Below are 115,343 nucleotides of genomic sequence, written 5' to 3'. Positions count from 1 at the left end.
CGCGTTATTGCGGTTCTCCAGTTGCGCAAATCCGCTTGAAATGGTATTCATCGGTCCATCGAATTCCTTCGTACCTGCAGCTTTCATGAAATTCTCGTTCTTCTGTTCAAGCTTTGCTTCGAGTACTTGGGCAAACAATTCGTCTTTTCCCGATACATAATGAAATATGGCTCCTTTGGAAAGCCCGGAGCGCTGCATAATATCGTTTAGGGTCGTTTTGCTGCAGCCTTGTTCCAGAATCAGCTCCTCCGTTGTCTCCAGCAGCAGCCGCTTGGTCTGTTCACGCCGGTCTTCCTGTTTCATCCTTGAATCCGTCCTTTCTATTGTCAGGTTGTCACAGCCTGCAGCGGAAGCCACCCGGCCAGTATGACGGCAGCCAGGAAAATAATTTGCAGTACCGTACGCGGCATCAGCGAAAATACCGGCTTGCCGCCAAGCGTGAGCTTGTGATTGGCTGCGTATACGTTAGCCGGAAACATAGCCAGCAGCATGAGCGCAAGAGCGGCCGCAGCAATGGCTGCCGTCGCGGGTATGACCATCCCTATGGCTCCGGCAACTTCCAGCCATCCGGTCAGCGTAACCACGAATGCAGGGCGGGGCAGCCTTGAAGGAACCATGGCAATCAGCTCCCTGCGAAGCTTTCCCCAGTGCCCCGAGGCAGTCAGCAGAAACATCACTGCCACCCCAAAGCGGAGCGCAATCCCCCAATCATTCACATATTCCCATCCTAACCACCCGATTATCCGAAAAACAAGAAAAGAACCCATAAGACCAATAAGCGGCGCCATGCTTCCATTCACCATCCTTAATCGAATCATATTATATTGTTATTATATATACCGACCATCGGTTTGTAAATGAGAAATCACTATTTTTCTTTCGTTTATCGTTTACGGTTTCCAAAAACAGCTCCTTCAAAGCTGGAAGGAAAAAGCCCTCAGGATCCAAAGATCCTGAGGGCTTTCTCTCTTGTAAACCGGCAGCGCCTCTCGGGGGCCGCTTAATTCTGTGCGTGGAGTTCGATCCGGTCGCCCGGTGCGAGCACCTGGCCTCTCAAGCCTTGTTCCTCCAGAGCCTTGACGAACGCGCTCCCGTCCTGGCGGATAGGCGGGAAAGTGTCGTAATGAACAGGTATGGTCAGCTTGGCGCCGTACCACTTTGCTGCCTGCAGAGCATCTTCCGGGTCCATTGTGAAATGGCCGCCGATTGGAACAAAAGCGACATCGATCTTATAACGCTCGCCGATCATCTTCATATCGCCAAATAATGATGTATCGCCAGCATGAAGAATCGTCAGTCCTTCGGCACGGATAATATAACCCGCCGGCATCCCTGCGTACATGATCCGCTGCTCGTCCTCCAGCACGATACCCGAGCTGTGGAAGGCCTGTATCATTTTGGCCTGCGCGAAGCCAAGATCGAACGTTCCGCCCATGTTCATGCCGACGGTTTTGACGCCTTTCCAGGACATATAGGTCGCAAGCTCTACAATGGCAACGACCGGAGCGTCGTTATTGCGGGCAATCGGCTCCGCATCCAGAATATGATCGCCATGCGCATGCGTGAGCAGAATAGCGTCGGTCTTGATCTCTTCCGGCTTGATAGTTGTGAGCGGGTTGCCGCTCAGGAAAGGATCAATCAGCAGCGACTTGCCTTCCGTTACAAGCTGTACACAAGAGTGTCCATGAAATATAATTTCCATTGTTTTATATTCCTCCATCCTACTTATGGTTCAACGTAATCATACCTATAAAAAGCCCCCGAGATCAAGTTGATCCCGGGGGCTTCACGATTTCTACATGAATGATGAATCAGGCCTGCTCCGGCAGCGAGATTTGACCCAGTGCTTCTCCGGCCTCGTGGGCCAGGATTTTACGCGAGGCAATATCCCCCAGCGCTACGATGCCGAGCAGCCGTCCATTGTCCACTACGGGAAGGCGGCGGACCTGCTCTTTTGCCATAATCCTGGCCGCTTCCTCTATCGTCGCGCTTGGCAATATTGTTGTGATATCCTTGCTGACGATCTCGCCGACCGTCACCGACTCGTCCTGATGATCCGCATAGCCGCGGATAACCAGATCGCGGTCTGTAATGACGCCTGCCAGTTCCTTGCCCTCGCCAATGACCGGAAGAAATCCGATATTGCGTTCTTTCATCAGCAGGGCGGCATCATGCAGGCTCGCATGGACCGGCACCGTGACGCAGTCTCTGGTCATAATTTCCTTCACGCCTTCAGAGTGGCTCAGCAGACTTTGCAGCTCCGACAATTTGCGCCGGGACACCCTCAGGACGGGCTCCGGAATCGGCGATTCATAATCCAGGCCATGCGGGAAAGTGGCTCTGCCAATATAGGCGTCTCCCAGCTGCAGCACCGCATAAGGAGATTCCAGCTTGCCCTCAATGGCTCTGGCATTGAAGCGGAGAAAATAATCCTCGCCATCGGATTTTTCTTCTATTTTCAAATCATATGTAGCCCGTGTATATTCCCACTGCCAACGAACGAAACCAAGCTTCGTCGTTACTTCGTCCAGATAAGCAAGATCATTGACAATTCCTTTAATGCCCGCATTTTCAATAATCATACGAAAAACCTCCTAAAGCATTTTTTGCTGCTTACGCGCCAATACTTCCTTCTACTCCTACATTACTTTAGAATCATCCCTGTGTATGCGGCCAATTAGGGCTAAACTGTGCCCTTTTCATGGCTATTGTTTGAATTTTTCGATAAGAGGAGAAGGAAACGCAAATAAGCTGCCTCACATGCTGAAGACAAGGCTGTCCAGCTTCAGAATTTTATCGCCTTCCAGCAGGCATCAACGGTTTGCTGGAGTTGAAGCTGCTCCTGGCGAAAAAGCCCAAAACACGTTATTTGACAGGTTCCTTCGCGAGATTTTTATTTTTATGAGATTCATATTGACGGATCTCGGCTATGACCGTTTCATATGCTCATTACGACCAGAATGACAAAATAGAGCTGCGGCACGCAGCGGTAATTATCATTTATATAGCGGCTCTCAATCTGCGTCGAAGCTTGATTATCCGTGCATCTGCATGCCAAGACGGGAAGGGTCTCTCCATGGAGTGACCCTTCCCGTTCATCGTTCAATCTCTGCTCTGCGGTGCAGCAAGATCTAAAGAAATTCGAATTTAAGCTAAATCAAAGGGGCGAATGATGCTTCCTTGCAACCCGCCCGTTTCCCTAACTCTTGTCCCCCATCTGCCAGACCTTTACCGTACAGATAAACGTCACCGATGCAAGAGCGAAGATGCAGCGTTGATCACCAACTACCTGGCCATGGTCATTCCCGGGGCTTAGAAATCCTGCCGACACTGTTATGAATAACAGTACTGGCATACAAAAACAGAGTTGTAAAACCGCCGGAAGACATTTTAAAGCTTTGTTGATGTTGGTATCGTGCGGTCGGGAAGACTTGAAACCTCAGCACCACGGTGCAAAAGCTCTATAAACTCGCGTGCCGCAAACCCGGTATACCTGTCCCGGTGATGAATGACGCCAATTTTTCTGTGTAAGGCGGGGGCATTCAATTTCAAAATTTTGATTTTATCATTATGGGCCAGATTCAGAAGCGTCCTGGAAAGAATCGAGATTCCCGCCTGCTCCTCTACCAGATTGATAATGGACATGGCTGAATCCGTCTCGATAACCGGCGTTATATGGATCCCCTCCGCGCGGCAAGCCAGATCCATCTGCTCCCGGCAGCGGTAATTTTGCGGAAACAAGATAAAGGGCAAATCCCTGATTTCGTCCATATCAGCCTCATCCCTTGCAGCCAGCGGATGGCCGCCGGAAACAACCAGACATAACTCTTCGTCGTACAAAGGAATCTCGGTGATCCGCTCATCTTCGACAGGAAGGATCGTAATCGCCAAATCAAGCTCGCTTCGAAGAATACGCTCCGCCACATCATCCGAGCTGACAACCTTGACCAGAATATGGGGATGGCTCCGATGATAATCCAGCAGCAGCGATGAGACAAGCTGGCTCAGCTCGCCCGGCAGCGCGCCTACAGCAAGGCTGCCCCGCTTGATCTTTTGCAGCTCGCTGATCTCTTCGCGTGCGCTGCTTAGACTGTTGAAGACTTGTCCGCAGTGCTTCAGCAGCAGCTGTCCCGCTTCCGTAATGGCAATCTTCTTGCCGATCCGGTCGAACAAAGGAACTCCCAGTTCATCCTCCAGCGCTTTGATTTGATGGCTGAGCGTAGGCTGGGTCACATTTAATTTCTCCGCGGCCCGCGTAAAATGCTTTTCCTGGCATATCGCTGCAAAATACTCCAGCTGCCTGATTTCCATATCTTCGCCCCTCAATCCAGTTTGCCGTACAAAAAAATAACTATCCCCACTATACAGGAAAACAACCCCCGATACCGGGGATTGTCTGATTTTTGTCCTGCTGATTCTTTTCTGGGGCTATTCCTTCCAGGGCGAATGAAGCACGCAATCGCAGAAGCTTGTCCGCTTGTAACCGGGAAGCAGGAGCTCGCATACATCGGCTTTGATATTGCCGAATGTGGTTTCCGGCTTATGTCTGAAGCCCTCCAGGAATGCATGCAGGATCTTGTTCTTGAAATCGCCGCGCGGGAATGCGGATACCACCTGCTCGCGCACCTCTTCAGAGATGCCCTCATAGTTTTCTCCCATGACATCGTAGCCTACACCGGAATAAATCATGGCAACCTCTGGCTCCTTGTACTGGGCAACCCCGATTGTCGTATGCAGGGCAATGGCATCCCATACCAGACGAACGGATTCATCCGGAACGCCATGCTGCTGCAAAAAGCTGCGTGCGGCGTTGGCGCCATCCACTTCAAATCGTTTATCCGGACTGCTGTAGGTTTTCGTCAGACCCAAATCATGAAATAACGCGCTGATATAAAGCAGTTCGGCATCGTACTTCCATTGCGCTTGCTCGCCTTGGAGAGCACCGAACAGATAGACGCGATGCGAGTGATTCCACAGCAGAGAATCACCATGTTCTCTCAGAAGCTCAGCCGCCTCCAAAGCCAGCTTGCTGTCGGGAATGATTATATCCGCTATCCTTGTCGTCATTTAGTTGTCCCCCTCATTATCATGTTGCCGCTTCTAAAGCATACTGGAAGCGATAATGATTCATCAATATTATTGTTTCTATGATTATGATAGATAATCCACATGATAGCATACAAAAAAAGAAGCTCACCTTTAGCCGGCAGCTCCATCTCCCTGCAATATAATACATCTAAAAACCGGATCAGACCTGAATTTCCGTAAGCTCATGCGTCTGGTTCTTGATTCGGGCATTCTCGGCAGCGAGGCCCAACGTATCCATCACCTTGATGCTGTCTTTAATATTCCGCAACGTATACGTAGGAGAGCTTGTGTCCGTGGAAAGAATGGTAATATCGCCTAATTTCATCATTCGCTCAAACAAATTCCGCTTCAAGGAAACATCGCGAATCCGGTACAGCTGAATTTCCTCGCGTTTCTTGGTGAGCATTCCTCTCTCCACGATAATTCTGCGGTCTGTGATCGTATACTTCGTAAAGCTCGGAATCCCGAAATTAAATGGCTTCCCTTCCCAAAGGACGTTCTCGCTAGGCATCTCAACAACTCCCTGAATAGGATGATTATGCTTCTTATTGTACAATGGATGCCGGTATAGCTCAACGAGTATCTCTTCCAGTATCCTTCCAGAAGCCGGGAGTTGTTGTAAACGCAAGGCAAGAATTTCTAATTAATCAAACGCACCATCTGCATCACCGGCCGGTTATCGCCGGGCAGCACCGCTTCGGCGGCCTGCAGCTGGGAGGATCCATCCCCGTCGACGAAAATGCCGTCCACCAGCTGCCCGTCGCCGACGGTTTCCAGAATAGCGTCCCGGAAATCCGATAATGTTCCTTCCATCCCGCTGACCACGAGATAGATCATCCCTTTGCTGTCATACACCATAGCCGACCTCAGCCGCTTATCATCGGGGAAGGGCGCATTCTCTTGATCGGCCTGCTGCCGCCAGATGTCATCGTGACCAATGCTCATGCTGATCCCGCCTTGCGCCCAGAAGCGGTTGGGGTCGGTTACCTTCAGCTCCGACGCTTCAGCCACGATCTGCACGCTCAGCTCGTCCTTGGCCCCATCCCAGGCAAGCGTGCCGCGGGGGTATTTGACATTTTCATAACCTGATCCATACTCTTCCTCTGCGCCTGCTACCGGGAATCCATCGACCATCGCAATACTCAGCAAATCGCCTTCGAAGAAAAATCCGCCGTTAATGCCATAATAGTCGGACAGGGTAACATTCTGGTCAATACGTTCCAGGGTTACGTTCGAGGGACGGCTTTTCAGGATATCAAGCTCGATGCCGTTGGACGCTTTTGTTGTCATATACTCATAATTTGCGGCCGGATGGGATACGGTCGAGCGTGAACCGTCGGATTGCAGCCGATGCAGGAGCAGCATGAAAATAACCGCAAACAGCAGGATCAACCCGCCGATTACGGCTGCCGCGATCCAGATGCGCTGCCTTGAAGATCGTGGATGTGTTGAATTCATCTTGAGCCAATGCCTCGTTTCCCTCTACATTGACTCTAGTATAACGTATTTTCCACTCCTTAAGAATCCTGCTTTTTGACAGGTTGATGCCATATTGTGCGTTTTATGGTCTTTCGTATCATTTCGCAGGATTGCTTACTGGATGCTCGTAATTTTGTTCATATACGCTCTTCTCGTGAGCAGAAAATAAATGAGCTGCATGAGGAAGACGATCCCGATGACGACCATTCCGTACTGCCAGACGCTGACTGCCATTACATTCCCCAATATCACATAGGCAAAGGAAGCATGAATGACACCAACGGCGAACGGTACGAAGAAAATGATGCCGATTTGCAAGGAGGTAATTTTCCGCAATTCCTTGTATGGTCATCCCGATCCGCCTTAGCGATTTGTACTGCGCCTGATCCTCCTGCAGCTCCGTGAACAGCTTGAAATAAATCATGCTTCCGGAAGCGATAAAGAACAGGAAGCAGGAAGCTGATAAAAATACCGATAAACAGCGTCAGAGCGCTCAGCTGTTTGCCGTCCAGATACTGCGATACTCTTTCATGACACCTCGTAGGTACGCTTGTCCAGAATGTGGTTGATATGAAGCAGCGAAGCTATTTCATTAACCCTTCTGTCGATTTCCGGATTGCTGATATTCTCCAGAACGAGCGGAAGAATGATATTCTCTTTGATTGAAAGCGTATCAAGCAGATTGAAATCCTGGAAAATAAATCCTAGCTGACGGCGGCGGAACAGCGCAAGCTTGTCGTTCTTCAGCCGGCTTGGATCGGTTCCGTTGATTTCAATGCTGCCGGAGGTTGGAGCGTCGATGGTCGCCAGCAAATTAAGCAGCGTCGTTTTCCCGCTTCCGGAAGGTCCCATCACCCCGACAAATTCACCCGCCTCGATGCGAAGATCGAAATTCTCCAATGCCTTGTACGTAACATTCCCATTCCTGGCGCCATATATTTTCGTCAATGCACGCGCTTCTAACACAGCCATTCTTTATTCCTCCCAGCCCTAAAAGTACGGTGAATACATGCAAAGCAGGCGGAAATATTCTGGAGAAGCGTTAGCGTTCGCCTTTGTAGCCCGAATTTTACAGAAAGGGTGCAAAACCATCCACAATATGATCGGCACATTGGAGATGGAACGAATTTGCCGGCACCAGTAGTAACCGTCATAATAGGGCAAATTGATATCCAGCAGAACAAGATCCGGACCGCTTGTCATAAATTCGTTCTTAACATCGCGAAACGATGCCGCCTTTACGACTTGATGACCGTATTTTTCAAGATGATCACCCAAAATATTCGCGATTTTGCGGTCATCCTCCACCATAAAAATTCGATACATGGCCTGTTCACCTTTTTGACTTTTCTTTTACTATATATGACGGAGAAATTCTGTAAAAAGATTCAAGGAATGGCACAGCAAAAAGGAACCCGCCATAACCAGCGGATTCCTTCTTGATGATGATGGCTGACCACCTATAACGATAAATTAAATTGCAGCATCTTGCCCGCTCACAATTTCTTTTAGCCGTTCTTGTATACGGTTTGTAACAATCCCGCCATGATACGTAATCACGGTATCGATATCAAGAGCCTGAAACTTGGCAATCGATTCCATCGCTGTATCCCACTCAGGCGTATGTGTCGGCGACGGCGGCATAAGGACTCCATCATGCGAGGTCAGGGCATCCCCGGTGATGAGCGTTTTGCTGGGTTCATGGTACAAGCTGATATGATCAGGCGAATGACCGGGTGTATAAATAACCCGGATCCCCCCTGCATAAGGGAGTACTTCTCCATCATGGAGAATGCGGTCGACCTTCGTAGGCGTGAATAATGCTCCGCCTTTAATCAAAGGTGTTTCTCCTGATAAATAAGGAATAATAGCTTCATGAGCCAATACCTGCACCCTGCCCTCGCAGGCCTCCAGCAGCTCCCGCAGACTTCCGATGTGGTCGAGGTCCTGGTGCGTGATGATGATCTTGGTCAATCTCCCGAGCGGCACGGATTCGCTCTCAAGCGCCCGGCGGAACACGTCCAGTTTGCCCGGTGTTCCTGTGTCCACAAGGATCGCTTCCTCGTCGTCCCACAAGAGGGCCGCATGAACAACGAATCCGGCATTCAGCTCCAGCCTTAAGGGTTTAATTCCTGAGCTTGTCTCCATTCTTATCCCTCCAATTTCAATAGTTATCGAATCTCGCAATTTCTATTATAGTGCAAAGTCATTGTGAAGGCGAAATTGCAGAGTGACAGACGTCATGTTAAGTTTTTATTAATTTACCGCTGTTATTCGCTCTGCAGCCGCTTCATGAATTCTTCCGCGGCGCTGTAGCCCTGCTGCTTCAGGTACCAGTTGTTGGCTGCCGCCTCAATCAGACTTGCCACATCCCGGCCGGGCTGCAGCTGAATTTCAATATATGGAATGCGCACATCGAGATATTCGGAGAATTTGGGCTTAAGCTCGAGCTCATTATTCAGAGCCTGATCCTTCCATTGGGTCAGCTCAATATCAAGCACGATCCGGGACTGTTCCTGGAATGCCTTGCGCCCATACAGGCGGACAACGTTAACCAGGCCGATGCTGCGCAGCGCGAGGAATTCCTTGGTGGATTCATTATGGGTGCCCAGCAGTGTATGGGGACTTAGTTTTTTGAGCATGACTACATCATCGGCAACCAGCCGATGGCCGCGGTGGATAAGCGTATGCGCTGTCTCGCTTTTGCCAATGCCCGATTTGCCCCGCAGCAGAATGCCGATACCCGATACGTTGACGCACACGCCATGTATGGCAATTTCCGGCGCCAGGGACTGAATCAGATACGCATCCAGCTTGGTAATGAATTCGGTCGTCGGCTCAGCGGTGCGCAGCAGCGGAATGCCTTCCTGCTGGCAGTATTTCATCAAATATTTCAGGCCCTCCTGGCCTGAGGTCACAATAAAACAAGGTGGATGGTACTTCACGATATTGCCGACATGCAGGTTCCGTTCCTCTTCTGTCAGCTTATGCAAATAATTGATTTCCTTCCTGCCCAGCACCTGAACATGCTCCATCGGGAAGAAGTCAAAATAACCGACGAATTCCAGGCCCGGGCGATGCGCTCTTGAGCGTGTAATGAGCCTCCCCAGCTGCTCCTCCCCAGTGAGCACCTCCAGCTTGAATAAATCTATCAAACACTTCACAGCAACAGACTTCATCAGCTTTCCCCCCAGCATTGAATTCTATTATTTCTATTATAAGGATGAAAAATATTAAAATCCAATTTGTACTTATGATTTATCCTAACTTTAGACTAGACAACACACAATTATGTGTTACTATATAAATGTGAGTTGATTACATTACATCACTGGAGGCGTTTAAATGTCACATGTATTATTCATTAAAGCTAACAACCGTCCGTCTGATCAAGCCGTTTCAGTTAAACTTTATGAGAGTTTTCTGAAAACATACAAAGAAAACAATCCGGACGATCTGGTTACCGAATTGAATCTGTTCGAAGCCGATCTGCCTTACTACGATAACGATATGCTTACCGGTCTTTTCAAGCTTTCCAAAGGCTTCGAAACGACACCTGAGGAGCAAAAAGCAGCTGATCTGGCCAACACTTATCTGGATCAATTTATTGGCGCGGACAAAGTCGTATTTGCATTCCCGCTTTGGAACTTTACCATTCCGGCTCAGCTGCTGACTTACCTCTTCTACTTGAATCAAGCCGGCAAAGCGTTCAAATACACCGAACAAGGACCTGTCGGTCTGCTCGGCGGCAAAAAAATCGCGCTGCTTCAAGCTCGCGGCGGCGTTTATACGGACAGCCCGATGGCCAGCTTTGAAATGTCCTTGAACTATGTGAAAAATACGCTGTCTTTCTGGGGCATCACAGATCCTGAAGTGGTTGTGGTTGAAGGCCATAATCAATTCCCTGACCGCGCTGAAACGATCGTTTCGGAAGGCGTCGCCAAAGCAGCCGAGCTTGCTGCAGCATTTTAATTAAAACCTCTTCAAGCAGAAACCGTATCATCCATTCAGGGATGATGCGGTTTTTTCTTTGGAACTATTAGAAAAGTATAAAGTTCCACCATCCATTGCTTATATTTTTGAGGAAGAAGCTGATTACATGCAAAAATCCCCGCCGGATTCCCGCAGAGGATTCCCGCAGAGGATTTTAGCAAGTCATTTATTTAAGCTTGAGGAATCCCGCCAATCAGAGGGCGCGGTTAAACTTTTGAACGATATGATCGATAATGGGATCGATCCTGGAATCGTCAAGGAGCGGCAGTTTATCCGCTTTGAATAATTGAATCTTCTTAAACTGGTAGTAATCATAAAGCACCTGCTGGATTGATGCCTGATTGAGCATCAAATATTTCACATGGATGATTTCCCGCAGCAGCACATCGTCCTGCAGTATAATGAATTTCTCATTCAGTTGATTAAAGATGCCTCGCGCCATGCCGTCCCGATAAAATTCGGCGATCTGCTGCTCACGCGTCTGCATGGCGTCTTTCAAACGGCTGTATGAATCCGGATAGATAGCTTGAAGCTCCTTCAGAAATCCACTCCCGATATGCCTGATGAGCAGAACGGATTGCTCGAACAGGAATTGAAAGCGTGTGCCGTATGAAATCTCCGTACCCTCCTCATCTGTTTGAATGACCAGCGAATTTATATAATCCACATAGACGTCCACAACACCTTCAAGCACTTCCTCTTTGGATGAAAAGTGCTTGTACATCGTTGCACGGCTGACGTCCATCCGTTTGGCAATATCATCCATCCTTAATTGTTGGAAACCATCCTTCAAGGCGGCAGCTATCAGTTTTTTCAATAATTTTTCTCTTATTTTATTATTTTGATGATCGATGTTTTCCGTCACTTTCATTCAACCTCCTTGATGCTATTCTTCATTATACACAAATTCGCGGGTCGGTTTGTTTTCGTTCCGGGCAATCAGCCAAAGCGTCTTTGGCACAGGCACTAGCCCTTGCAGCCCTATCCCATTGCTTGGAGCGTGTTATATAATACCTATGTCCCTGCTTAAGCTTTATCAGCGGGCGGCTGAATTCAAGGATAGGAGAACTCTCATGGACATTATCGAAATTCCCACACATTTGATAGACGAAGATACCGATCAGCCCCGGTACCAGTTTGATGAAGAAGCGCTGCAGGAGCTGATGAGGAGCATTGAGGAGCTTGGGCTGCTCTCCCCGATTAAAGTCAGAACAACGAATGACGGACGATATAAAATCATTTACGGAAACCGCAGGTACAAGGCCTGCCAGACGCTGAATCTGGCTGCTATTCCCTGTATTGTTTCCACTGTTACGGACGAGATGGAGATTTACCTGGAACAGATTGCGGAAAATTTGACAAGGGAAGGCTTCTCGCCGATTGAGGAAGCCGAAGCCTTCAACAAGCTGCTCCACGATCCCAAGTTCAGCAGCTCGGCCAAATTTCTCTCCAGCAAGCTGGGGAAGCCGGAATCCTATATCAAAAACAAAGTGGAGCTTCTTAAATTCGGCAAAGCCGTCAAGAAACTGGTTGTGGGCGGTACCCAGATCCGGAAGGACAAGCTGACGGAGGATCAACTCCTTCCGCTCAAAGACCTGCCGATCGAGCACCGCGATCCGCTCGCCTTAATTGCCGCAAGAGACGAGCTTCCTGTCAGCGATGTGAAGAAGATCGCCCGCTTGTTCAAGGATAAGGATATTTCCGCACCAACGAAGGACAAGCTGCTGTATAAAACCGGTCATGAGCTGCTGGAAACCTGGTCGGTGCGGGAGCTGAACAAAGCCGAGCGGACCAAGCCCGCAGACCCCAAACCGGCTGCGGAGAAGAAAGTGAAACCGGAGAAGCAGGCTGTGCTGCAGCAGGAAGCCCATCCAGATGTGCAAGCTCATGCCGCAAGCCCGGTCTCGCCATTGGAAGTCCGGCTGCAGCAGCTTCTTGCCACGCTACCCGCTGCAGATACTCTTGCGGTTGAGTCTCTGCCCTCCCTTGAAGAAATAGCAGCTGCCGGCCAAGACAAATTGCTGGGCGACGTGAACCTGCTTATTGCTCATATCGAGCAGCATCTGCAGGAATGGACGAGAATCAAAACGCTTTTGGAACAGGCAAAACCTTGAACTTTCCCCCACGAGCAAGCCATTGCGGCGAGCCGAACAAGATTTCAAAGAAAACAAACAAAATCATAACTTTACGGCATCGCCACCCGTTGGTCCGTTCACTAAGATTAAATGGCAAAGGTTAATTGTCATCTCATGGGGTGGCGTTCGGAGGGGATCTATGAAACTGTACAACAAAGTAATTTTCATTACGGATGCGGACAGTCCATCAGGCAAGGCGGTTGTTAACCGGTTGTCAGGGGAAGGCACTCATTTTATTCTGAACAGCATGTCGGAAGGCGCACTTATCGAGGCGGAACTTGCGAAGGTACAAGCAGCCGGCTCCAAAGCCTATGTCACCAATACCGATCTGTGCCGAGCTGCCGACGTGACGGCCATGCTCAATCAGGCCGAGCAGATACTCGGGCCGGTAGATGTTCTTATTCATAATAACGATCTGCTGATACCGGCGCTTGCGGAATCTTGCGAAGAAGACGTATTTCTGGAAATCATGGACACCAACGCAAAATCCGCATTCATCTGCTCCCAGGCTGTCGGAAAACAAATGGCCGCCAGGCAATCCGGAAGAATTATTTATGTCTCCTCTATTCATGCCGAGAAGCCGACCGGCTCTTCCTTTGCCTACAGCGCTTCCAAGGGAGCCGTCAAGATGCTCTCCAAGGAAGCTGCGCTGGTGCTGGGCCGTCAAGGCATTCAGGTCAACACCATTGAGCTTGGTCCTGTGAAGGGTGACAATGAACGGTTCTCAAGCGAATTCTCGGCTCTCTATGATGATTATGAGCGCAAAGTTCCGAATGAGCTGCCAAGCAGCTATGAGGATCTGGGCCACCTTGTTTTATTCCTCTGTTCCGATGAAACCCGCTATATGAACGGATCTGATATTCGACTTGACGGCGGTTTTCTGCTGCATTATATGGATCACAAGAAAAAGCCGGCACCGTCCATTGGCGGCTGAGTAAACGGATAGAGGAAACAACGACTGGCGGGGTGATGTAGGATGTCCATATCGGATAAAGTTGCGCTGGTCACCGGCGCAGGAACAGGAATTGGCAAAGGCGTCGCCATAGAGCTGGCACGGCGCGGAGTAAAAGTCGCCGTCCACTACAATCAAAGCAGCGCCGGAGCCGTCCATACCAGGCAGCAAATCGAAGAATTCGGCGGTCAGGCATTCATCGTTCAGGGCAATGTCGCCCACAAGCGGGAGATTGAGTCTATGGTGCAGCAAGTCGCTGACCAATATGGCGGAATCGATATTCTCGTCAACAACGCCGCCCTTCAGCTGAATCACGGGTTCTTCGATCATACGGAAGAAACCTACGATACGATGATGCATATTAATCTCAAAGGATATTGGCAGTGCATCCAGGCTGTCGTGCCCTATATGAAAATCAAAAACTCAGGTCGCATTATCAATATTTCCTCCGTGCATGCCAAACGTCCGACCGACTTCGATGCCGTGTATGCCATGACTAAGGGCGGCATCCGGATGCTTGGGCGGGAAAGTGCCATAGAATTGGGTAAATATGGTATTACTGTAAATACGATTGAGCCCGGCGCTGTCGATGTCGGGAAGTATAGCACCTCCAGAGCACCGGAAATACGCAGGCGATTTCCGCTGGGCCGTGTAGGAACACCTCACGATGTGGCGCAGCTGGTCTGCTTTATCGCCTCGGATGAAAGCGAATTCATGTCCGGTGCGGCCATCCGTCTGGACGGCGCCAGCATGCTGTTGTGAGAAACCAAATCCACTATTCAAGGAGCGAATGACATGGTTAATAAACAAGCCTTTGAAGAAACGCTTGCCCACGTGCGGACGGGCTCAAGCCCATCTGAGCTTCGCATCACCGATGTCCGTTTCACCGACATTGTCGGCGGCCCTTTCCACAGCAGTCTGATCAAAGTCTACACCAATCAGGGCCTCGTCGGATTTGGCGAGGTGCGCGACGGCGCTGAAAAGGTCTATGCGCAAATGCTCAAAAGCCGCATCCTGGGCGAAAATCCCTGCAACATCGACAAGCTGTTCCGCCGGATCAAGCAGTTTGGCAGCCATTCCCGCCAAGGCGGCGGCGTAAGCGGGCTGGAAATCGCCCTGTGGGATCTGGCAGGCAAAGCCTACGGCGTGCCGATCTATCAAATGCTTGGCGGCAAATTCCGCGACAGCATACGGATGTACTGCGATACAGAAATCGTAGGCAAGGATACGGGTACGGCGATGGGAAATGCGCTTAAGAAACGGATGGAAGCCGGCTTCACCTTTCTCAAGATGGATCTTGGCATTGGGCAAATCATCAATGAACCCGGCGCACTCAGCGCCCCGCTTGGCTTCCTAGAAGAGATGAGAGCAAAGTCCAAAAACCGCTATAATCAAAACTTTAACGAAATGTCGGATGAGCAGATTCGAGACATCACAAACCGCCACTACGATATTTACAACATCCCGCACCCCTTCACAGGCATTCACGTAACCGAGAAAGGCCTCGACCTGCTGGAGCAGTATGTTGCCGACGTCCGTGCGGTTATCGGTTATCAGGTTCCGCTTGCCGTTGACCACTTTGGCCATATCGGTCTTGAGGACTGCATCAAGCTGGGCCGCCGTGTCGAAAAATTCAATCTGGCCTGGATGGAAGATATGATCCCCTGGCAGTATACCGAGCAGTATGCAAAATTGTCGCGTGCGGTAACCACTCCGATTTGTACCGGGGAGGATATCTATCTGAAGGAAAATTTCCGTCCGCTTCTCCAGGCTGGCGGCGTGTCCGTTATCCACCCTGATGTCCTGACGACGGGCGGTATTCTGGAAACGAAGAAAATCGGCGATATGGCGCAGGATTATGGCGTTGCCATGGCGATTCATATGGCTGAGAGCCCGATTGCTTGCTTGGCGGCCGCTCACGTCGCCGCAGCGACAGAGAACTTCCTCGCTCTCGAGTATCATTCCTGCGAGGTGGAGTGGTGGGATGATATTATCATCAGCAGCAGGCTGCCGAAGAAGCTGGTGCAGAACGGTTTTATCACGATGACGGATGCGCCGGGACTCGGTATTGACGATCTTAATGATGACGTGCTCGCAGAGCATCTACATCCCGATATCAAAGGCCTATGGGAGCCGACGGACAACTGGAACAAATTTTATTCCAATGACCGTCTTTGGAGCTAAGGGCTGGTCAGTTCCTGACTAATGAAACGATTGCGGGAAGAGATCCTATGCTGTCATTTTGGCGGCGCAGTCGGCTTCTTCCCTCAAACCGTATAGTCATTTACAGGCGTGAACCTTATAAATTCCATAAGGGCAAAAAGAACCTGCAGCCTCTCCAGTTGGAGAGAATCTGCAGGTTCTTTGCTGATCATTCCCGAACAAGCCGGCTAATTTATTCCAGCAAGACGAAACGGCTTCGCCGTCTGAATTCTATAAGAACAAAGGAAAAAGAGGAGGAATATTCATCCCTCCCCTCCTTCATCTTCCCGGTAAATCAGCCTGCCGAAGCAGCCTCCATCAAGCCTCTGATGTAACCGACGCCATAGAGCCTGCCCAGCAGCTCATAGCCGGGATTATCGTTATTCTCGCCTTCCATGGTCGGCACATGATCCGGTCTTGCCGGTCCGCTGTAGCCAACCTCGTAATAGGTCCGCATCGCTTTCAGCATATCTGTTTTGCCATCGTCGTGAAAGGTTTCCTCGAATTTCTCCGGGGTTCCCTTCACATCGCGGAAATGCACGAAAAATAATTTGTCCTGCCCGGCAAAATCCCGAATGACCTGGGGGATATCATCCCCCGCCGTTGCCAAGGTTCCCTGGCATAACGTAATGCCGTTATACGGACTGGGCACCAAATCGATCGCCCTCTGCAGGGCGGATGCGCTGCGCAGAATACGCGAGACTCCGCGGATCGGCGTGATCGGCGGGTCATCCGGATGAAGCGCCAGCTTCACCTTGGCTTCCTCCGCGACCGGAACGATCCGCTCCATGAAATAGTGCAGATTCTCCCACAGCTGTTCCTCCGTCACAATCCCCGCCTCTGTAAGAGGAGCATCCTGCATCAAGCTGTGATCATAGCTGGATACCAGCGCTCCGCCTCGTGTACGGGTCGTTGTGGAAGTGCGGAACCAGTTGAACTGGGCCATGAAATTATAGCACAGCACCGGAATTCCGGCCGCACCCATGTTGATCAGGAACTTCTGGAAGACTTCGATCTCAGCGTCTCGCTCGGGTGTGCCAAGCTTGATATTGTTGCTCGGGGGCATCGATTCAATGACAGACAGTGTAAGGCCATGATCCGCATACCGCTGCTTCATCCGGATAAGGGGCATCAAATCCCACGCCTTATCTGTCTTCTCCTCCCACGGAAGGCCGCCAACCGCGTAATTCACATTCATCTGCTTCGCAAGCTGCCACAAGCGGGTAGGCTGGGAAGAGAAAAATTCTGCCAACTGCATAGTTTAAGCTCCTCTCTGTATTTCAAAATTGTTCATTGCTGCGCAGCGCGGGCAGTTTCCCGCACACACTGCGCATTGCATTAAGTCGGCAGAGATTATTAAGCCCCCGCTGCTTTTTCGGCCAGTTCCTTGCCCATTTTATCGATTTTGTTATAAGCTTCCTCGATTGATTGCTGCCCGAACGTTACAGCATCCATCTCTTTCTTGTAGGTGTCCACCCACTCCGAGAAGCCCGCAGCCGGCGAATAGAACGGCAGCGCCTTTTCGACCGAAAGATCATAGATTTCTTTGCCCAGCTTATCCTTCTCCCCGAGCGTCGGTTCAAGGGTTTTGTAGATTTCCGGATTAATCGGAATACCGCGGGTCAATCCCAGCGCTTTTCCGGCTTCAGGATCCGTGATGAACCACTTGACGAAATTTTTGGCCTCATCCTTATTCTTGGAGTTGGCGCTGACGCTCAGGAAGATGGTCGATTGCGCCCAGCCCCCTCCTGCCGGCCCTGTCGGCATATTAACAACCCCGACTTTGCCAGGCATCAGCTGCTCCAATGCGCTGACCGAGCCTGTTGTTGCCCCGCGCGTCATCACAACGCCTGACGCCATCGGATCGGCCTGCGGGTCATTCTCCAGGAACGAGGCGGCTTTCTCCGCAGGAGGTACGATTTTATTTTTGCGGAAATCCTCATAGGTCTGATAGAAGGTCATGAATAAATCCTTGTCGAGTGTAAATTTCTTGCCGCCATCGGACATGATCGGATCTTTGCCCATGGAGGTCTGGTAATAGTTGAAGCCGTCCCAGGCTGTCGTGTCGCCAATCGGATATTTACCTTCCGGCAGCTTGGCGCGGGCATCCTTCGCCCATTGGAAATATTCGTCATAGGTCCAGTTCTGCTGGGGAAGTGGGATGCCGTACTGTTCCAGCTCCGTCTTGTTGAACGCCATACCCTGCGCGTTTTGGGTGAGCGGAATGCCATACAGTTTGCCGTCGATTTTCAGGTTCTCCACGACATTGGGATCCACAATCCCGCTTAAGTCAATGTCCGACAGGTCTTCAAGCTGCCCCCTGGACACATACTCCTGAATGTAAGCGGCATCCATTTGCAGCACATCCGTAATCGACTTGGATGCCGCAAGGGTCGGCAGCTTCTGCCAGAACGCATCCCAGGCCATGAATTCGGGCTTGAAGGTCACGCCCGCATGCTGCTGGGAATAGAGATCCAGCGCTTTTTGGGTCGCTTCGTGGCGTTCGTCGGTACCCCACCACATAATGCTCAGCGTCTTGGCGCCTCCGGTCTCTTTGACCGTTTCGTTGCCTGAAGCGTTCCCGTTTTCGCTCTCGGCTGCGCCATTCCCGCCGCCGTTTCCTCCGCTGCAAGCCGTTACCAGCAGCAGCAGCGCCAGACTTATGAATGCCAGGACTGCAGATCTTTGTCTTCTCATTCCCTTTGAACCCCTCTCAATTTTTATTATGATGCGCTTATCCCTTCAACCCGGTTGTGGCTATGCCCTCCACGAAATGCTTCTGGGCAAAAAGAAAGATAATCGCGGAAGGCAAAATGGACAGCAGGGACATGGCAAGCAGCTGGCCCCATTGAATATCGAATTGATCGATAAACATGCGCAGCGCGAGACCGACAGTAAACTTCTCGACAGAGCTTAGATAAAGCACCTGTGCGAAGAAATCATCCCAGCTCCAGATAAAGGTAAAGATCGCAACCGTAACAAGCGCCGGCTTGATCAGAGGAAATATAATCCGCAGGAATATACCGTAAACAGAAGCGCCGTCTATCTTGGCCGCTTCGTCCAGATCACGCGGAATACCGCGGATAAATTGCACCAGCAGGAAGATAAAGAACGCCCCGCCGCCGAAGAAATGCGGCAGCACCAGCGGTACATAGCTATCCACCCAGCCCAGCTTGTTGAAGAGAATATACTGCGGGACGACTGTGACCTGGCCTGGCAGCATCATAGTCAGCAGCAGAATCGAGAACCAGAAGCCGCGAAACTTGAAATTAAGCCGGCCGAAGCCGTAAGCCACAATGGCAGCAGTCAGCACGCCGCCGGTTACATTGCCAAGCTCCATCAGGAGCGTGTTGCCGAAGAAATGAGCGAAGGTGTAGTCATTTGAGAAATTCCATCCATTGCTGTAATTTTCCCACATCGGCGTTGACGGCCACAGCGTGGGCAGGCTCAGCTCGGCCGTCTTCTTCAAGGAAGCTCCGATCCACCAGATGACCGGATACAGCATCAGGAGAGAGAAGGCCGTAAGAAACAAGTGATTGGAGAGCTTCCCCCGAACGGTCGTATTCATTTGGCCTTCCCTCCATCCGACTCGTAGAATACCCAATAACGCGACGCCAGGAAATTAAGGACGGTCAGAACAGCGACAATCGCAAGCAATATCCAGGCCAATGCGGAAGCGTAACCCATCTGATAATGCTTAAAAGCCTTCTCATATAGAAACAACGCGTACATATAAGTGGAATTGACCGGTCCGCCCTTGGTGATGATGAAGGCCGAGGTGAAGGTTTGGAAGGAACCGATGATTCCGAGTACCAGATTGAAGAACATAACCGGCGAAAGCATGGGAAGCGTAATGCTGATAAACTTGCGGAAGCGTCCGGCGCCATCTACGGATGCGGATTCATACAGCTCTTGAGGAACCTGCTTGAGGCCTGCCAGAAAAATAACCATCGTTGAGCCGAACTGCCAGGTGTTCAGAAGGATCAGCGTACCAAGCGAGGTGTCGGGATTTGATATCCAGCCAACGCCTTCAATGCCGAACCAGGCCAGCACCTGATTGATATAGCCGTCCAGACCGAACATATTCCGCCACAGGGCGGCCACGGCGATACTTCCTCCGATCAGTGAAGGAAAATAAATCGCCGTGCGGTAAATATTCATTCCCCGGATGCTTTTGCTCAGCGCCATCGCAACCATCAGCGAGAAGAAGAGCTTCAGAGGAACCGAGATCAGTACGAACAGGAATGTCACGCTGAGAGATTTGGTGAAGGTCGAATCGTCGGTGAATATGTTGACGTAATTGTCCGTCCCTATCCAGACGGGATCTTCAAGCAGCGAATACTCCGTAAAGGATAAATAAAACGATTGGCCGATTGGCCATAAGGTCAGCAGCAAAAATCCGATCAGCCATGGGGAAATGAATATATAACCGGCTAAATTGGTTTCTCCCTTGTTTTTGCGCTTTCTTCCGGGAACTTTTACCGTCTCTTCGTACGGTGTCTGAGATAACGGTTCAGCAGTCACCCACGGATCTCCTCCTCTTATCTAAATCGTGTTTGTCTTGCCGGATAATACTTCTTTACTGTATACGAAAGCGGTTTCATTATGAAAGGTGACGAAATTATGAATTTGTTTGATTTATTTCACGATCTCATTTCATCCCTTTTTCATCTGCTTATGTCCCCGAAAAAGGGTGGAAAAATTATATACTTATCGAAAATGCCTTAAAAAACTCGCATCGACAAAATCGGAAATGTCCCTAACAATAGATGCTAGAGCCATCAGTTTCAAGGTTTTGCACGGCATACACACTATACTTGTTGGAAGAGGTGCTCCACATGAAATTTGACAATCCGGAAGACATTATCCAGCTTACACCGCTTTGGGAAGGAGAACGATTCTCTAACGGGCGTCCGAAGGTTTCCGAGGATGTGCTGAAGCGTATGCGTAAAATAACTCTGGAGGAAGCCTGGGGCCCGCTCTGGAACAGAGGTTATACGTTTCAGTTCGAGGGAGATTTCAAAATCATCCACCCCGATAAAATTATGGTGGGCCGGGCGGTTACCGCCGTTATGGTACCCAAGCGTCCCGATCTGCACGAAACCCTGCTGAATTACGGGCATGAGCAGGAAGGCCGGAAAGGCTTTTTCAATCAATGGGTCATCGATTCGCTGGTTGAGGATGATGTCGTTGTCGTGGATATGTTCGATAAAGTCCATCTGGGCACTTATGTAGGAGGCAATCTGTCCACCGCTATTTCCACCCGCACCAAACGCGGAGGAGCGGTCGTCTGGGGAGGCATTCGCGACAATCAGCAGGTCGTTGAAATTGAAGATATCAATATCTACTACCGGGGAAGCGATCCTACTGCGATTACGGATGTGACGATGGTCGGCATGAATGTGCCTACACGCATCGGCAAGGCCATCTGTCTTCCCGGCGATATTGTGCTTGGCACGCCTTCAGGCGTTATCTTTATCCCTCCCCATCTTGCGGAGCTGACTGTCGTACAGGCGGAGAAATCCCAGGTGCGCGACATCTTCGGCTTCATTCGCCTCAAGGAAGGCGTTTATTCTACAGCCCAGATCGATACCGCATGGACCTTGGATATGTGGCAGGACTTCATGAATTGGTTCGATAACGATCCGACTGCTGCGGAGTATCGTCATTTGTCCTGGGAGAAGGAGCTTGCGGAAGCGCAGAAATCGGACAGCAGCGGCTCCAATCATGATGTACGGCTCTAATCGGTAAGCAAGCCTCACGCAAGAAGGACTCTGGAAAGAGCGGATCAGCCGCTTCCAGAGTCCTTCTTTTTTTGTTTTATTTGCCGACCGATTCCCGGTATTCCGTCGGGGACAGACCGACTTTTTTCTTGAAAATCTGGCTGAAATAACGGGGGTCCTGATATCCCACCTGCTCCGCCACCTCGTAATTTTTGTAATGTGTGGTTTTGAGCAGCTCCTTGGCCTTGCCGATCCGGATGTCCGTCAGATGCTCGATGAACGTTCTGCCCGTGTTCAGCTTGAAAAGCAGGCTCAGATAGGTCGGTGTCATATATACCTTCTGTGCCACGCTCTGCAGGGATACCGCCTGGCATTCCTGCTCCATGTGATGGATCGTTTTCTTGATGATGCTGCGGTGGCTCTCCTTCTGATCGGGCGACATCACTTCTCTGACGCCCGAGAAGAAATGGCTGACGTACGTCTTAATTTCCTGGAGCGTCTGCATCTTCACGATGGACATGATTTCAAACTTGTTGTAAGCGTTAACATAATTGGTATTGGCAAGCAATCTTTTCTCGGTTTCAATAAGCAGGCGGACGGTCAGCTCATACATATTCTTAATATCGATCGGACCGTTCTCAAGCAGCCTGTCATAGAACTCGTTGACTGCCTCTTCGATTTCCGCGGTGGAATCGGCCGCTTTCAAGGAATCCAGCAGATCCTTCTCCCTGTCAGCCGGATAATCGCTCATGGACACATACCGGCGAAGCTCGCTGTAGTAGATAATCTGCCCTGTTCCACGATAAAATTTGTTTTTCAGCGCGCGGGAAGCCTGCCTGTAGGATTGATTGATGTCGTAAAGATGGCTGCATGGCTTGCCTACGCCGATATTCACGGGAAGGTTGAACTGCTGGCTCAGCATATTTTGAATCGCTTCCAGGAACTCTTTGGATACCCAGGAGAACAGCAGTCCGATCCGGTTTTGTTCATCCATAAATACGACGCTTCCGCCGGAGACCTGCTGCTGCAAATAATCCCTCATCCTTTCGACCAGGAGCACCATTTCGTGCTCGTCACCATCCGGAGATACCGGCTCCAGCAGCGCCAGCGCCGGATAGGTATAATACGGATTCAAATTCAGGCGGGACAGGCTCTCCTTCAAATTCGCGCCAGCGCTTTTCCGCCCCAGCACTAGATCCTGAAGAAAACGGTCTCTCATCCAGGTCAAGATTACATCGTCCTTGAACAATAACCCTTCGCTTAGCATGCTCCATTTCCCCTTTTATGAAAGGATGGTAATGCAAGATGCATGAGACTCATGAAGCTAATCCAGATCAATCAGCTTGTAGGCGTGCATATGCTCGATAAAAGCGGCCTCCGCCGCATCCGCATCTCCCGACCTCAGAGCGTCCATGAGAAGCTGATGCCACTCTGCCAGCACATTGGTTGTATAATGCCTGTTCGAAATCGCCATAAACCGCATGACTTTGGTGCGCATATTATTCCACAGCTCCAGAACCGCGTGATTGTCGCATCGCTTATAGAAGAATCCGTGGAAATCCATGTCGAGCTCCAATATGGCCAGTAGTTCATTTTGTTTGGTAGCTTTATCCATCTCGCAGATGATCGTATTCAAGTAACTGTAATCCTCTTCCGTCATGAGCGGCATCGATTGTCTGACCGCGAAGCCCTCGATGATCTCGCGAAGGACGAAGATATCCTTGATTTCCTTGGCCGTTATCGTGGATACGACCGAGCCCTTGTTGGGAATGCCCGTAATGAGGCCCTCCTGCTTCAATCTCTCCAGCGCCTCCCGCACCGGAGCCTGGCTGATCTGGAATTTGCCGGCAATCTCCGTAACAATCAGCCGGGTGCCAGGCTGAAGGTCGCCTGCGAGAATTTCCCTCTTCAAATCCGCATAAACATGTTCACTAATCGAGTTGATTGGATAATCTACCTGACTGCCCCGTATGGCTTTCACTACTCCTCTCAAGATTATCGATTATCGATAATCTTTCGCTTAGGTTTATTATAGAGGTTGTTACTGATGGAAACAACAGTTGTTTTTTGGCGTCTTTTGTCGTTTTTAGTCTAATAATGACGATTATTATTGTACAGCCGTTTAATATACGATAGATGATTATAAGGTTCTTCCCGGAAACCGACGAATAAAGCTGCTGCGCAAAGCGAAAACATCTCACGATTCATGCGAGAGTAAGCAGAAACTAACTTCGCCGTCCTTTTGCGGCAAAGTTAGTTTCTTCCCTCAAACCTTACAGACTTAACAGGCGTGAAACTTGAACATCCTATAAGGTCAAGAAAAAAACGGCTGCACCGTCAATGAACGGATACAGCCGCTTCTTCTTGGTTTCTGACTTGTCAGCCCGTTGACGGACTGTTTGGCACATGGCCCTTCTGGTTGCGATTCTCCGAGGTGGAGGCAGCCAGATGATCTTCCGCTTGCTTGGATCTGGTCTCCAGGGCCAAGTTTTTGGCGTCAATAGACTGCTTTTTACGAGCCATGCTGCTTACCTCCCGATACTGCGGCTTGCCTTGATCTCGCAAGGCAGTAATAGGTTAACCAAGATTAGAGAAGATTAACAATTCTGGAGGGCAAACAGGCTGACACAGCCCGGAAAGCAGTGTCGGTGTTCCGAATTCAAGAGCCAAAACCTGAATGCAGGCCCACCGCTGGTCGCTTCCCCTTATAAGTCCGTGGAGAAATGCAAGAGGACGGCTTGGAGCTGGAGTAGCGTCAGCGTTCGCCTTTGCAGCCGGATTGTTATATCTGAAAGATGTTATACAATTGTGACAATCCGGCTGAAACAGCGATCGCAAGCCCAAATTGTCCGCCGCATTTCCTTCAAACGGACTCCCCCATTCTACCATTCGAGCAAATCAGTCTCGACAATCGCCGCATCCGGATCAAGGGGAATACGGAAAGTCTTGATCTCTGATGGACGGAACGACGCGCGGATGGTTCTTCCCCACCTGGGAAGGCTGACCTCGGCCGTTACGGCCCGTTTATCCGTCTCAAAGCAGCGAACGATGAGATCGTCGTTATCCTCCGCTTTCTTGATGGCGCTGACGATAATATTGCTGCTGTCGACCGTGACAAAAGAATCCGTTTGCGGCAGCTTGCCCTCATGATAGGTTTCAATCACCGCAACCGGCTTGCAGTTAAGCTCGGCTGCGCGTTGGACGACACCCGATTGCTCCCAGGACCCTTCATGCGGCAGCAGCGAATACGAGAACCGTTGAACGCCCTGGTCGATGAACGTATATTCGCCGTCCGGATCGGGAACAAAGGGAACATGATGCGCATAGATGGGACTGCGCAGTACGGTTAAAGCCAGCTCCTTATTATGAATGCTGTAGCTGTACTTGGCATCATTGATGAGGCTCACACCATAAACCTGGTTAGTGCCCTGAACAAGTCCGGTATAATCCACCCAGCTCTGCCCCGGCTCTTCTTCCCCGTTATGCTCGCGCTCGATCGTACCGTAAGGAATCTCATACGTATGCTTGCTGAACACGACATTCATCGGGAATACCAGCTTCAGCATCTTGAACTGCTCGCGCCAATCAACGGTGATATGGACATCGATCCCGTCACGTCCCGCATACATGGAGAAATCCTGAATCAGCCTGGAGCTGCCGTATTCACTGACAACCCGGATGACCGACTTGACCGGTCCATGCTCTACCCGGAACACTCTCGTCGCCTTGAAGGCGCCGATGACCTGATTGAAATGCAAGACATCATGGCTCCAGGTGTCCGACTTATCCTCAATAACTACAGGTTTGGCAGCCTCGCCCCCAAATACCTCATGACCTGCCTTCTTGTCCCTCAGGCTGGCGATATATCCGGTATCCCGGTCGAATTCAAGCCGGTACCGGTCATTTTCCAGCACCAGATCGCTTGCTTGAATGGGTACTCCCACAGGCTTCAGCGACTCGGACTGCAGAACAAGCCGGTACGTCCTGTAGCCGAGCGAAGGCAGATCGGCCAGGAAGCTGAGCCGGTAACGCCCCCTCGCGGATGCCTGGGACTGCACGGTCTGGAAGGGGATAACCTGACCGCTGTCATCCAGCAGCACTGTCGTGTCTGTAACCCCGCCTGTTTCCAATTCAACATTCACGAGGCTTGACCATGCATGAGGATTAAACACAACAATCGGCTTCATGCTTTCATCCTGTTCAATGCCGATGTTCCAGGATAAGGACTGTACGGCATAATTGAGCGAACGGTCGGCTATCGCCATGGCTTCCCCATACAAATACATGGCATCCTGGTAGGCAGGCTCCAGACTGGTTCCCGCCATAATATCATGGAACTGGTTGAACAAGACGTTTTTCCAGGCACGGTCGAACTCCTTGGGGTACGGCTGGCCGGTAATCCATGAGGCAAGAGCGGAATATTTCTCGGCGGCAATCAGCCGGTTCTCGGCCTGCCGGTTCCACTGCTTGATGCCTGAATGGGCCGCATAGCAGCCGCTGGCATGATGCTGGAGATCGTCATGGACGACAGGAAATTCCAGTCCCTTCTCCTCCATGTCGCGGAAATAACGGTCCGGCGTGGAGAATTCCAGCTTCGGCAGGTCCGCTTCCCCGTTCAGCTTGCGGATGCTGGCGATGTTTTCCTTCGTTGGACCGCCGCCATGATTGCCGACACCGTAGAACAGCATCAGGTCGTTAACGGGCTCCTTGAATTCAGCCAATGTACGGCGGACGTGATTGTCCAGCTCCTTGCCCCAGGACAAGTATTCAAACATGATGCGGAAGGTCAGCACCTTGGAGCCGTCGTCGGACTGCCACCAGAATAAACGGCTGGGAAGCCCCTTCTCATTGGGCATGGGACGCATCATCACATAATAGTCCATGCCGCTCTTCTTCAAAATCTGCGGCAGCATGGCGTTATGGCCGAAGCTGTCCACATTGTAGCCTACCTTGGCGGTTACGCCGAACTTCTCGTGAAAATACCGCTGCCCATACAGCCCTTGGCGGACAAAGGACTCGCCGCCTGGAATATTGCAGTCAGGCTGAATCCACCAACCCCCAACGATATTCCAGCGCTTCTCCTGCACACGCTCTTTAATTTCCTGGAACATCGCCGGATCGTTATTTTCGACCCATTCATACATGGCCGCAGAGCTTGAGGTGAAGATGAAATCCTCCGATTCCTTCATCCGGTCGAGCGCGGAACGGAAGGTCGCCTTGGCTTCCTGAAACCCTTCCTGCCACTGCCACAGCCATACGGGATCCAGGTGCGCATTGCCGATCATATACAGTTTCTTGTCTTTCATTCTCCCATCAGCTCCCAATCATTATGACTCCGCTTGATCTGCCTTCAATCTCATCAATCCATTAGCCGCATGAACAGCGGCTCCGCAGGCGGCTTCCTCCTCCACCCCGGACAACAGCAGAGGACGGCCCAGCTTCACCTGAAGCAGCCGCTGCAGAGCCGGATTCCTGCGGATGCCGTTGCCTGAGCCAACCAGGCAGCTTACCGCTTCCAGACGGGAAGCAGGCAGCAGCCGTACAAAAGCAAGCAGTTCCTCCGTCATGCCCTGCAGAAACCCGGCAATAATCGCTCCCGGCCGCATATTCAGGGCATCCAGGCCTGTAATTGTTCCCGCCGCATCCGGCTTATCCCTTGTTCCATAAAATTGCGTTCCAACCAGAGGCAAAGCCTCGTCTGCCTCCAATGAAGCGACCGCAAGCCGGTTCATGGCTTCGAACAATGCGGAATCACTCATCTCCAGGCCCGTGAAGGCATGGCAGATCTCCCTGAAGAAGCGCTCCAGCAGCTCATAGGATTTGCCGCCGCTTAGCGATGCTCCCACGAGCAGATAACCCCCGCCCGGGAAAGGGCGTGTGTCCAAGCCTGCTATATTCTCATAAGTATTGCTGTACACCGAAACCTGCGAGCCCGTACCGACGTTAACCAACAGGGAATCCTCTACCTTGGCAACAGCTCCGATAAAGCTGGCCTGATTGTCTCCAATAGCGCAAAATACCGGCTTGCCGTCCCCCGTTCGCCCAACAAGGGGATTATCGTTATCCGCAAGCATCGGCAATATGGATGGATCAATGCCGGTCTTGTTGACCGCATCCCTGTCAAATTCTCTGTTCCTGAGATCAAAGAGACCCAGAGATGCGGCATTCGACGCATCCATAACCGGTGCAGAGCTGCCGCACAGCCGCATCGCCAGATAATCTCCGATGGTGCAGAGGCGCCTGGCCTGCGCGGGAACCATTTTGCTGCGCACATTGTAGAAATGCGTCACCAATCCATAACCGGTAGAGACCGGATAGCCTGTTCGTTCCCTCAGCCTGCCCGCATAAGAAAGGCCGGTCTCAAGCTGCTGGTCCCCCCGGCCATCCTGCCATGTATATAAGGGGCTTGCATGCTTCCCCCTCTCGTCCACATACAGAATCCCATGCATCTGGCAGGAGATGCCGATACCCTCCACCTGCGGCCAATAGGCTGCGCAGGCCGCAATCAATTCCTCCACGGACGCGATAATACGCTCCGGGTCCTGCAGCTGCTCCCAGCTGTGCGCTGCCTGTATGGCGGCATCATTCGGGCAGGAGACCATCTTGAGCGCATCACCGCTAATTTTCTCCCGGACCAGGATACATATGGATGTTGTACCCACATCAATGCCCGCCGTATACATAATGGATCCCCCTTGTTTAAGCTTTCATATCACCCAGCTTGTACAGATCGATCAGGTTATTGCGGAATATCCGGTCGGCGAAGGCCATGGCCTGCTTTTCTCCCATTGCGCCTTCCTCCATTTTCTCCGTCAGCACCTCCGCAACAAGATTTCTGGCCAGCTTCTGATGCGCATAGGTACCCTCAATATAATTATAATCGCCGCCAAAGCCCTGAATTTTGTTTTGCGGCACCATTTCAATCATCTGATGCATGATTTGTTTGGCCGCCGTCGGTGAAATGATATACATCCAGGTAAAATCAGCATAAACATTGGGGAAATTTTTGGCAATGCTCAAATAGCTCATCGCATATGGATAGCCGCAGTGGAGCAGCACAAATTTGGCTTCGCTGTATTCAAGCAGCAGGGGGATCAATCCCTCCACATTGGAATTCGAAATAAGATTGCCATTGCCCGAAACACTGGTTTCATGATGCCCGGTATGGATTTGAATGGGCAGTCCGTAAGCGATGGAACGCTGGATAATAAAATGAATCAAATAATCCTGAAGCGGCTGTGTTTCCTCCTGGGACAAGCTTTGCGCAAGCGAAGAGGCACGCAGCCGGTTGAAGACCTGCTCCGCCTCGAACATCGTCGGCTTCGAGCTTGCCAATGTCCGCCAATACGCGTGACCCAGCTTGGTTGCCACCATTCCCTCCTGCACATATCTATACAGCAAAGCATCCACGGCCTCCAGGTACTGCCGCAAATCATGCGCATTTATTCCGGCGTTCTTCTCCACATCGTGAAGGTCCTGCAGCGATCGCAGCTTGAAGGTGAAATCCATAAACATGATGGGGCGGAAGCGATCGTAATCCAGCTCTGTCGTCTGGATCAGCGTGAAGGCCAGGTCAATTCCCGAGCGTTCCACCATAACTTTATGATACCAATCGGGATCGTGGGTCGCCTGCTTCACCTTGTCATTGGCCTGCATAATCCCGTCCACGGACCAGTCCCGCAGGTCATACAAATCCTCCATCGCCGTGCGGAACATGCGCGCATAGGTCGTGTTGCTTGTTTGCTGCCAGTATGATAAGAAAATACCCGCTTTCTCTTCATCGCCGAGCTGGCTCCGCCTGCTCAGGATGCCGCGCTCCATGCCGGCCGTGACCAAATCGGAGTCCAGATAATGCATCAATGAGAAAAAATCATGGTTTTCTTTTTTTCTGATTTGGGGTGTTGCCAGATGCTCATGACCGTCTATCATACGGATTTTTTGTATATATTCATGAATGCTGCTCATGGTTGTCTCTCCTTCCAAGCCTGTAGACCTGTGGCTAACCGGCGGAGCATGCGGAAACTGTCCGGAGAAGCGTTAGGGACAATTTCCGCATGCGCAGTCCGCTTAACCACCGGCCTTGTATAACGGATTATTTGAGTGCGTGAGGTATGCTAGTCGACGCTAAGCTCAGGGAACGTATTTTTGACTTCTTTCTTGAATGCCGCGACAACATCGTCATAGCTGGATTTATTCGTGACCCCTTCGCCTGCGACCTTTCTCCATTTGCTCAAAATATCCTCGCCGTATTTGTCCGCCTGCACGGCAGGCATCTGCTTGATTGTTTCATAATAAGGCTTCAGAATGTTTTGATCCCCGAAAAAGCCCGATTTGAAGGAATCCAGATTTTTCTCATAAACGGTTGCGTTCCCTGGCATGTTCCCGGTTTTGCCGAGATTGTACTCCTGCCATTCCGGACTTGCGATATACTTGATGAATTCGTAAGCAAGATCTTTATTCTCCGATTTCTCATAGATACCGCGGTACGTACCGCCCATATAGAAGCCTTCCGGCGTTTTGGCAACGCCGAATTTGCCAACCGCCTTGTCATCTTTGTTATCGATCATGAAACTGGCCCATGCAGGCATGGAAGTCAGAATGACGCTGCCGTCATTCAAGGCATTGCCCCAGCCGGCCGACATGAACGGAAGTTTCGCATCCACATTTCCCGCATCGACCTGCTTTTGTATTTCATAGGTGTCTTTCCACCGGGTGTCGATATTGAGCTTGCCGTCCTTGACCCAAGGCTCGGTGTTGTACGCTGCAAGGTCGAACAGGTCGCCGGAGCTCTCGATCAGATGGACTTTGCCGCCGCTGTCCTGGGCAACCTTCTTGCCCAGCTCAATGATCTTGTCCCAGCTGCTGACCATTTCGCTGATTTTATCGGGATCATCCGTTCCAAGATATTTCTTGGCATTGTCGCGCAGATACCAGAAGCCGCCCGGCGAGGAATGATCGGAAATCGCACGCACCTTGCCGTCAGCGGAGCGTCCCAGAGCCTGAACATAAGGAATGTAGTCCTTGAGCAGATCCTCCGCACCCATTGCAGAGAGGTCGGTCAGAAATTTGGAATCAATAAACTTGCCGATATAGCCCCGTTCCAGATCGAAGATATCCGGAACGCCCTTGCCGGACTGAAGAACAGAGAGCAGCTTGGTCTGATACTGGTCGCCGGGAAATAATTGAACGTCTATCGTGACGCCCGGATTCTTCTCCTCAAACTTGGCCGCCATATCCTTTACCTGATCGAAGAACGTCCATATGACCAGCTTGCCTTCAAGCTTGGCCGGCGCGTTCCCATTATCGTCCGTCGTTCCCGCATTCGTTCCTTCACCGGCCGCTGCGCCGGGATCATTGGCCGCAGGCGCGTTCCCGTTGCTCGCATTATTGCTCTTGCCGCAGCCCGCCAGCAATCCCGTCACCAATACAACTGCAAACAGCAATGACAACCATTTTTTCGTGTTCAAAACGATCTCCCCTTTAAGAGTTATTGAACTTGCTGTCCAGACCCATGTACATGTACGAAGCGCTTACACTCTTGCCAATCCGAGCTCTTGCCAAACCTTGGCACCACCTCTTTCAATGGAATCGGCTGCCCGCTTATGGTCAGCCCTTCACCGCTCCTGCTGCGACGCCGCTTATAATCTTCTTGGACATGATGGAGAAGAATATCAGCAGCGGTACGACAGAAATGACAATACCGACATATTGGGCGCCGAAATCGGATGAAAACTGCGATTTCACACTGGCAATCATGACCGGCAGCGTCTGAAGATCACCGTCGAAGAGAACAATCATCGGCGTGAGAAAATCATTCCATTTGCCGATAAAAGAGAATATCGCCAGCGTTGCCAGCGCCGGACCCATCAAACTCAGAATAATCCGGTGAAAAATCTGCAGTTCTCCGTATCCATCTACCCTGGCGGATTCAATAATTTCAGTTGGCACCGAATTGTCCGCAAATTGGCGCATCAGGAAGATTCCGAAGGCATTGTAGAGGGACTGCAGCAGCAGCGGCCAGTACGTATTGAGCATATGAAGCGTATCCATCAGCTTGTAGAAGCCGATAATGCCAAGCTGGCCCGGTATCATCATCGTGCCCAGAACGAACAGAAACAGCGCATTTTTGAAGCGGAAATTATATTTGGAGAAGCCGTAGCCGGCCAATGCCGCGAAATACACATTAATAATCGTTGAAGTGACGGTAATAAAGACGGTATTGGCGAATCCCCGCCAAATATTGACGGAAGCTACGAGCCGGTTGTAGTTATCCGCAAGCTGATCGCCCGGCAGAAGCAGCAGCTCCCTTGCTATTTCCGAATTGGAATGCGTGGATGTAATGATCATGCTGTAGAACGGGACCAGGCAGACCAGCGCCACAACGACCAGCAGAATGTAGAGAAACCAGCTGGAAATTTTTGTTTTTGCAACCATGTTGATTCCCCCTTATTCCCTTAGCCTTGCAGCGAATGTAGTGATTGCGGTAAAGAACATGACGACGGCAAAGATCCCGAAGGCAATTGCCGAACCATAGCTGTAATCGAAGGTTTTGAAAGCCGTTTCATACAAATACATAATCATCGTTCTCGTCGCATTGCCGGGACCGTCTCCCAGCATCAACGGCGCATCGAACAGCTGCAGTCCGCCGATGACCGAGGTAATCATCGTGAAGAGAAACACGGGCCGCAGCATCGGCAGCGTGATTTTCATCGCAGTCTGGCGTTTGGTCGCGCCGTCCATGGCAGCCGCCTCGTACACTTCGTCGGGGATAGCCTGCAGTCCGGCGATGAAGACGATCATATTAAAACCAAAATACTGCCAGCAAATGACGCCCGCCACGATAATCCGCGACCACCAGGGGCTGTTGAACCAGTTGACGGGATCGTCGATCAAGCCAATCTGGAGCAGCAGCTTATTGATGCTTCCGGTCTGCCAGTCGAACATCAGGCTGAACATGACACCCAATGTAACCGGTGTCACAATATGCGGAAAATAATACACAGCCCGGAAGAAATGCTTCCCTCTGATGAATTTCTCATTCAGGACCAGGGCCAGAATCAAGGCCAGAATCAACTGCGGAACAATGGATAATATCCATATAATCAGCGTGTTGCCTATCGTTTGGTAGAAAAAGCTGTCATGCAGCAGCCTCGTGTAATTCGCCACCCCGACGTAAATGGGATCGGAGAATCCGTCCCATTTGGTAAAGCTCAGGTACAAGGTGTACAGAATCGGCACAAGGCCGATAACCGCAAAACCGATAAAGAATGGCGAAATAAACAAGTAGCCGTACATGGATTTATTGATTTTATTGTTCATAGGCCTCCACCCCCTATTGTGAATGATGGTTCAAGTTGTCGCAGGAATCACGGATGACCAGCTGCGGCTTTAATAAATGACTGCTCTGGTTCATCTCTTCATACCCATCGATTTTGCCGAATAATCCTTCAGCCGCATGAATGCCGATCGCTTCGAAGGGCTGGCGCACCGTTGTCAGGGACGGGTATACCCATTCTGATATCGTAATATCGTCGAAGCCGACAATCGACATCTGGCCGGGTACGTTCAAGCCGTGCTCCTGGATGGCCCTGAGCGCTCCGATTGCAGTTTCGTCATTGGAGGCAATAACAGCGGTGAAGCCCTGCTGCTGAAGCAGCTTTTTCATAGCCTGGTATCCGCCCTGATTGCTCCAGTTCGACTCCACCACCCATTCCGGATGATAATCCAGCTTCAAGGCTTCCATTGCCTGCTTATAGCCCTTCAACCGGTATTTGTTGGCGCCGGCGTTCTCCGGACCGGCAATGTAGGCGATGCTTCTATGCCCCTTCTGATGCAGATAAGCCACAATATCCGAGGTGCCAGCCGCATTATCCACATCCACCGAGAACAGTCCCTCCAGCTCGCCATGATCGCCGATCAGAGCAATGGGGTATTCCGTATCCCTGATCTTGATCAAGTCCTTGGCATCCCGTTTCAGGAAGCTGACCAGTATAATACCGTCCACCTGACCTTCGTACAGCAAATTAAGGAAAGATATCTCATTCTCATAATTTGACGTCCAGCTGTAAAATATACAGTTGTAGCCTTTTTTCTTGGCGACCCGCTCAATGCCGCTAATGATTCCGGAGTAGAAAATATTCGAGATATTGTCTACAACGACACCGATCGTATTGGTCTTGTTCATTACTAATTTGCGGGCATTGGCATTGCGGTGGAAGTTCAGCTCCTCTATCGCTTTCTCCAATGCGTCCTGTGTCGCTTTTTTTACCTTTTGCCCATTCAGATAGCGGGATACCGTGCTTTTCGAAGTATTGGCCAGCCTGGCGACATCATGAATTGTAGATCCCATTGGTCTTACCTGCTTTCCGGCGAGATGTTTCCCAAATTGAATGCGCTTTTTTGGGAACGTTCCCATTTTATCATGAAAATGGTCCAATGCCACGCATTAATCCCTCTTTTATGGATAAATGCGGACGCGCAGCCTGTGGCGGCCAGGTTCGTTCCTTTCTTTAAAAAACGATTGAAATCTAAAGGCGCGGTATTATACTTTTGCGCTGCCGGCAACCTTCCTGCTCTCGAAAATATACAAGCAAGAGATGAATATTTACTTCTATTTTCGAGATTTTGGGAACGTTCCCAAATTCGATGAAATAAAAAGTCCCAGCTTCATCAAACGCCCGGTCTGTGAAATGAATGCTGCGGCTTTCTTTTTGGGAACGTTCCCAAATTACAATGAAAAAAAATTTATAAGTTGATAATAATAGCTAGTCGATGAGATGTCAATGCTTTTTATAAAAATAAAAGCGGTTCCTCCCTGACCGTCATGGAAGCGGTCAATCCTCGCCACAGCCATTTGGACACCGATTAAAGACAATGAGCAGTGGCCTCTTCAAAATTGCATCAGATACCGCAGTTGGAGCTGCGGCACTCAGCTTCTGCAAAGCTGCATGGATGCGAGTTTGGTAAGCTGTACTACAAGCTGTTTCTCTCACTGTTCTGCCAATTGCTCGCCCTCACTGCGGGAACGGATATACTGCACGGGCGAGAGTCCAAACAGCCTCTTGTACTCACGGCTAAACTGAGTCGAGCTATGGTAGCCCGTGCTAAGCGCCGTTTCTGTTACATTTGCGCCGCCAAGCAAAAGCCTGCGAGCCTCCTGAAGACGAAGTTGTTTCTGGTATTGCAAAGGAGTCATACCCGTCACTTCTTTGAATTTGTAATGTAGGCTGGACACACTCATATTCCCCAGTTCAGCCAGTTTTTCAAGGTTAAAGCCGTGATCAAAATTACGGGTTATCCAGTCAATCACTCTGTTGATACCAGAAGCCTCTTGATGCCATAACATGTTGTGGTAAAAGCGTGTGCCATCTTCGTGATCCAGCAGCCAGTAGATGATTTCCCGTTTTACAGCTGGAGCGAGGTATCTGGCGGCCGTGGGGTTTTGCGCGAGCCGGAGCAGTTTCTCGAAGCCCTCCAATACCTCATGTCTTGGTCTTCCAACAAAAATGCCCGGGTAGTGTTCATCCTTCGGCTTGAGTTTCAGGGCGGCCTCGGTTGCGACAGCGGCCACCTCACCTGATTGTAATTCAATCTGCAGTGCTAAAAATGGCGCATCTGCGGTAGCCTCCAGTACCTGCCCCATAACCGGCATACTAACGCTTGTGGCGAGATAATTCCCTGGCTTGTATTCAATTACGTCTTCTCCAAACTGTAAGTGCGTCTTCCCCTGCAAAATAATGCATAGAGAAGGCTTCAGCGGGCCCTTTGCCAGGACCGTTGCACTGTTTTTCTTCAATAAACGGAGAAAAGGGATGGCAGTCTGAAGCTTATTTGTACGTATTTGTAAACTCAGGTTCAAAAGCCGTTCCATGACCTGGATGTTCGCCTGATTCATGTCCATGCAATTATTCCTTTGTCTTGAGAATGTATTCTTAGCTAATATTAGAACACTTTACAGCTGAAAAAACAATTTGCTTTGGATGATTAGGCATACATTCTGTATGATTTAACTATCAAGCAAAGAGAAAAAAGAACATAATTGCGAATGTACCGGTACAAAACGCATGTACGGCTTTTACTAAGTGATCATTATCGTCAAGGTATAGAATGTTAAATATCTAAGGAGGTTATACCTAATGAAGTATAAACAACTTGGGAATACAGGGCTTTTGGTTTCGCAGCTTGCGTTAGGGACAATGACGTTCACCGGTGGAAAGGATAACTTTAAGGTTCTCGGTTCTATAAGTCAAGAAGAAGCTGACAAGATGATTCAGAAAAGTGTGGATATTGGAATCAATTTCTTTGATACGGCTGATATTTATGCTGATGGTGAGAGTGAAATTACGCTTGGGCAATCTATCCGCAATCTTGGTATTGCGCGAAAAAATGTTGTGATTGCTACTAAAGTAGCTGGACGAGTTGGCTTGGGACGTAACGATATTGGAGCTTCAAGAGGACACATTACGAATGCAGTTGAAGCGAGTCTGAAGAGGCTACAAACCGATTACATCGATTTGTATCAGATCCATACCGATGATTTCTTGACACCGATTGAAGAAACCTTAGGTGCTCTAGATGATCTGGTATCACAAGGAAAAGTGCGATATATTGGAGTCTCAAACTGGCAAGCTTGGAAGATTGCCGATGCGCTTGGCATTTCGGAGCGTAAAAATCTAGCCCGCTTTGAAACGATGCAGGGATATTATTCGCTTGCCAGCCGAGACTTGGAGCGGGAATTGGAACCTATGATGAAAGCGAAGAAGATGGGACTCTTGGTGTGGGGTCCACTTGCCGGTGGCCTGCTGTCAGGAAGATATGATCGGCACAATCAGATCGCAGAGGATTCGCGCCGCTCAGTAGCTGATTTCCCGATTGTGGACAAGGAACGTGCCTGGAATATCATTGATACGTTAAAGCCGATTGCGAAAGCGCATGGAACAAGTATTGCCAGTGTCGCCCTCGCTTGGTTGCTAACTAGACCAGTCGTAACCTCCGTTCTTATTGGAGCGAAGCGACTTGATCAGTTGGAAGAAAATCTGGCAGCAGCAAAATTGGAGTTGACGGATGAAGAAGTTCATTGTCTTGACGAAGTGAGCGCACTGCCGCCGGAATATCCAGGCTGGATGATTGAACATCAAAAGAAAGACCGCCTGGAGCCTTAAGAGCATTCAATAAATTCACGATTGTAATGCCCGTGCCAAGCTTTTATATATAGCTATTCCTTCAAGAAAGCCGGTTGCCTGATATTCAGCGTAACCGGCTTTTTTGCATTAAAGGTTTAAAACATATCTAAGATGATCGCCCTCGTAAATCAGAAAGGAGGCGTGGGCAAAACGACAACAGCGGTCAACCTTGGCATTGGATCAGTCGGGAAACATGCAGGAACCGCCAAATAAAGTGAAGAAGAAGCTCAACTCTTATCCCGTCGTATCCGTGCCGCCAAATATGACGTGATAGGTCCCGGTTCCTTCTTTCGTCTTGAGGCCGTTCCAACCTGCCGCATCCGTGATGCCGCTGACAAAGCCCATCCGGTACGTTTTACTGCCCTCAAGGGCCTTGGCCAGATTCAAGGTAACCTGCGTCACGACCTTCGACTTATCCTGCAATTGATCGGAGGCTATCGCAATCGGGTTGCCGTCAGAGTCGCTGATGCGGATAAGGGATGCACTTACATTTTTCACCGGCTCGCTGAAATATACCGTTACCGTCCTGTTGTTGACTGCGACCGCGGTTGCCGCGTACGGCTGGGGATTGAGCACTTCGGTCCCGGCAAATAATTTCTTGTTGGCGTTATTGGATGTATTCAGCCCCGTAATGCCGCTGACAGCTGCTGTATAGACATGGCCTGGCCGGAATAATGAAGGATTGCCGTCATCCGAAGTGCGAATCTGGAACGTAATGACATGATCGGCTCCCGGTTTGCGCTGCAGATAATATCTCCAGCCGGAAGTGGAGATGTTCGCTCCGTCCCGGGTCAGGACAGTCAGCTTGAGTCCGGACAGGTTAACGCCTGTCAGGGGCTGACTGAAATAGACATCGACCGTATTTTCGTTGACTGGCAGAATATTATTCACGAGCAGCGTCGCTGCCGGGTTGCTGCCGTTGCCGTAGAAGGAACGCTGTGTATTCTCGGCAATGACATTGCCGGATAAATCCCTGATCGCGTTCACGGTCAGTTTATAGCTCTGGCCCGAAATTTGGCCGCCTGTGGTCAGGGTTACCGTCAAATCCGCTGCCTTGTATACAGCCTGTATCGGCAGGCCAAGGCCGCCGTCAAAGTTATAAAAGACGGGATTGCCGGCATATAAAGGATCTAGCTTCTCGTTAAATGTCAGCACGACCTTATTCGTGCCTGCGGCAATTTTGGTGATGACCGGCGGTGAATTGTCCACAACAGCGCCAAAATGCAGCCCGCTGGCAGCGTCCATCACGTTGCCGGCCAGATCTTTGACATTGTTGACCGAAAGCGTGTATAGCGTTCCCGATGCCTGCTTCACGGTCAGAATTGTTACCTTCTTCTTGTCGGAAGAAAGGCTGATGCTTCGGATGACCAAGCCATTGTTGAATTGGTAATTCGCGGTGTTCGTAGCTGAAACGGCATCAACCGGCTCGCTGAAAACCACGTCGATCGAGGCATCGGCATTGATTTTGGATGAAGTTATCTTCGGTTTGGTGAGATCGCCGCTCAGTGCTGTGAACGACCATCTCCTTCCTTCAACCGACAGCCGGTACACGGTGCCCGCGATATGTTTATTCGTTGTAAGCGTGATGACATTGCCGGTGCTGTTCAATGCGGCGCTTTGAATCATCAATGTATTTCCACTGGCGTTCACGATGCTGAACTGCCCTTTCGACACGCTGCTGACCGGAACCTTCAGTTTGACCTGAACCGTGGTGCTGGATGCCGGAACCACCGATTCCACCTGAAGAACCTCGCGCTCCGGATTTTGACCCGGATTCATCTCCAGATAAACCGCATAAGACGCGTTAACGAGCATTGAGCGCCGCGCTACTACTGTATAATCCGATTGCTCGGGAATCCAGTTTTTGTACAAAGCAGTGCCGACATCAGCCTTTGCCCAGGCAGATACCTTACCATAAACGGCGGTGGAGCCTGCGCTGGAATTCCCATAAGCCCGCACAAGCACAGCTGCCAGCTGCTCCACGGTCACATTGGTCAAGGGCGCGAATTTGCCGTTTCCCATCCCTCTCATCAAGCCGGATTTGGTGACGGCCTGAATTTCGCCAAAGGACCATCTGGTTTTCAGCACATCGCTGTAGACCGGTGATGCCGGTTCCTCTCTGAGCTCCCATAAACGGAATAAAACCGCAGCGAACTGTTCGCGGGACATCGGGTCTCCCAGACGGGACGTCCCGTCGGCAAAGCCTGTGAAAATCCCCTTATCGCGCATAAACTGGAATTTCTGCTCTGTATTGAGCTCTGCCGCTCCCGCTTGCAATGGAGGCAGGCATGCCAGAAGAATCAGTGCTGCCAGGACAATCATTCGTAATCTTCTCACTTTCAAACCCTCCCAAAGAATAAAATATTATACGCTTCCACCCCGAAGCATGCAGTGAAATTTCGATCATCCTTTTTACGCAAAAATGATACATAATGTTTCATGATATCAGCGGAGAAAATAAAATAATTATTAGTATCTTCAGCCGGCCAAAAAAGCCGGCCCCCCCGGTACGATGATCCGGTTTGACCAGCTTTATTGTGGACTACTTATATCAAATTCTGATGTATGGAATAGCTGGGTGGTACAACAGCTATTCCACACAAGTGACAGGCGGATATCTTGCTTATAACCGGCATGATCGCCGGATTATTAAACCGGCCTCTATAATTGAATTTCTTTGTTGTGCTTAGCCGACTCATAGATTGCCGACAGAATCTTGATCATGTCCACGCCATGCTCCGGCAGAATAATAGGCTCCGCGCGGCCTTTCAGCACATCGACAAAGTGGAACAGATGGCTGGCATGATCATTCATCCCTTTGCCGGGCAGACTGGGGCTTACGTCGGATACGGTACCTGCAATTTCCGTAAACAGCTTCAGCTTGCCGTTCTTGAAGGCAGCCCCTGATTTCGTTCCCCTCAGCTCATAGAAATTGCATTCCTCCTCCACATTGGAGGCCCAGCTGAACTCGATCTGCAGGGTGGCCCCGTTATCGAAGCGGATAAATCCGGTTGCCAAATCCTCCACATCGAAGGTCCCATCATCCCGCTTCTCGCCGAATTGGCTGTGAACCGAGTCGCTGAGGGTATTGTCTGTAAATTTCGTATAGACGGCTCCCGATACCGCGGTCGGCTTGGGATTGCCCATCAGCCAGACCGCAACATCGATAAAATGCACACCAAGATCGATCAGCGATCCGCCGCCCGACAGCTCCTTGGTTGTGAACCATCCGCCTTTGCCGGGAATACCGCGCCGGCGCAGCCAGCCGCAGCGGCCTGTATAGATTTCGCCCATATTCCCTTCTTCTATGTACTTCTTCATAAATTGGGTCGCTGCGCTGAAACGGTTGTTGCGCATGGTCATAAGTGTGCGCCCGCTTCGCGCTGCCGCATCCGCCATTTTCTGAGCTTCTTGCGGGCTGATCGCATCCGGTTTCTCACAGAAGACATGCTTTCCGGCATTAAGCGCTGCAACCGCAATCTCGGAATGATACAGATTGGGCGTGCAAATATCAACGACGTCGATGTCCGCCTTCTCCAGCAGTTCCCGGTAATCGGTATAAATCTCCGCTATCCCGTATTTCTCCGCGAACCGCTCCGCCTTCTCGCGGTTGATATCGCATACGGCCGATATGACCGCTTCCCGGTTCGCCGTCCATGCCGGCGCATGCGCGACAGTCGCGATACCACCCGCCCCGATAATGGCAACTTTGATTTGATTGTCCATGTTGTTTACCTCTCCCTATGACTCCAAATTATCCGGAAGCCGCCCCCGAATCAAAGCAAGAGGCAGCTCCCGGACCCAATAGCTGAACCGGATGAATTCACTCATCCATATATATGCTGTTCCTGTGCGAATTATTTAAGGTGTAACCGCACCCAGCGTGAGTGGTGAGCTCGGGCTAGACGCATAAAGGTGGAAGTAGCCTTCGTCCAGAATCGGATTGCTGGAATCCGTCAGATTGAATACTTCGGTTCCGTCCACATTTAAGGTCAGTTCGACCGGATTTCGTTGTTGGGGACGAACTTCTCCCGTTGCAGCTTGGCGAATGTTCGTCCAATGAACCCCGAAGATATTATTACTTGCCGTTCTTGGCAACCCAATCAGCCAGCTGCTGATTAATGGCAGCCTGGATTTTGTCGTAGCCGGCTTTCTTCAACGCTTCGAGATATTTGGGCAGCATTTCTGCCGGATCGACCGTTCCCGTCTCAAGCGGAACCTTATACTCCGCATTGACCGCGCTTACGGCTGCTGATTCCGTTTTCAGGTCGGAATCATTAAAATGAAATCCGCTGAGCGGTGGAACCGCGGCTTCCTCATTCAGCTTCTTCGTCTGCTCGAACACATCGGCCGGCTGATTCTCGCGCACGAGACCGTTGAATTGATTGCCGAATACCCAGTCGATATTGGGAGCATAACCCGAGTTTTCAAGCGGTTTATATACACCGTCGACCTCTTCGTAATGCTTGCCTTTAATGCCGTAGGAGAGCAGCTTATACAATTCCTTGTCGTTGTTGACCAGCTCCAGGAGCATCAAGGCTCTTTCCGGATTTTTCGATGTATTGCTGATTGCGTTCATCGTGGCCGTTACCCCTGTGAACTGCGGCTCGGTAATGCGCTGCATCACCACTTCATTGCCGCCGTTCTTGGACGGATAGGCCACATCTCCGCCCGGCTTGAAGGTAACATCTGTAATGACGGCCACATTGCCCTTGGCGAGCAGCTGGTTCCAGTCCTTCACCGTAGCCAGATCCTGATAGATATACCCTTTCTCATACCAGCTGTGCATCAGTTCCAAATAGGATTTGTACTGCGGCGTGGCCAACTTGTCGATATTTTTGTACGGATCATCGGGATTGTAGGTGATGCCTCCGCTGTAATCCTTCAGAGCGGCATCCTGCGGACCGTTATTCCCGGCCTGGAACGCAAACGGGATGACATCCGGCTCATTTTTCTTCAGCGTCTCGAGGAAAGGCTCCAGATCCTCCAGCGACTTCACCTGCGTTGTATCAAAATTGTATTTGTCTGTAAACCGCTTCTGGAAGACGAAGCCGAACGCCGTGGCTGCGACCTGATAGCTTGGAACCGCATAAATTTTGCCGTCCGTATCCGCTTTCACATCTTCCCAGAACCGGGCAGGCATCATATCGTTGAATGTTTTTGGCGCGTATTTGGGGAGCAGATCGTCAAGGGCCAGAAAAGCGCCTTTCTTGACATTCTCGTTGTACTTCAGCAGCCAGGAGGCTGTTGTCCAGACGATATCGATCGGCTCGCCGGATGAAATCGAAACATTAAGCTTCTGGTCATAGCTGCCGAAGTCAACCGGCTTCAGCTTCACGGTTGCATTCAAGTCCGTATTATCCTTCAAATACTGGTTAACCGCATCCTCGACTGCCTGCTGATCCGGCTGCTGCTGGCTTGTTCCGTAATACCAGCTCAGCTCTACTTGAGGAAGCTCCTCGGGTGCGTCGGGTGCGTCGCTCCCGGCAGGTGCAGCGGCGTCTTGTCCATTGGCTGGATTATTTGCGGCAGCGGGTTCATTCCGGTTATTGCCGTTCTTCGTGCTGCTGCAGCCAGCCAGGATCATCATCAAGGCCAATACCAGCAGCCCCAGCTTATACGTGTTGTTCTGTCTCATGTGTAAACCTCCCATTAATCGCTCATAATCGCTAAATCATCTATAAATATAATAATATGGAGATCATGCCCTGTCTTCCTTATTCTCCCTCCCTCTGGCGCGATCTCTTCATGTATTATCCTGAAACGGCGTATTCAGTAAGGCAGGCAGCTAGCCTTTCAGTGAGCCTACCGTAAGCCCCTGGACAAAATAACGCTGAAAGAACGGAAAGACCAGCATCATCGGACCGGCAGCCATTACCACCATTGCCATCCGCGCCGACATTGTAGGAAACTGGTTCATATCCAGGCCGATGCCGAATTTGTCCAGATTTTGCGTAATGACCTCCATACTGTTGAGCATCCGCACCAGCAGCAGCTGCAGAGGAACCAGATCGGGATTATCAATGAATAACAGCGCCTGAAACCATTCATTCCAGTAGTTGAACGCAATCAGGAGGCCCATGGTCGCCAGCGCCGGAGTGGACAGCGGCATGATGATGGTGAAGAAAATACGCCATTCCCGCGCCCCGTCCATCTTCGCCGACTCAATGATTTCCATCGGGATTTTGGACAGGAACCCTTTCAGCACCATTACATTCCAGGCATTCAGCAGCCCCGGCAGCACCAGCGCCCACAGCGTATCCTTCGTATGCAGATACTGCGTCATCAGAATATAGAACGGTACAAGTCCCCCGCTGAACAGCATCGTAAAAAACACATAAAAGCTCGTGGCGTTCTTGTATTTGTAATCCGGCCGGGAGATTGAATAAGCAATCATCGATGTGATCAGCAGCCCCGCAGCCGTGCCAATCAAGGTGACCAGCGCCGTAATGCCGTAGGCTCTGATGATGATATCCGGCACTTTGAAAATATAGCGGTAAGCCGATAAGGTGAAGGAATCCGGAATGAAGTGATAACCTGATTTGGTCAGAAATGCTTCGCTCGACAAGGAAACTGATATAACCAGAATGAACGGGATAATCATCAATAGGCTTAAAATGATAAAAAACAGATTGATGAAGGGTGCGGATTTATTGGCCTGCTGCATGTCTCTTCCCCCTCCTAAAACAACGCGTTGTCGTCATTTATTTTTTTCACGATATAGTTCGCTGTAATCACCAGGAAGAATCCTACGACCGATTGGTAAAGCCCGGTAGCCGAGGACATTCCGATATCCCCCAGCTCCCTCAAGGCGCGGAACACATAGGTGTCGATAATATCCGTCGAAGCGAACGTAAACGGCGAATTGTTCGGCACAAAATAATGCAGGCCAAAGTCTCCCCGGAATATGCCGCCAATGGACAGGATCAGCATGATGGATATAAGCGGAGTCAGCAGCGGCAGGGTGATTTTCATGGCCATCTGCAGCCTGGTGGCGCCGTCTATACGGGCCGCTTCATAATACTCCCCGCTGATCCCCATTATCCCGGCAAAATAAATGAGGGTTCCAAAGCCGATCGCCTTCCACTCGTGCACCAGAATGAGAATATACGGCCAGGGGCCGGATTCAAAATACCATTTGTGCGCCGTCATCCCCAGGGATAACAGGGTTTGATTGAGGAATCCCGATGCATGGTCCAGAAAAGCCAGCGTAATGTAGCCGACGACAACCCAGGATACAAAATAAGGGAGGAACAATACCGTCTGATGGACCTTAACCCACCGTTTTTTTACCTGGCTGAGCAGAATGGCCAGGATCAATGCGGCTATCGTCCCGATAATAATATAGGATAAGGAGTACATCACCGTGTTTCTCGTGATTCTCCATGCGTTCTCCGAAGCGAACAGAAATTCAAAATTTTTGAGCCCTACCCACTCGCTCCCCAAGATCCCCTTGTCATACCGGTAATTCTTAAATGCGACGATGATGCCGAACATCGGCAGGTAAGAAAAGATGAATAAATAGACGATGCCCGGCAGCGACAAACCGAACAATTCTATGTTCTGTTTGAACCCTGATCCCTTCTTCTCTCTCTTGGCAAGCTTTCCCGCCGCAGCTGTCTGAACCAAAGCTGTTTCTTTATCCGCCATTCTTTTGCTCACTCCTCTTTAACTTGTGCTGCGCTTTGCTCTACCTGTATCTTCGCTGATTACGGACGTCATAAGAAGTCCAAAATCCCGATATTATTCCCAAATTCCAATCCAAAATGCCGCAAAAAGTCCAAAACAGCCCTGATCAGCCCCTTTAGACAAAAAGAAGACAGCTTCTCCGACTTGCGAGGAGCTGTCTTCAGCTAAAATGTTAAACCTGGCGGTTCGTTACTTGTCCACGCTCAGGCTGTTCTTGATCCGGTAATCCTTGGGCGTGGTGCCGTACTTGTTCTTGAACAGACGAAAGAAATTGCTGCGCGTGCCGAAGCCGATCTTATCGATCAGCTCGTTGATGGTGTAGTTGTCCTCTTCCAGATAGAGGACGGCCTGCCGGAGCCTGACCTCATTGATATACTCGGAGACCGCGATACCGAGCTGCTTCTTGAACAGCTTGCCGATATAATCGGGCGAGAGCTTCATCACGTCCCCGATTTTCTGCAGGCTGAGACTGATGTCGGAATAATTTTGCTCAATGACATCCTTCACCGTTTCTACCAATATCTCATTGCGCTCCTGCTCCGGATTCTTCTTGTTCTCATTGATTTCCCGGTAAACATCCAGAAGAATATTCTTCATGCCCTCAAGCGAATCACTGTCCATGATTTTGCGGTCAATATCGGAAATCTGGATAGTCACAGGGACAATCCGGTTATCATTCATCTCCTTGATCCCATTCTTCATCAGAATGAAAACATGCAGGGCCATATAAACCATATAATCATAGTTCAATGTGGAGATATACTCGAAAATCCTGTCCAGCGTCTTTCGGAACGCTTCCGGCTGCAGCGACTTCATGCTCTCCATCAGCTTCTTCTCAAACTCCGGGGGAAGGCTCGCCTCCGTCTGCGACGCATTCTCCTTGATCATGGAAGGAACAAGGATGGAATGGCCTCCATAAACCAGCTTGTAGCGGAGCAGCTGCAGGCAGCCGAGATATTGATCATGCAAGGGAGCATAGTCTGCAATCACTTCCCCGAGAGCTGCGGAGAATTTCACCCGGTACATCCGGGCGATCGCGTCCTGGATTTGACTCATCACCCCGCGCACCCCCGTCTCAGTCAGCTCCGCTTCGTCTCTTGTGCTGATAACCGCGACAAGATGCTCGCTTTTCATCTCGACAGCCTCGCAAAGATAGGTCCGGGACAACATTTCCTGAGCAATATTCACAATGGCAAAATGCAGCAGGCTCCGTTCCTTCTCATCCCCGGAGTTGGCCGAATCAGTCGATCCATCCAATTTCATGACGCTTAGCATGTAGGGACCCGCAGGATTCACCGCAAGCTTATGCTGTTGAATCCATTCCAGAAGCTGCTCCCTCGATAAAGCCTGGCTGTCGGTCACAATCTTCCGGATATAATAGGAGCGCACAATGCTGCGCGTGGTATGCTGCTCACTGCGGGCGGCCTTCAGACGCTGGATCGTTTGTTCGTACACACTGGACATATAAGTCAGCTCGTCTCCGCCGGGCGGTTCCGACTCGGCTTCTCCCCCTGCGTCTCCCCGGATAAAGCTGACCAGCTTGCCGAGCGGCCGGTACAGCCGATGGGATACGCCAAGAATGGTCAACAGCGACAGCAGGATGAAAATCAAGGTCAGGACAATGGATGTATTTTTGAGCGATTCCGCTTTCTTTACCAAAGTCTCATAGGGCTGGATGCTGACGAGAGTCCAGCCGTTGATGCCGGTATTCAAGTAGTTGACGATTTTCTTCTTATCCGAAATCGAATAATTGAAGGCTCCGCTGCCATCGTCTGCCCTTGTCGCTGCATCAATCCGGTCCATAATCGCTTGCCTGAAATCACCGGTTAATTCGGGCGTGTCGGTGTCGGGCGTTATGACGCTGCCATCATCGCTCATAATAAATACATTTTCATTTTCCTCCCAGGCAAGCTGGTTGATCAGTTTGATATTATCGAACAGCCACTGCGGCTTGATATTCAGAATAAAAGCACTTTGACCCGGCTGATAGACAATGGAATCATAATTGAAGATAGAGAAGAAATCGGCCTTTCCCCCCTCTTGGCCGTCAAGACTCATGGGGAGCATTTTCAGCTTGGGGATGGGCTTGCCGGCTTTGAACATCTCCCTTAACGCTGCATAAATCGGCGCATCGCGGTCCTGCAGCACAGGGTCGCCGCCCCATACGAACTGGTCCGTATTGGCGTTGTAAATAATAATGGAGTGAATAAAAGGCGTGTAGTCGGCAAATTTATCAATTCTCGACCGTTTTCGGAGCATCTCGAAGACATCGGAGTTATCCGTTGCGGTCATCAGCGGAATCACATCATTATCGTAATAAAGCGAGGTCACCAGCTTCTGGATTACATCATTCAAATATGTGACATTGAATTTGATCTGGGAGAGCACCTTCTTGTTCGCTTCCCGCTGCATGTCCAGCACGATCTTCTCGGAGTTGTAATACAGCGCGCTTGAGAACAGGGCAAGCAGCAGCAGAACCAGAATGGAGAAGCTCACAATGATCCGCCCAAGATATTTCTTGGACTTGTACAAATGAAAAATATTCATTAATCGGTCCTCTCCCAGCTATCCAGGTTCTCAGTTCTCGGAATTAAAACGCTTACATTGGATAATATATGGCTTGTTAATGTAGCTATTATAAAGAAATCCCGGATTGATATCAATTGATTTTCTAGGACGGCATTGAAAAAGCAAGCGGGCGAAGTCCCGGTTCAGAATGGCTTCTGTCGTATTCAGAAGAATGGTATACGGCAGGCGTAATAAGATCGGGAACCGGACCGCCTTTTTACTTGTCAGATCCGCTCATAATCCCCGACATCCCGGTCATTTTCCTGGCTGGAGTCGTTTTTAATGCTGATCAGCGCAGAGTCTGTACTGCAGCAAGGTTTGTCCTGCTTACAGCGCCGTGATCCGCGGCTATCGCATGTGTAATAAGGTTTTTCCTCGCTGCAGCCGTTTCCTGGTGCTGATGAGCTCCGGATCCATACTCCAGCAAGGTTTTTTCTGCTTATAGCGCCGGGATCCACGGTTATCGCACGTGTAATAAGGTTTTTCCTCGCTGGAGTCGTTTCCTGGTGCTGATGAGCTCCGGATCCATACTCCAGCAAGTTTTTTTCTGCTTATAGCGCCGTGATTCACGGTTATCGCACGTGTAATAAGGTTTTTCCTCGCTGCAGCGGACTAATAGCTGTCCGGGACGGCCCGCTGCTTTTCTTTCTTGCTGCTAATAAAAAAAATAGCCTCCGTTCCCTTGTCGGGCGGAGGCTTCCTTGTAATCCTGGCAGCATGCTCATGCTTGCTGCTTTAATATCTCCATGGCAGGCACCGGATTGTTACAGGTCATTAAAGTGGCGCCGCATGCCAATCCATGGCGGACCTGGGCTTCATTGTCCGGACAGTAACACCAGACCAGCAGCCCTTTATGCTTGTATTCTTCCACGATTTCCGGTGTGAGCTGTTCCATTTCAATGCCGATCGCCCATAGCTTCGAATAGGTTCCCGCATCGCCCGGGACAAAATTGGACATTTTTGTCCCCGGGAAGCCCTGCGTCCTCAGCTTGTAAACATCGTGCAGGTACGCGATAACCCCAGCATCAAAACACGCAAACACGCAGCGCTCCAGATAACCGTACTCCTTCAGAATGGCAACGGTCAGATCAACGGCTTCCATCGCATCATGGTTGGATTTGATCTCCACATTCAGCAGCACATCCGGATAAGAACGCAGCAGCTCGCACAGCTCTGCGAGAGTCGGGATATCAAGCCCGGCAAATTCGGGATCGAACCAGCTGCCCGCATCCAGCTGCTTGAGCTCGGCCAGACTGAACCCGCCGACTTTTCCCGAACCATTCGTCGTGCGGTCTACGGTCGCATCATGCAGCACCATGACTGCCTTGTCGCTGGACAGCCGCAGATCAAACTCCAGCATATCCACGCCCAGCTCCAGGGACTTGCGGAATGCGAGCAGCGTATTTTCGGGATAATCCGATTTATAGCCTCTATGGGCCGCTACAATAATGCCGGGTTGATTCGCAATACGTTCGATCATACGGTTCATTCCCTCCTACTGGGCGAGAATACGCTCTGCTTCTTTCTTGAATGTATCAAGCGTAGACGGAATATCCTTGCTGTCATACATAATCGCCTCGATCGCCGAGAAGAATTCATGCATAACCTCCGGCCAAGCTACATCCTTATTCGTATCTGTCGCATATTGCAGCTGATCGTAAGCCACTTTGCGGTTCGGCTCCTTTGCCCACAGATCCTGGATTTCCTTCGATTCTACCATTTTCTTGGTGAAAGGCAGATAACCGGATGACATAATGAACGGCAGGGCGCCTTGCGGATCCGTCTCCATCCAATTGATGAACTCCCATGCCGCTTCCTTGTTTTTGGAACCCGACAGCATGGCGACATTGGCGCCTCCGGTAGGGTTGGCGAATACTTTATCCTGCGGCAGGAAGGCCGTCACATAATCAAAGTCTACCGCATCCGCGAGCGAGCCGATGCTTCCGGTCGATCCGAACATCATCGCGACCTTGCCGTCTACAAACATTTGCGTCACGATATTGCCCGAATCCTGTGCCGGCGGATAATACAGGGCGCCAGAGCTTTGAAGATCCTTCAGGTAACTGAACACTTTGACGCCTACTCCATTATCGCCAAACCCGATCGAGGTATTGTCGGCATTGAAGAAGGTTCCTTCGGCCTGTGAAATCATCGCAATCGGATACCAGGTATCATAAGGCATCGTAAAGCCATAACGCGTTACCTGGTCTTTATCTTTGACAACCAGTGTATTTGCAACCTTCTTCAGCTCATCCCAGGTCGTTGGTATGGCAAGTCCCTTCTCGTCCAGCAACGTTTTATTCACATGCAGGATTGGCGTGGAACGGTTAAGCGGCAGCGAAACCAGCTTGTCGTTGAAGATGGAATGGCCCATGAGACCTTCCGTAAAGTCGTCCTTGCTCACACCCGAGGTTTCCATGTAAGGGTTCAGGTCTTCCAGAACATCCGAATCCGCGAACATTTGAACATAAGCGCGCTCGAGCATACTCACATCGGGTGCGGTACCTGACGCAATCGCCTGCTGAAGCTTGGTCACTTCGTCATCATAGCTGCCCTGGAATGTTCCGACAACTTCAATGTCCTCATGGGAATCGTTAAAACGTTTGATGAGTGCATCCATATATTCGGCGTTTTTGCCGGTCAGGGAGTGCCAGAATTGAACAGTTGCTTTCTCGCCCGATGCCGGAGTCTCTGCTGCCGGTGCCGGATCTGCTGCGTTGGTTGTGGATGAATCATTCGTCGTATTGGCGGCTGCCCCGTTGTTTGTGTTGTTCGCCGAGCTGCCGCAGCCTGCCAGAATGCTGATAAGCATCGTTACCATCAAAATAAGAATAAATTTGTTCTTCATGCTGGTTTTCCCTCCATTAATTGTTTTTATCTTTTTTATTTAAAAGGGATCAAATGCGCTATTTAATCCCTGAATAAACGAAAGCTCTCACAATCTGTCTGGAACAAATGATATACATAATCAGAATCGGTACAACCAATACCACATTGCCCGCCATAATAATATGCCAGTGGCTGATCCCTTCGGTTTCCCGCAGCATCGCAATACCGATTGTCAGCGGCCGTATTGCCGTCGTATCCGTCATGATCAAGGGCCAGAAATATTCGTTCCAATGACTGACAAAGCTGAACAGCGCAATTGTCGCCAACGCTGATTTGGACATCGGAATCATGATTTTCCAAATCAATTTGAATTCGCTGGCATTATCCAGCCTGGCCGCTTCGATAATTTCCTCCGGAACCTGCATGAAATACTGGCGCAGCAGGAAGATGCCGAAGGCATTGGACATGAACGGAATGATTTGCGGCAGCAGCGTCTTGATCAGCCCCCAGTCGCCCATCATCATATAAACCGGAATGAAGGTGACCTGACCGGGAATCATAAAGGCCAGCAGTACCATACCGAAGAACAGCTTGTTTCCGACAAACTTATATTTGGCAAAAGCATAAGCTGCCGGTACCATAATAATCAGCTGGAGCAGGATGATCGAAACCGTGATAATGACCGAGTTCCTGGCGTACATCAGAAACGGGCCCGCCTGCATCGCTTCGGCGAAATTCACCCACTGCGGCCAGGCCGGAATCAATGTGGGCGGAAAGGTCAGCGTCTCTTTGTACGTCTGCAGAGAGGTGGAAACCATCCACAGGAACGGAAAAACAAATATCATCAGAAGAACGGCTTTCAAGATAAATCCCAGTGAGTATCTCACGGCTTTGAAATCAAATGTCTTCAAGTGGGAATCCCCTTTGCGTTTCAGGTTTATGAGCCGCCGGTTTATTGAAAATGAACCCTTTTGGACAATAAACGGAAGTAAATGAAGGTGAGCAGGGCAATAATCGCCATCAGAACCACGCCGGTTGCCGAGGAATAACCGATATTCGTGGTCCGGAAGCTGTAAATATAATAGACGATCGTATTGGTTGCGTCGTTGGGACCGCCTCCGGTCATCACCTGCACCGTATCAAATACTTTAAAGGAGCCAATCGTCATGATTACCAGAATAAAAAACAGCTGCGGTGAAATAAGCGGCAGGGTGATTTTGTAGAACACCTTGAATCTGCTGGCATTATCGAGCGAAGCCGCCTCATAGATGCTGGGCGTGATGCTTTGCAGGGCAGCTACGATAATCAAGGTGTAATAACCGATTCCCTGCCACACCGATACGATAATGACCGAGATGAGCGCCGTCTTCGAGCTTTGCAGCCACTGCGACGTCGGCAGTCCAACCGCCTTCAGCAAATAATTGAGCATGCCCAGGTTAGGCTCCATAATCCACAGCCAGATCAGCGATACCGACACGATAGAGACGATATGCGGGGTGAAGATGCCGGCCTGGACAATTGCGTTAAACTTGCTTTTCTTGCTCAGCCACACGGCGATAAGCAGGGCAATGAGCAATGTCAGCACTACAACGCCAAGGGTATATAGAGCGGTATTGCCCAAGGCTTTGTAGAAGTCCCCCCGGCTGAAAATCTCGCTGTAATTGTCAAGACCGATAAATTTGCTCTTGGCCTTGTTCATCAGATTGTATTTGAAGAAGCTCAGATAAATCAGATAGAGCATCGGATAAATAACGAACAAGGCAATACCGAGCATCGCAGGCGCAATCATGGCATAGGGACGCAGCCGCTGCCCTATCGTTTTATGCTCCATGCGGAATACCTCGCAGCGCCTCCAGATGATCCTTGAACAAGGCGTGCTCCGTGCTGATGCGGCTTCCGTCCGCTTCGAAGAATACCAATTTATCTGCTGCTACGCCCAGATGCACGTCTTGATCAACAGTGAAGCGGTCTTCCACGCATTTGATCATAAAAGCATGCTGGCCGCATCTCACCTGATAAATCGTCTCCGAGCCCAGCATCTCTCTGGTGATGATTCTGCCTGTTACGGCGTAATGAAGCCCGGAGTGCTCATGGGTCAACTCCGCGCTCTCCGGACGGAAGCCGAATTTCACTCCGCCTCTGCCAAGCTCTCCCACATTCATCGGCGGAACGCCGATAAATTGAGCGGTAAACAAATTGTTCGGCTGACGGTACATCACATCCGGCGGAGCCTCCTGCTGAATGGTCCCTTTGTTCATGAGCACAATCGTATCGGCCATCGACATCGCTTCGACCTGGTCATGCGTCACATAAACAAAGGTGGTGCCGAGCTTCTTGTGAAGCTCGATCAGCTCAATGCGCATCTGCACCCTGAGCTTCGCATCCAGGTTGGAAAGGGGCTCGTCCATCAGGAAAACCGACGGCTTCTTCACCATCGCCCGGGCCAGGGCAACCCGCTGGCGCTGCCCGCCTGACAAGGTGGACGGCTTGCGGTCCAGATATTCGGCAAGGCCTACCGTTGCGCTGATGGTCTCCACCAGCTCCGTTCTTTCCGCTTTGGGCACCTTGTTGTTCTTCAGCCCAAACTCGATATTCTCTCTCACCGACATGGTGGGATAAATGGCATAATTCTGGAAAACCATCGCCACTCCCCGCTGGCCGGGGGCAATTCGCGTTACATCCTTGCCGTTAATCAGCACCGAGCCGGAGGACTGGGGATCAATGCCCGCAATCATGCGCAGCAGGGTTGTCTTCCCGCAGCCGGAAGGACCGACCAGCACGGTGAATTTGCCATCCTCTATTTTCAAGTCCAGATCTTTAATGACGACATTCTTCTCGAACTGCTTGGTCACGCGGACAAATTCTATGGACGCCAAGGGCTGATGCCTCCTTGCAAAATATATTTCAGGTAATGGCTCGACCGGATCAGACGGTATACACGGTTATGCCCGCATCGCGGAAGAGCTTAAGATCCTGCTCCAGAGCTTCCTTACCGGTAATCAGCGTATGAATGGCGCTGTTGGGCGCTACGGTATGAAGCGCAGGCTTGCCTATTTTGCTGTCGTCCGTAACGACGAAGATTTCCCGCGCTGCCCGGATCATCGCCTGCTTGGCGGGAACCAGCTGCGCCTCCGGATGCATCAGACCGTGCTGCGGATGCAGAGCCGGCGTACCGATAAATGCTTTGAGGGCATGCAGCGAACGCAGCACATGCTCCGTGAACATGCCGTTCAGCATATAGCTGGAGGGATACAGCTCTCCGCCTGTCAGAATCACTTTGATCCGTGGCGCATCCCGCAGCTCTGCGGCCACATTCATATCGTTGGTCACCACCGTAATATCCGAGCGGTGCACCAGATTTCTGGCAATATACTGCGTCGTGGTTCCGGAATCGATAATAATGTGATCCCCGTCCTCCACGAGACTTGCTGCCATTTTGCCGATTCTCATTTTCTGCTCCAGATTCTGGGTTGACCGTTCGTTGAAGGAAGGCTCGTCATGCGTCCACTGCTCCACGATAACCCCGCCATGGGTTCTCTTGAGCTTGCCCTCCTGTTCAATCTCGGCCAGATCGCGCCTTATTGTTGCTTCGTGGACACCAAATTCTCCGGCTAGCGTACTGATCGTTGAGCTGTTATGAAGCCGGACATATTCCACAATTCTCATTTTTCTCTCTGCTGCTAACAAACGAAGTCCCTCCCCATGCAAGTTCATTCACTATAATGTTTGTTTATATCCACCGTTGCGTAAATTCGTTCATTTTGATTATAGGGATGGACTATCAAACGAAGGTTAAATCCATATGAAGATCATGTAAGGATAAGGGAGCAAATCCTGGGAATCCGATAGAAGGCCTAACTGCGCATGCAGAAGCAATTCCGCCTGCTCGACTGGTTAGTCAACGGTTTTCCAGTTCATTGTAGGCCTTGAGCAGCGTACGGCGTTCAGGCCTGACATGATGGGCTTCGCGCAGGCTGCGTTCAAGCAGCTCCCTGCTTACGGAGAGCTCCTCCACGGACAGCGGACCGCCAACTTGCCGCAATAACTCTTTGAGCGCCCCGGCCCGCGGGATCTGTGCGATTTCCTGCATAATTTCGCTCCAACCGGCAATAATTCGCCTGCTTTGGTTCGCATGCTCCCCTACCGTGTTCCTGTGCCACAGCTCCGGCCCCGATTCCGCAAGCTTGTGGTACAGCTGGCTGATCTCCATGCAGGCGACGCCTACTTTGGCGCCGTGCAGCAGCTGCCTGCGTCCAAGGCGGATATATTCCATCTCCCAATAATGCGAGAGATGATGCTCTGCCCCTGATGCCGGGTGGGATTGACCGAACTGCAGCATGGCAAGTCCGGAATCGATCAGGGAGCGGATCAGAATCTGGATGCCTTCCTGCTGTCTGTCTGCAATAAGCTGTGCATGATTGACGCATTCCATGAGAGCGGACCGCGTCTTATCCGCAGCGGCTTGCAGATAGGGCTCGTCGGCGGTGATCGTTCCGAACCGCCAATCGAACAATGAAGTGTATTTGCCCAGCATATCGCCGAAGCCTGCAGCCACCATGGCAGGCGGCGCCTGGACCAGGATGTCGAGATCGGCAAAGATTGCATCCGGGCCAATGGCTGGAATCGTTTTTTTCTCGCCCCTGATGATAATCGGGGCGCCCTTGGAATTGAACCCGTCGACGGACGGAGCCGTCGGCACGGAGATAAAAGGAATCCCTGTCGTATAAGCGGAATAACGGACAATATCATGCAGGGTCCCACCGCCTACCGCTATGACTGCCTGTGCATGATGGCGTTGAATATCCAGAATCAGCTGAATGAGCGATACTTCATCGGCGATCACATCATCCTGGGCATCCGGCTTGATGAAGGTAATGTGGACCTTATTGCCCGACCGTGTGAGCGACGAGGCCAATGCCTCGCCCGCCGCCTTATAGGTTGCCAAGTCGGCAGCGAGAACCACCTGATGGTGCGATTTCTGTTCCAGATAGGCAGCAACTTCCCCGGCAGCGCCGGGATGAATTCGAATGAGATCCAGTTCTGTCATCGTTGTAATCCCTTCTCCGCCGCGGCCAGAATGGATGTCACATCGGCCAGCGAGGGCCAGATCCAGTCCGGCTGAATATGGCTTGCCTCCGCTTCCTCCATGCTCACCGAGCCTGTCAGAACCAGAGCGGTTTGCATGCCTGCTTTCTTGCCAAGCCGGATATCCGACTCCAGACTGTCTCCGATTACGAGACAACGCTCGGGCGGAAGCTGCAGAACGTTCAATGCGGCTTCGGCCATCAGCTGCGAGGGTTTGCCGATCACGATATCGACCTCTCTTCCTGTTGCCGATACAATCGCCCCGATCATCCCCGCCACATCGATGGAGTCGCCGTCATCCCGAGGAAACGTCTTGTCTGCGTTCGTCGCGATAATTCTGGCGCCATGTCTCACAGCGCGAAAGGCATCATTCAACTCCTCATAGGTTAATGTCTCGTGGAGGGTAATAACCAGCCACTCCGCAAGCTCCGGCCTTTCCGCCATCAGAATATCCCCAGCCTCCAATTCATCCTTCAGACCTTGATCGCCCAATACCCACACGGGGGAGCTTTCGTAATAGTCCTTGAGAAACCGGGCTGTTACCGTCGAGGTCAGAAGGATTTCTTCCTCGTCGATATCAAGACCAAGCCTGCCAAGCTTGTCATGGCACATTTTCCGGGAGATATTCCCGCGATTGCTCAGAAAGACGATGCGCTTGCCGAGTTGTTTCAGCATGGCGACGGCTTCTGCTGCTCCATTGATCAAATTCGAGCCCTTATAGACCGTCCCGTCCAAATCAATAACAAATCCCTCTATGCTTGTTTTCATCATCCGTTTCCAGCCTTTCACGAGCATGGCTTGCTCATCTGCATACTTCTTCCAATTGCGCGGATTCAAGCGTTATATTTGCTTACTTATGCTCTCTTTTGCTCAAGTTCACTATAAAGTTATACTGTTATGCGAATGTCATCAGCATGTTTAGAATATGTAAATTTGCACCGGCCACCAACCCTCATGGTCTTCAGCGTGCAGTATGCCTGACTTTCCGGCCGCAATAAAAAAACCGAAGCCCCAAGCGGCTTCGGTTCATCACTGCGTGTTTATGCAATTATAGTGTGCTCGTCTTTGCAGCTTTGTATTGCGCAATTAATCAGCTGTTTTACATTTGCGATCATTGCAGATTGCCGACGGCGGGCAGAGGCCTGCCTTCCGCTATATATTGTACGCCTTCCTGACAGACGCCATAGGATTGCCAAGGACAGCTGGTGCACAAATGTCCGATGTCCGCTGGCACCACCTCCTGCGATATCCGGTCGCATACCTCCCGCCAGCTGAGGCTCTCTCCCGTCTTAAACCCAAGCTTGGCCAGAACGGCATCATCCAGCTGATGAACAGTTCCGCTGCAATGATTCAATTCGTCCGGCGGGTACGCCCGGCATATGTCGTCCGGACCGGTTACAAGCTCCACCACTGAGTCCGGCTCGGTCCGCAAAGTCTCATATATAGCTGTCATATTCGTGCAGAAATCCGCAGAATAGCCCATGCCACGATACCCGAGAAGGCATAGCAAGTGATGTCCGCGCAATCGGATCGCCATCGTCCCCAACTCCCCCTGCCCATGATTGTTCATATGTTAACCATTATAACAGAAGAGAGGTTAACCTATCATATGGAATTTTTCTGGGAGCAGAAGCAAGCGCGGACTTTCTGAGAACTTTTCAACAGTATTCAGTGCGGAGCTCCTTCAAATTCATTCCCGCAGGCTCCCGGACTTTCTGTTTTCGCCCTGTTAACGACCTCACCCTGCCTATTATATAAATCATCATGTATATGATAGCCGATGCGAAGCGTGGACGACCCGACATAATGACAAATAAAAGAACGCCGGAAACGCTCAGCAGACCGGTTGGGATACGATCCGTGAATGGTGCTGCCATTGAAAAACAGCACATCGCCCGCATCCATGTCCACAGGCACAATCCTGCCGCCCTCCGGCAGATTGACCTCATCGCGAAAATAGGAAAGCGCGGGATCCGCCTCATGCGGGCATTCGATATCCAGATTCTGCGTCCGGGGTACGATAACCAGGCCGCCGTTCTCCTGATCAGCCGGATCGATTGCGGTCCAGGCTGCAATGCACGTCCCCGGCTCCACGCGCAAATAGTAATTGTCCTGATGCAGCGCCTGCCCTCTGCCGCCGGGCGGTTTGAAGTAGAACATGCTCTGCGCCGCCAGCGCCTCTTCCTGGAACAGCTCCTTCAGCAAAGCCATGACCGGAGGATGCAGCATATAACTCTTGGCTCTGCCGATTACCCTGTGCGGATACAAAATCCGCGGAAACAGCTTCAGCGGATCGCCCTTGGCCTCCTCCGGCGAAGCGGGCTCGAAATATCCGGAAAGCACGCCTTCTGCCTGTATGCGCATGAACGTCTCTTTAATCTCGGCAATCTCGTCTGGCTGAAACAAACCTTTGGCGATCAGATAACCTTCTTCATGAAACTGTTTTTTCTCCGCTTCGCTCAAGTAATACCTGTCGTTTCCCGCTGACATTCAATCACCCTCCATTCACCCTTTTGCCTGTTGCCCTTTACTGCGTCAGCCGAAGCTCCCGTCCCAGGCTCTCCATTTATGGTCGGCCGTGCGAAAGGATGAGCTGTGGAACTGATAGGAAGACATCTGCGGCGTTCTGAACAAGGAAGCTCCATCATATAAAATGCCGCAGCCGTTGACGAAGCCATACCTGCCCGGTCCTGACGGCCCCTGGCGGACAAAGGAAAAATCGGCATCGGTATGAATCGGACCGTAATCCAGCCTGCTCCGGTCCCATTCGTATTTGGGAAAATCCCTGCTGCCGCTGATCAGCCCCTTATCCAGATCCAGCTTGTATGCCAGATGACAAGTCCTGCCATCCGCCTCATACTGAAGCGATAAGCAATCCTTCTCCTGCGTGAGCCGGATAATCTTCACCCTGCGCTTCAGCCGGGCCGATTGCTCATCCAGTGCGAAAGGGGTAAGCACAGTGACAAAGCAGTTCATCGTTCCGGCCCGGACCTGGCTGCTGTCCAGTTCATAGACCATCTCACTGTCCGCATAACATCTGCGGATCGTTTCGTGCCCCATCTGCCGGCCGCTTCCCGGGAACTCGATCAGCAGTGCCAGCTCCTTCCGGTTGATGATGGGATTTGTGTCGCCAGGATGCTGATGGATATGCTTCACCTGACCGGTATACCAGCCATCGCCGGCCTCCAGCACCGCGCCCGGATGCCACAGATTGGCCGTACTGAGCTGCTGGCTGCCCAGCGACTTCGTCCAATCCACCACAATGATTACGCCTTCCTCCTTCAAATAAGTCACCGCCCGGTCCCATATCACACCGTGATAGGGATCCGTCACCCGGGTCCGGCTGTAAACCAGCTCCTCAAAGGTCTGAAAATGCAGCTTCTCCGCTGCCACACGCCTGTACGTACCGTCATCGTGGATAAAATCATAGAGGGAGCCGTCCGCATCCCGCTCGCCTTCCCGGAACACCAGCCGGTTATGATAAAGATCGGCGCGGTATTTGCCATTGGGAGCGGAATCGCGGTAACCTCCGTCATGTAATAAAATATGCGGCCCGCGGGCAAAAAACACGATGGAATTCTCATCCGCATGTCCATGGTGAGCCTTTTCTGCCGGCGCCTGAATCGTCCGCCGCAAATATTCCCTGGCGACATAGGCATAATCGCCTTCATCGCGATAGTTAAGCAGGAGATACGTGGAATCCTCCTCCCAGCCGTCGCGGAAGGCGACTTTCTTCCCGATCACATCCTCCAGCACCAGCTCGCTCTGCCAATCCGGCTTGACCGGCTCAAGCCCATCATCCGCCCAGAGACAGGCATTTGAGAAATAAGCGGCAAGATAGACGGAGGGCGGCCCCTCCTGATGGGACAGCGCATAGTCCCAGATTTTGCGGGCGGCATATTTCATATGACCGCATCTGTATACAGCAGCCCCTTTCTCCAGACAGGCCAGCCACAAATACCAGAACGAATTGTAATGGGCGTCTCCGAAATCCGGCAGCTGACCATAGGGCGTCAAGATATGCGTGATGTAATCAAAATAATACCTTGTCTGCGGCTTCGCATAATAGTCCGCTTCCTTGTCTGTATGCTGCGCAACCATGATGCAGGATCCAAGCCACAGAGGCAAATACAGCTCGGCATCCTCGATAGACCAGCCGCCCATGGACTCCTGGGCCAGGTAATCGCGAAGCTTCGCCCATTCCCGCGTTTCTTCCGTATCGCCCAGCGCCGCAACCGCCAGAGAAACCGTGAAGGCCCGTAGCATGGAGCGGTTATGCGCCCCCCACTCCGGATAATGCATGACGGCTTGCACGGAGCTGCGGATAGAATCCTCTATCTGGCGCTTGTCCTCCCGGGAGAGCAGCGCCGAATCCTTCATAAACAAATACCCCTGGATGTAATGGGTCCCCTGGAACATTGGATCAAACGATGTGATGCCCTTCTCATATTCCGGATGTCGGTCCCGGAGAGAGTCCGGGACAATCTCCTTGAACGACTCGATGGCGAGCAGCATTTGTCTTGCCTGCACCCCGTACTCATTCTCGCCGGTAATATGATACAGAAAACCTTCGGTCTGCGCCTGGATAGCCAGGTTTCCCGGAGGGATGTACATGCCGAGAAACTGGTCGGGACGATACGATTCCCGCCAATGCGAAATAGCGGCCTCGTACTGCTTCCTCCCCTCCAGAACCGCCTTCTTGATGTAGTCCAGATACGTTTGCTTGTTCATACCAGGCTCCTCTCTTCAAGTTAAGAAACAACAAACTGATATTGTCCCGATCCCGCATGCAGAAGAAGATGATCCGGCTGTTCTCCGGCAACGGCAATGCCCTCGGCCTGCGCCAGTTCCGCTCCGTTCTCAAGCACCTGCTGCCCCGGAAGCCGCGGAATCCGTATAGTCGCGGTCGTGTTGGCAGGAATGCGGACATGCATATGCAGCTCCGATCCGTTGACCCGCCAATTGCAGACGATCGGTCCCCGGACGGATTCGTAGAGGCAGTTCACATAATCAAGCCCGCCGCCAATCCGGGGATGAATACAGATATGCTTATAGCCCGGCTGCTCCTCATCCAGATCAATCCCGCCGACGAACCGGTAGATCCATTCGCCTACAGAACCCAGTGCATAATGGTTGAAGGAATTCATTCCCGGCCTTTGAAAACCCTTCGCTTCCGTCCAGCCATCCCAGCGTTCCCAGATCGTCGTATCCCCGTCATCATCGCTGCTTATTTCCGCATAACGAAATCCATGCAGCGTAAAATGAGGCTCATAAATCTCCCCCTCCGGACTGCCCTTCAGCACATAAGTGTCAATCTGCCTGGATAAACGCAGATTCTCCGTATAGAGTCTGCCTTGCGCATCCAGAGCTTCCCCATGACGCAGTATAATGGTGGTTCCGGTAATCCCGCGCATTAGAATCCGCAAATAACCTACCATGTTCTGTCCCATATCCACGATCCGGCTGCCGCTTTCCATCACCGTCATCGACACAGGCGCAAGCTTCTTCACACTGCGGATTGGCGGACACAGACCCGATACGATCCGGCCTTTATAATCGTAGAAAATATCCGCTTTGCTCCAGGCCGAATCATCATAGCCCCGGTCCTCCCATCCGGGCATTTCAAGCCGGGCGTCATAAGTCTCCCCCATATGAAAATCGGTTGCCAGCAGCGGACCGAACGAAGCCTTCCATGAGGGCCCGGAAACGACCGATTGCGAAGAACCGTCTTCATAGTCCACATTCAACTGCAGCAGAATGCGCGGATCCTTGCCGTAGCGCTGGTAGCCATACATGCCGATATAGCCGGAATACCAGCCATGTCCGAGCAGAACACCCAGCGCATTCTCGCCACCGGCAAGCGCTGCGGTCACATCGTAAGCCTGGTACTGGAGGCGGATATTGTAATCCGTCCATTCCGGCGCGAGGATGTCTTCCCCGATGCGGCTTCCATTGACATAGAGCTCGTAAGCGCCAAGAGCCGCCGCATACAGCACCGCTTTCCGGATCTGCCGGCGGGCCTCGAAGGTTCCGCGCAAATAAACGGCCGGCTTGGGCCGTTCATGAGTCGGCTGATGGCCTGATTTCAGACCGATCCATTTGCCCTGCCATTCCTTGCGGGAGAGCAGCCCCATGGACCAATGGGCCGTCCCGCTCCATGGCGATTCCTGCCCTGCCTGATCCCAGACCTTCACCTTCCATACATATTCGCAGCCGGAAGTCAGCTCCCGGCCTTCATATGGAATGGGATTCGACAGATCCGACTGGACCCTGCCGCTGTCCCACATATCTCCGATATCCTGTTCCAGCTGCTGCCGGCTTGATGCCGCCAGAATGCGGTAAGCGGTTTGGCCCGAGCCGCGTCCGGCTGAATCCAGCATCCAGCCGAGCCTCGGCTCCGGGACATCGATTCCGGCCGGGTTCAGCAGGTATTCGGCGCGGAGATTATATGCATGCAAAACCATTCGCTTTTCCTCCTTCAGCCTGATTCTCTTCTTCACCGTGCTTCGATGCGAAGAGACCGCTTAAGAAGTCAGCGGTCTCACGGCACTTTCCTGCATGACGGCGATTACGGCTGGTAGTTGACTTTTTTGTAGGCTTCCGTTAATTCGTTGTCGTATTCTTCACCGCCAAGCTTTTTCCAGCCTTCGATCATGGCATCGTATTCTTTGTCCGGATCGGAGGAAACGATGATCTTGGTTATCGATTCATTGATGAATTTCTTGATTGTTTCCTGATTTTTCTGCGCAAACGGCCTTGGATCCGTAATCTCAACCGTCTTCGGCGTGTATTTGGCAAAAATATCATTATATTTGGTGTTCACGGCCGCATAATATTCAGGATCGAACAGCTTGCCTTTCTCGCCCAGTATTTTCAAGGTGTCATAAGAGCTTAACGGCTGTCCCTGCTGGATAATCGCGAGATCCCCGCTTCCGGCATACCATGTCACTTCCCTTGCGTTTTTCTCGGGATCGATCGGTATTTGAATGCCATCGGCATCAAGGGTGTAGTGCGTTCCTTCAATGCCGGATTGCAGGGTCTTGATGACTTCGGGATCCGCCATCCAGTTCAAATATTTCATCGCGGCAATCGCTTGTTCCTCTTTGCTCGCTTTGGGCACCATTATGAACATCCCGTAGTCCGCAGCGCCCCCGGCATATTGTTTGCCATCCGAGCTGATGAGCGGGTCGATCGGCATCCATCTGGCGTCCGGCACCGCTTTCATCGTAGAGTCGGTCAATGCCCAGCCGGAGTCATTGTTCTCCATGAAGCCGGCCACGCCTTGAGCAATATATTGATTAAGCTGCTGATTGTTCACATCCGTACCGAACTCTTTGGGGATCAAACCTTCCACGTAAAGCTTGTTCAGGAATTTGAACATATCCCGGGCGCCCGGCGCAGCAATATTGGAGATGAACTTGTCATTCTCCCATACCCCTCCTGCCAGGTCCGTACCGTTGCTCATCAGCTTCGGATTAATCCCGAATGCCGAGGACAGCGCATACATGAATGCTTTGCCGATAGCCGGAAAGGCGTAAGGCACGACTTTGTCCTTGCCTACGTTGCCGGGATCCTTTTCCTTGAACGCTTTGAGCACCTGATAGAGCTCATCGACAGTCGTCGGCGCCTTCATATTCAGTTTATCCAGCCAGTCCTGGCGGATTTTGAAAACCGCTCCGACATTCGGGTTCGCTCTGAGCGCCGTAATGGCAAAGCGTTTGCCTTCGTAGGTGCCGGCTTGATCCAGCGCTTTTTGATTATTCGCGGTAATCTGCGGACCGTACTCCTTCAGCAGATCGTCCAGCTCCCAGATCCCGCCCTGCTGGGCATACTTGAAGAGCGTATTGGTGTCATAGGTGAATATAATATCCGGCGCCTCACCGGAGGCAAGCCAGACATTCAGTTTATTCTCGGCTTCCGCCCGTGCAACAGGCACCATCTCCAGGTCGATGCCAAGCGGCTTCACCTGCTCCTGGGCCCATTTGACAAGCGGAGCATCTGTCAGCTTCATGCCCTCCGGTGCGTTCCCGCGATCATAAATCATAACGCGCAGCTTGACCTGCTTGACGGGCTCATCCGAAGGCTCCGGCGCATCCGCGCCCCCTGTGTTTGTGTTGGTCTGCTCCGGCGTGGTTGCAGCTCCGGAGCTGGTATTCCCTTCGTTCTTGCCCGAATTCGAGCATGCGGCCAGCAGCAGAAGCGTGAACACCAGGAAGCATGTCAGGCTGATCCTGACCCCTTTACGTACATTGACCATTGTCTTTCCTCCTCATGAATTTGGTAAAAACATCATTTCATCTGCCTACTGCCACAGAAGTAATCAAATATAAGAAAGTATTAGACTCCATCATACTTTGCTTATATTTCTGAGGAAGAATCCTGACTCTGCCTCAAAGGACGTCGAGAGCCGTTTCTTCTTATATGAGACGGATGGCTCTTGGGGGAGCTGTCCGGTCCTGCCGGGCGTATCGGGAGGTTACCCTTTTACAGAGCCAAGAAAGGAGCCTTTGACAAAATATTTTTGCAGGAACGGATATACGATCAGAATCGGCACCGTCGCGAAGATGGCTGTGGCGGCTTTTAAGGATTCCTCAATGACCTGAAGCTTGCCCTGCTGCTGCATGACTTCAAGCGAGGTATCCATTTGCGAGAGGAGCAAAATGTTGCGCAATCGTACCTGCAGCGTAAACAGATCGGAGTTGTCGATCAGAATAATCGCGTTCATGTAGCTGTTCCAGTGTCCAACCGCATAGAACAGGCCGATTGTCGCCATTACGGCCCCGGAGAGCGGCAGCACGATGCGCAGCATGTAGCGGATATTTCCGCATCCGTCCATAACGGCGGCCTCGCGCAGCTCCTCCGGCATATTTTGAAAGAAGGATTTCATTATGATGACATTAAACGCGCTGATTGCGCCGGGAATCATAAGGGCCCAGAGGGTATTGAGCATGCCCAAATATTTGATGAGCAGGTAGCCGGGAATAAGCCCCCCGCTGAACATCATCGTGAATATCATATAGTTCATGAAATATTTGCGCCCAACCAGATCCTTGCGGGAAAGCGGATACGCCGTAAGAATCGTGAACACCATATTGATCGTTGTCCCGACCGCCGTAACGTAAATGGTGACCAGCAGCGAACGGATGACGTTATTGTCCCAGAACACCGATTTCATGGCATCCAGCTGAAAATCAACCGGCCACAGGATAACCTTGCCTGACTGAATGGCATGGCTGCTGCTGAAGGCATTGGCAAAGGTATTGATGAAAGGAAAGATACAGACAAAAGCGATGATCGTAATCAAAGAATAGTTGATGACATGGAACGAAACGTCCCAGAACGAGTATTTTCGCGTCCGGCGATATTTGTTTTTACCTGTAGACTCCGCTTGCTCTGCCATAGGCTCACTCCTTTATACGACTTGATTCCAGTTCCATAAATGTTCCAAAAATTCCGGTTGCCGCCCGCTCACTTACCAGATTCCTTCGCGGCCCATCTTATTGGCCGCATAGTTTGCAGCAATGATCAGCATCAGGTTAACGACCGATTGCACCATCCCGATTGCAGTCGTCAGACCGAATCCGCCCTGCCTGATTCCAAGATCGTATATATAGGTGCTGAGAACATCAGCGACATCCATGACCAGCGGGTTCATTAAGGCATAAGGCTGCTCGAAGCCGATGGATACCATGTGGCCGACATTCAGAATGAGCAGAATAATGACGGTTGGCATGATGCCGGGAATGGTGATATTGATCATTTTCTTCCATCTGCCTGCTCCGTCAATCGAGGCCGCTTCGTACAAGTGAGGATCAAGCGTCGTCATGGCTGCCAGATAAATAATCGTTCCCCAGCCAACTCCGCTCCAGATGCCGGAACCGACAAAGACGCTGACCCACCAGTTGTTGCTGGCCATAAAATAAATCGGCTCCATGCCCATCCACTGCAGCACCTGGTTAACGATGCCGTACTTGGGCGAAAGCAGCGCATAGATCATCCCGCCCATCAGCACCCAGGACATAAAATGCGGCAGGTACAGCAGCGATTGCGAAATCCGCTTGAAGTATTTGTTCCGGACTTCGTTGAGCATGATGGCCAAAATAATCGGAGCCGGGAATCCGAACACCAGCCCCAGCACATTGAGCATCAGTGTGTTCCGTACGATTTTATAGAAATCCGGCAGATTGACCATATCCCTGAACGATTGAAAATGGTTCCACGGACTTTCCAGTACGCCCTTGAACATGTTGTAGTCCTTGAAGGCAATCAGAAGACCGAACATCGGTATATAGGCAAATATAAAGAAGAAGATTAAACCGGGGCTCAAGCAGATATAGAGGTCGAGATTTTTCCGTATTCTTTTCCACAGAGAACTCTGTTTACTCGCAGCTATGCCCAGTGGCAGCTCAGTATTTGCTTTTGTTTGCGCTTCCATAGAATTCCTGCCTTCCTGATAGGATAGTCTTATTGTAAAGCCTGCCGTGAGCGTTTTAAATGAGTCTATCTTTACATTTTATTAGTTTTCTTGCTGTGAGCTGCGCATGCGGAAAATGTCTTTCGATATGCGCAGGGTGTTATAAGCGGGTTTAGGTTTACCGCTTGCCACTTGTCGAAAAAGCTGTTATATCCCTGAATTTTTGGTTTATGGATGGTCTGGTGCAAAGCCATAGACGGTATGGGTTGTGGACAGCTTTGTCACCTTGGTTCAAAACCAACCACGGTATAAATGTGGCTGGTTTTGAACCCTATCTGTTAGATTCGGGGTAGAAAGGTCGAAAGTTGATGCTTCCGAGGCAGCTTTCTTGCAGAAAGCTTTGGGCTTACGCTTCTTCAAACTGTCTCCACCTGCTGCGACTGTTAATCGCCGGCCTTCTCTACACGCCGGTGATTTTGTTTAATGAGGCATCCAAATCCTCCATCAGCGAGTCCGCATTTTCCAGCCCGATCGAGATTCGCACCAGGCCCCGAGGGATGCCGCTCTCCCTGGATGCTGCTTCGCTCAGCCATAGGCCGGGCGAGTTAATCAGACTTTCGAATCCGCCCCAGCTTGGTCCCTCCTCGAACAGCCGCAGCCGCTTCATGAAGCCCGTAATCTGCTCCCGGTCTCCCCTCGGCACGATGCTGAACAGACCCGAGTTTCCGGACATCTGACTCTTCGCCAGCTCATACTGCGGATGGCTCGCAAGTCCCGGATAAAGCACGCGCTCCACCATGGGATGCCCCTCCAGAAATGCGGCCACCTTCCCGGCATTCTCCTGATGCTGGCGCATTCGGACAGGCAGGGTCCGAAGACCACGGATCAGCAGCCAGGCCTGATGGGGATCCATCACAGCGCCGAACATCCCCCGCTCCCGGTGGGTGATTTCTTCCATAAGCGTCTTTCGGCCGATCATCACGCCCGCAAGAATATCGCTGTGCCCGCCCATATATTTGGTGGCGGAGTGTACAACAATATCGATCCCGCAGGCAATCGGATTCTGATAGAGCGGAGTTGCCCATGTATTGTCGACGATAGTCACAATCCCTCTGGCTTTGGCAATGCCCGCAATGGCCTTCAGATCCTGCAGCGTAAACACATTCGATAAAGGCGTTTCCAGATAGATCGCCTTGGTGTGGGGACGAAGCGCCGCTTCAATCTCATCCATGCTCTCGCCGGATACGAATGTTGTTTCGATGCCGAACTTCGTCATATAGGATTCCAGAAACCCCTTCGTCGGCGGATAGACATTCCGTGGACAGATGATATGGCTGTCTTTCTCCAATACGCTCATCAGCGCTGCCGTAATGGCAGCCATACCGGACGAGAAGCATCTGGCCTCCTCCCCTTCCTCCAGTGCAGCGATCTTCTTCTCCGCGATCTCGGTTGTCGGGTTGGACACGCGTGTGTAAGTATAACCATGGTTGATCGTTTTGCGTGTGAACAGCGAGTTTTGGAAAATAGGGGGCACAATGGCTCCCAGATACCGGTCGTAATCATCGCCATAATGCGTGCATATCTCTTCCTTGGTGTAAGCAGATCTGTTATCGTCCATTGTTCCACTTCCCTCCGCGAGAAAGGCGCCCGAGTTGATCCGGGACGCCTTCTTCCTGTCATTTCATATGCAATTGTAAGGAATCGTTGATCCTGCTCGAAAAGCTGTATTCCGCTTTATAAGCCGCAGCGGTGCCGCGCCGTCTGACCATGACGCCCCAGCGCATTACATCAAGCCGGTGCTCATATCCCCTGAACAGATATACGGTTGTACCCGGACTGCCCTCCATCTTCAGGGTCAGCTGTTTATCGGCCATCGTCCAGCTTACTTCCCAGTCGCTGTCCGTATCGCAGACCATGGTTTCCAGCATGAGCTGATAGCCATCCGCATCGCCTGGCGGGTCGGTTTCGCTAAAGTTCAGGTCCGATTGCGGCTCGCCGGAGCAGTGGAACAGCCAGTCGAAGACATGCTCCTCTTCATGTCCCGGCGCAGGGATCACCTGAAACTCGTCCTCCAGCCGGTCTTCATGAAGCTGGAGACGGCGGGTGTAATGTATGCCGTCATAGACATCATCGGCCGCCACCCTGCAGCTGCTGTTCTCCCTGTCGAATTCCTCGATACGGCCCACCGGCCGGTTCGGCTGATTCAGCTTGTCGACCATGACTGAATTATGGGCGATTGTTTTGCGCTGCCATTCACGGAACAAGTCTGAGCCGTAACCGCTGTTGGAAATATCCCGGGAGATGACTTCGTCCTTATAGAACAGCTCAAAGTTCATAATGTCGGCATGGGAATGGCCCCGCAGAACAAATCCATATTTGAGGAAGACAGAGGCATCTCCATTTTGCAGCAGGGCAAAATGGATATCCGGATCCACCCGGGACTCTGCGTCTGGCAGTCCTTTTCCGCGAAGCTCCCCGTCGAACCGTTCCTCCTCCCAATTCCTGCCGAACAGCAGTCTGGATACGCCGCCGATATTGGCATCTGCCCTGCCGATATCCTCCTCGTCGTAGCATTGGGCAAGGGCATAACGATAAGCGGCTTCATCATGGATATTGCGAATCCATTCATATTGATGGGCATAGTTGCCGAACTTCAGCAGCGGCCAGCCATCATTCGGGTTCGGAAATTCGCCGTTCGGGAAGGCATACATGACCGGATACCGGTACATTCTCAGCAGGGCATCTTCCATCTCGGGAAATTCATAGCCATAAAGTTTGCAGAAAGCCAGATAGTAGGTCATCCCTTCCGCGCAGTAGAAATGATAATGGAAGGAGGCTTCATACCAGAAGCCCTGGGGAAGCAGGCCGTCGGACAGCTTTTTCTTGATCCCGTATTCGCCCTCCGCAGCCAGCTCGCACCATTTGCGCTCATTGAAGAACAGGCCGATCATACCCGCCGCCGCTTTCATCCAGCAAATAATATTCGGTGTGACACCGACCTTCTCGATCAGAAACTCGGCCTCGGGAAGGAAGAAGCGGCGCTTGTACGTCTCCAGCTCATCCATCGTAAATTCATCCCGCACCAGCTCCATGCCGTTGAGCAGCCATATCACGCATACCCCGTCCGTCAGATCCGTACCGGAGAAACGCCCTTCCTGTCTTGGCGGTGTCCGGACGCTGAAGCAGCCATAATTGTCACTGAAGAAGCTGAGCACCTTGCGGATAAACGCCATGTAGGCAGAACCGCCGTACAGGTTGTGCAGCACGGCTGCCGAAAACACCTGCGAGCATACGTTTGCGCGGTACATATAGCACCAGGCATCATCCACCTCCTGGGCTGCGCGCAGGCGGCCGCAGCCGCTGCATTTATGCTCATGCGGCTTCTCCGGATCAAAGATAAGCGCAGCAAAGCATTGGTCGCAGAAATAATGATGGCCCCAGCCGGCAACCCGGGAGGCATCGTCCTCGTAGCGGGCGACCCATTGGTCGGTGACCGGCTTCATCCTGTCTACGATCTGGCGGGCCCATGAATGCGTTTTGATTTTATCCCGCACGACCTGCCAGTCCTCTACCAGATTCATCGTATCCTTCATTCGGCTGTTCTCCTCTCGGGCTCAAGCTGCCGATCCCGGTGCTTCAGGCTCTCCACCAGCATCAATAACGTCATTGCCTGTCCATAAGGCATCGGGCAGACCGAAATATCCTTGTAATCCTGCATTGTATCGCCGACACAGGTGCCGTAGGAAACCTCCTGCACCATGCCCTCACTGTCGATGCGGCTCATTACCGCCTGCATCGCCTTCAGCCCGACTTCGCGGTATTTGGCCGGCAGATAGCCCTTGCGCACCGCTTTCAGAATCCCGTAAGCGAAACCCGCTGTCGCCGAGCTCTCTACATAGGAGCTTGAATCGTCAAGCAGCGTATGCCACATGCCCTCTTCCGTCTGCAGGCTGGCGAGCGTCCCGACCTGCCGCTCCAGCGAAGTAACCAGGAACTTTCTCACCCCTCCCGGGACCGGCACGATATCCAGATAATCCACCAGACCAGCGGTATACCAGGCATTCCCGCGTCCCCAGAGGGCTCCGGCAAAATGATTGTTCTCCATAAAAGTCCAGCCATGATAGAACAGGCCGGTGCGGACATCGGTCAAATATTTGAGGTGGACGAGAAACTGGTGCATGCTCTCCTGCACATAATCGTCCCGGCCCAGCAGCACGCCCATCCGCCCCAGAAACAGCACGGTCATATACAGCGTATCGTCCCATAGCTGGCCTTCATTCGCGCTCGTTACAGTCAGATGGGAGATTCCGTCCTCCGGCGTGCGCGGCATGTCTTCCTGGACATATTCGGCCCATTCCCGGCATATTTCCAGATAATCCGGCCGCCTGAGCTCTTCATAAAGATAACTCATCGTCAGCAGCGGGCACATCGTATTGACATTTTTGCCCGGCAGTCCCTTCGCAATATGGCGGTCAAACCACGCTGTCAGTTCGTCCAGGATTTCTTTCCTGCCGGTTTCCTTGTAATACAGATAAAGAGCGAACAGGCCGACGCCCTGAGACCAGTCCCACACATCCATCGAGATGATGCTGTCCTTGACGTTCTCCTTGATGGTCGGCTTCAGGTTCCTCATGCCATGCAGTACGTGATCGATCATGCCCTCAATTTCGGCCCTTGTTAAAGCCCCGATCATTCATCCCACTCCCTTCAACGCTTGATCTACTCCCATTTTACAAGAAATGCAAGCGTTTACTATTGGAGATTCTTGCGTTTATATTAGCTATTTTGACACGGGTCAAGAGGATTTCTCCTCACTTTCGTGCAGTACAGGCAGCCTTATCCGGATCTTCGTTCCCTCACCGACGGCGCTGTTTATAGTCAGGCCGTATTGATCGCCGTACAAGATCCGGATCCGTTTATGGATGCTGATGATGCCTACATTGGTATGCCTGTTTTTCTCCAGATAGTGACCGTACAGCTCGGGGGCCAGCAGCCGCTCGACCATTTCGGATTCCATCCCGACGCCGTTGTCACTCACTTCGATCAGCAGATCGCCCTGCTCGGACCAGCAGTCTATCTCGATGATGCCTTTGCCCGGCTTCTCCTCGATACCGTGAATAATAGAATTCTCGATTAGCGGCTGCAAGATGAATTTGGGCACGCGGGAATCCATCAGCCTCTCGTCAAACCGGTAAATCACCTCGATTTTGTCCCCGTAGATGATTTTGTGGATGGACAGATAGCTCTGGATAAAAGCAATCTCCTCCTGCAGCGCCAGCACATCCCCCTTCTTGCCGATGCTTTCGCGCAGCAGCTTGCCCAGCAGATAAACCATCTCGCCGATCTCGTCCTCGCCTTTGATTTTGGCCATGCTGTATATCGATTCCAGCGTGTTGTAGAGAAAATGGGGGTTCATCTGCGCCTGCAGCGCCTTGTACTCAAACTGCAGCGTCCGGTACTCCGCTTTCTGCTTCAGCAGCTTCTCCCGGTAGACCGAATTGAACAGGTCGTTGATCTTCTCGGCCATGGAGTTGAATTTGGCGGCAAGCAGCCCCACCTCGTCACGGCTTTTTGGCACAATGACGTGATGATTGAAATCCAGCGAGAAGCTGGACATGCTCTGCAGCAGCAGCCTGATATTCGCCGTAATGTTCTTGGAGATGAACGCCGCCATCAGAAAAGCGATAAACAGCGACACCAGAATGGTGCTGATGGTCCAATATTTGATGCTGTCGGTGCCCCGGGTCAACTGGCCGACATCGATGATCTGAACGATTTTCCATTTGTCGTACACGGTTGAGATCAGCGTGGAAATATAATGCCGGCCGCCGAACGTAAATCCATTTTTGGCTGAATCAAACAGGTACAGCTTGTTCTCCAGATAATATCGGGCGAGCTCCGTAGTGTCCTTCTCCCCCGGCACAAACAGCTCATTATTTTCATTCAAAATCAGAATATCGCCGTCCATCAGCGTATGGACATTGGTGATGATGCTGTTGACATAGCTGCTCTCAAGGCCGATCGCGATCAGTCCGATATATTTGTAGGTGCTGATATCATAAAGCGCCCGGGCCATAAATATGGTGCCGTTATCGCCCTGAAACCAGGCTGCTTTCCCCCGTTTATCGCGGATGCTGTCCATATCAAGCCGCTCCATGAGCTTCTCGTTGTAGTTCTGGAACATATTGCGTTCAATCGAATACTGCTTGTCGTTGACATCGAGGATCAGTACGGATAAGAACGTATCCTTGGTAAACAGCAGCTCGCTGAGAAAATCCGTCACATATTTGTCTCTTACATAGATTTCCTCTGCCGTGACCGCCTTCTGGCCCAGCTTTTCATTCAGACTGGAATTACGGAACTGCTGAAACGCGACTTCTTCAATATCCGTCGTGCGCTTCTCCAGATTGATGCCGATCTGGCCGATCAGATACTCCGAGAATTCCCCCGAATTCCGCTTGATTGCCCCGACGGAGACAAAATAGTTGATCCCGCTGATCATGAGCACCGTAACCAGGATGATCGCCGTAAACGAGATCAGAAATTTGGTTCTCAGCTTGGCATTGATAAAATAATTGATGATGGTGCGCAACAGCGCCACCCCCGGCTGAAGAATATGAATCCAGGCAGCGGCTGCTGCCGCTTTCCTGTACGAAATTGTTCGGCTGGCTTGGTACGAATAATTACCACGCATTCCATGTAAACGTTATCATTTATCTGGATTGTTTGTCATTGAGATTCGATAGTTATAAACCTGTGGCGGGTATGGACGGAACAGTGCAGTCCTGAGAGGTAATTCCGGTGCCTCGCACTAGGTGCGACTAATAGATCAAATATTCATAATAATACATTGACGAGGTACATTCGGTACTCTGCCCGAGGTTTGACGGAGCATATTCGCTTTCAACCTCATGCGGCAAAGCAGCCGCTGGTCTACATACATCTCACTGCTCCTGTACTGCAAGCAGCCGCCCATCTACATCTCGCTGCCCCTGTTCTTGTATTCCTTGGGAGAGATGCCCTCGATTTTTTTGAATACCTGATAGAAATAGGCGTATTCCTTGTAGCCGACCATTTCACCGACCTCGTTGACTTTGTTCTTCGGATCCTTCAGCAGCCGTTTGGCCGCTTCAATTCTCGCTTTATAGACCAGATCGACAAAATTAATGCCCGTTTCCATGCGCAGCAGGCGGCTCAAATAGCTGGAGCTGATGCCGAGATGGTCGGCTACGAGTGTCAGACTCAGGTTCTCTGCGAAATGGTTGTTAATATAATCAACGGACTTCTTGACGACCAGACTGTATTCCTTGTCGCCATTCTCCAGCTTGGTCTTGATCCCCTTAACGAATAAGGCCAAATAATCGGAAGCTGCCTGCATATTCGGCAGACGGTAAACATCATCCAAGATTTCATCAATCCGTTTGTTCATCCCGAATTCATCCCCGGTCAGACGGAAGTAATAACGGGCCGCTACGAGGCAGACATCGGACAGCAGTCCCTTGGCAACCAGGATATTGCCCTCGCTGTAGCCCCTGATTTGTTCAAGCACCTTCTCCAGATGCTTGATCATTTCCCCGCTGGTCGCATGCTCAAGCATCTGGTTGAACTGCTCCAAATCACGGATAATGGATTGCTTGCCCATTTCCCCGGCCGCATGACCGTTTTCCGGGAACAGAACAGGCTCCTCCGCCCGAAAGAAGCTGCTGTCCATCAGCGTCGAGGCTTCGGCAAATGCTTCGGGCAGCTCCCTCAGCTGCTTATACTGCGAGCTGACCGCAATACAGCACAGCAGTCCGTACTGTTCTCTGGCCTGCTCGATCAGCTCCTGGCATACGGCCTGAAGCTTCATTTTGATCTCTCTCGGAGGCAGTGCTCGGGGGAATAGACCAGCTAATACAAGGTCATCCTGATGGAGCGACTCGATGATCTCAAAGTCCCGTTTGGATGCCGACTGCCTTGCCATATCTGTGAGCTTGGCCTGCATGCCCAGCCTGATTCTGGCACTGTCCGCACCCTGCAGCGTAGCGAATGTCTGCTTGGAGCGCACGATCAGAACAGCGATGCGGCTGCATGAGATGCCCAACTGCTCGCAGATGATATACGCTTCCGTCTCCGATGCCCGTACGCCGCCGATCTGCTCGGAAATAAATTTGCTCCGCAGGAAGGGCAGCGAGCTTTGATGACGCTCTTCTAGTCTGTTGATCGCTTCGGTCATATTCTCATTCAGGCTCAATTCCAGATGCCGGTTCTCCAGCTCCATCACGGCGAGCGCGATTACCCGCTCCAGTTCGTCATTACGCACAGGCTTGACGATAAAATCATAGGCGCCAAGCCGGACAGCCCGCTGTGCATAGTCGAAATCCTGGTAGCCGGTTATCAAAATCGTTTTGGACAGCGGGAAGGTCGATTGCATCAGCTCGGCGAGGTCCAGTCCGCTGAGTCCGGGCATCTTGATATCCGTGATCAATATATCCGGCTTGTTGTCCAGAATGACCAGCTTTCCCTCGATCCCGTCCTCCGCCTGCCCGACAACCGCGCAGTTCAGCTTGTTCCAATCGATCGTCTGCACGATTGCCTGCCGAATGAGCGGCTTGTCGTCTATCACTACCACACGTTTTTTCACAGGATTTCCTCCTCACGTTTACCAGTTAGCACGATTATAACCGAAGTCAACCGCTTTTTCCCATACTTCGGGAAGAAATGGACCTGTCGCCCTCAGAAGCGGAATAGTCCCCCCCTTTGAAAATAATAAAATAGTGAAAGACTTACATGTGAATCTCGCCCTTGTCTGGTATGAAGAGTAGAATTTTTTGCCGTCACATGAGCTTCTTCCACAATTAGTAATGTACTTTGGTTGACAAGTATGGAGACGCACCGGGATGATCGGAAGAGCTGTAGCAAGGTTTTTCCGGCTTACATGGCCGACGCCAGGGGCTTATTGGCGTGGAAGCCGGTTTTTCCTTACTGGAGCTGCCGGTTGGGCCGGGAGAGCGCCGAATCGGCGTTGCAGTAAGGCCTGCACTATCGCCGGCGCTTCCACACATCAAAGGGGGTCTCTCAAAAAGACTCCCAGACAGCAGCAAGCAGTTCAAGCCCCGCACAACAACGCAAAGACGCCTCCAAAACCACGGGTAGAGTGGCGGTGGAAGCGTCTATTTGGAATATCAGAGACGGTATTCATAAAAAGCAAAAATGTCTATTGGGACAGTCCTCGACTGGACAAAAGAGATCTAGCCTTAACGCGCACAGCAAGCGGCTCAGTACGCGAAAGCCTGAACATTAACGTTTCGTGTTCAGCGGCTTCAGTTTCGCCTCTATGGATTGGCGCTGATTCTCCAGGAATGGCGGCAGCGCCAGCGACTCGCCCAGGGTCTCGAACGGTTCATCCGTCGCGAAGCCGGGACCGTCGGTAGCCAGCTCGAACAGGATGCCGTTCGGTTCGCGGAAATATAGGGAGCGGAAATAATATCTCTCCACGAAACCGGAGTTATGCAGACCCGCCTGATTCAGGATGCCGATCCATTCCATGAGCTCTTCCTTGTCTTCAACCCGGAATGCAACGTGGTGAACGCCGCCTCTGCCCAGACTGGCTGCAGACAAATCGCTGCGCGGCTCGACCTGCACCTCGGCGCCGGAGCCGCCGTCCCCTACCTGCATAATGATAATATCCTCCTGCCCTTCAACCAGCGCCGGCACCCGGCTCTTCTCCGTGAAGCCAAGAAGCCGAAGCGCCCCTAACGTAGCATCCGGCTTACGGACCGTCAGCTTCACGGGACCAAGTCCCGTAATGCCGTAGGCAATGGGAACAGCGCTCTTGTCCCAGGGTATCCCGCCTTCCACGCCAACATTATGCTCATCCGAAATCAGCGCCAGCTTCTGGCTTTCCGGATCCTCGAAGAAAATCACGTTCCTGCCCGCATGTCCGGTAATCGGTGAATGCCTGACGGCTTTCTCAGTGAAGCGTTCGGTCCAGTACCGCAGCGCGTCGTCATTCTTCACCCGCAGCGAGGTTCCCGAGATACTGCTCACCCCTTCTTTGTTCGGCCCGATTCCGGGAAAATCAAAGAAGGTAAGCTCCGTGCCCGGCTTGCCCCGTTCATCCCCATAGAACAAATGATAAGCCGAGGTATCGTCCTGATTGACTGTTTTCTTAATCAGGCGCATGCCGAGGACATCCGTATAAAATTGATAGTTGCCTGCTACGCTTCCTGTCATAGCTGACAGATGATGAATTCCTTTTACATTCATGAGATTGCCCCGCCTTTCACGCTCTTAGTTTTCTTAACAGCTCAAGCAGCAGCTTCTGCTCGCCTTGGTCCAATGATTGAAATTGGGATGCCTGAAACTGCTCCTGGAGCGGAACAATTTCATTGAAAAGAAGCTGCCCGGCTTCCGTAAGCGAAATATATTTGGTCTTCCATTCCTGCTCACGTCCGATCAGTCCAAGCTCCTCCACCTTGTGAATGAGCTGGGTGATATTTCCTTTGGTGACGACCAGTTTCTCTGCCAGCTCCTGCTGACTGATTCTGCCAGCTGCGCCTACCTGAGCCAGGACATCGAACTGTGCGGCAGTCAGCTTCCACTTCTTCAAGTGGTGATTGGTTTCGCGGATGCTCCGGTTGTAAAAACGGGACAGCCGAAACCACAGCAGGATGCCCAATCGTTCTTCCTTCCTGGTTAATACACTCATATCCGCATCCTCACGCACCCTCTTCACCTCTTTCCTGCAGCATTACCGACAAAAATAATTTCTAAACTTGTTGTCAGTATACAACTAAACTGATAACAAGACAATCCATCTCAACCTCCGCCGGCGGCATTCGGAATCCCTTATCCGTCATTACCTCAAGGCGATATCATTGAACCGGTTATCCGCCGTTTCACGCATCAGCCCCTTCAGCGACCGGATTGCCGTCTCTTCCACCATCAAGGCATCGTCAAACAAATCAATCATATCCTTGGCTTCGCTCGCATTCAATCTCCGGACCGGCATCATGCCGGCATTAATCATCGCCAGCTGTTGGAATATTGAATCCAGCCTCGCATAGGCATCCGCAGCTTCACGGATCTGCGGCATCCAGCGCTCCAAAGCGGCGATGTAAGCATGGCTGTCTCTTTTGGCAGCTCCGTAACAGCGGATAATCTCCCTCAGTCCGGCTGGATCGTAATGACCGCCGCGAAGAGCATGTATGATCGCCCCATAAGCCGAACGGCCGCAGGCATACTCCTTCTCAGGCAGCATCAAGTCATGGGATTCCCATTTATAGATAGCCTGCAGGAGAGACTCCCGGTAAATCTCCATCTCGTCCGATTCGATCCGGGTTTCAAAGGTCTGAACATACCAATAAGGCGATCGGTTACAGCCAAAATCGCCATACGGCAGCTCCTCATAATCTTCTGCGGTGCCATCGGAGATATAGAGCACTTCCCGCTCATCATCATAGCCCGCGGCTATCACAAATTTATCTTTCCAGATAACAGCGCCTGTCCCGCGGTCAAGGGAGTCTTTGATAGCGGCCACCGCCCGCCTCTGATAGAGCGGGAACGTGGGCTGAAAATGAAATCCGGCATTCTGCGAAGCGGTTACGCCCAGAAAATCCGCAGCCAGAAAATGTTCCGCCATCCAGTTGTATGCCGTCACGGATTCCGGGGTCAGCCTCCGGTTGACCGTGAAACGGAAGGCCGCCGCGGTCATCCCCGCAAGCAAGGATTTGGAACAGGCAATCCATCCCATCGGGAACAAAATCCCGTGCATGGCATCGATATAGGATTCGGATTCTGCGGTCATCCTCTGACCGGTTAATAAGACAGCTCCCACTTGAATCACTCCTTCCTTAAAAGCTTTCAGCTTACGCTTCCCGAGACTATATCCGCCTGCTCCGCCGGTTATCTCCGGCCTTCTTATCCAAATTGCATTATCGCGGGGAATGCGCTCCCCACCTGGGAATCGTAGTTCGTTTCGGATCCGGATATCGGGCGGATAATGACTGAAACAGCTCCATTGCCTGCTGCTCCAGCATTTCGGCAGTCTTTAGCGCTGCAATCAGCTCCACGCTTCTCTCATGTTCAACATGCTTGGATCCCCCTGTCTCCACGATGCAGTTCTTTATAACGGCCGTCTCACCTACAAGACGATCATAGAGACTGAAGGCCACGTCCGCTTCATGCCAAATCCCCAAAATATCATGCAAATAATCTCTGATTTCTTTCCTGGAATAGAGGAAGGAATCCAGAATATAGACAGCTCCCCGCTCATCATATCCGCCTGTCGCAAGTGCCTCCGTGAGAAAGGTATAAGCCAGCTTCCCGGAAGCAATTTCCCGTCCAGGCAGCGTTTTATAAGGCGTTTCCCAGTCATAGACTGCCAGCCGGAAGGATTCCAGAATCAAATCCTCCTGCGGAATCTCCACTTTCTCACCGAAGCTCTGGCAGTACCAGAAAGGCGTGAAATTAAGGCCGAAATTATCATACAGCACAATCCGGTCCTCATCCGTCATTCCATCCTGTACATAAAAGATCCCGTCCTCATCGTCATACCCGTGAATGACACCAAATTCAGGAATCCAATAGATAACGCCTATGCCGTTGTTCAGGCTCTCTCTCACCCATTTCACGGCCTCCTGCCGGTAATGGGAAAAGGTAGCATGCCTCGTTCTTCCTCCATCAATCGCTGTCCATATGCCCAGATTATCGATGGCAGGCTTATGCTCCGTCACCCACTGCCCGTATGCGGATACGGACATCGGCAGGAGCTGCTCGTGAACAGAGAATTTGAACGCCATTCCGGTATAGCCGGAGAGCATATATTTGGGGCCGGTAAACAGGTTGGCCGCTGTCAATACGGCATGGAGGCTGTCTGTGAACGATTTCGATTCCCGCTTCATGATGAGATGGTCCAAATAAACACCGGACAATATTCCCCGCCCCCTCTTTTCGCACCGCGCACCGTGCATCGCTCACAGCTACCAGGCAATGATCTGTGGCTCCGCATCGCGGCGGTCTAACATATTCCGCTTGATCGGATCTCTGAGCCGGATTGTCACCGGCCGCCCTCACTCGCGCTTCACAACTCCCAGCCGCTGAAGCGTTTGTTGACACAAATGAGCCAATTTCTTCTTCAGCCACTGCGGAGACTCAAGCTCCTTCCATTCTGCTACAAGCAAATGCTGCAAGAAGGCATCCGCATCATAGAAGGATATCCGGTAAAGGAGTCCATCCCGGGACAGGATCGGGTAGCCCTTCCATGTATCGCCATGGACTGGACGAAGCATCTGTATCCGCGCTGTATAAGGTTTAAGTACAGGGGGCGGATTGTCCGTGCCGTCCGTCTCCATATCCTCGGAATACTCGTAATGCGACTCTGTCAATATGAGCTGCTGAATCTGATCCAGACGCACTGTTATTTTCAACCGCTGCCGGGCACAGTAAGCGGCAATATAATCAGCGTTCACTTGGGAAATCAGCTTTAACGGATAGAGCTGAGCTTGCCGGGCGGCTCCCTGATTATCGGTATAAGTCATCTGAACGACAAGCTTCTGCCGGACGGCATGGCTGAGCAGCTCCAGATTATGCATCATGCGCGGATTAGCTTCAAAAACGGGCAGGCGAAAGCTGCTGCCGCTCCCCTGTTCACCCGTAAAACGCTCAAGCAGCTGCGCCACGCGGCGGATGGCGTCCGCATTATCGTAATTGTAATTCCGGTACCGGTGGGCCAGGTATTTCAGCACCTTCTTCTCGTCCTCCGTCATATAGAGATGAGGCAGGACGTAGGCTTTGTCTTCATAACAATAGCCCCTGTGTTTGGCAACATATAATAAAGGCGCCCGCAGTGACATTTCCAGATATTCAATATCGCGCTGCGCCTGCCGTTTGGAAATTTCGAACTGCTGCGCAAGCTTCGTGCTGTTCGGGTAACTGCCCTGAATAATCTGCTGGTCAAACCATTGAATCCGATGCATATTGCTCACTTTCAGCAGCCCTCCTTAACGGCAGATGCCCGTTTCCTTCCATTACAGCACTGAACAGTCTTTGCTTGCAAGCGGAATTTATGGAAAAAGGCCCGCCCCATCCAGGGAACGGGCCGTCCTTCCGGATAGCCTAGCTGATGGCTTCCACTTTCTCCTGCGGTGCGTTGATGCATCTTTTGCAAACCTTGACCGGCGTTCCATCGGACTTTGTCCGGGGATAAAGCAGTTTTATTCTGGTTCGGCTGCAGACCGGGCAAGTTCCCCGGCCGCGCGAGGGCAGACCCCACAGCACACGGCCTCTTTTTGTTTTTGCCACATTTAAACCCCATTTCATGCCTCAGCTCTTTTTTTCAACTATCACAAGTGGTCTGTGTCCGGCAGGCATCCGTCAATCCGGCTGGCTTGACTGGATAATCACGCCTTTCACTGCACTTGCACTCATTATAAAACAGCTGGTGCGACATAAAATGTCATCTCAATTGCACTCAGGAAAGAAACATCCGGGCCAAGCCGAAGCCGCCCGGCGCAAGCTTGTATTTAAGCCTGCCTGATTATCTGCTATATTGAAATAGCAAAGGAGCGGAATAACACATTATGGCAATGACATCCACTACCCCCGAAATCGCAGCAGGCGGCCAGCCCCTGACCAAAGGATTAATTTTGCTCATGAGCGCGGCCTCCGGCATGGCTGTGGCGAACTTATACTACAACCAGCCGCTGCTTGCGGATATCGGGCGCACTTTTCACGTTTCATCCGACGCTGCCGGGCTTATTTCGATGTTTACGCAAATCGGATACGCGCTCGGCTTGTTTCTGTTCGTCCCTCTCGGCGACATCAGAGAGCGCCGCGGTTTGATCACCGCCTTATTGGCTGCCGTCACCGTATCGCTGCTTGGCGTCTGCACCGCTCAGAGCTTAACCTGGATCTACATCGCCAGTCTGGCAGTGGGCATTACGACCGTAGTGCCGCAAATTCTGATCCCCCTGTCCGCTCAAATGGCTTCACCCCAGGAACGCGGCAAAGTAATCGGCACGGTAATGAGCGGGCTGCTGCTAGGCATCCTGCTTGCCAGAACCGTTGCCGGTCTGATCGGCGGAGCGTGGGGCTGGCGGACTATGTATGCAATCGCCGCGGCGCTCATGCTTGGGCTGCTGATTGTTCTTCGTGCGAAGCTTCCGCGAAGCCAGCCGGGTATGACGGCCTCCTATACGGAGTTGATCAAATCGATCGGCGGTTTGATCCGCCAATTCTCCACGCTGCGGGAAGCCGCAATGATTGGAGCTGCAATGTTCGGGGGCTTCAGCGTGTTCTGGACATCGCTGGCTTTCTTCCTGGAGGGCGGCACTTATGGCTACAGCAGCCAGGTTGCCGGATTATTCGGCCTTGTCGGGGTCGTCGGAGCCTCCGGGGCTCCGGTTGTCGGACGATTGTCGGACCGATTTCAGCCGAAGATTCTGGCAGGTCTGCTGATTGCGGTTACGTTCGTTTCGTACCTTTTCTTCGGCTTTGCCGGCACTTCGTTATGGGGGTTGATTGTCGGGATCATTCTGCTCGATCTTGGCGTGCAGGGAACCCAGATTTCCAATCAGGCCCGCGTGTATGCCCTTGATCCCGCCGCCCGCAGCCGGTTGAACACCGTATTGATGGTCAGCACATTTATTGGCGGCGCCATCGGATCAACCCTTGGAAGTTACGCCTGGCATAATTGGGGATGGACTGGGGTCAGCTGGGCAGGAGGCAGCTTGATTGCCGCTGCATGCCTGGTATGGGGCAGTCACAGACTGCGCGGCAGATGACAGATCGGCTTCTATGCATCCCGAAACGAAAAAAAAGCTGTTCACCGGATCATGGGACTGACCCCCAATGTCCAGTGAACAGCTTTTTTACTTATATTGCCCAGCCGCCTTTGCGGAATATGGGTACAGTGGAACCATCATGCAGAATGCCGTCGATATCCATCTGATCCGAGCCAATCATAAAGTCAACATGCGCTATACTTTGATTGACGCCATGCTTCTCCAGCTCCTCAGGCGGCATTGATGCGCCACCTTCGATATTGAACGCATACCCGCTGCCGATAGCCAGATGATTGGAGGCGTTCTCGTCGAACAAGGTATTCAGGAACAGCACGCCGGACAGGGAGATTGGCGATTCATGCGGCACCAAAGCCACTTCGCCCAAATAATGGGAGCCCTCATCCGTATCCACCAGCTGCTGCAGAATATCCTGTCCTTCCTCAGCCTCCACCTTGACAATCCGGCCGCTCTCGAAGGTCAGCTTGAACTTGTCGATGATATTGCCTCCGTAGCTGAGCGGCTTGGTGCTTGATACAATGCCGTTCACACCGTTCCTCTGCGGTACGGTGAATACTTCCTCCGTCGGCATATTGGCCATGAACAGGACACCATTCTGGCTCGTACTGCCTGCGCCCACCCAAGTATGTTTCTCGTTGAGCTCGATAGTCAAATCCGTTCCAGGCGCTTTGTAGTGAAGTTTATATATCTTCTTGTCGTTAAGCAGCGACACTTTCTTATGTAAGGCTGCATTATGCTCCTCCCAGGCTCTGACAGGATCTTCTGCATGAAGACGAACTGAATCGAAAATAGCCGCCCACAGCTTATCGATCGCTTCCTGCCCGGATAATGCCGGGAATACCTTCTGTGCCCAATCCCTGGTGGAAGCCGCAGCAACGGTCCAACTGACCTTATTGGATTGGATCGCTCTGCGGAATTCCTTCAACCCTTGACCGGAGGCCTTCTGGAAATTGCCGATCCGCTGTGGATCGATTCCTTTCAGCAGATCCGGGTTGGGAGAGACAATGGAAATAAAGGCTGCGCCGTTATCCACAAAAGCTTGCCGTTTGGCTGTTTCCCATTCCGGAAACCGTGTAAACACCCCGTCAGCCGCCTTCTCATATTTCAAGCGGGCTAATGCCTCGTCCGTCCAATCCACATGGACATTGCTTGCTCCAACCTCATAGGCCTTGCCTGCCACAAGGCGGATAAATGAGGCGATTTCGATTGTCGCTCCATTAATAAACACCTCTTGCCCCGGTTGGACATTGACGCCTACCTTCACAATCAGCTCTGCATAAATTTCCAACAGCTGTTCGAAATTTTTCAAGGACATTTACCTCCTGCACAATATTCTGGAACTAATTTATTATACCCGCAGCGGAAAGGCTAAACAATCGCCGCCCTTACAAACTAGTTTCCCCATGCTTTCATAAGGCTTAGCCGGGCGGGGTAGTGAAGCTGACGAAATGGTCACGATATCTCCTTTAATTCGTCAGCTGCTCCAGCCTTTGTCCGATCCGTGGAAAAACCCGAAAAGCGTTATGATAGAACACTTCTTCATGAAACTTCTCGGGAATCAGTTGTCTGACGAAATTGATATACACCCCGATGGGAGCGAGCGGCCAGTCGGTTCCGAACAGCATCTTCTCATAATTGTCCGCATAGACGAGCGCTCTTCTGAAGTGATCCATGAACAGCGGCTCATTCTCGAACCGGTCGAACTTGAGCTGGTCTCCTACAACCAGCCCGGACAAATCGGCGTAAACATTCGGATTTTTGGAAACGACCTCCGCAGCATCCATAACCCAGGGATCGCCCAGATGGCAGATCATGAAGCGCACCCCTCTTTGCTGATAAGCCAGCTCGTCGACTGTGAGCGGGTGGGAATATTTCAGCAAGCCGTTCATGGAATACGTATCGCCGGTATGAATCACCACGGGAACATCGTAGTGCTTGGCCAGCTCATAGATCGGACCATAGGTTTTGTCCGTTACATAATAATGATAGTAACCGGCGTAAAGCTTGATTCCCGCCACATCGGAGGATGCAAGCCGCTTCTCGATCCTGTCGAGCTCCTTCTTCTTCTCCGGAGAATCAAGCCTGACCGGATTGATCCCGACGCATTCCATCAGGAATGGAGGGACAGATTCGGCCAGATCCAGCCCCATTGGATTGGAGGCAAGAGAATCCGGGAAAGCCCCGGCTGTTTTTTCCTGCACGCCCATTCCGATGCCCAGGACAACATCGCTGCGGTCAAACTCCGCTTTAAGCCCGGCAGCGGAATAATCGACACCCGACAGCTCGCGCGCCGTACGGTGAAAGCTGTCGATGTCCGACAAATGAATATGAATATCGATGATTGGCATAGCTACCCTCCATTATATTTAATTGCCGGTAAAAACCTGGCGGAGCATGCTCCGCCAGTTCATTACCCGCCAAAGCTGATTTCGGCTAATGCCCGCATATCCGTGTACGATAGCGGGGTTCCGGAGAACGTGTAAAATACGGGAGCCGCCCATACCGTGCTCCCGGCCAGCATCAGACTGCTCTGAGAAACTCCGTGATGGATAACGAGATTATTGGTATACATCCATGCTCTTGATCCCGGATACCGGTTCAGCGCATGCAAAGCGGCGGAGCGGTTATCGCTGCCAAGACGGATTACGCCTTCCGATTCGATTTCCACTCCTGCTTTGCCGCATCTGTAACGGGTCCCGTTGTCCTTCTCCATCCATCCCTGCTCCAATGATTCGCCGGGGAGGAGAAAGCTGTTGATCGTGCTGTGGAAGCTATTGTAGGCCATTTCCGTTCTATTGGTCAATCGGGTAACGCAGCAGAGCACAGGAGCTCCCGGCAGCAGCAGCGCAAATAATGTCAGCTCCATACCGCGGTACCGCTCATGCTTCTCAATATGTGTGTGAAGCGCTATTCCGCTCCACTCATTCCCCCGGTTGTCGGTCAATGAAGCAAACGCGGCGCTTCGCCGCTCATCCTGCTGGCTTAGCGGTGATATACCCTGAACGGAAGCGGAGATTCCGCCATGCCATGGATTCCACCAGGAACGCGGTCCTGCTTCAGGATATGAACTATCCAGCCATACTTCTCCGTTATGCCTGAGGGAGTGAAGACCTGCGCCAAATGCCGGAGATGCTTCGATGGTCAATGTGCCGTTCGAACAGCGGTAGGTCTGGCCGTCTTCGGCTTGGCGAATTTCCTGTTGAACGGGCGCGTGGCCGACGGGAATCAGTACGGTTCCGCGTTCGATGCTCAGCTCCTCGGTCTCGAAGCGCATCCGGACCGGCTCGATTGAGCCAGGGACGAAAGACTTGAGCGGGAATACTGCCGAATGAAGAGCGTCATCACGGCGGAACGTTTTATGGAAAACCTCCGGCGCGGTCTCAGGCAAGGACAATGTCATCTCGCCGGCAAGCGGCTGGTTCCGGTGCTGCTTGATATACACGTCCGCATCCTGCACGATGAATGGATTTCCCCCGTTTACGCTCAATTCCAAATGATCCTGCAGCAGAGGCTGAACCGGATCTCTCCTTTTGCGCGCGAAGGAACGGAAATCCCACCAATCCGGGAATGTGCCTATCGCCAGAAAAGTCGAGGCCGTGCGGACGGTTTCACCTGCTGCCAGCCCGCCGAGCTCATATTCGACGCCAAAATGCCATTCCATTTTTACCAGTCTTGCCGAGGGCTCCCAGCAGAATCCGTGGGATAATTTCTCATTCCGGCTGAACAGCCAGTTTTCGCTTATCCGGTTAATATCCCAGTCGTCATACTGCGCGGCAAAACGGTCCTTCAGATCGTAATAACGTCCGTCATAGGGAAGCACCAGACCTTCCGAATGATGATAGAACCCGTCGATCATGCATATGCCCTCTCCACTTGAATCCAAGGAAACCGAAGCATTGCGCACTTCAAAGTAACGCTCCACAATCCCGCTGGCATTCAGACGGCTGAAGGCCGTAAAAGCCATGCCCGGAAAATCCTCCGACCGGTAATCCGCTTCCAGCACCATCGCATCTCCCTGCGGATAAATCCTGACCTCTTCCGCTTTCTTCTTGCTGAATTCCGGGGAGTAGGGCTTCCCGATTCTGGGGAAGGTCCAGCTGGTATGATGGCTTCTCTGAAAATGGGAGGTCCAAAGCTCATTGTTGTTCTTGTTCAGTCCCATTGAATACGGTCCGTTCACGGCGAGCCAATGGTCCACGATATCTCCCCCGTAACGGCCGGTGTTCCCTTTGAAAACACCCCAGATACGGGCGGTGAATGAAACGGGCTCCGAGCCTTCGGCGATCGCTTTGATCACCACATTTTCAGAGAAAATACCGAAATCCTTTAACAGGTAAGGAACCGTTACCGCGGCCTTGCCTTTGGCCGGAATACGGATCGAGATACGGGGATTCTCAAACTGTATAAATTCGGATGGCGGGAATTCAAGCTCAAAAACCGCCGGTTCCTTGAAATTGTTCTCAAAGGTAAGGAAGGCTTCCTCCCCGGCACCAATGTACTGCTCCTGGTTTTTCACGTCCAGCTTCACTCTTGCCGGAAACTTGGGTGCGATCCCCGTCCGAAGCTCCGCATGCCTCCCATTAATCGTCCAATCCGATACAACCGCAGGATGCGTTCGCCAGTCGCTTTGGTCTTCCTGGATCGGAAGGAGTTCGAACTCGCCCTCTATGACAACAGTATCCGCAACCCTGACGGTTTGCTCCAACGCGAATTGAACCGTCTTGTCATTGCGTCCGCGAATCGTACACTCCAGAGGCTCACCCGTCTTGTTCCGAATCCGGTAACGAACGGGATAACGGCTGCCAAACACCAGATCGTGATCGTCGATTTCCGTATGTATCGCATATTCGCCAGTTTCAATCAGGCTTATTCCCCTGCCTGTTTTCTCGAACTCCACACGAAGTGATGTCCCGTCCTTCTCCCAGGCGTATTCAAAGAAATCAAAGCCGTTCTCTGAACGCCCGTCAGGGCGTATCTCCAGCTTGCGTTTGCTGTCTGCATACCAGTCGAGCCGCTCCAGAGAGGGCCGGAGAGCATCCGTCATCAAGACAGTCGGAATAAAATTCATCAGATGGACCGAATCTTCCTTCTTCTCCCAGAAGAACCCGGTTTTCTTGTACATGGGGACCGCTTTCGTATTCCCTGCCCAAGTGAACAGATCCAGCCTTGGCCAGCCCATCTCCACGGTGGTTTCAACGGCTTTGAGAATGAGATCCCTGCCAACCTTTCTTCCGTGATAATCCGGCCTTACATTCAGCAGCGGCACATACAGAGCGCCTTCGTCATGCTGGTATTGGGAAAAGCTGCAGTAGCCCACCACTTCTTCTCCGTCTACAGCCAGAAACACCTTCAGGTTGCCGGCATTCTGAAGCTCCCGCTTGACTCCGTCCGCGCTGCGGATACGGCTGCCCCCTCCCCAGCTCTCCTGGCTGCGGTTCCACATGTCGGCAACAGCCTGCGCATATTGCGGGGTATATTCTATAATCTGGATATGTTCTTGTGAATGACTCAAGCTTAATCTCACCTCTTGTCCGTATAATGGCTGTTAGCTGATCGAATTTATTCTAAATTGTAAGGGATATTCCGAGGCCGGTAAAGTGCCACCCTGCCTATATATTCCATCATTCCCCTTTCCGCAATTATTAGGCCGTCCATCGACATCTGCATCATAGAAAAATGGCAGCCGCTCCAATTCCAAGCCTGCTGCCATTTTTGATTGATGCTCGATTGCGAGTATTGCTTATCCCAACTTGTCCAGAATATTCAGCAGTTTCGATACTCCTGCCTGCTCATACGTCTTAATGGTTTGCAGCAGTTCGATGGATTGCCGGGCATTCTCAGGACTATTCGGATCTCCGCCTTCCGGGAACGGGAACATTTGATGCAGTGCCCCGTAATGACCGGAAATCACTTCATACAATTCTGCCGTTTCCCCAAGCAGTCCCCGTATCTGCTGATCCGCTTCATCCTGCTGAGGCCATCCCGACAAGACTTCCTTCACAAATTCCAGCGCGTTTCTGCGGCCGTCGTTGATGACAGCGATGTTATAGGCATTCCCGTTCGGTTCCACATTACCTTCCCGGAATGCTTCGCACCATACATCGTAGGCCTTCAATCCTTTGACGGAATCAGAAGGCGTATTCGTTTCTCTTCCCTCATAATGGTCCACGATCATGCGCAGGGCGTTCCTGACCTGGTCGCGCCGGTTCGTTTCAAAAGGCGTATCAAGCGCCAATACGAATATTTCTTCGAGCACGCTCCGGCCCAGATTCTCGTATGGGAGCGTATCCCTTCTGCCGCATTCTTCCGCCAGCAGCAGCCGCTGTTCATCATCATAGCCGTAGAGAATCCCGAACTCGGGGAAGAAAATATCCCAGGCCAGGACAGGGTAGCCCCGGTCCAGCGAATGATGAATCAGATCGAGCGCCTCCGGCAGCGCATGATGAATCTCTCTTTTGCCCATCGCTTCTTTCGCAAGCAGAGAAGGATCGATCAAATTGGTGTTGAGGCCGATTGAAGCTGACAGACCATCGACAAACCTGGCGTGAAATCCCGCGTTTCGCAGCCCCTTTGTCATGCTGTCGCCAAAGTTGTATGCCGTCGGGCCGGCGATATGAACGGTCTTCGGTATAATGTTGATGCGAAAAGCCTGGCCAGTCAGCCCTGCGACCATCGGGTAGGATAAACGTTTTTCCGTGTATTTCAGCATCGTGTAAAGGGCATCCACTGCCGTATTCCAGGTTCTAACCTCGGAGATCGTCTCCGAATCCGGTAAAATGACTTTCTTCATGCTTCCCATATCCTTCCTCGTCTTGATATAGGAGTCAACGGTCACACGGATTTTCTCCTGAATAACCTTCTTGCGGGAGCGCGAAATAATCTGGTAGACATTGGCCGTTGAAAGCTCAAATAATTTCGCAATCTCCCGGGGAGACAGCTGATCGAAAAAATGGGATTCGAAAACGAGCCTTTCCCGCGGCTTAAGGCATTCGATGATCCCTGTCAGCACATGAAGCGTTTCCTGCCGCAGCAGTTGTTCTTCCGGGACATCTTCACGGGCAGAACGCTCTTCTGCCGATCGGCTCAGGCGATGAAGAATCGCATCCAGATTGTTCCATTCACCGTGTACGGCCTTCTCCGCCCCAGCGGGCTGCAGCGCAGAGAACGTTCTCTCTCTGGCAGCTGGACTGCTTTTCATCCGGGTAAAGGCCTGGTTCCGAACGATCCGGTGCACCCACGGCAGGAAGCGTTCCATATCAACCAGCTTCCCAAGATGCATAAACGCTCTTACAAGAGCGTCCTGCACAATATCCTCCGCCAGAAAGGATTCCTGCGTAATGGCTCTGGCGTAGCCATACATCTTGGACCGGTGCCGCTTGACCAGCTCTCCGAAGGCTTCCCGCTCGCCCGCTTGGGCGTGCCGCACCAGCTCCGCATCCTCCAGCAGTTCCCAGTTTATGATCTCTCCGCTCCAGTTATCCAAGGGCAAATCCCCTCGCAGTGATGATTGTTGACTCCCTCTATTGACTTGCAAGGAACAGGATTTCTGACAGTTTCATAAAAGTCCAATAAAAAAAATTCCGGCTGCGCATGCAGAAGCGGTTTGTTATCGGACTTTTAATTTGATTATAGCAAAAGAAACCGTTATCGATAGAGCCGCTGCCAATATCCTTACAGCATGGTATGGATATCACGTCGCCGGTGTTTCGGCCTCCACCGCCGCGGTGCCGGATCCTTGTGCAGGCTGCTCCTTCACCTTGGCCTGCTCCTCGACCATCGCCTGCTGACCTTTGACCTGAGCCGATGCAAGCGCTTCAGCTAGTGGCTTCTTGCCGTCGAACGCGGCCTTGAGCTCTTCCTGGGCAATGCCGGTAAACTTCGCGAAGAAGTTTTGCGGCAGCTTGTCGAAGTCTTTATAGATGGATGATTTTACCGGCTTCAGGCTGTAGAAGGCTTTAAAATTATGGTTTTCCTCATCTTTCAGGTAATTGGTGCGGACGGAGAAGGTGCCGTCTTGAAGCTTCGATGTGACTCTCGCATAATCATCGCTTGTAATATAGCGAATGAATTCTTTGGCCGCTTCCTGGTTCACAGACTTGGCATTGATTGCAAAAATTTGGCCAAGCGACATATTCGAACTGGTGTCCGGACTTTGCGGATCGACAGGAGCCGTGACAATATCCCAATTCTGGATAGCCTTGTCCTTCGCATTCTTCTGCGCTTCCTTGATCTGGGTCATGATATAGGCACTTTCGAACTTCATCGCCAGCTTCCCGGAGATGAACGGATCGCGCAGAAGATAATCCTCATAGGAAGTTGAGCCCGACGACATCATCCCGTTTGGATCTTCGGTATATAATGCGCCGGACTTCAGCCCCTTCATCGCGACATCAAATACATTCTTCCAAGCCGGCGTATCAATGGTAACCTGTTTGCTCGTCGCGTTGAACATGCTCAGATTCTGTGAGCTGCCAATCAGACTGCCTAACTGATAAAGCTCGCTATTGTAGCCCAGGCTTAATCCATAGACCCGTTTGTCCTTCGCGCCATCTGTCGGAAACCGCTGCGCCAGCTCAAACAGCTGATCCCAGCTCATCTTGTCTTCCGGCAGCGGTATACCGTATTTGGTGAATAAATCCTTGTTGTAGAAAATAGCCTGGCTGTAGAAGCTCGGGGAGAGGCCATATATTTTTCCTCCGCCAAGCTCTCTCATATAATCGAGCAGGCCGGGGATCAGCGTCTCTTTGTCGTAATCCTTTTCTTCCGTCATCGTATCCAGCTCCAGCAGGCTGCCGTCCTCCGCGTAACGGGTCAGCTGATCCGCTGACAGCATGATGATATCCGGCTGCTCTTCTTTAATAAAGGTATCGAATTGCGCTTCCATATCCATCTCAGGATCATAGGGACCTGTTTGCTGATTGGTAACGACCGTGATGTCCACATCCGGATGAAGAGCTGAATAAACCATCCCCAACTGGCTGTAAAAAGATCTTTCATCATAATACATAATTTTCAGCGTCGACTTTTCATTGCTTGGCTTCGAACCCCCTTCAAACATGCTGCAGCCTGACAGTATGATCGATATACCTAAGGCACCAACCACACCTATACGCTTTAACCCTTTCAATTCATCCTCTCCTTTTCCATTTTCCTATTAAATCTTCCAAATTCCTATTATTGTAACATATTACCGCCTATCAAATTCCAAATTTTCCTTAAACTCTTAACCCGCTACTTCCAGATTCCGAGAATAAACCACATTGACATATGTAATTAAATTGGTTACAGTTAAGTCGTAAGTAGCCCATTATGACGAAAGAAGGGATACTAATGAAAATCGGAATTATTGGTACAGGCAATATCGGAGGAAACCTTACCCGCCGCCTCACGAAGCTGGGACATGATGTGCACATCGCGAATTCCCGCGGTCCTGAGACACTGTCCGACCTGGCTGCTGAAACCGGAGCCAAGCCCGGATATGCGGCAGATGTCGCACAAGGAGCAGACGTTGTGATCGTGACCATACCCCAAAAGAATATCCCCTTGCTGCCTGCCGGTGTCCTTGACGGAGCAAGCAGTCATGCAGCCATCATTGATACCGGAAACTATTACCCGCAGCAGCGCGATGGTCTGATTGCGCCCATTGAGGCCGGCTTGCCCGAAAGCCGCTGGGTGGAACAGCATCTGGGACGGCCGGTCATCAAGGTATTCAACGGCATTTATTCCCAGCACATTCTGGACCGCGGTCTGCCGGCAGGATCGCCGGGACGCATCGCCCTGCCGGTTGCAGGCGATGATCAAGCCGCAAAAGCTGTCGTGATGCAGCTTGTCGAAGAGCTTGGATTTGATGCCGTCGATGCGGGCGGTCTCGACGAGTCCTGGCGGCAGCAGCCCGGGACTCCTTCCTACGGCGCGGATGCCGGCCGTGACGATCTTCGCCGCAAACTGGAAGAAGCCAGCCCGGAGAGGCCCGCGAACTTCCGCGCTTAATATATATGCATAAACAGGCCAACCGATATTTTCGGTTGGCCTGTTTTATTTTGCAAATTATTCACCGGGGCGGCTCAGGTTGTATAAAAAAGAGGCCCATCGGCCTCTTTTAGCGTTCATTCGTCTATTTATCCGCTTTAGGTGAGTAGACATTCATGTGATCTATATGGGCTATGCTCCCTTTTGCGACACTTTTGGGGCCAACGAATTTCAGCTGAAAGCTGCCGGCATTATACATATAAATTTTGTCTTCACCGCTGAACCGTACCTCTTTGGGCATGCCCAGCGCTGCAATAATGGATGTGAAGGTCAATGATTTGATTCCGGTAGTCGGGTCGATATTTTGTCCGAACGTGCGGAGATCAAACACGACACCGCCTTTTCCCACCCCGACCGCAAACGAGCCTGTGCCCATTCCGAAATTGTAAAACTCATATTTGTTGGAAGGCCCCATAGTGGGATCGCCCCATTTTTTGTGAACATCCTTGATTAATGTTTTTCCGGATACAAAATCGGAGCCTGGTATTTTGCCCTGCTTGGCAAGGGCATACAGGCTTTTCACATAGGCGCTGGAGCTATTTTTGACTGTTGATGAAGAAATCGATTGCGTGCTGGCAGCCTTCGCATTTGCAATTTGTGCTGCAGCCGTAACCGAGCTTACGGAGATGATCGCAGCCAAGCTCAGCTTGGTCCATTTTTGCAGCATTGTTTTTTTTATGTTGTCCATGATGAACACCTCGATGAGTAGAATTTTGTTTTTCTACTGCAATCATAAGGGAGTTTTATTCTTAAAGAGTTACAGAAAAGTAACATTGTTATTGCAGGGTTTTAAGCAGTTATCCTATTAATAAAAGTAATATTTTCCAGAATAAATATTTTAGAAATAATCAGGATCTGCTGAATTTTAATCCAATCTTCTATACAAGAAGTCTATCCAAACCAATCGCACTAATCAAAAGACGCTCCTTCTTCGCGCCCAATAACTGTTGTGTCCAGTCCACAAAACCGCCGTCACCGATATTGAGCTCTTTCCCCTGAATCGTAGTCTTGATTGTAAACTGCAAACCTTTGTAATACTGATTATCCATCTTTGGTTCCGATACGGTTATATTTAATTTAACGTATTGCTCCTGGGCGAACTGCACAACTCTTGTCAATAGTCCCTCCGTGTCCGGGTAGCCGGCACGACCGCTGAGAATGATTTCGATTTGAGAACCAAACAAGGATTGAAACAGGTCTCTGTAAACCATGATGTGCTCCCAAAATGACTGCTTCTCAAAACCATAGGAGCCTTTATCCTCGCCTGCTGTGACCATACAAAACAGATGGAAATGCGGCAGCATCCCGGGGATATTTCCAAAATATTGCGCTCTCACATGCCTGTGCGTCGTACATAACCGGATATAATCATCGCGGTTATTCACGGATTGTGTTTTGATCATGTCACTAATATAGAGTGCCAGAAGATTGGTCGCATCCGACACCACTTCCGTTCCTCTTAGAGCGGAAATGATTTTATTCTGGTCGACGGTCGCGACCACCGAAGAGCTCCCAAGCGGCGCTACAGGCGATAATTGAACCGCTGAAACGGTATGCCTTGCCGCCATTTTCAATACATCCAGTTCAAGCTGCTTCAACAAAATTGCATCGGCATTTGCCGGTTGGACAAAACGGTTCTCGCCGTATCTTTTGAGCAGGTCGCCTGCAGAGGACATTTCCGCTTTTTCCTGGAACACTTTAAGAAGAAGCGTGTTCAACTCGCTCCCCGACAAGCGCCCGGACAGTGATTCTACGATATCCTGCGTACCCAGCTTGCGTAAGATCCTCGTGAGGTCAGGCTGTTTCGATGGTCCCATACGACGCAACTCCCTCCATTTGACAAAGAAGCCCTTAACCGTTAAACAGAAAAGGGCGCCTTAATCTTGGTTGCACAGCTGTTATTTAACCCAGACAGCTTCATAAACAGATTTCTGGTTCCCGGCTGTTTTTGAGCTTTCATATGGATTAAATAAACATTAACATACTGGCACAAATGGAGAAATAGAAATTTTAACGCATCGGCCTTAATGCGATCCAGAATATAATGCTGGCCCCCCTTGCGTGTAGAGAGTCAGGAAGTAGCAAACAATCGGGATTTCTAGCTTGCCTTCATTCCAACCCGCCGAATGCTCACCTTGCAGTCCACATCAACGGTCAAGGTCTTGAAGACCTCAATCCATTTCTCATCCGTTTGAATGCTGCGGTTCCAGTAATCCGGCATTTTCGCCCGAAACTGTTCGCCAAATCCGAGTATGTCCGATCCTGCGAGCTGCAATTTTTTAATTAATTTCGTGGTTCCTTCATCTGTCATGGAGGCAGATATTTGGGACAGCTCCTTCAGATCCTTCTGTTTTCTGATTTTGGAGTTCTCGTTTGGATTCTCATCGATGTTTTCCTCCAGCAGCACCTCCAACTGCACCTGCGGCTTCCCATTTTTCAACGAGATTTTTGTTGTTGTTTTTCGATGGGTGGCGCTAATCATCACCATCTCGCGGCTCCCCGGGTATCTTGGAATAAAGGCTGTATATCCTCCCCGCTTCCTGCCGGTTAAAGCCATATAAAACCCGATTTCGAGGGAATTGGTGTTTCCAACCATTTTATCACCGCTAAAATAGGCAAGTCCCGTTACTTCAATGCTCCCTTCTTCTTTATTCAGTTTGAACAGCGGCAGAATCGGGTCTATCCCTTTGCTCGTTCTCTTGCTCCAGAAAACCCCGATAAATTCATTCGGATATTCCCCTCTCTCGACAGCTTGTTCAAACATGCCCAGCAAATAAAGCGCAGGAACCCTTTCCAGCTGTGGAGCCGCTCGAAGCACCTTCTCCGCCCTGCCTTTGGCCACGCCGAGCCATGCGAGCCTTCGCACCTCCGGGTTCCGTCTTAAATAATCGTTCAAATTCGAAAGTCCTGTACGGGCGACCTTCTCGGAGACCATGATGACACGAAGATGCCCAAGAAACAGCTTATCCGCCAGCTGCTGCTGCAGCACGCTCATGGCGTCATCCAAGGTATGTCCGCTTGCCGATACAACCCAGACCGGCGATGTACCGCCTCCCCCTCCCTCATTGGCGGGACCCAGAGGAATACGCCCCGGCACGGCAATTTGCGCGGTAATCTGAAAGTCAGGCCCCTGCGGTTCCGGAAAGGATTTCTCCACATGCGTGACCTCCATTTGCTCTCCACCCCTGTTTGGGATTGCAACATCAACAGCAATAGCCAGAACAACAGCCCTTTCTTCGATTTCCAGGCGGTCCCAGCAACCTGTCAGCAACGGGCAGAAGATGCATGCAAGCAGAATTGAGCTGCAGGCTCTTTTAATAAGCTGCGCCGACACTTTCTACACCAATGTAGAGCATAATATCAAACTTGGTAATGGGGTCATAATCATATCAACACACTCCGTTTTTTTATCATGACAATATTAATAATGCATATTCTTCCCATTGATTCCTGTTGTTATGTGAGAGCTCATGGCGCCCCGTCGTTTGTTCGCAAAAAAAAAAGCACCGGCAAGGGTGCTCAGAGTGTTTCTTGGCAAATTTTTTTATTTTTTTATGCTGAGACGAAAGGTTGTATTATTAACGGTTTCGTCTCGGCTTGCGATATACCTGTTGAGAAGCTTCTGGGCCTGAATCGTGGACGTAGGTGACTGAAATCCGGTCTCTCGCAGATTTTTCACAAATTCGCCTTCAAAATCTTTCCGGGCAATGCTTGTGTTATTGAGAAAGGTATAAGAAATGACATCGTTAGCGGGCTTAAAATGCGAATTCGTATTTTCCCTGGAATTGAAGCTATAAAATTCAATCTCATTGTCACTGTTCAGACCGCCAAGCGCAAACATAACCGTCAGGTGTTCAGGTATGAGCTTCCTCACAGCGGATATTAAGATGGTCTGAACAATGTCAAAGCTTATTCCTTCTTCAATGGCGTTTTTAAGATTTAACGCGATTGGTTCACACGATTCTCTATTGCCCGCATAAGCAATAAAAGCCTTCGAATCGTTGGCTTTTATGAACTTTTGGAAATCTTCCTGAATGATTTCTCCTGACACGATGTCCTTTACTCTTCCATCACTCATTACGGTAACAAAGCCTGTGGTCGCAACAATTGAAACAAAACTCATATCATGTCCCCCTTTACATACATTGTTCAACAAAAGAAGATAAATTTCCTCTTTTCGTGACGAATTATGTCACAACTCAATATATTCCCCTACGCTCGATTGAAGCAAGCCGATCAGCTCATCGTTCATATACTCGTACTCATCCGGTATATGCAGGCAGATCAGCTTTTTACCGGCAAGATCACCGCTGAATTTTTCCTGCAGTCTGCGGACATGCTTCTTCTCCATCGCGAACAGGATGTCCGCCCAGCCGACATGCCCTTCCGTTATCCTGATCCGGGCATTCTCTTCCGTACCTGCCGAGCGTACAACGTGGCCGCCTTTACCCTGGAAAACCGTCTCGGCCGTCAGGCTCCTCCATCTATTTCGGCTGCATACAAATAATAAATTGATGTGGTCTTCACTCCTGCCCGTTCATTTTAATTTGCCTTACCGAAAAAAGCCATAATCCCCTGCAATCCGACCGATAATCCGGGCCATGCTCACAGTCATCCATTCATCCGTTTCATGGAAAGGCACATAACGGTAACCATCAACCTCGGGGAGCAGTTTTCGGCTTCTATAGTGTTCAAAATATGATGTGCACACCATATCCTTAACATCAGGCAGGTCGTCCGTTATCCACATATACAGGTGCAGATTCTTGTTTCTCAAATATTCATAAACGCCCAGGTCCCTCAGTTTGCCAGGTTCGAGGATTATTCCGGTTTCCTCCAGCGTTTCCCTGCAGCATACGTCAATCGGCTGCTCCTCTACTTCCTGCAGCCCTTTGGGCAGATCGTAGAAGGAATTGCCTGTTGAATGGCACGCCAGAAATGAATGTCCATCCGTTATTAGAATACCGACCGAGGTTACTTTCACAGCCATTCTCCCCTTCGTGCCTGCAAAATTCTTTCCTCATTGATCATAACATTTTTCAACTGCAAGAAGCGGCTGCCGCATCCCTCTGGCGGTACGGCAAAGTATGGAGGAATTAAACCTTTCTTAACGTTCAAGAAAAAAACCTTTGCCAACAACCGGTTTACCCGACTGATGCAAAGGCTCCTCGTATTATCAAGCTAAGCTTCATTCCACAGCTGCATAGCAATTTCCTTGAGCAGCAGCGCCTGCTGCCAGCGGTCCGATAGTTCCCGGCTGTCACTATCTGTAATTGCGTAGCCCGGAGGGCCAAGCTCGGTTACAAATGGCAGCACATCACCAGGCATCGCCTTGCTTTTCCAATAGGTCATTCCGCTTGACCACCAGCGCTTGAAATGAGGCAGCATGGGATGCTCGCCCCGTTCTCCGATATCCGCCTGAATCTGCTGTCCGTTCGATACTCTCGCATGGATGGAGGAGGTTCGCTGCAGCAGCTGATCGAACAGCGGCTCAGCCTTCTGCTGCACATCAATCATCTCTCCGGCGGCCACATAATGGGACAGATCAATCGTCAGGCGAAGCTGCTCGACCTCGCGCACATAGCCGGCGGTCCGGATCAGATCCTGCGTCAGCTTGCCCCGATGCGTCTCCACGTAATAGGGAATCTGCACGGCAGCCGCTTCCTCGCACAACCCCTCGAGCAGCGATACAGCCTCGCTTCCGGTGACGAAGGCGTCCGCCACCTGGGAATTGACATAGCTGACGCCAAATGCCTCGGCCTCCTTGAGGAACAGATGAAGCTCCTCCCGGCTGCCCGGAAAAGATTGTACGCCAAAGCTGAACTGGTACTGATCCAGCAGGCTGCGCCAGCGCCGGGCTTCCGAGGGCTCCGGAAGACGTCCGAGGATGCCGGTAAATCCGGCCTTCGCGATATGCTCGAACTTCTGCTCGGCGCTCCATTCCTTACCGCCTTCCCCATAGCCGTGCATGGCCCACCAGGACTGCTGGATATCGAGCCTCGGAGCTTGCTCCTGATCAGTCGGACTGTCTTCGCTACGCGGCATATTCCATTCTGTCAATTTCACGCCCTCCTCCCTAATCTTGGCCTCATCAGCCCCCATTGCTGAAGCCCTTATCTCCTATTCAATAGAATAAATATGCGGATTCTGACGGCGGCACTGCTCCATAACTTCCATCTGCGCTCTGACCTGAAGCGGCGTTATCTCAAGCTCCGCCCCTTCCGTCAGCGTCCTGTACAGCATCAGGTATACCTGCTCCGTCATATGATCAAAGGCTGACTTGCCGTCCTCAATTTTCAGGTCCCATGAATCATGATGCCAAATCAACTGCTCACTGCAGTATGCAGGCTTGCCGTTCGCGTCAAGCAGCGGTCCTCTGATCAACTGCTGGGGCGGCGCCTCCGCAGTTTTGTAATATTTCCATTCCAGGCGATGGTTATTGCCATGAAGGCCGCCATGCGTTCCCTGTATGACGAAGGGTTCGCCGGGAAATGCGCTGCAGGAGGAAATCTCGATATCTATAGAGGGATGCCCGGCACCATGCAGCAGCAGCTTGACATAATCCTCGGCATCTCCGAAGGTATTGGCGCGATCCATGATGCAGGTGACATTCGGCATCGTGCCGCTGCCGAACAGCTGAAGAGCCTGATCGAGCGGATGGGGACCCGTATTCATCAAATTCCCGCCGTTATTGCTCTGCAGAGTCTGCCAATCCCATCTGCGGGCAAAGCCGCTGCTCGTCAAATCAATCTGTACGATTCTGCCCAGCACGCCGGAAGCGATGATCCTGCGGATCTGTACGAAGGCCGGCTGATAACGCGAGTTCTGGAAGACAGCCAGCACTTTGCCGGAGCTTTGCGAAGCGGCAATCAGGCGGTCTACCTCTTCCGGCGTTTTCGCCAAAGGCTTTTCACACAAAACGTGCACGCCGCGGTTCAGAAGATCGAGCGAAATGCTGTAATGCTGATCGCTAGGCGAGGCATTGACAACAAGATCAAGCTCCTCATTCGCGACCATCTCTTCCCAGCTCCCGTAAGCGCGGCAGCTATATTCCTTCTCTGCCAGCTGCCGGCGATCCGGGAGCGCATCCGCAACGGCAGCGATCCGATAGAAATCCGGAATCTGCTGCAGCAAATTCCCGTGTATGTCCCGGCCGCTCCGGCCCTGCCCGATAATACCAACCTTTAATGGTCCCCGATTCATCATGGATTTCCCCTTTTCAGTGGTAGGATGTTATGCCAGGCCGCCAGGATGAGCCAGCCAGCTTTTGACTTCCTTATAATCATGCTCGAAACGCTCCACAACCGGCAGCGGAGCGAAGCATTCCAGCGTTGCCCAGCCCTCGTAACCGGTTTCGGCGAGAGCCGCGAATAAAGGCTTGTGATCGACGGCCCCGTCGCCAAGCCTGCATTGGATAAACGCTTCTTCCCCGTGACGGGTCAAATTATTAAAGCTGCCTGCCGCTCCGGCTTCTGCGATCCGAAGTTCATCCTTCACATGCACATGAAGCAGTCGGCTGCCGAGCTGAAGAACGGATTCACGGCCGTAATCGGTGTCCGTGATGTACATGTTCCCGGCATCATGAATAAATCCGACATTGTCCTGCCGGATATACTGCAGCAGCCGCTTGCAATCATCCGTCGTCTCCAGAATCGACTGATTATGAATTTCAAGGGCGACGCGGATTCCATAGGCTTCGGCTTCTTCGGCGCACCGGTCAATAAAATAAGCGGCCTTCCGGTAATGGTAATCCTGAGCCAGGAACCCGTTGGGCCCTCCCTGCTGAATGCGGAAGAGTGAAGCTCCAAGCTCGGCCGCCATTGGCAGCATACGCTTGAAATTCTCGAATTCCCCGGTGCTTTCCTTGTCTCCAAGCTCGGAAAACCGCCCCATATATCCCCCGATCGCGGGAATTTCCAGCCCCAGCTCCCCGGCAAGCCTCTTGATTTCCTTGACCCGAAGATCACTGGTGGTTGGCGACAAATGCGGCTCGCGGCCGGCAATTTCCACGCCATCCACGCCAATCCGATGCGCGATTTGCAGTGCCTCATGAATGCTGTAGTCGATTAAAGCGCCGCTGAATATAGCAATTTTCATAACTAATCCCTCCATCCGATGAAAGCGGTCAATCCAGCCATAGTTCCATTCCAAGCTTCGAGCTCTCATAAATTTTCCGCACCAGCAGCAAGCTGGTATAGCCATCTTTTCCCGTGACCAGAGGCTCCCGGTTCTTCTCCAGCGCATCCAGAATATCCTCAATCTGCAGCCGGTGGCAGGTATGCTGAATACTTAACGGATCGGATACGCCACCGCTTGTACCTGTCTGCTGGAGAGTCGGCTCCTCCAGTCCTTCCACCGACCAGTATGTAATATCGTTGCCGAGGATTTTAATGGTTCCTTTATCGCCGTACAGATTGAGTCCTGCCGGAAAGCCCGGCTTGATACTGGTTGACGCCATAATCGTCCCGAAAGCGCCATTATCGAAATTGACGATAGCCACTCCCAGATCTTCCGCTTCTATCTGATGGGTTTGCGTGGCGATTTTTCCATATACGGAAACCGGCCTGCCAATCAGCCACAAGAGGAGATCGATGGAGTGGATACCCTGGTTCATGAGCGAACCGCCGTCTTCACGGATGGTTCCGCGCCAGGCGGCGCTGTCATAATAGTCCTGGGTGCGGTAATAGGGAACCGAAACCTCGGCGAACAGCAGCGACCCCAAGGCATCCTGCTCCACCAGCTGCTTGAGCAGCTGATGCTGCGGCTCGAACCGGCGCTGCGAGATGACCGATAACAGCAATCCCCCCGCTTCGGCGATTGCCGTCAATTCTGCGGCTTCGGCATCATTCATCGCCATCGGCTTCTCGATTACCAGATGTTTGCCCGCCAGCAGCACATCCCTGCCAACGGCATAATGGCTCCCGCTGGATGTCGTCACCGACACAATATCGATATCTTCTCTTGCGAGCAGTTCCTTGTAATCCTCCGTCCAGGCGCAGCCTTCACGCTCACCAATCGCTGCGGCCCTGCCGCTGCTGCGGCTGGATACCGCGATGAGCTTCGCATGTTCAATTTCGTGGATGGCCTTGATATGAAAATCCGCTATCCCCCCGCAGCCGATGATGCCGAACCGCCACCGCTTCATCAATCGCTCACCTCGCGAAGCAGCGCCCGCAGCGCATCCAGGGTCATGCGCGTGCCGGTCATTTGCGAACCTCCTGCCGGAATGAAATGCGTCTCGATCGTAAAAAGCCCCTCGTAGCCATCCTCGGCAAGAGCCTTCAACTGCGCGATAACGGGCACATCGCCGGAGCCGAGCGGCACGCATCTCGGGACTCCATTGCTGCCTATATAGGCATCCTTCAAATGAACATGACCTACGGCATTCCTGATCCGCTCGTATCCAAGCGGGTAGGCTTCCCTGCCGCCGTAAGCCTCATTGCCGGGATCCCACAAACCGCGCAGGGCGGGAGAGCCGATCATGCCGACAATTTCGGCTACCTCGCCAGCGAAGCCGGCATTACAGGACGGCTCGTTCTCCAGCAGCAGGACCACACCGGCCTGCTGGGCAATCCCGGCAGCTCTCCCCAGATGCGCTGCGATTTCGTCCAGATACAGCTCAGGCTGCGCTTCACGCCAGAACGAGAAAACGCGGATCCGCCTGGTGCCCAGCAAGAGAGCGATTTCAATCATCCGGTCGAGCTTGCGGAAATGCGCGTCTACGCTTTCCTCCTGCTGTCCGAAGGTATCCCCCGTAGCAGCCGCACGGCTGGGGTCCAGCTTGCATTTGAACAGGGGCGATGCCAGCGCGGACACATACAGCCCGCGCGATTCTACCATTTCGCGTACATCATGCACCTCGTGATCTTCCAGATCCGCAATATTCCGTCCATTAATCACTCGCAGCTCGACATGCGCCAGCCCCTGCTCGGCAATCCAATTCAGCGCCTCCGTCAAATCCGTCGAGACCTCATCGGTCAGAACACCCAGTCGATTATTTAGCATCTTCTAACGCCTCCTTTGCCGCCCATTACAAGAACTGTACCTAGAACTATATCAACCTTAACTGAAAAATAATTGACTGATTTATTAACTTATTTGACAATTTAACGTTGGTTCCTTCATGTAAGCAGAAACGGTTTTATGGTTTTATATATGCCATCAGGTCAGGCAGAACCGGCTGCGCCGTTCTTTGGCGGCTCAGCCGACTTCTCTCCACCTTGCAAATACAAGCGCCTTATAAGCCGAATTATAAGCAGCCACACTCTTTTTACGACTATTAGCGCTTGCGCAGCTCGGACGGTGCTACGCCTCTGTACTGCTTGAATTGCCGGCTGAAATAATAGACGCTGCCATAATCCAGGGCATCGGCAACCTCGCTGACATTCATGCCATAGTAGCGAAGCAGATGCTCGGCGCGCTCAATCTTCATATCGATCACATAAGCCTCCAGCGTTCGGCCCATAATCGCGCGGAACTTGCGGGAGAAATACCGCTCGGACAAACGCGCCCGCTCCGCCAGAGAGGATACCGTATGCTTCATCCCGGGAAATTGACGGATGTGGCTGGCAACCTCATGAATGATCGACAGCAGCTCCTGATTCTCACTCAGCCCGGCTTCCTCCTCGCATGTCTCCTCGCCAGCGTATTGCAGCAGCAGCAGATAGAGCAGATGTGCAGCCTCTGTCTCACTGCGCGCCTGGTTCTCCACCAGCGTGCGGGCGTAGCGGGTCATGTACGTTTCAAAGGTAAGACGATCCTTAATCTGATGGTAGAAAGGATAATGGCATGAAGCTTCCAATGGCATTTGAAAATGAATATAGGTTATCGTGAGCGGAGATCGCTCATCATGGCGGCCGACTGTCTCGTCACCCGGCCGAAACAAAAAGCAGCTGCCCGCAGAAACGGGACGATGCACCCCATTCAAGATCACTTCGCCTTCACCGCTCCAAACATACCACAGATCAAAATCGTCAAATGGACGGCCAACCGTATTCCACCTCCAGCTCGGTTCGCAGAACACTTTGCCGAATGATGGTGTAAGCCTCAAATCCTCAACTGTAAAAGACATTGCTGAAGCACCTTCCTTCCCAGATAGGCCAAATCGTATAAAAAGTTTGTCTTTACGTGAATGTATTTCCACACCCGGATTCGATAATCTGAAAATTAAGAATCACTATATGAAAAAAAACAGGAGGAATCGATATCATGCTGCATCCATTTATGGGTATCAAGGATTGGGATAAAATCGGGCTGTCTGTCGCCGACTCGGCCGAACGGCTGCGCCGCATCGCCTGCTTCGACAGGAAAATTACGCGGATAGCCGCTGGACGGATGATCGCTTGTCCGGAATACGAAATCAAGGGGCTTCTAGCCCGTATAGCATGGCTTGACGCCACGCATCATGATCAGCTGCGCAGCCGCTGCAAGCAGCTCCGCATGAGTACGTCCGCCTTCGACAAAAGCCCCGGACCATCGCTGGATAAGCTGATGGATGCCGTGCTTGATTCCGGCACCACGCTTGAGCTGCTCAGCGCCCTGTTCACCGTGATCAAGCCGGCGCAGATACGAGCGATCCGCGACTATATGGAGCTTGCCCAGCCTATCGTCGATCAGCCGACCCTTCACATCCTGCGCCACCAGCTGATCGATCGCGAGGATGAAATCGCCTGGGGGCAGGAAGCGATCGCTTCTCTCTCTCCTGCTGCCGGCCGGGAGGAGCTCGATAAGGTGCAGCGATGGAACGCTTATCTGGAGCAGCTGCTAGGCGCAGCAGGCGGAGCCGACGGAACTGGTCCGCAGTCAGCACTGCCCGAAGCAGGAGAATTTCAGAACGAACCTTTTGCACTGCCAGACCATAGCCCGCGCGACAGCCGCTACACATCCTCGGTAACCAAATTCAGGGACATTCATTTTGAAGACAGCGATGAAGGACGTTTCAAGATGATGATGTATTCCCGTTACTTTGAAATGTCGCCTGCGGAAGGCGTAGCCTTTGTACTCTTCGAGACAACCGGCAGGCCATGGGCCTTCTACCTGGATACGGCGCGTCATCTCTGGGATGAGGTGCGCCACTCCTGGTTCGGCGAGGCCGCGCTGCGGAAGCTTGGCTATGACGTATATGAAGCTCCTAACTGGACCGGGTTCTATGAGGTATCCAAAAATCTGTTCGGCCCAGAGGAAGCTTATGTGCATCTGACGGTAGCCATTGAACAGGCAGCCATGAAATACCCGCCCGGCAAGCGCGAGGAATGGGAATTTGCCCGGGATACGGCCAAGGACCCGCTTATGACCACCTTTCAGGATTTCGACTGGGCCGATGAAGTCGTCCATGCAGGCTTTGGCAAGAAATGGGTGATCGATACCGTCTATGACGGCAATATGGAAGCAGCCCGCAGGGACGCCGATCTGACATGGGAGAAAAGGAACCGCTTTATGGAGCAGGTGTCCGACAGGGAAGACAAGCCGCAAAGTCCCTTCGCCGGAAATTATTGATTGCCGCGTTGCCGCACCACAGCCCTAAAGTATTAGGACAGGCCTGGCCGCTTCAGAACGCAGAATGCCGGCCAGGCGTTGTTTTTGCGCAAATATATAGAACATGAAACTGGACTGCAGGCTGCTGAAAATACTTGATGATGCCAAAGGACGCAATAGACGATTCTTCTTTGCCCTCAATGGACGGCGAAGTCGTTTCTTCCTGTGCCCTATACTGGTCTAAAGAAGCTTGCTGTACATCGCATACGTACGCCACAGCCGGTAGCCCATATTCTCATAGAAGGCGGCAATCGGCGTCGCGTCAATGACAATGTTGTCAATTCCGCGGCTGCGAAGCATGGCGATGCCCGCCTGTACGATCGCCGCCCCATAGCCGAGGCCGCGGTAAGCGTTGTCAATGCCCAAGGGTCCCACGCCTCCCAGCTCCTCTTTAAACAAGGGCGACCAGTATATATTTTGTGTCAAAAGAGGCGAAGCCGCGTCATTGATGCGGCAAAAACCGATTAGACGGTCCCCGCGCTCCATAATGACAAATTCCCGTCCGCTGCCGCCTTCCTCCCAATACTGGCGGGTGGAATACTCCCATCTTCCCGGAAAATGCTCTCTCATGAAGCTCTCCAAGCGGCCCCGCTCGTCTTCATGGAGAACGCGGATTGCAGCGTCCTTGAGAACAGGCATATGAATGGGTTCATCCGAGCGATATTGGCGCAGCAAATCCTGCAGGCTGCCTGTAGAGCGGTAGCCTTTGCTCTCGAACCATTGCGCCGCAGCGTCTCCCTGATCCGGAAGGCCGGGGAATATTCGTCTGTGAAGATCATTCCCGAGATCGGCTTTGGCCACGCCCGCTTCACGCAGCGCCCGCTCCGCTCTCTGCAGCAGCTGGCTGCCGATCCCCTGCCCCCGGTAGTCCGTATGAACCAGCAGCGCACTGATCCACCCCTCATCAGCCGGGAACGAGATACCCTCCGTGGGATCCATCCATTTCTTCGCGGCTGCAAATCCGGCAAGTCGGTTCGTGGATTCATCGATTACCGCCCAGGAACCGGCAGCGAGCATATTGCCATCCTCCTGCCAGCATTGCCGGAGCAGCCGCAGACGCATCGGAAAGTCGCTGCCGAGCTCTTCGTTCCACAAGTCAGCCGCAGCCTCAAGCTTCAATTCTGCCAAAGGTATAAATCGAACCATATTAATCCATTTCCCTCCTGAAGGTCAAGCTCCCCTGTATTCGCCTGGCGTCGAGCCGGTATGCTTCTTGAACAGCTTGGTGAAATAGCTCTTATTATCGTAGCCCAGCTTCTCTGCAATCTTCTCTACGCTGATGCCGGTTTTCTCCAGCAGCTCCTTGGCCCGCTCCATCTTGGCGAAGGTGACATAATTGATAAAATTGTGGCCGGTTTCTTTTTTGAACAGCCTGCTGAAATAACTGGAATTGATATGAAGAATATCCGCGACTTCCTCAAGCGTGATTTTCTTGTTGATATGCTTGGTCACATACTGCTGCGCCTCAAGAATCTCCGAGCGTCTGGACTGGCTGTAAATCAGCTGGACCAGCGGTATCCGCTCGCGGAAAAACTTCTGCACCCAGGCGGCGAGTTCATCCAGCGTACTGATATCCGCAATGGTCTGGTGCAGCACCTCAAGGGAGAAGGTCGTCTGGTAATGCTGCAGGGCCAGAAGCCTGGATTGAATATCGTAGAGTATCTTAAGCGTCCATTCCTTCACGATTTCAGGGGGATAACGTCTGCTGCGGATCAGCGCCATCCACCGGATAATGATGCCGCCGAGCCTGTCTTCCTCTTCCTCCAGAAACGCATCCCGAATTTCCCCGAGCGCATCGGAGTAATGCTCGTACAAATCTCCGCCTGCAAATTCAGTAAACGCCGATCTCGGGTATATGCCGCCCTCTGCCAGATAAAAACGATAGGCCGACCCGCCGAGCAGCCAGGAAATTTCCGCGCTCAGCTCAAGAGGATCACCTGCCGCATTCCCATAGATAAAGGTCGCCACCATTCCGAACTGCCTTTTTAACTGCAAGTGCAGCTCCTGGATCAACGGTCTGAACGCCTCGTAGGCATTTTCCTTTAGCGTCCGGCGATAGGGAATCAGAATAATATATTCCCTCACATTATTCGGAAGGAGCAGGACGCCAGGCTGGGCCTGCATGACTTCTGTCACAGCCGTCATCAACGCCAGCATCATCGGAGAATCCTGAATCAGACGTTCACGGACCTGGGCATCCGGATTCAGATAGCACATAATCGGCAAGTAGCTCTTCCCTTCAAGCGCGATGCCAAGCAGCTCCGCTTCCCTGATCCAGGCCGGGACTGCTGTTTCGGTCCCATGAAGCATCTTGTGCAGCAGCGTTTGTTTCTGGGCCATCTCATTCTCTTCGGCAATGCTCTTGAAGCTGTCTATTTGAGCGGAAATCCGGCTCCTGTCGGCAAGCTCGCTGCGGATCCTCGTCAACAGCTCAATCATTTGCTGCTGATTCATCGTTTCCTTCAGCACGTAATCGTCAACCTGCAGGCGGACCGCCTTCTGCGCATAGCTGAAATCATCCATGCACGATAGAATGACAACCCGGATATCCGGTTTAAGCTGCTTGAGCTCGGCTATCAACTGAATGCCATCCATCTGCGGCATGCCAATATCGGTCACCACAATATCCGGCGGCTGAGCCCTGGCTTTCTCAAGCGCGGCGGCGCCGTTCTTGCAGGCGGAGTGGAGCTTGAGCTCAAGCTCCTGCCATGGAATCATGCCGGAGAGAAACTCCAATACCGGGAAGTCATCGTCAACCAACATAACGGAGTACATCAGCGGATCACCTCTCAAGGTTGTTTATTCCGTCGTCAGAATCGGAATCATCACTTGCAGTACAGTCCCTATGCCAGGCTTGGAGTCAATCGTCAGCCTGAATTGATTGCCGTAAATCAGATACAAACGCTCATATACATTGGATATGCCAATACTCGACAGCTTCACTGACGGCGCAGCCGGATTAATATCCCGGATACGGCTCATTTCATGCCGCAGCAGTTTCAGCTTCTCATAGGCGATTCCTTCCCCGTCATCCTCAATTATAATGGTAAGCAGCTTGTCCGCCTTGTGGGCGCTGATGCGGATCAGTCCCGCATTCTGATTCAGCCCGTGAATATATGCATTCTCGATAATAGGCTGGAGCAGGAATCGCGGAATTGGGACAGCCAGACAATCGGATGCCGCATTAATCTCCAAATCGGCCTTCTCGGACTGTCTGAAATTCAGCAGTTCCACATACTTCTTTACAATATGCAGTTCCTCATGAAGCGGCGTAAATTCATTGTCCCGCTGAATCGTCATCCGCAGGAGACCGGATAATGAGGACAGGAGCTCGGCATTCTCCTTGTCGCCTTTCATGAGAATACGGAGGCGGATCGAATTCAGGATGTTAAACAGAAAATGAGGGTTGATCTGGGCCTGAAGCATGGCGAGCTCCGCTTTGCGCTTTTGCGTCTGTTCCATCGTGACCTCCGCCATCATCCATTCAATGCTTTCGAGCATCTGGTCGAACATTTTGCCCAGATGGCCGATTTCATCACGGCCCCGGATGTTGGAGCGGATGGTCAGATCGCCGGCTTCTACCCGCGCCGCAACCTGCTCAAGCTTGATCACCGGCTTGGTGAACTGTCTCACCATATAAATAAACAGAACGAGGAACAGCAGCACCGCCGCGATTTGAATGGCAAAGCTTAGTCTGTACACCGTATGAATCTGGCTGACCGCTTCCTTGTAGGGCTTGAGACTTGCAAGCTCGTACCCGCCGTAAGACAGGCTGTGTCTGCTGAGAAGAAAGGATTCATTCTCATATTCAACCAGGCGGGAATCGGGATTCTGAACTTTGCTGCTGAATTGAAACGGCTTGCCGACTTTACTGCTGTCCTTGCTGGCGATAATCATCCCCTGTTTATCAAGCAGAACGGTTTCCTGGCGTCCTACATCGTGGCGGAAAATCTGACTCAGCTGATCTTCCCCGATACTGACGATAAGATAAGCGTAAGTCTCATTGGAGGACATACGCAAATTACGCGCGACGGCGATTGAGAAGGGAATGCCGGAACGGCTGGAATCGGGGGTTCTTTTGATCAGACCCACCCAGTCCACCTCGAATGCCGGCAGATCCCTCAGCCGTTCCATCCATGGTTCATTCTCGATGTCGGATGGCTTGAATGCGTCATCCAGCTTAAGCGTGCTGGTAAAGTATTGTCCTTCTGTCGTCATCAGCGTGATATATACATTATCCATAGCGTAAGCAATATTTTCGAGCTTGTCATCGATAAAATATTTGGCCGCCAGCGTATCCTTCGCATAGTCCTGCTGTTTGGAACGGCTGCGCTGCCAAATTTCTTTCAGGGATACGTTGATATCATTCTCAAACATAATCGAATTGGAGATCCGGATCATGCTGTCGAACAAGCCCGATATATACACATCCGCAAGCTCAAGCGATTTTCTCTCATTGTCAACAACCTGGGCCCGGACAATATTTTTGGTCAAATAATCGCTGGCCCACAAGGTGAGCAGGGAAGGCAAAAGCAAACAAAGCACAGAAGTAACGACGAGCTTGTAGCGCAGACTTCTTCTCCAGCTTTTATTTTGAAAAAATCCGGCCATGATTACCCCCCTGAGCGCTCTCAAATGTAAGGGAAACTGTGCGAGCATGGAGAACAACTAAATGGAGTGATTTCATAGGATTTCCTATAATTAGAAAAAACACCCTTTCCCGAAAAGCTGCGGATAAAATAAAGTTCGGGAAAGGATGTCGTGCTTATTCTATTTTAACATATTTTGAGCGATTATTTGTTAGCGTCGACTACTTTTTGCAAAGCCGCATTGGCGCTCTTGACCGTGGTTTCGAGATCCTGCTGTTTCAGTATGAATTTCTCCGCTTCCTTCACAAACGCATCATCCAGTTCGGTTTGATACGCCGGCGGGATATTAAGCGGTGAGGTCGGGCTGTTCTTGATGACATACGACAAGGAATCAGCGTCGATTTTATCGGGGCTTTGGACTTTTCCCTTGACGCCCGCAATAAATTGATCAACATCCTGGTTCTTCCATGCCGAATAAACATTGTTCAGCTGCTCGCCTTTGGTCGTGTACCAGCGGATGAAATCATAAGCGGCCTGCTTCTGCTCCGATTTGTTCAACACCGCCATGAAGTTGCCGTTCGCGGGGCTCAGACCTGTCTGCCCGTCCGCCGAGCTGGATGGCATTGGCGCAAACGCCGAGACGAAGGTTGCAGGGAACTCATCCGAGCCTCCTGCTTCGGTTATCATCCAGTTGCCGGTAACAATCATGGCTGCTTTCTGGGCGAAATAAACGGAGCGGTAAGCCAGCTTTTGAGAAATCGTGTCGGTATACGGAATTGCGCTCTTATCCACATTCTCCGCCTGATCGCGGATTTCCAGCGATTTGCGGATTTCCGGGCTGTCAATTTTGAGCACGCCGTTATTGATCAGGTTGTTATCCTTCGGCTGGTTGATCAAGCCGAGCTCAAAGTACAACGGCCAGGAGTGAAAGTACGTACCGAATATTTTATTGGCGCCTTCCCCGCTGGAAAGCTTTTTGGAATAGTCGAGATAGTCGTCCCACGTCCATTTGGTCGGGATAGGCAGACCGGCTTTGTCCAGCATATCCTTGTTCAGCAGTACAAAATAATTCTCGTACGTGTCTGGAAGGGCATACACTTTGCCGTTGATAGAAGGATCAACGATATACTCGTCGGTTACGCTGATTCCTTCGGCAGTAAGCATATCATTGAGCGGGGCCAGCAATTCAAGACTCGCGCGTTTCGAATATTCGCTTGAATTGGGGAACAGGGCGATATCGATATCTTCCCCGGAAGCCACCAGCAGATCGAGCTTCTGCATGCCCGCCACGGAATCGTTATTGTCAACAAGCGGAACATATTCCACTGTCACATCCGGTTTCTCCTGTTTATACGCTTCGATGGCCGGCGCCATCTGCTCCTCCGGAAACCACGCAGCCATTTTAATCGTAACCGGTTCAGACGAAGCATTGCCCCCTGTATTCGCGTTCGTGGAGTTCGCGGGCTTGTTCGCATCGGCAGATGTTGAATTCGCATTATTGCCGGAATTACCGCCGCATCCCGCCAACAATCCGACAGCAAGCGCAATCGTAACCGACATACCCCATTTTTTCTTAAACATATGATTCCTCCTCAGGTCTTTTGCGCAGCGCTTTTACGTTTAGCAGCTGGATTATCCGCTTTAGCTAATCCTACCATTCAGCTTTTTATTAAGAAGCGAAAAAAATTGACTGGTTTAAAATTATTTTTACATTTTTCGGCAGTTTTCATTATTTTCCCACTCCTATCCTTTCACGCCGCCAAAACTGATTCCTTCGATTACATGCTTCTGGCCGATAATGAAGACGATCAACAGCGGAATTATCGCAGATACCGAAGCTGCCATAATCAAGGAATAGAACTGTCCGTTGCGGTCGGCAAAGGCGCTCATTCCCAGCTGGATCGTGAAGAGCTGCTTGTCGCTCAGAAAAATAAAAGGCGTTTGAAAATCATTCCATGTCCAGATAAAGCGAAGGATGCCGTAAGTCGCCAGAGCCGGTCTTACAAGCGGCAGCATAATACGCGTGAAGATTGTAAAATGGCCTGCGCCGTCCATTTGCGCCGATTCGATAAATTCATTGGAAATGCCCTGGAAGAACTGGCGCAGCAGGAAAGTTCCAAGGACGCTGAAGCCGCCCAGCAGAATAAGTCCGGTATGCGTATTGTAAAGACCCACAGAGCGGAACATGACGAACAACGGAACCAGCGTGGCTTCTGCGGGAACCATATAGGTCGCCAGAATGAAGAAAAACAGAATATTCCGCCCGCGAAAATGAATTTTTGTAAACCCGTAGGCGGCCAGGCTGGAAACAATAACGGACAGCAAGGTGGTGAGCAGCGTTACTTTTATAGAGTTCCAGTAAAACAAGGCGAAGTTCGCTTTGCCCGCCCAGACGGCGCGGTAATTATCAATGATCTGCCAGTGCTTCGGAATCCATTCCACGGGATAGTTGAAGATGTCCGTCTCCGGCTTGAAGGATGAGGACAGCATCCAGAAGAACGGCAGCAGAAACAGGAGTCCAATGATGGACATCATGACCGTCATAATGATTTTCCCGGTATTTCCTTTGCGTGAACCCGCGATTCTTTCCATTAATCATGCACCCACTTCCGCTGCGCAATCCATTGCAAAAACGTAATCAGCAAAACGACGAAGAAGAGCACGACGGCCATGGAGGAGGAATAGCCGGTCTTCAAATTAACGAAGCCCTCCTGAAACATCCGGGTGACAATAACAGAGGTGGAATCTGCCGGTCCTCCGTCGGTCAGTACCTTAATGAGCGCGAATACTTTAAAGCTGCCGATGATTCCCGTAATCAGAAGAAAAAAGCTGGTTGGCGTAAGCAGCGGGAACGTAATGCTTTTAAACTTGTTCCAGGCCCTTGCCCCGTCAATATCCGCTGCTTCGTACAAATCATGCGGAATATTATTGATTCCGGCGATATAAATAATCAGCGATACGCCCATATCAATCCAGATCATCAGCATCATCACCGAAGGCAGCGCATAATGAGTATCTGCCAGCCATTTGGGCGGGTTGTCCATACCGAGCGACATCAACAGCCCGTTCACTGGCCCGTAGGACGGGTGAAACAGCACCTGCCATACGACTGCCACCGCAACGACACTGGAGATTTGCGGCATAAAAAAAATGATTTTGAAGAAGCTCTGCGCGTATACATGCTTCGTCAAAATAACGGCAAACAGCAGCGCTATGGCCATTCCGATCGGGACCGCCAGGATCAGAAACAGATTATGCAGCAGCGTTTGGATGAACGCCTCATCCTGAAACAGCTTGATGAAATTATCCATTCCGATGAAGCGGATTTTACTGTAACCGGTTACGAATGACCAATCCGTGAGACTTAACGTAAACAGCATAATAACCGGAATTAATGTGAATACAATGACGCCCAGAAGCATGGGACCTGTGAATAAATAACCGGCAAGCGTCTCGCGCCTTCTCCTGGCGCTGCTTGACCTTATCCTGACGCCGGGGACTGCCGCGCTTTTTTCCTGTAGCCCCATTTTATCGCCCTCCAACCCTATTCGAACTCATATCTTATTATAGGATTCATCAGAATGCGCGCATAAGGCAGGATTATGACTCTTTTGTAATTTTTTTGACTGATGCAAGCGATTTCAGAAAGACACAGGGAAAAACCCGGAATCTAAGGATCCCGGGCAATTCTGAAATTGTGATAGAAATCGCTGTCGGTTATCAAAGTCTTCATCCGCTTCTTTGATCGCGGTATTGACCGGGTGTAAGCCCCTCCGCCTTGCGAAAGACGCGGATGAAATACGAAGGCTGATAACCGACAGCCTCCGCAATCTCGTTCACCCGCAAATCCGTTGTGCGCAGAAGCTCCTTGCCCTTGGCAATACGCACGGCCGCGAGATATTCAATAAAATTGATTCCATGAATTTGCTTGAACGCCCGGCTCAGGGAGAAGGTGCTAAGCCCGCAGGATTCCGCGCAGCTCTCCAGGGAAATGTCTCCTGCGAAGCTTCTCTCCAGCTCCTCCTTGACTCTGTCGACGATCTGCTTCAATTCCCTGTCCTGCTGCAGGAAGATCCATTTCATATAAGCGCCCAATACGTTATTCTGCAGCAGCTGGAGCATCGCTTCCGGCTCGCGGATCGACAGCAGCTGCTCGTAGAGGCTGCCTCCTTCCTGCTGGCCTGGAGGCTGGAAGCCCGCCTCCATCATCGTGTGCAGCAGGCTGCCAAGCAGCTGCAGCGCGCCCTCCTGCACCGCCTTCTCCGTGACGCATCTGTGGGTCAGCTCCCGGAAGAAGGCTTCTATCCTGCCTGCAGACTCCTCTGCATGCCCCAACCGTACAGACTGGATCAGCTCCTTCTCCAGCGAGAACGGATAGCTTCCGGCTTCACCGACCGCAGGAAGCATATCTGCAAGCTCCATCACCTGCCAATCCTCCTTGAGATCGCGGTGACGGACTGCTCCGCGCAGATAGGACAGCAGCACCGGAACCTCCTGGACCCTGTCGGGACCGCCATAGCAGATCACCGCCTGCAGCTTGAGCAGCGAGCGGAGCATCTGAGCCAGCTCCCTTGCCAAAGTGAGCAGCTGCTCCTTCGTCTGCTGCGGCGTTTCCCACGCCGGGCACGGGATCAGAATCGCCACGGTCGTGTCTTGAAAATTAATCACTTCCGCCTGCTGAATTTTTCCCTGCACAAATTCCTGGGCGACATTGGCCGCGGCAAACGTCATCAATTGCTCTTCATTCTCGCGGAACCTCCGTTCTGGTGAAGACAAGCGCCCGATCTGGAGCAGCAATACGGCAATCCGGTCCCCTGCGTTTAGCGGCCAACCGAAGCCTGCCATTCTCTCCATCAGCTCCTCCTCGCTCAGCATATGGTAATGGCCATTCACAAGCTGCATCAGAAAGCCCGCCCGCAGCGACGGATAAGCACGCTTGAGCTCTGCCTGAATAGCCTGCTTCTCATCGGACATATCACGCCACCGGCTCTCGATATAGCCCATCTCATCTCCGTCGTAGCCTGTACTCCTGTCCTGTTTCCTGGAACCCGGATGATTCTCAGAATCGCCATACCCGATGTCCTGCTCCATGGAAGCGGCATCCCGCCGAGGTTCTCTCACCAGCGCCACCAACCGGTGGATAGGCCGGTACAAGCGGCGGGATCCCAGCCATGACAGCAGTACAGCCAGCAGCAGGCCCGTCAGACTGACGGCAAACAGCGACCGGGATAATAAAATTATCGGACCTGTCATCGCCGACAGCGGCGAAGCGGTTACATAGGTCCACGAGGTTCCGGATCTGGCGAGTTTGCTGTAAGAAACGGAATAGCTTTCATGATCCCACTTGAACAGATAGGAGCCGCTCTTCGCTGTTTTGCTGTTCGCTCCCCTTTCCTTATTTTCCCCCTGCCGTTTTCTGACATCTGTCATTAATGCGGCCCTGAACGGTTCCGAGCCCTCGGCTGCACTTGTTTCCTGAACGATCAATTCCCCGGCATCGTCAATCAGGAGCGAGGTTCCTTCCTTCTCAAGCGCCGTCTCCTGCACCATCGCCGTCAGCTTGGCGCGATCCATGATAAATAATAATGCTCCGTATGATTTGCCGTACACCGGAAGCCTGTTGACCAGCACCACCTTCTCCTGCGGACCGGCTGCAGTCTGACTAAAGTGCGTAAGCCAATAGATGCCTCTCGTATTGTCCAGCAGCCGATTCAGCTGAATCTGTTCTTCCTTGCCGGCAATCTGTCTGATTCCGCCGCTATCGGAGAGGACAACGGGCAGATCCTGCTTGAGATACAGCTGCACCTCGCCGATAAACGGATAAGTCGCTTTAATCAGACCGAGGAAGCTGAATAACGCATAGGACGTATTATATTCCCGCTTCAGATCCGTTTCCTTCAGACTCGCATCCATTCTGGGATCCAATGCCCATTGGGAAGCAGCCAGCTCCAGCTGCGAGAGGGTCTCGTCCATCCTAGCCGTTGTTCGCCCGAGCAGCACCTGATGGGCGCTTGCCACCGCCCGTTCGATATTGGTTACACCAAGCACATAGGAGGCTATTCCGATCACAGCAGTCGGCAAACTCGTGATGCATAAGACGAGTATCAGGCTTTTCTGATAGAAACGTCCACGGCCTGTCCGCTGCTTCCACCACCGGTTTCCCATATTCCAGCCACTTTTGATCATCTGAACATGCGCTCCTTTAGAGGGATCAAGAAGTCCAAATAGGATCACGGGGAACTTTTTGAACCTGCATGATTAGCCAGTTTTTTTGATGCTTGCCTTCTGGCTTGACTACCAGTTTAACATGTTCAATTGTGAAACCGACGGTTACGCTTACCCCTCTTGGCGCTTCGCATAAGAGGCATTAATCTCTTCGGTAATCTTCAGCATGTCGGGATCGGACTTCAGTTTGTTCACATAGTCGTCCCAGTCGCTCATCGGCACCTTGCCGAGAATCACTTTGGTCTTCATATCCTGAATTTTCTTGCGAAGCTCCGTACCTGCCGTCACATTCGTTTCGGAATACAGGCCGGTGGACGGATCGGGAACGCTGACCTTCTCGCGCTCGTCGATGATTTTCTTGTTGCGCTCCAGCATATCGTTTGGCATGCCGCTGCGGTAAGCTCTCAGATATTTGTCATATTTGATGAAAACCTGTCCGAGCGCCTGCTGGGCGACGATGTCCTTCTTCGCCTGCTCCGTCACCGTCTTGACGCCGTTTTCTTCCGTATAATGGGTTCCTTTGATGCCGAAGCTCGCCAAATCGCTGCCCTCATCGGAAGCCCCGTAGTCCATCAGCTCCAGCAGCCTCTTCATTTTTTCCTCGGGCACTGTCTTGGGGATGGCAAACATGCCGAAAAACCCGCTGTCCTTGTTCACATAACCGTTAAGCGACACCAAGGGAAGGAAATCCGCATTCGGGTCGCTTTTGCGAAGCTCCTCCGTCGGCTCCCAAGCCGCCTCTACCGTATCCTGGAATCCGCCAGCACGGCCGGCCTTCAGCATGTCCTTGGCCTGACTGTTCTTCAGCACCGCCAGATCCTCGGGAATGAGCTTCTCATTATAAG

Annotated in this window: 94 protein-coding genes and 4 pseudogenes (2 of these 98 cut by a window edge); 11 read left to right on the top strand and 87 right to left on the bottom strand. The window is 51.5% G+C overall.

Annotation, left to right across the window (positions count from 1 at the left end; translation table 11 throughout):
• The 14 genes and pseudogenes from AC0YNV_RS03380 to hprK form a co-directional block, all read right to left on the bottom strand.
• Positions 1–303: the 5' portion of a TetR/AcrR family transcriptional regulator gene (locus AC0YNV_RS03380; protein ID WP_475765812.1), read on the bottom strand. The gene continues 300 nt to the left of window position 1, outside the view; 303 of the gene's 603 nt are visible here — the first part of the coding sequence; it begins with the start codon at positions 301–303; the stop codon falls past the left edge of the window.
• 23 nt (positions 304–326) lie between these two features.
• On the bottom strand, positions 327–716 hold the full coding sequence (locus tag AC0YNV_RS03375; RefSeq protein ID WP_475765810.1) for a DoxX family protein: 390 nt from the start codon (positions 714–716) through the stop codon (positions 327–329).
• A gap of 284 nt (positions 717–1,000) precedes the next feature.
• Complete coding sequence (locus AC0YNV_RS03370; protein ID WP_475765808.1) at positions 1,001–1,702, bottom strand: metal-dependent hydrolase; 702 nt, start codon at positions 1,700–1,702, stop codon at positions 1,001–1,003.
• A gap of 109 nt (positions 1,703–1,811) precedes the next feature.
• The gene (locus AC0YNV_RS03365) at positions 1,812–2,216 is read right to left on the bottom strand and encodes a CBS domain-containing protein (RefSeq protein ID WP_210039638.1); all 405 of its coding nucleotides are present in this window, start codon (positions 2,214–2,216) and stop codon (positions 1,812–1,814) included.
• 24 nt (positions 2,217–2,240) lie between these two features.
• Positions 2,241–2,582 (bottom strand): annotated as a pseudogene (locus tag AC0YNV_RS03360) (YugN family protein); the annotation flags it as partial.
• 808 nt (positions 2,583–3,390) lie between these two features.
• Positions 3,391–4,311, bottom strand: a complete 921-nt coding sequence (locus AC0YNV_RS03355) for a LysR family transcriptional regulator (protein WP_475765806.1) — start codon at positions 4,309–4,311, stop codon at positions 3,391–3,393.
• Positions 4,312–4,428: 117 nt separating this feature from the next.
• The gene (locus AC0YNV_RS03350) at positions 4,429–5,067 is read right to left on the bottom strand and encodes an HD domain-containing protein (RefSeq protein WP_475765804.1); all 639 of its coding nucleotides are present in this window, start codon (positions 5,065–5,067) and stop codon (positions 4,429–4,431) included.
• Positions 5,068–5,248: 181 nt separating this feature from the next.
• The gene (locus tag AC0YNV_RS03345; RefSeq protein WP_210039369.1) at positions 5,249–5,599 is read right to left on the bottom strand and encodes a PH domain-containing protein; all 351 of its coding nucleotides are present in this window, start codon (positions 5,597–5,599) and stop codon (positions 5,249–5,251) included.
• Between the two features lie 128 nt (positions 5,600–5,727).
• Positions 5,728–6,546: a hypothetical protein gene (locus tag AC0YNV_RS03340; protein ID WP_475765802.1), complete on the bottom strand. Its 819-nt coding sequence runs from the start codon at positions 6,544–6,546 to the stop codon at positions 5,728–5,730.
• A gap of 135 nt (positions 6,547–6,681) precedes the next feature.
• Positions 6,682–6,903 (bottom strand): hypothetical protein, encoded by a 222-nt coding sequence (locus AC0YNV_RS03335; protein ID WP_475765800.1) that lies wholly within the window; start codon positions 6,901–6,903, stop codon positions 6,682–6,684.
• Positions 6,904–7,098: 195 nt separating this feature from the next.
• A pseudogene (locus tag AC0YNV_RS03330) lies at positions 7,099–7,539 on the bottom strand (ABC transporter ATP-binding protein); the annotation flags it as partial.
• 126 nt (positions 7,540–7,665) lie between these two features.
• Positions 7,666–7,893 (bottom strand): annotated as a pseudogene (locus AC0YNV_RS03325) (response regulator); the annotation flags it as partial.
• A gap of 147 nt (positions 7,894–8,040) precedes the next feature.
• The gene (locus AC0YNV_RS03320; RefSeq protein ID WP_475765799.1) at positions 8,041–8,715 is read right to left on the bottom strand and encodes an MBL fold metallo-hydrolase; all 675 of its coding nucleotides are present in this window, start codon (positions 8,713–8,715) and stop codon (positions 8,041–8,043) included.
• A gap of 122 nt (positions 8,716–8,837) precedes the next feature.
• Positions 8,838–9,746, bottom strand: a complete 909-nt coding sequence (hprK, locus tag AC0YNV_RS03315; protein WP_475765797.1) for an HPr(Ser) kinase/phosphatase — start codon at positions 9,744–9,746, stop codon at positions 8,838–8,840.
• 166 nt (positions 9,747–9,912) lie between these two features.
• Between hprK and AC0YNV_RS03310 the strand changes: the two genes are divergently transcribed.
• Complete coding sequence (locus AC0YNV_RS03310; protein ID WP_475765795.1) at positions 9,913–10,539, top strand: FMN-dependent NADH-azoreductase; 627 nt, start codon at positions 9,913–9,915, stop codon at positions 10,537–10,539.
• A 214-nt stretch (positions 10,540–10,753) separates the two neighbouring features.
• On the opposite strand, the gene AC0YNV_RS03305 is transcribed toward AC0YNV_RS03310, so the two are convergent.
• The gene (locus AC0YNV_RS03305; protein ID WP_475765793.1) at positions 10,754–11,431 is read right to left on the bottom strand and encodes a TetR/AcrR family transcriptional regulator; all 678 of its coding nucleotides are present in this window, start codon (positions 11,429–11,431) and stop codon (positions 10,754–10,756) included.
• Positions 11,432–11,633: 202 nt separating this feature from the next.
• Between AC0YNV_RS03305 and AC0YNV_RS03300 the strand changes: the two genes are divergently transcribed.
• From AC0YNV_RS03300 to AC0YNV_RS03285, 4 genes are all read left to right on the top strand, one after another.
• Positions 11,634–12,674: a ParB/RepB/Spo0J family partition protein gene (locus tag AC0YNV_RS03300; RefSeq protein WP_475765791.1), complete on the top strand. Its 1,041-nt coding sequence runs from the start codon at positions 11,634–11,636 to the stop codon at positions 12,672–12,674.
• 160 nt (positions 12,675–12,834) lie between these two features.
• A complete protein-coding gene (locus tag AC0YNV_RS03295; RefSeq protein WP_475765789.1) occupies positions 12,835–13,629 on the top strand; it encodes an SDR family NAD(P)-dependent oxidoreductase in 795 nt (264 codons plus the stop codon).
• A gap of 42 nt (positions 13,630–13,671) precedes the next feature.
• Complete coding sequence (locus AC0YNV_RS03290) at positions 13,672–14,409, top strand: SDR family NAD(P)-dependent oxidoreductase (RefSeq protein ID WP_210039380.1); 738 nt, start codon at positions 13,672–13,674, stop codon at positions 14,407–14,409.
• Positions 14,410–14,442: 33 nt separating this feature from the next.
• Complete coding sequence (locus AC0YNV_RS03285) at positions 14,443–15,831, top strand: mandelate racemase/muconate lactonizing enzyme family protein (protein WP_475765786.1); 1,389 nt, start codon at positions 14,443–14,445, stop codon at positions 15,829–15,831.
• 313 nt (positions 15,832–16,144) lie between these two features.
• On the opposite strand, the gene AC0YNV_RS03280 is transcribed toward AC0YNV_RS03285, so the two are convergent.
• The 4 genes from AC0YNV_RS03280 to AC0YNV_RS03265 form a co-directional block, all read right to left on the bottom strand.
• Complete coding sequence (locus tag AC0YNV_RS03280) at positions 16,145–17,107, bottom strand: mannonate dehydratase (protein WP_475765784.1); 963 nt, start codon at positions 17,105–17,107, stop codon at positions 16,145–16,147.
• 98 nt (positions 17,108–17,205) lie between these two features.
• Positions 17,206–18,546, bottom strand: a complete 1,341-nt coding sequence (locus tag AC0YNV_RS03275) for an ABC transporter substrate-binding protein (RefSeq protein WP_475765783.1) — start codon at positions 18,544–18,546, stop codon at positions 17,206–17,208.
• 37 nt (positions 18,547–18,583) lie between these two features.
• Positions 18,584–19,417: a carbohydrate ABC transporter permease gene (locus AC0YNV_RS03270; RefSeq protein WP_210039384.1), complete on the bottom strand. Its 834-nt coding sequence runs from the start codon at positions 19,415–19,417 to the stop codon at positions 18,584–18,586.
• Positions 19,414–20,373: a carbohydrate ABC transporter permease gene (locus tag AC0YNV_RS03265; protein WP_210039385.1), complete on the bottom strand. Its 960-nt coding sequence runs from the start codon at positions 20,371–20,373 to the stop codon at positions 19,414–19,416. Before AC0YNV_RS03265 ends, AC0YNV_RS03270 begins: the two co-directional genes overlap by 4 nt.
• 314 nt (positions 20,374–20,687) lie before the next feature.
• Here AC0YNV_RS03265 and AC0YNV_RS03260 point away from each other — a divergent pair, with 314 nt between their 5' ends.
• Entirely contained in the window at positions 20,688–21,593 is a 906-nt protein-coding gene (locus AC0YNV_RS03260) for an RraA family protein (RefSeq protein WP_210039386.1), read from the top strand.
• Positions 21,594–21,669: 76 nt separating this feature from the next.
• Here the strand turns inward: AC0YNV_RS03260 and AC0YNV_RS03255 are convergent, their stop codons facing one another.
• From AC0YNV_RS03255 to AC0YNV_RS03205, 11 genes are all read right to left on the bottom strand, one after another.
• Positions 21,670–22,839 carry a helix-turn-helix domain-containing protein gene (locus tag AC0YNV_RS03255; protein ID WP_210039387.1) on the bottom strand — a complete coding sequence of 390 codons (1,170 nt, stop codon included), beginning with the start codon at positions 22,837–22,839 and terminating at the stop codon, positions 21,670–21,672.
• 57 nt (positions 22,840–22,896) lie between these two features.
• Positions 22,897–23,553: a GntR family transcriptional regulator gene (locus AC0YNV_RS03250; protein ID WP_475765780.1), complete on the bottom strand. Its 657-nt coding sequence runs from the start codon at positions 23,551–23,553 to the stop codon at positions 22,897–22,899.
• Between the two features lie 398 nt (positions 23,554–23,951).
• Positions 23,952–24,095 (bottom strand): hypothetical protein, encoded by a 144-nt coding sequence (locus AC0YNV_RS03245; RefSeq protein WP_210039389.1) that lies wholly within the window; start codon positions 24,093–24,095, stop codon positions 23,952–23,954.
• 359 nt (positions 24,096–24,454) lie between these two features.
• Positions 24,455–26,878, bottom strand: coding sequence for an alpha-mannosidase (locus AC0YNV_RS03240; RefSeq protein WP_475765778.1), 2,424 nt, complete (start codon positions 26,876–26,878; stop codon positions 24,455–24,457).
• Positions 26,879–26,899: 21 nt separating this feature from the next.
• Positions 26,900–28,255 (bottom strand): sedoheptulokinase, encoded by a 1,356-nt coding sequence (locus AC0YNV_RS03235; RefSeq protein WP_475765776.1) that lies wholly within the window; start codon positions 28,253–28,255, stop codon positions 26,900–26,902.
• Between the two features lie 16 nt (positions 28,256–28,271).
• The gene (locus tag AC0YNV_RS03230; protein ID WP_475765774.1) at positions 28,272–29,537 is read right to left on the bottom strand and encodes an amidohydrolase family protein; all 1,266 of its coding nucleotides are present in this window, start codon (positions 29,535–29,537) and stop codon (positions 28,272–28,274) included.
• A gap of 149 nt (positions 29,538–29,686) precedes the next feature.
• The gene (locus AC0YNV_RS03225) at positions 29,687–31,039 is read right to left on the bottom strand and encodes an ABC transporter substrate-binding protein (protein WP_475765772.1); all 1,353 of its coding nucleotides are present in this window, start codon (positions 31,037–31,039) and stop codon (positions 29,687–29,689) included.
• A 139-nt stretch (positions 31,040–31,178) separates the two neighbouring features.
• The gene (locus tag AC0YNV_RS03220; RefSeq protein WP_210039394.1) at positions 31,179–32,006 is read right to left on the bottom strand and encodes a carbohydrate ABC transporter permease; all 828 of its coding nucleotides are present in this window, start codon (positions 32,004–32,006) and stop codon (positions 31,179–31,181) included.
• Between the two features lie 12 nt (positions 32,007–32,018).
• The gene (locus AC0YNV_RS03215; protein ID WP_210039395.1) at positions 32,019–32,891 is read right to left on the bottom strand and encodes a carbohydrate ABC transporter permease; all 873 of its coding nucleotides are present in this window, start codon (positions 32,889–32,891) and stop codon (positions 32,019–32,021) included.
• Positions 32,892–32,904: 13 nt separating this feature from the next.
• Positions 32,905–33,921 carry a LacI family DNA-binding transcriptional regulator gene (locus AC0YNV_RS03210; RefSeq protein ID WP_475765769.1) on the bottom strand — a complete coding sequence of 339 codons (1,017 nt, stop codon included), beginning with the start codon at positions 33,919–33,921 and terminating at the stop codon, positions 32,905–32,907.
• Positions 33,922–34,560: 639 nt separating this feature from the next.
• Positions 34,561–35,472 carry an AraC family transcriptional regulator gene (locus tag AC0YNV_RS03205; protein WP_475765767.1) on the bottom strand — a complete coding sequence of 304 codons (912 nt, stop codon included), beginning with the start codon at positions 35,470–35,472 and terminating at the stop codon, positions 34,561–34,563.
• Between the two features lie 235 nt (positions 35,473–35,707).
• On the opposite strand from AC0YNV_RS03205, the gene AC0YNV_RS03200 reads away from it, so the two are divergent.
• Both AC0YNV_RS03200 and AC0YNV_RS03195 read left to right on the top strand, forming a co-directional pair.
• Positions 35,708–36,733: an aldo/keto reductase gene (locus AC0YNV_RS03200; protein WP_475765765.1), complete on the top strand. Its 1,026-nt coding sequence runs from the start codon at positions 35,708–35,710 to the stop codon at positions 36,731–36,733.
• Positions 36,734–36,856: 123 nt separating this feature from the next.
• Positions 36,857–36,946, top strand: a pseudogene (locus tag AC0YNV_RS03195) (ParA family protein); the annotation flags it as partial.
• Positions 36,947–36,988: 42 nt separating this feature from the next.
• Here AC0YNV_RS03195 and AC0YNV_RS03190 read toward each other — a convergent pair.
• From AC0YNV_RS03190 to AC0YNV_RS03035, 32 genes are all read right to left on the bottom strand, one after another.
• Positions 36,989–39,091: an Ig-like domain-containing protein gene (locus tag AC0YNV_RS03190; protein ID WP_475765763.1), complete on the bottom strand. Its 2,103-nt coding sequence runs from the start codon at positions 39,089–39,091 to the stop codon at positions 36,989–36,991.
• A 324-nt stretch (positions 39,092–39,415) separates the two neighbouring features.
• Entirely contained in the window at positions 39,416–40,480 is a 1,065-nt protein-coding gene (locus AC0YNV_RS03185) for a Gfo/Idh/MocA family protein (protein WP_475765761.1), read from the bottom strand.
• 352 nt (positions 40,481–40,832) lie between these two features.
• Positions 40,833–42,392 carry an ABC transporter substrate-binding protein gene (locus AC0YNV_RS03180; RefSeq protein ID WP_475765759.1) on the bottom strand — a complete coding sequence of 520 codons (1,560 nt, stop codon included), beginning with the start codon at positions 42,390–42,392 and terminating at the stop codon, positions 40,833–40,835.
• A 150-nt stretch (positions 42,393–42,542) separates the two neighbouring features.
• Entirely contained in the window at positions 42,543–43,421 is an 879-nt protein-coding gene (locus AC0YNV_RS03175) for a carbohydrate ABC transporter permease (RefSeq protein ID WP_210039402.1), read from the bottom strand.
• Between the two features lie 14 nt (positions 43,422–43,435).
• The gene (locus AC0YNV_RS03170; protein ID WP_475765757.1) at positions 43,436–44,404 is read right to left on the bottom strand and encodes an ABC transporter permease; all 969 of its coding nucleotides are present in this window, start codon (positions 44,402–44,404) and stop codon (positions 43,436–43,438) included.
• Positions 44,405–44,632: 228 nt separating this feature from the next.
• On the bottom strand, positions 44,633–46,990 hold the full coding sequence (locus AC0YNV_RS03165; RefSeq protein ID WP_475765755.1) for a helix-turn-helix domain-containing protein: 2,358 nt from the start codon (positions 46,988–46,990) through the stop codon (positions 44,633–44,635).
• A gap of 742 nt (positions 46,991–47,732) precedes the next feature.
• Positions 47,733–48,491, bottom strand: a complete 759-nt coding sequence (locus AC0YNV_RS03160) for a glycerophosphodiester phosphodiesterase family protein (protein ID WP_475765754.1) — start codon at positions 48,489–48,491, stop codon at positions 47,733–47,735.
• Positions 48,492–48,506: 15 nt separating this feature from the next.
• Positions 48,507–49,859 carry an ABC transporter substrate-binding protein gene (locus AC0YNV_RS03155; RefSeq protein ID WP_475765752.1) on the bottom strand — a complete coding sequence of 451 codons (1,353 nt, stop codon included), beginning with the start codon at positions 49,857–49,859 and terminating at the stop codon, positions 48,507–48,509.
• Between the two features lie 58 nt (positions 49,860–49,917).
• Positions 49,918–50,751, bottom strand: coding sequence for a carbohydrate ABC transporter permease (locus tag AC0YNV_RS03150; RefSeq protein ID WP_475765751.1), 834 nt, complete (start codon positions 50,749–50,751; stop codon positions 49,918–49,920).
• Between the two features lie 41 nt (positions 50,752–50,792).
• Positions 50,793–51,671, bottom strand: coding sequence for a carbohydrate ABC transporter permease (locus AC0YNV_RS03145; protein WP_475765749.1), 879 nt, complete (start codon positions 51,669–51,671; stop codon positions 50,793–50,795).
• Complete coding sequence (locus tag AC0YNV_RS03140; protein ID WP_475765747.1) at positions 51,661–52,716, bottom strand: ABC transporter ATP-binding protein; 1,056 nt, start codon at positions 52,714–52,716, stop codon at positions 51,661–51,663. Before AC0YNV_RS03140 ends, AC0YNV_RS03145 begins: the two co-directional genes overlap by 11 nt.
• Positions 52,717–52,765: 49 nt before the next feature.
• Complete coding sequence (locus AC0YNV_RS03135) at positions 52,766–53,527, bottom strand: DeoR/GlpR family DNA-binding transcription regulator (RefSeq protein WP_210039409.1); 762 nt, start codon at positions 53,525–53,527, stop codon at positions 52,766–52,768.
• A gap of 211 nt (positions 53,528–53,738) precedes the next feature.
• The gene (locus tag AC0YNV_RS03130; protein ID WP_475765745.1) at positions 53,739–54,887 is read right to left on the bottom strand and encodes a sn-glycerol-1-phosphate dehydrogenase; all 1,149 of its coding nucleotides are present in this window, start codon (positions 54,885–54,887) and stop codon (positions 53,739–53,741) included.
• A complete protein-coding gene (locus tag AC0YNV_RS03125; protein ID WP_475767277.1) occupies positions 54,884–55,693 on the bottom strand; it encodes an HAD-IIA family hydrolase in 810 nt (269 codons plus the stop codon). Before AC0YNV_RS03125 ends, AC0YNV_RS03130 begins: the two co-directional genes overlap by 4 nt.
• Positions 55,694–56,036: 343 nt before the next feature.
• Entirely contained in the window at positions 56,037–56,462 is a 426-nt protein-coding gene (locus tag AC0YNV_RS03120; protein ID WP_210039411.1) for a DUF1284 domain-containing protein, read from the bottom strand.
• Between the two features lie 131 nt (positions 56,463–56,593).
• A complete protein-coding gene (locus tag AC0YNV_RS03115) occupies positions 56,594–57,415 on the bottom strand; it encodes a phytanoyl-CoA dioxygenase family protein (RefSeq protein ID WP_475765743.1) in 822 nt (273 codons plus the stop codon).
• 45 nt (positions 57,416–57,460) lie between these two features.
• The gene (locus tag AC0YNV_RS03110) at positions 57,461–59,656 is read right to left on the bottom strand and encodes a heparinase II/III family protein (protein WP_475765742.1); all 2,196 of its coding nucleotides are present in this window, start codon (positions 59,654–59,656) and stop codon (positions 57,461–57,463) included.
• Between the two features lie 20 nt (positions 59,657–59,676).
• Entirely contained in the window at positions 59,677–61,389 is a 1,713-nt protein-coding gene (locus AC0YNV_RS03105; protein ID WP_475765740.1) for a family 78 glycoside hydrolase catalytic domain, read from the bottom strand.
• Positions 61,390–61,493: 104 nt separating this feature from the next.
• Complete coding sequence (locus tag AC0YNV_RS03100; protein ID WP_475765739.1) at positions 61,494–63,182, bottom strand: type 2 periplasmic-binding domain-containing protein; 1,689 nt, start codon at positions 63,180–63,182, stop codon at positions 61,494–61,496.
• 219 nt (positions 63,183–63,401) lie between these two features.
• The gene (locus AC0YNV_RS03095; protein ID WP_210039416.1) at positions 63,402–64,325 is read right to left on the bottom strand and encodes a carbohydrate ABC transporter permease; all 924 of its coding nucleotides are present in this window, start codon (positions 64,323–64,325) and stop codon (positions 63,402–63,404) included.
• Positions 64,326–64,397: 72 nt separating this feature from the next.
• Positions 64,398–65,360, bottom strand: coding sequence for an ABC transporter permease (locus AC0YNV_RS03090; protein WP_210039417.1), 963 nt, complete (start codon positions 65,358–65,360; stop codon positions 64,398–64,400).
• Positions 65,361–65,799: 439 nt separating this feature from the next.
• Positions 65,800–66,957 carry a trans-sulfuration enzyme family protein gene (locus AC0YNV_RS03085; protein ID WP_475765736.1) on the bottom strand — a complete coding sequence of 386 codons (1,158 nt, stop codon included), beginning with the start codon at positions 66,955–66,957 and terminating at the stop codon, positions 65,800–65,802.
• A 58-nt stretch (positions 66,958–67,015) separates the two neighbouring features.
• A complete protein-coding gene (locus AC0YNV_RS03080; RefSeq protein ID WP_475765735.1) occupies positions 67,016–68,932 on the bottom strand; it encodes a heparinase II/III domain-containing protein in 1,917 nt (638 codons plus the stop codon).
• Positions 68,929–70,032 carry a beta-galactosidase BglB gene (gene bglB / locus AC0YNV_RS03075; protein WP_475765733.1) on the bottom strand — a complete coding sequence of 368 codons (1,104 nt, stop codon included), beginning with the start codon at positions 70,030–70,032 and terminating at the stop codon, positions 68,929–68,931. Before bglB ends, AC0YNV_RS03080 begins: the two co-directional genes overlap by 4 nt.
• Before the next feature lie 102 nt (positions 70,033–70,134).
• Complete coding sequence (locus tag AC0YNV_RS03070; protein ID WP_475765730.1) at positions 70,135–71,931, bottom strand: sensor histidine kinase; 1,797 nt, start codon at positions 71,929–71,931, stop codon at positions 70,135–70,137.
• Positions 71,932–72,315: 384 nt separating this feature from the next.
• Complete coding sequence (locus tag AC0YNV_RS03065; RefSeq protein WP_475765728.1) at positions 72,316–73,962, bottom strand: response regulator transcription factor; 1,647 nt, start codon at positions 73,960–73,962, stop codon at positions 72,316–72,318.
• Between the two features lie 656 nt (positions 73,963–74,618).
• On the bottom strand, positions 74,619–75,587 hold the full coding sequence (locus AC0YNV_RS03060; protein ID WP_475765726.1) for a ring-cleaving dioxygenase: 969 nt from the start codon (positions 75,585–75,587) through the stop codon (positions 74,619–74,621).
• Between the two features lie 16 nt (positions 75,588–75,603).
• Positions 75,604–76,029, bottom strand: a complete 426-nt coding sequence (locus AC0YNV_RS03055) for a MarR family winged helix-turn-helix transcriptional regulator (RefSeq protein ID WP_475765724.1) — start codon at positions 76,027–76,029, stop codon at positions 75,604–75,606.
• Between the two features lie 150 nt (positions 76,030–76,179).
• Entirely contained in the window at positions 76,180–77,157 is a 978-nt protein-coding gene (locus tag AC0YNV_RS03050; RefSeq protein ID WP_475765723.1) for a hypothetical protein, read from the bottom strand.
• A gap of 97 nt (positions 77,158–77,254) precedes the next feature.
• Complete coding sequence (locus AC0YNV_RS03045; RefSeq protein WP_475765721.1) at positions 77,255–78,253, bottom strand: cysteine peptidase family C39 domain-containing protein; 999 nt, start codon at positions 78,251–78,253, stop codon at positions 77,255–77,257.
• Between the two features lie 138 nt (positions 78,254–78,391).
• Positions 78,392–79,297 carry a helix-turn-helix transcriptional regulator gene (locus tag AC0YNV_RS03040; RefSeq protein ID WP_475767275.1) on the bottom strand — a complete coding sequence of 302 codons (906 nt, stop codon included), beginning with the start codon at positions 79,295–79,297 and terminating at the stop codon, positions 78,392–78,394.
• 139 nt (positions 79,298–79,436) lie between these two features.
• Positions 79,437–79,622 carry a hypothetical protein gene (locus AC0YNV_RS03035; RefSeq protein WP_379113106.1) on the bottom strand — a complete coding sequence of 62 codons (186 nt, stop codon included), beginning with the start codon at positions 79,620–79,622 and terminating at the stop codon, positions 79,437–79,439.
• Between the two features lie 278 nt (positions 79,623–79,900).
• On the opposite strand from AC0YNV_RS03035, the gene AC0YNV_RS03030 reads away from it, so the two are divergent.
• Positions 79,901–81,103, top strand: a complete 1,203-nt coding sequence (locus AC0YNV_RS03030) for an MFS transporter (RefSeq protein ID WP_475765720.1) — start codon at positions 79,901–79,903, stop codon at positions 81,101–81,103.
• Positions 81,104–81,194: 91 nt separating this feature from the next.
• Here the strand turns inward: AC0YNV_RS03030 and AC0YNV_RS03025 are convergent, their stop codons facing one another.
• The 5 genes from AC0YNV_RS03025 to AC0YNV_RS03005 form a co-directional block, all read right to left on the bottom strand.
• A complete protein-coding gene (locus AC0YNV_RS03025; protein WP_475765718.1) occupies positions 81,195–82,436 on the bottom strand; it encodes an aminopeptidase in 1,242 nt (413 codons plus the stop codon).
• Positions 82,437–82,587: 151 nt separating this feature from the next.
• Positions 82,588–83,469: an amidohydrolase family protein gene (locus AC0YNV_RS03020; RefSeq protein WP_475765716.1), complete on the bottom strand. Its 882-nt coding sequence runs from the start codon at positions 83,467–83,469 to the stop codon at positions 82,588–82,590.
• 62 nt (positions 83,470–83,531) lie between these two features.
• Complete coding sequence (locus AC0YNV_RS03015; RefSeq protein ID WP_475765714.1) at positions 83,532–86,633, bottom strand: GNAT family N-acetyltransferase; 3,102 nt, start codon at positions 86,631–86,633, stop codon at positions 83,532–83,534.
• Positions 86,634–86,861: 228 nt separating this feature from the next.
• A complete protein-coding gene (locus tag AC0YNV_RS03010) occupies positions 86,862–88,604 on the bottom strand; it encodes an RNA polymerase sigma factor (protein WP_475765712.1) in 1,743 nt (580 codons plus the stop codon).
• A gap of 207 nt (positions 88,605–88,811) precedes the next feature.
• Complete coding sequence (locus tag AC0YNV_RS03005; protein ID WP_475765710.1) at positions 88,812–90,248, bottom strand: ABC transporter substrate-binding protein; 1,437 nt, start codon at positions 90,246–90,248, stop codon at positions 88,812–88,814.
• Positions 90,249–90,451: 203 nt separating this feature from the next.
• On the opposite strand from AC0YNV_RS03005, the gene AC0YNV_RS03000 reads away from it, so the two are divergent.
• Entirely contained in the window at positions 90,452–91,111 is a 660-nt protein-coding gene (locus tag AC0YNV_RS03000; RefSeq protein WP_475765708.1) for an NADPH-dependent F420 reductase, read from the top strand.
• Between the two features lie 124 nt (positions 91,112–91,235).
• On the opposite strand, the gene AC0YNV_RS02995 is transcribed toward AC0YNV_RS03000, so the two are convergent.
• From AC0YNV_RS02995 to AC0YNV_RS02940, 12 genes are all read right to left on the bottom strand, one after another.
• Entirely contained in the window at positions 91,236–91,838 is a 603-nt protein-coding gene (locus tag AC0YNV_RS02995) for a YjgB family protein (RefSeq protein ID WP_475765707.1), read from the bottom strand.
• Between the two features lie 190 nt (positions 91,839–92,028).
• Positions 92,029–92,967 carry a hypothetical protein gene (locus AC0YNV_RS02990; protein WP_475765705.1) on the bottom strand — a complete coding sequence of 313 codons (939 nt, stop codon included), beginning with the start codon at positions 92,965–92,967 and terminating at the stop codon, positions 92,029–92,031.
• Positions 92,968–93,248: 281 nt separating this feature from the next.
• Positions 93,249–94,484: a Ger(x)C family spore germination protein gene (locus AC0YNV_RS02985; RefSeq protein WP_475765703.1), complete on the bottom strand. Its 1,236-nt coding sequence runs from the start codon at positions 94,482–94,484 to the stop codon at positions 93,249–93,251.
• A gap of 210 nt (positions 94,485–94,694) precedes the next feature.
• Positions 94,695–95,273: a hypothetical protein gene (locus AC0YNV_RS02980; protein WP_475765701.1), complete on the bottom strand. Its 579-nt coding sequence runs from the start codon at positions 95,271–95,273 to the stop codon at positions 94,695–94,697.
• A gap of 69 nt (positions 95,274–95,342) precedes the next feature.
• On the bottom strand, positions 95,343–95,501 hold the full coding sequence (locus AC0YNV_RS02975) for a hypothetical protein (protein ID WP_475765699.1): 159 nt from the start codon (positions 95,499–95,501) through the stop codon (positions 95,343–95,345).
• Positions 95,502–95,702: 201 nt separating this feature from the next.
• Positions 95,703–96,134, bottom strand: coding sequence for an NUDIX hydrolase (locus tag AC0YNV_RS02970; protein ID WP_475765697.1), 432 nt, complete (start codon positions 96,132–96,134; stop codon positions 95,703–95,705).
• A gap of 197 nt (positions 96,135–96,331) precedes the next feature.
• Entirely contained in the window at positions 96,332–97,210 is an 879-nt protein-coding gene (locus AC0YNV_RS02965; protein ID WP_475765695.1) for a sugar phosphate isomerase/epimerase family protein, read from the bottom strand.
• A 60-nt stretch (positions 97,211–97,270) separates the two neighbouring features.
• The gene (locus AC0YNV_RS02960; RefSeq protein ID WP_379113090.1) at positions 97,271–98,356 is read right to left on the bottom strand and encodes a Gfo/Idh/MocA family protein; all 1,086 of its coding nucleotides are present in this window, start codon (positions 98,354–98,356) and stop codon (positions 97,271–97,273) included.
• Positions 98,357–98,383: 27 nt separating this feature from the next.
• On the bottom strand, positions 98,384–99,247 hold the full coding sequence (locus AC0YNV_RS02955) for a sugar phosphate isomerase/epimerase family protein (RefSeq protein ID WP_475765692.1): 864 nt from the start codon (positions 99,245–99,247) through the stop codon (positions 98,384–98,386).
• A 28-nt stretch (positions 99,248–99,275) separates the two neighbouring features.
• Positions 99,276–100,295, bottom strand: a complete 1,020-nt coding sequence (locus tag AC0YNV_RS02950) for a Gfo/Idh/MocA family protein (protein WP_475765690.1) — start codon at positions 100,293–100,295, stop codon at positions 99,276–99,278.
• Positions 100,295–101,155 (bottom strand): sugar phosphate isomerase/epimerase family protein, encoded by an 861-nt coding sequence (locus AC0YNV_RS02945; protein ID WP_475765688.1) that lies wholly within the window; start codon positions 101,153–101,155, stop codon positions 100,295–100,297. The genes AC0YNV_RS02950 and AC0YNV_RS02945 overlap by 1 nt, the downstream gene beginning before the upstream one ends.
• 274 nt (positions 101,156–101,429) lie before the next feature.
• Positions 101,430–102,221: an AraC family transcriptional regulator gene (locus tag AC0YNV_RS02940; RefSeq protein ID WP_475765686.1), complete on the bottom strand. Its 792-nt coding sequence runs from the start codon at positions 102,219–102,221 to the stop codon at positions 101,430–101,432.
• Between the two features lie 137 nt (positions 102,222–102,358).
• On the opposite strand from AC0YNV_RS02940, the gene AC0YNV_RS02935 reads away from it, so the two are divergent.
• Positions 102,359–103,645, top strand: coding sequence for a hypothetical protein (locus tag AC0YNV_RS02935; RefSeq protein ID WP_475765684.1), 1,287 nt, complete (start codon positions 102,359–102,361; stop codon positions 103,643–103,645).
• Positions 103,646–103,864: 219 nt separating this feature from the next.
• Here AC0YNV_RS02935 and AC0YNV_RS02930 read toward each other — a convergent pair whose 3' ends face one another.
• From AC0YNV_RS02930 to AC0YNV_RS02895, 8 genes are all read right to left on the bottom strand, one after another.
• A complete protein-coding gene (locus AC0YNV_RS02930) occupies positions 103,865–104,830 on the bottom strand; it encodes a GNAT family N-acetyltransferase (RefSeq protein WP_475765681.1) in 966 nt (321 codons plus the stop codon).
• Positions 104,831–104,854: 24 nt separating this feature from the next.
• Complete coding sequence (locus AC0YNV_RS02925) at positions 104,855–106,459, bottom strand: helix-turn-helix domain-containing protein (RefSeq protein ID WP_475765679.1); 1,605 nt, start codon at positions 106,457–106,459, stop codon at positions 104,855–104,857.
• Positions 106,460–106,483: 24 nt separating this feature from the next.
• Complete coding sequence (locus AC0YNV_RS02920; protein ID WP_475765677.1) at positions 106,484–108,295, bottom strand: sensor histidine kinase; 1,812 nt, start codon at positions 108,293–108,295, stop codon at positions 106,484–106,486.
• 182 nt (positions 108,296–108,477) lie between these two features.
• The gene (locus AC0YNV_RS02915; RefSeq protein WP_475765675.1) at positions 108,478–109,854 is read right to left on the bottom strand and encodes an ABC transporter substrate-binding protein; all 1,377 of its coding nucleotides are present in this window, start codon (positions 109,852–109,854) and stop codon (positions 108,478–108,480) included.
• 162 nt (positions 109,855–110,016) lie between these two features.
• Positions 110,017–110,865, bottom strand: coding sequence for a carbohydrate ABC transporter permease (locus AC0YNV_RS02910; RefSeq protein ID WP_210039447.1), 849 nt, complete (start codon positions 110,863–110,865; stop codon positions 110,017–110,019).
• Entirely contained in the window at positions 110,865–111,800 is a 936-nt protein-coding gene (locus tag AC0YNV_RS02905) for a carbohydrate ABC transporter permease (RefSeq protein ID WP_210039448.1), read from the bottom strand. Before AC0YNV_RS02905 ends, AC0YNV_RS02910 begins: the two co-directional genes overlap by 1 nt.
• A 202-nt stretch (positions 111,801–112,002) precedes the next feature.
• On the bottom strand, positions 112,003–114,459 hold the full coding sequence (locus AC0YNV_RS02900) for a helix-turn-helix domain-containing protein (RefSeq protein ID WP_475765672.1): 2,457 nt from the start codon (positions 114,457–114,459) through the stop codon (positions 112,003–112,005).
• Between the two features lie 150 nt (positions 114,460–114,609).
• A protein-coding gene (locus AC0YNV_RS02895) for an extracellular solute-binding protein (RefSeq protein WP_475765670.1) crosses the window boundary here: on the bottom strand, positions 114,610–115,343 show its final stretch. Its footprint extends 778 nt past the window's final position; only the last 734 of its 1,512 coding nucleotides appear in the window; its start codon lies off the right edge, out of view; the stop codon is at positions 114,610–114,612.

Source organism: Paenibacillus sp. JT31N11 (assembly GCF_056269285.1).
This window is presented reverse-complemented; position numbering and strand designations above follow the sequence as displayed.

Excerpts from the sequence above, each read along its gene's own strand:
- AC0YNV_RS03370 (WP_475765808.1), bottom strand. The coding sequence starts at position 1,702 with ATGGAAATTATATTTCATGGACACTCTTGTGTACAGCTTGTAACGGAA.
- AC0YNV_RS03365 (WP_210039638.1), bottom strand. The coding sequence starts at position 2,216 with ATGACCAGAGACTGCGTCACGGTGCCGGTCCATGCGAGCCTGCATGAT.
- AC0YNV_RS03355 (WP_475765806.1), bottom strand. The coding sequence starts at position 4,311 with ATGGAAATCAGGCAGCTGGAGTATTTTGCAGCGATATGCCAGGAAAAG.
- AC0YNV_RS03350 (WP_475765804.1), bottom strand. The coding sequence starts at position 5,067 with ATGACGACAAGGATAGCGGATATAATCATTCCCGACAGCAAGCTGGCT.
- AC0YNV_RS03345 (WP_210039369.1), bottom strand. The coding sequence starts at position 5,599 with ATGCCTAGCGAGAACGTCCTTTGGGAAGGGAAGCCATTTAATTTCGGG.
- AC0YNV_RS03340 (WP_475765802.1), bottom strand. The coding sequence starts at position 6,546 with ATGAATTCAACACATCCACGATCTTCAAGGCAGCGCATCTGGATCGCG.
- AC0YNV_RS03320 (WP_475765799.1), bottom strand. The coding sequence starts at position 8,715 with ATGGAGACAAGCTCAGGAATTAAACCCTTAAGGCTGGAGCTGAATGCC.
- hprK (WP_475765797.1), bottom strand. The coding sequence starts at position 9,746 with ATGAAGTCTGTTGCTGTGAAGTGTTTGATAGATTTATTCAAGCTGGAG.
- AC0YNV_RS03310 (WP_475765795.1), top strand. The coding sequence starts at position 9,913 with ATGTCACATGTATTATTCATTAAAGCTAACAACCGTCCGTCTGATCAA.
- AC0YNV_RS03305 (WP_475765793.1), bottom strand. The coding sequence starts at position 11,431 with ATGAAAGTGACGGAAAACATCGATCATCAAAATAATAAAATAAGAGAA.
- AC0YNV_RS03300 (WP_475765791.1), top strand. The coding sequence starts at position 11,634 with ATGGACATTATCGAAATTCCCACACATTTGATAGACGAAGATACCGAT.
- AC0YNV_RS03295 (WP_475765789.1), top strand. The coding sequence starts at position 12,835 with ATGAAACTGTACAACAAAGTAATTTTCATTACGGATGCGGACAGTCCA.
- AC0YNV_RS03290 (WP_210039380.1), top strand. The coding sequence starts at position 13,672 with ATGTCCATATCGGATAAAGTTGCGCTGGTCACCGGCGCAGGAACAGGA.
- AC0YNV_RS03285 (WP_475765786.1), top strand. The coding sequence starts at position 14,443 with ATGGTTAATAAACAAGCCTTTGAAGAAACGCTTGCCCACGTGCGGACG.
- AC0YNV_RS03280 (WP_475765784.1), bottom strand. The coding sequence starts at position 17,107 with ATGCAGTTGGCAGAATTTTTCTCTTCCCAGCCTACCCGCTTGTGGCAG.
- AC0YNV_RS03275 (WP_475765783.1), bottom strand. The coding sequence starts at position 18,546 with ATGAGAAGACAAAGATCTGCAGTCCTGGCATTCATAAGTCTGGCGCTG.
- AC0YNV_RS03270 (WP_210039384.1), bottom strand. The coding sequence starts at position 19,417 with ATGAATACGACCGTTCGGGGGAAGCTCTCCAATCACTTGTTTCTTACG.
- AC0YNV_RS03260 (WP_210039386.1), top strand. The coding sequence starts at position 20,688 with ATGAAATTTGACAATCCGGAAGACATTATCCAGCTTACACCGCTTTGG.
- AC0YNV_RS03255 (WP_210039387.1), bottom strand. The coding sequence starts at position 22,839 with ATGCTAAGCGAAGGGTTATTGTTCAAGGACGATGTAATCTTGACCTGG.
- AC0YNV_RS03245 (WP_210039389.1), bottom strand. The coding sequence starts at position 24,095 with ATGGCTCGTAAAAAGCAGTCTATTGACGCCAAAAACTTGGCCCTGGAG.
- AC0YNV_RS03240 (WP_475765778.1), bottom strand. The coding sequence starts at position 26,878 with ATGAAAGACAAGAAACTGTATATGATCGGCAATGCGCACCTGGATCCC.
- AC0YNV_RS03235 (WP_475765776.1), bottom strand. The coding sequence starts at position 28,255 with ATGTATACGGCGGGCATTGATGTGGGTACAACATCCATATGTATCCTG.
- AC0YNV_RS03230 (WP_475765774.1), bottom strand. The coding sequence starts at position 29,537 with ATGAGCAGCATTCATGAATATATACAAAAAATCCGTATGATAGACGGT.
- AC0YNV_RS03220 (WP_210039394.1), bottom strand. The coding sequence starts at position 32,006 with ATGGTTGCAAAAACAAAAATTTCCAGCTGGTTTCTCTACATTCTGCTG.
- AC0YNV_RS03215 (WP_210039395.1), bottom strand. The coding sequence starts at position 32,891 with ATGAACAATAAAATCAATAAATCCATGTACGGCTACTTGTTTATTTCG.
- AC0YNV_RS03210 (WP_475765769.1), bottom strand. The coding sequence starts at position 33,921 with ATGGGATCTACAATTCATGATGTCGCCAGGCTGGCCAATACTTCGAAA.
- AC0YNV_RS03205 (WP_475765767.1), bottom strand. The coding sequence starts at position 35,472 with ATGGACATGAATCAGGCGAACATCCAGGTCATGGAACGGCTTTTGAAC.
- AC0YNV_RS03200 (WP_475765765.1), top strand. The coding sequence starts at position 35,708 with ATGAAGTATAAACAACTTGGGAATACAGGGCTTTTGGTTTCGCAGCTT.
- AC0YNV_RS03185 (WP_475765761.1), bottom strand. The coding sequence starts at position 40,480 with ATGGACAATCAAATCAAAGTTGCCATTATCGGGGCGGGTGGTATCGCG.
- AC0YNV_RS03180 (WP_475765759.1), bottom strand. The coding sequence starts at position 42,392 with ATGAGACAGAACAACACGTATAAGCTGGGGCTGCTGGTATTGGCCTTG.
- AC0YNV_RS03175 (WP_210039402.1), bottom strand. The coding sequence starts at position 43,421 with ATGCAGCAGGCCAATAAATCCGCACCCTTCATCAATCTGTTTTTTATC.
- AC0YNV_RS03170 (WP_475765757.1), bottom strand. The coding sequence starts at position 44,404 with ATGGCGGATAAAGAAACAGCTTTGGTTCAGACAGCTGCGGCGGGAAAG.
- AC0YNV_RS03165 (WP_475765755.1), bottom strand. The coding sequence starts at position 46,990 with ATGAATATTTTTCATTTGTACAAGTCCAAGAAATATCTTGGGCGGATC.
- AC0YNV_RS03160 (WP_475765754.1), bottom strand. The coding sequence starts at position 48,491 with ATGATCGAACGTATTGCGAATCAACCCGGCATTATTGTAGCGGCCCAT.
- AC0YNV_RS03155 (WP_475765752.1), bottom strand. The coding sequence starts at position 49,859 with ATGAAGAACAAATTTATTCTTATTTTGATGGTAACGATGCTTATCAGC.
- AC0YNV_RS03145 (WP_475765749.1), bottom strand. The coding sequence starts at position 51,671 with ATGGAGCATAAAACGATAGGGCAGCGGCTGCGTCCCTATGCCATGATT.
- AC0YNV_RS03130 (WP_475765745.1), bottom strand. The coding sequence starts at position 54,887 with ATGACAGAACTGGATCTCATTCGAATTCATCCCGGCGCTGCCGGGGAA.
- AC0YNV_RS03125 (WP_475767277.1), bottom strand. The coding sequence starts at position 55,693 with ATGAAAACAAGCATAGAGGGATTTGTTATTGATTTGGACGGGACGGTC.
- AC0YNV_RS03120 (WP_210039411.1), bottom strand. The coding sequence starts at position 56,462 with ATGGCGATCCGATTGCGCGGACATCACTTGCTATGCCTTCTCGGGTAT.
- AC0YNV_RS03115 (WP_475765743.1), bottom strand. The coding sequence starts at position 57,415 with ATGTCAGCGGGAAACGACAGGTATTACTTGAGCGAAGCGGAGAAAAAA.
- AC0YNV_RS03110 (WP_475765742.1), bottom strand. The coding sequence starts at position 59,656 with ATGAACAAGCAAACGTATCTGGACTACATCAAGAAGGCGGTTCTGGAG.
- AC0YNV_RS03105 (WP_475765740.1), bottom strand. The coding sequence starts at position 61,389 with ATGGTTTTGCATGCATATAATCTCCGCGCCGAATACCTGCTGAACCCG.
- AC0YNV_RS03100 (WP_475765739.1), bottom strand. The coding sequence starts at position 63,182 with ATGGTCAATGTACGTAAAGGGGTCAGGATCAGCCTGACATGCTTCCTG.
- AC0YNV_RS03095 (WP_210039416.1), bottom strand. The coding sequence starts at position 64,325 with ATGGCAGAGCAAGCGGAGTCTACAGGTAAAAACAAATATCGCCGGACG.
- AC0YNV_RS03090 (WP_210039417.1), bottom strand. The coding sequence starts at position 65,360 with ATGGAAGCGCAAACAAAAGCAAATACTGAGCTGCCACTGGGCATAGCT.
- AC0YNV_RS03085 (WP_475765736.1), bottom strand. The coding sequence starts at position 66,957 with ATGGACGATAACAGATCTGCTTACACCAAGGAAGAGATATGCACGCAT.
- AC0YNV_RS03080 (WP_475765735.1), bottom strand. The coding sequence starts at position 68,932 with ATGAAGGATACGATGAATCTGGTAGAGGACTGGCAGGTCGTGCGGGAT.
- bglB (WP_475765733.1), bottom strand. The coding sequence starts at position 70,032 with ATGATCGGGGCTTTAACAAGGGCCGAAATTGAGGGCATGATCGATCAC.
- AC0YNV_RS03060 (WP_475765726.1), bottom strand. The coding sequence starts at position 75,587 with ATGAATGTAAAAGGAATTCATCATCTGTCAGCTATGACAGGAAGCGTA.
- AC0YNV_RS03055 (WP_475765724.1), bottom strand. The coding sequence starts at position 76,029 with ATGAGTGTATTAACCAGGAAGGAAGAACGATTGGGCATCCTGCTGTGG.
- AC0YNV_RS03040 (WP_475767275.1), bottom strand. The coding sequence starts at position 79,297 with ATGCATCGGATTCAATGGTTTGACCAGCAGATTATTCAGGGCAGTTAC.
- AC0YNV_RS03030 (WP_475765720.1), top strand. The coding sequence starts at position 79,901 with ATGGCAATGACATCCACTACCCCCGAAATCGCAGCAGGCGGCCAGCCC.
- AC0YNV_RS03025 (WP_475765718.1), bottom strand. The coding sequence starts at position 82,436 with ATGTCCTTGAAAAATTTCGAACAGCTGTTGGAAATTTATGCAGAGCTG.
- AC0YNV_RS03020 (WP_475765716.1), bottom strand. The coding sequence starts at position 83,469 with ATGCCAATCATCGATATTCATATTCATTTGTCGGACATCGACAGCTTT.
- AC0YNV_RS03000 (WP_475765708.1), top strand. The coding sequence starts at position 90,452 with ATGAAAATCGGAATTATTGGTACAGGCAATATCGGAGGAAACCTTACC.
- AC0YNV_RS02995 (WP_475765707.1), bottom strand. The coding sequence starts at position 91,838 with ATGGACAACATAAAAAAAACAATGCTGCAAAAATGGACCAAGCTGAGC.
- AC0YNV_RS02990 (WP_475765705.1), bottom strand. The coding sequence starts at position 92,967 with ATGGGACCATCGAAACAGCCTGACCTCACGAGGATCTTACGCAAGCTG.
- AC0YNV_RS02980 (WP_475765701.1), bottom strand. The coding sequence starts at position 95,273 with ATGAGTTTTGTTTCAATTGTTGCGACCACAGGCTTTGTTACCGTAATG.
- AC0YNV_RS02975 (WP_475765699.1), bottom strand. The coding sequence starts at position 95,501 with ATGGAGAAGAAGCATGTCCGCAGACTGCAGGAAAAATTCAGCGGTGAT.
- AC0YNV_RS02960 (WP_379113090.1), bottom strand. The coding sequence starts at position 98,356 with ATGATGAATCGGGGACCATTAAAGGTTGGTATTATCGGGCAGGGCCGG.
- AC0YNV_RS02955 (WP_475765692.1), bottom strand. The coding sequence starts at position 99,247 with ATGAAAATTGCTATATTCAGCGGCGCTTTAATCGACTACAGCATTCAT.
- AC0YNV_RS02950 (WP_475765690.1), bottom strand. The coding sequence starts at position 100,295 with ATGAAGCGGTGGCGGTTCGGCATCATCGGCTGCGGGGGGATAGCGGAT.
- AC0YNV_RS02945 (WP_475765688.1), bottom strand. The coding sequence starts at position 101,155 with ATGCTAAATAATCGACTGGGTGTTCTGACCGATGAGGTCTCGACGGAT.
- AC0YNV_RS02940 (WP_475765686.1), bottom strand. The coding sequence starts at position 102,221 with ATGTCTTTTACAGTTGAGGATTTGAGGCTTACACCATCATTCGGCAAA.
- AC0YNV_RS02935 (WP_475765684.1), top strand. The coding sequence starts at position 102,359 with ATGCTGCATCCATTTATGGGTATCAAGGATTGGGATAAAATCGGGCTG.
- AC0YNV_RS02930 (WP_475765681.1), bottom strand. The coding sequence starts at position 104,830 with ATGGTTCGATTTATACCTTTGGCAGAATTGAAGCTTGAGGCTGCGGCT.
- AC0YNV_RS02925 (WP_475765679.1), bottom strand. The coding sequence starts at position 106,459 with ATGTACTCCGTTATGTTGGTTGACGATGACTTCCCGGTATTGGAGTTT.
- AC0YNV_RS02920 (WP_475765677.1), bottom strand. The coding sequence starts at position 108,295 with ATGGCCGGATTTTTTCAAAATAAAAGCTGGAGAAGAAGTCTGCGCTAC.
- AC0YNV_RS02915 (WP_475765675.1), bottom strand. The coding sequence starts at position 109,854 with ATGTTTAAGAAAAAATGGGGTATGTCGGTTACGATTGCGCTTGCTGTC.
- AC0YNV_RS02910 (WP_210039447.1), bottom strand. The coding sequence starts at position 110,865 with ATGGAAAGAATCGCGGGTTCACGCAAAGGAAATACCGGGAAAATCATT.
- AC0YNV_RS02905 (WP_210039448.1), bottom strand. The coding sequence starts at position 111,800 with ATGGGGCTACAGGAAAAAAGCGCGGCAGTCCCCGGCGTCAGGATAAGG.
- AC0YNV_RS02900 (WP_475765672.1), bottom strand. The coding sequence starts at position 114,459 with ATGATCAAAAGTGGCTGGAATATGGGAAACCGGTGGTGGAAGCAGCGG.